Below are 115343 nucleotides of genomic sequence, written 5' to 3'. Positions count from 1 at the left end.
CAGACCGCCTCGTTCATGTGCGGCCCCCAAGTTGTTTCACCTTTGACGAAGGTTTCTTAACGAAAGGTTTCCATCACAGTGGATTGCTGAATGGTGAAAGCTTGTAGTTTACAATTTCTTATCAGTCACTCAGTTCCCTCAAATCAGCGAAAAGCCGCAGCGCCTCCGGATTGGCGAGCGCCTCCTGGTTTTTCACCGGCCTGCCATGAACGACCTCGCGCACTGCAAGCTCGACGATCTTGCCGGATTTGGTGCGGGGAATATCGGCAACCGCGATAATTTTTGCCGGCACGTGCCGCGGCGAGGCGCCGGTGCGAATACGCGTCTTGATCGCCTTGATGAGATCCTCGGTCAGCGTTACACCGGACGCAAGTCGGACAAAGAGGATGACACGCACGTCATCGTCCCACTCCTGGCCGATGCACAGCGCCTCGGCCACCTCGTCCATCTGCTCCACCTGGTTGTAGATCTCGGCTGTGCCGATGCGCACGCCGCCAGGGTTGAGCGTCGCATCCGAGCGGCCATGGATGATAAGGCCGCCATGCTCCGTCCATTCAGCAAAATCGCCATGGCACCAGACATTGTCGAACCGGTCGAAATAGGCGGCGCGATATTTGGCCCCATCAGGGTCGTTCCAGAACATGACAGGCATGGAAGGGAAGGCCTTGGTGCAGACCAGTTCGCCCTTCTGGCCGCGCACCGGCTTGCCGTCATCGCTCCAGACGTCGACCGCAAGACCAAGGCCCGGGCCCTGGATTTCGCCGCGCCAGACCGGCTGCAGCGGATTGCCGAGCACGAAGCAGGAAACGATATCGGTACCGCCTGAGATCGAGGCGAGCTGGACCTCCTCCTTGATGCCCTCGTAGACGAAGGTGAAACCCTCGGGCGACAGCGGCGAGCCGGTGGAGGTCATCAGCCGCAGGCTGGAGAGATCATGGCTGGCGCGGGGCGTCAGTCCGCCCTTGCGCACCGCATCGATATATTTTGCCGAGGTGCCGAAAATCGCGAATTTTTCCGCCTCGGCATAGTCGAACAACACATTGCCGTCAGGTGCAAAGGGCGAGCCGTCGAACAGGCAGAGCGTGGCGCCGCTGGCAAGCCCGCTGACCAGCCAGTTCCACATCATCCAGCCGCAGGTGGTGAAGTAGAAGAGCTTATCGCCCGCCTGAAGGCCGCAATGGAGCCGGTGCTCCTTGAGATGCTGCAGCAGCGTACCGCCGGCCGAATGCACGATGCATTTGGGCACACCCGTCGTGCCTGAGGAAAAGAGGATGTAGAGCGGATGGGCGAAGGCAAGCGGCGTAAACGCGATCTCCCTGGCCTCATAGGGCGCAATGAAGGCTTCCAGCGTCGAAGCCCCGGGCGTCTTGCCCGCCACCGCCTCGGCATCGCCGGCATAGTGGACGACGATCGTGGGGACACCGAGGCTTTTCGCCACCGCAGCAACCTTGGGGCCGACATCCTGCAGTTTGCCGGAGTACCAATAGGCATCGCAGGCGATGAAAAGCCTGGGGCCGATCTGGCCGAAGCGGTCGAGCACGCCCTGCTCGCCGAAATCTGGGGAGCAGGATGACCAAATGGCACCGATCGAGGAGGCGGCGAGCATGGCGGCGACTGTCTCCGGCATGTTCGGCATCATGGCGGCGATACGGTCGCCCTTGCCGATGCCAAGTGCCGCGAAGGCCTGCTGCAGCCTGGAGACCAGAGCGCGCAGGCGGTCCCACGACCAGCGATCCCAGGCCTTGTCCTCGCCGCGGAAAATGATGGCGTCTGCCTCGCCGTGATGGGGCAGCAGGTTTTCGGCGAAGTTGAGCGTCGCATCGGGAAAGAAGCGGGCGCCGAGCATGTTGTCGCCGTCGACGAGCACCTCTGCGCCGCGTTCTCCCTTCACGCCGCAGAAACTCCAGACGCTCGACCAGAATTTCTCCCGCTCGGCCACCGACCATGCGTGCAGATCTTGAAAGCCCGAAAGCGAAAGCCCGAACTCGGCGTTGCAGCGCTCGATGAAGGCATGGATCGGGCTTTTGGCGATGGTCTCGGCCGAGGGCACCCAAAGTGGCTTATTATCTTGCATTCATTCCTCCTCCCCAATGCCGTCTTTATATCATGCTGCATTGCATTATAAAGTGCGCAACTGCCCGATCAAAGGCCGCGCCAAACCAGATTCGTCGGACGCGGTTCAGCTCTTCGTCTTGATGCGTGTCGTCGTTCCGGAACCGCTGCACACTTCAAGGCGACATGCATTGGATTTGCATAGGCCCGATATTTCATATATCGGGCGAAATCGGCGCATAAGGGGTAACCGGCGGAGATCATGAGTACGTCTAGACATCGCAGGTGGCGCAGGAAGATCGGGCCTGTTTCGCGCTGGCTGCCGGCCTTCGCCCGCGTCTCGACGCTGCTTCTGCTGGTTGCGCTTGCGCTGTTCGTGGCCCTCAGGGTCGCAGCGCCCTATCTCATCACGACCGGTTTCGTGCGCTCCGGCATCGAGGATGCGCTGTCGAAATGGACAGGTTATCATGCCGAGATCAAGGGCGATCCGGTCCTCGAATTCTGGCCGACGCCGCGCATCACGCTCAACCAGGTCACCATCGGCCAACCTCGCGAAAGCGGCGACAAGCTGCTCGGCAGTATTGAAAGCCTCTCGGCGGATTTCAGCCTTATCGATGCGCTCAGAGGCCGGACGAGCTTTCACGAGTTCCATCTGCTGCGGCCCAAACTGGCGCTGACGCGTGACGAGAATGGCCTGATCGACTGGAGTTACGCAGGCCTGCTTGCGCGCGCGATCAGCGGCGTGCGCTACGAAAACGGCGCGGAGGTGCTGGATCCCGCTCTCGACGCCGAGATCGGTGCGGTGACCATCGAGGACGGCACGCTTGCCGTTACCGACGTCAAGAGCGCCAAGACTTACAATCTCGACAGCGTCACGGCCGACATCGCCTGGCCGCGGCTCTCGGACGCGATCTCGGCGGTCGTCATCGCCCGCATCAACGGCGTGGACCTTAAGGTCGATTTCGCCTCGCGCCAGCCGCTGCTTGCCTTTGCCGGCAGGAGCGCCGAGACGCGCACGTCGCTGACGTCAAGCCTGCTGACGGCGCGTTTTCAAGGGATCGCCAGCATCGCCAGCCTTTCGGCTCTTTCCGGCAATATCGCCGTCAACATTCCCGATGTGCCGGCGTTTCTGACATGGTCGGGCAGATCGGTCCCCGGCGTCGGAACGCTGAAGAGCGCCTCGCTGGAATCCAACATCATGTCGTCGGGCAGCGGGCTGCGTTTCAACGATCTCAGCCTGTCGCTGAACGAGGCGAGCGCCACCGGCGTGATGGACCTTTCGACCACGGCCGGCAGACGGCCGAAGATCGGCGGCACGCTCGCCTTCGACCAGATGAACCTGAAACCATTCCTCGACGCTTTCGCATTGAGATTGGCGGCCGGTGAGGCGGAGGGACTCTCCAACGGCATCAGCGAGCCGCTGCAACTGCTCGACGTCGACGTCAGGCTTTCGGCGCGGCGCGCTGAGATGGGCCGCTTCGAGCTTTCCGATGTCGGCGCCAGCATGATCGTTACCGGCGGCGAAGCGAAATTCGATATCGGCGACAGCGCTTTTGAAGGCGGCGAAATGACGGCGCATCTGGAGGCGACGCGGCGCGACTTCGACGGCGGTGGCAAGCTGCAGTTGTCGATCCGCGATGCCGACTTCGCTGGCCTTGCCGAGCGCCTGCAGCTCAAGGGACCTTTGCCGCTTGCGACCGGATCGCTCGATCTCGAGCTGCAGTCGCCGAAAGCGATCTGGACGACCGGTCCTGCCGACGTCACCGGCAAGCTGCACTTCTGGACGAAAGAGGGGACGATCCCGGGCATCGATGCCGGCGCGCTCAGGACACAGGCCGCAGAAAAGCCGTTCTTTCCGCTGAGCGCAGCGGCGAGCGGCGCCTTTACCTTCAACCGACTGGATCTCCGGGCCGATTTTGCCAACGGTTCGGCCGAGATCCACGACGCGAATATCGCCGGACCAGCGCAGACGCTGACACTTTCCGGCGTCATCACCTATCAATCCAACGGACTGGCGCTGTCCGGATCGCTGGAGGCGACCGATCCAGCCAAGGCGGCGGAGCTGCCGCTTCTGCCGTTCTTCGTCGGCGGCTCATGGCCGAACCCGGTCATCTCGCCGGTCCCGCTTTTTGGCGGCACGCCGCACGCGCCGTAGAGACTTTCCTGGTCAGGCGCCGGCGGCGGCGCGCTCGTCGCGCTCGCGCTGCACTTCGCGCCGCTTGGTGACCACGGATGCGCAGATAACGCCGAGCGCGACGATGGCGATCAGGATCGTGCAGATCGCGTTGATCTCGGGCGTCACTCCAAGGCGCACCTGGCTATAGATCTTCATCGGCAGGGTGGTTGCGCCCGGGCCTGAGGTGAAACTTGCAATCACCAGGTCATCCAGCGACAGCGTGAAAGCCAGGATCCAGCCGGAAAACACCGCCGGGGAGATGATCGGCAGCGTGATCTCGAAGAAGGTCCGCACCGGCGGCGCGCCGAGATCCTGCGCGGCTTCCTCGATCGATTGATCGAAGCTTAAGAGCCGTGATTGCACGACGACGGCGACGAAGCACATGGTCAGCGTCGTATGCGCAAGCGTGATGGTCCAGAAGCCGCGGTCGAGGCCGATCGCCACGAAGAGCAGCAACAGCGAGAGACCGGTAATGACTTCGGGCATGACGAGTGGCGCATAGACCATGCCTGAAAAGAGCATCCGGCCGCGAAAGCGCGTATAGCGCACCAGCGTCAGCGCCGCCATGGTGCCGAGGATGGTTGCGAAGGTGGCCGACAGCAGACCGACGCGGATCGTCACCCAGGCGGCGTCGAGCAGGGCCTGGTTCGACAGCAGCGACACATACCATTTCGTCGAGAAGCCGCCCCAGACGGTGACGAGCTTCGATTCGTTGAAGGAAAAGACCACCAGCAGCACGATCGGCAGATAGAGGAATGCAAAGCCGAGCGCGACGGAGATGATGTTGAAACGGGTCCACCTCAGCATGGCTATCTCCCCCGCTCTTCGGCCTTGGCTTGCGCATTCTGGAAGAAGACGATCGGAATGACCAGGATCATGAGCAGGATGGTCGCGACCGCCGAGGAAACCGGCCAGTCCCTGTTGGCATTGAATTCGTTCCAGAGCGTCTTGCCGATCATTAGCGTCTGCGAACCGCCGAGAAGATCGGGAATGACGAACTCGCCGACGGCGGGGATGAAGACCAGCATGCAGCCGGCAATCACACCCGGGATCGACAGCGGGAAGGTGACGCGCCAGAAAGCCTGAATCGGCGTGCAGCCGAGATCCTGCGCTGCCTCGATCAGCGTGCCGTCCATTTTTTCGAGCGCCGCATAGAGCGGCAGCACCATAAAGGGCAGATAGGAATAGACGATCCCGATATAAACGGCGGTGGTGGTGTTGAGAATGATCAGCGGGCTGTCGATCATATGCAGAGACAGGAGAAGCTGGTTCAGCAGTCCTTCGGGCTTCAAGATCGCAATCCAGGAATAGACGCGGATCAGGAAGCTGGTCCAGAACGGCAGAATGACGAGCATCAAAAGCGTCGGGCGAATGCCGCGCGGCGCCTGCGCCATGCCATAGGCAATCGGATAGGCGATCAGAAGCATGAGGAAGGTCGAGACCGCCGCGATGATGACGCTCGAGAGATAAGCGTTGAAGTAAAGCGGATCGTCGATGAGGTAGCTATAATTGTCAAAGGAGAAAGTTGCGACCTTGCTCCAGAAAGCACTCCAGCCGTCGGCCAAAGAGAAGACCGGCTCATATGGCGGTATGGCGATTGCCGTCGTCGACAGCGAGATGCGGAAGACGATGAAGAACGGCGCGAGAAAGAAAAGCAGCAGCCAAGCATAGGGAATGATGATGACGAGGCGATTGTAGAGGCGCGATGCGGCGGTTTCCATAGGCTCAGTCCTTCAGCAGCACGCCGCCATTCTCATCGAAGGAGACCCAGACGTCCTGATCATAGCTGAAGGGGTCTTCGACGGAACGTTGCGCGTTGAGGGAAGAGGCTCTGACGAATTTTCCGCTCGGCAGCTTGATGTGGAAAACGGTCATGTCGCCAAGATAGGCGATATCCCAGATCTCACCCTTGGCAGCGTTGACCGAGGCGTTCGCGGGTGCTGCGCGCGTCACGCGGATCTTTTCCGGGCGAATGGCAAAACCGGCACTATTGCCGACCGCCGGCGTCTCCGTGGCAGCGGTACGGATCGTGAAGCCGCTTTCGACGGCGACCTCGACTGCCCCGTTTCCTGACGTCGTCACCTTGCCGTCGAAGATGTTCACGTCTCCGATGAAGTCAGCCACGAAGCGGGAATTCGGCGCCTCGTAGATTTCGGCCGGCGTTGCCACCTGCACGACCTTGCCGTGGCTCATGACCGCGATGCGGTCGGCCATGGTCATCGCCTCTTCCTGATCGTGGGTCACCACAACGAAAGTGAGACCGAGTGTCTGCTGCAGGTCCATCAGTTCGAACTGGGTTTCCTCGCGTAGCTTCTTGTCGAGCGCGCCGAGCGGTTCGTCGAGCAGCAGCACTTTCGGACGCTTGGCGAGGGAACGGGCGAGCGCGACGCGCTGGCGCTGGCCGCCGGAGAGCTGGTTCGGTTTGCGCGAAGCAAATTGCTCGAGCTTTACGAGCTTCAGCATCTGCGTCACGCGTTCGGCCATTTCGTCCTTCGGCATGCCGTCCTGCTTCAGGCCGAAGGCGATATTCTTCTCGACGGTCATATGCGGAAAAAGCGCGTAGGACTGAAACATCATATTGACCGGCCGCTTGTAAGGCGGCGTGCCGGCGAGATCGGTGCCGTCGAGGATGATTTCGCCCGAACTCGGCTGTTCGAAGCCGGCAAGCATGCGCAGAAGCGTCGACTTTCCGCAGCCGGACGCACCGAGCAGCGCGAAGAACTCGCGGTGATAGATATCAAGCGACAGATCATCGACGGCGGTGAAATTTCCGAAGCGTTTGGTGACATTCTTGAAGGCAATGAACGGTTTTGCGGACGGATCGGTCCAGGGTGCGAAAGCGCGGCGGATATTGCCCAAAGATTTCATAATATTCCCCGAGAATATAAGTTTTCAGCCGGCCTCCCACCCCGGCCGGTAACTGAAAGGCCCGGACGTTTCCGTCCGGGCCTGGCATCAATTTACTGGCCGGTGACGACCTTCGTCCAGATCCGCGTCGCCGTGCGCTGAGTCTTCGGGTCCCATGGCTTTACCGTGAACAGGTTCTTCATCACCTCCTCGGTTGGATAGATAGCCGGATCCTCCAGCACTTCCTTGCTGACGAACTGCTGCGAGGCCTTGTTGCCATTGGCATAGAAAGTGTGGTCGCTCGCCTTGGCGATGACCTCGGGCCTCATCAGGTAGTTCAGGAACTCATGCGCTTCGGCCACATGCTTGGCATCGGCGGGGATCGCCATCATGTCGAACCACATCTGGGCGCCCTGCACGGGGATCGAATAATTGACCTCGACGCCATTCTTGGCTTCGGCTGCGCGGTCGCGGGCCTGCAGCATGTCGCCGGAATAACCGAAGGCAATGCAGATGTCGCCATTGGCAAGGGCGTTGATATATTCGGACGAGTGGAACTTGCGGATATAGGGGCGCACCGCAGTCAGCAATTCCTCGACCTTCTTGAAATCCTCGGCCTTGGTGGAGTTCGGATCGAGGCCGAGATAACGCAGCGCCGTGGTCATGACGTCCTTTGGCGTGTCGAGTACGTAGATGCCGCAGTCCTTGAACTTTTGGGCGACCTTCGGATCGAAAATCACTTCGAGACCGGGCTTGGCATCCGGCCCGAGGATTTCGGCGACCTTCTTGACGTTATAGCCGATACCATCGGTCCCCCACATGTAGTCGACGGCATATTCGTTGCCGGGATCATATGCAGCTGTACGCTGTTGGATTACGTCCCACATGTTGGAAATGTTCGGCAGCTTCGACTTGTCGAGTTTCTGGAAGACGCCGGCCTGGATCTGTCGCTGCAGGAAGTCGGCCGTGGGAACGACGACGTCATAACCGGTGCCACCGGCAAGCAGCTTGGTTTCCACCGTCTCGTTCGAATCGAAAGTGTCGTAGACGACCTTGATGCCGGTTTCCTTGGTGAAATCAGCAAGGATGCTGTCGTCGATATAATCCGACCAGTTGTAGACGTTGACGACGCGCTCCTGCGCAACGGCCGGCGCGGCGGTAAGGAGCGCGGCAATGGCGACGGCCGTCACGGTTGCGATGGTTGACCTCATGATTTCTCCTGTTTTGTTCGAAGAGCCCGCATCCGCGGACATCTTTTCCCTCTGGTTTTGCCCGCAGACTAAGAAGGAATTTCTAAGCCCACAAGCGCAAAAAATGCGCCTTCAATCATTTCACAATCACCGGAAGTCGAAGGCGCTAAGGCCCGCCACCATCTCGTCGAGCCCGAGCGGTCGCGTTACCGGCGGCTCGGCGCGGGAAAGGCAACCGCGCCGCTCGCAAAGCCGACAGGCCGGCCCGATCGCAACCGGGTCGAGCGCCGCCGCCTGCCCGTAGACCGTGCCATCTGCGAGGGCGGCATCGCAGCCGACCAGAATCGCGGTGCGCCTGATCCTTTCTCCGAATTCGACGCTCGGCCCCTCCAGGGTTCGGGCAACCGTCAGGAAGGATGCGCCATCAGGCATGACGACCGTCTCGGCGAGAATCTGGCCCGGTTGCAGGAAGGCGGCGTGGATATTGAGCTTTGGACAGCCGCCGCCGAAACGAGCCTGCGGAAAGCCCTGGGCGCCGGCGCGCCGCAGCCGGTGGCCGGCCGCATCGATCTCGACCAGGAAGAAGGGGATGGCTGCCGCCCCGGGTCGCTGCAGCATCGTCAGACGCGTTGCCGCATGGCCGAAGGAGACGCCGAAACGTGCGCGAAGAATATCGATGTCGTAATGAGTCGCCTTGGCTGCCGAAAGGAAGGCTTCATAGGGCATTGCCAGCGCCAAGGCCGCAATGCGGGCAAGCTCGAAGCGGGCGATGCGACGCGCCTCGGCGGAGGAAAGCGAGAGATCATCGAGCTCGGCATCGATGGCCGACAGCAAAGCAAGGGTCGCTGCCTCGACTGATATCTCGTGCGCACGATCGGCCGGCGACAGCCGTTCCGAGATGAAAAGCCGCATCGAATGACGGTCGAAACGGCGGCGCAGATCCGGCATGACGTGTACGGGCAGGACGCGCACCGCAATGCCGCGTTCGGCGCGCAGCCAGTCCTTCAGCCCCGCCGCAAGATCGAGGCCGCCGGGCAACGTCGCAGCAAAGGCTTCCGCCGCTGTCTCGATCCGCCCAAAATAGCCCGATCGGCGCTCCAACGTCTCGCGCAGTTCGTCCAGCGGCAGCCGGCCGGCCGCAACGGGCGCATGCCCCTCGGCCACCATCAGCGCCGTTAGATCGGACAGCCGGGCTGCCTGTTCCCTGTAGGCGCGATAGAGCTTGATCATGCCGCTTGCGGCATTCGGCGCCGCCTCGGCCACCTCCACCAATTCCTGATCGCCCGGCAGCTCGCCTGACAGCAGCGGGTCGGCGAAGACCTCCTTCAGCTGGCCGAGACTGCCGCCGGTCTGCCCCCGCAACTCCTCCAGATCGACCCGGTAGACGGCCGCGAGCTTCAGCAGGAGCTGCACTGTCAATGGCCGCTGGTTGCGCTCGATGAGGTTCAGGTAGGAGGGCGAAATCTCCAGAGCCTCTGCCATCGCGGTCTGAGTCAGCGCCAGCGCATTGCGGATGCGCCGAAGCTTAGGACCTGCGAAGATCTTCCGTTCCGCCATGTCACACCTTTGACAAAGACGAGGAGCGTTCTATTTACAAAATTTTACAAATTCACAGCGCCCCTCTGTCAATCCTCGTCATCTTAACCTCTTTCCCGCCCCAAAATCAAAGGTTTTCCTGGCTATAACCGCGCAAATTGTCAATTTTGTCATTCATTCATCCGGTAACGGTTTTCAGCTTAGGAGAGCAACATGACCGATTTTTACAAGCTTGTCCGAAACGCACCAGCGGGCCGCTTCGACGGTATCGAGAGGCCCTATTCGGCCGCTGACGTGCAGCGGCTGAGAGGATCGGTGGCGCTCAGCCATACGCTCGCCGAAATGGGCGCGGATCGCTTGTGGCAGCTCATCCATAAGGAGGACTTCGTCAACGCGCTCGGCGCGCTCTCCGGCAATCAGGCCATGCAGATGGTGCGCGCCGGGCTGAAGGCGATCTACCTCTCCGGCTGGCAGGTGGCGGCCGACGCCAATACTGCATCGGCGATGTATCCCGACCAGTCGCTTTATCCCGCCAATGCCGGGCCGGAACTTGCAAAGCGCATCAACCGCACGCTGCAGCGCGCCGATCAGATCGAGACCGCCGAAGGCAACGGCCTCTCCGTCGACACCTGGTTTGCGCCGATCGTTGCCGATGCGGAAGCCGGTTTCGGCGGGGCGCTCAACGCCTTCGAGATCATGAAGGCCTATATCGAGGCGGGTGCAGCAGGCGTCCATTTCGAGGACCAGCTCGCTTCGGAGAAGAAATGCGGCCATCTCGGCGGCAAGGTTCTCATCCCGACGGCCGCCCATATCCGCAATCTCGACGCCGCTCGGCTCGCCGCCGACGTGATGGGCGTCGCGACGCTGGTCATCGCCCGCACCGATGCGGAAGCGGCAAAGCTTTTGACATCGGATATCGATGAGCGCGACCAGCCCTTCGTCGACTATGATGCCGGGCGCACGGTCGAAGGCTTTTACCAGGTCAGAAACGGCATAGAGCCTTGCATCGCCCGTGCCGTGGCCTATGCGCCGCATTGCGACCTGATCTGGTGCGAGACCTCCAAGCCGGATCTCGAACAGGCGCGTCGTTTTGCCGAAGGTGTGCACAAGGTCCATCCCGGCAAGCTGCTCGCCTATAATTGCTCGCCTTCGTTCAACTGGAAGAAAAATCTCGACGAGGCGACAATCGCAAGGTTCCAGCGCGAGCTCGGCGCGATGGGATACAAGTTCCAGTTCATCACGCTGGCCGGCTTCCACCAGCTGAACTACGGCATGTACGAGCTGGCGCGCGGCTACAAGCAGCGGCAGATGTCGGCCTATTCGGAGCTGCAGCAGGCCGAATTCGCCGCAGAGGCGAACGGCTATACCGCCACCAAGCATCAGCGCGAGGTCGGCACCGGCTATTTCGACGCCGTGTCGCTCGCCATCACAGGCGGCAGGTCCTCGACCACCGCGATGCACGATTCAACCGAACATGCGCAGTTCAAACCGGCTGCGGAATAACCAGAAGAGGAGGATAAGATCATGGCATCCATCGCACGCGTCCGGGAACGGGCCGAGGAGCAGGCATCCAGCATGAGCGAGGATCAGCAGACGACGATCCGCATGCTCGCCAACGACCTGCATCGGCTGAACCAATCCGTCATGAATGCCGTCGAGGCCGGCGTTTCTGTCGAACTGGTGCGCTCGGCTCGTCATCACGGCGGCGACGGCAACTGGGGCGACCTGTTGATCCCGGTCGTCGTCACCAACCGGCACTGACGAAACAGCCGGCGGCCCGGGCATATGGCTCCGCCTGCCTCGACCACAGCGTCCGCGCCTCGAAAGAATGCGCGGACGCCTCATCGTCTTTCCATCTTCTGCCCTCGGCATCAGCCGCGGCTTGGACGCTTTCCGGCGAAGAGATCGGCATAGCTTCGGATGAGCTTGGTCATGCGGTCGGCTACCGTGCGGATCTCGGGACGATGGCGGTCCTCGGCATTCATCACGATCCATTGGCGGTGGCGCAATTCCGGCAATTCGCCGCCCTGGCGCTGCAAATCGGGATGGAGATCGCCGACGAAACAGGGAAGCACGGCCTTGCCGGCGCCGGCGCGCACCAGATCCGGCAACGAACGCGGTCGGTTGACGGTGGCGACTATACCGGCCGCAGCATGGCTATGCGGCCAGCGCAGATAGGCCGAGATCGCCTCCTCCTCGCCGACGGCAATCCAGCGCTCGTCGGTCTCGGCGGCATTGCGTCTGCTATAGACGGCATAGGCCACCTCCCCGAGCTGGCGAGCGGCAAGATTGCCCTCCTCCGGCTCGAAGGCGCGAATGCCGATATCGCTCTCGCGGTAGGCAAGATTTGCCCTCGTTTCGCCGATGGTGAGCGAAATGGCAAACGCATCGCCCGGCATGCGGATCGCGGCGAAATTCTCCGTCAGGAGCCAGGCGATCCAGGTACCGGCGGTGATCCTAACGGTCGTACCGCCCTCACCCGACTGCCGCCAGGCTTCGACCTTGCGGGCGGCGGCCTCCATCTCCTGAAGGTGATCGAGCAGCGCCTGGCCATCCCCAGTCAGGCGATATCCGGTTTGACTACGCGAAAATAAGGCGCGGCCGACCTCCTGTTCAAGATCGAGCATGCGCCGACCAATGGTCGCAGGGCTCAGCCCGCTTGCGGCACTGGCTCCAGTCAAGCCGCCGAGCCGGGCGACCTGCAGGAAAAGCTGATAGGAATCCCAACTTGCATTTTTCATTATTGAAAAACATAACGTGGATTTCGCTGTTTATAAAGACAAACTTGATGCCTAAATCGTGAGATGTCTTGAATGGAAAGGACATCCCATGATCGACATGATCACCATTGTAGGCGTCCATGGATTTCGCCACCATCGCTGGCCGAGCGGCAGCAAGGCGGACGAGGATCAATTCTATGCCGAGTTCGGAGACAGCAGCACCGTCCGCTTCGCCGCCTGGCTGACCTCGCTCGATCTCATCATCAAGGGCGCCGCGTCAAAGGAAAGACGCCGCAAGGATGGGGCTAAATGCTGCGGCGGCCGTGGCCGTGCTCCTCAGGCGACTTTCCTTGCGCCGAAGTGAGCGGCCGCAGGTTCCGCGCCGATGCGGAAACGCTCGATCAGCGCCATCAGCGTATCGGCCTCGCCGGCGAGCAGGCGGCTTGCCTGCGTGGTGTCGGCAACCATCGACGCGTTCTTCTGAGTCATCTGGTCCATGGCGTTGACCGAACTGTTGACTTCCTGCAAGGCGGCCGACTGATCGCGGCTGGCGGTGGCGATGGTCTCGACATGGCCGCTGATCGCGATGATCTCCTGGCTGATCGAAGCAAGGACGCTGCCGGTCTTCTGGACGAGTTCCGAGCCGGCCGTCACTTCGCGGCTTGACGTCTCGATCAGAGACTTGATCTCGCGCGCCGCGTCAGCCGAGCGCTGGGCAAGCTCGCGGACCTCCTGGGCGACGACGGCAAAGCCCTTGCCCGCCTCGCCCGCCCGCGCCGCCTCGATGCCGGCATTCAGCGCCAGAAGGTTGGTCTGGAAGGCGATATCGTCGATCACCTCGATGATCTGCTCGATACGCTGCGAGGCACCTTCGATGCGCTCCATGGCGGCGACGGCATCACCGACCACGGCGCCGGAATTGTCGGCCGTCTTCTTGGTCGCGGCCACGACATTGTTGGCTTCGCGGGCACGCTCGGCGGAGGAGCGGACCGTGACGGTGATCTCTTCCACCGCCGCTGCGGTTTCTTCGAGACTAGCCGCCTGCGCCTCGGTGCGCTTGGACAGCTCGCCGGCAGAAGCGGAGACGGCGCCGCTGTTGCGCTGTATCGTCGAGGCGCTGTCACGGATGCCGGACAGCGTATCCTGCAGACGCAGAAGGGAAGCGTTGAAATCGACGCGCAGTTGCTCCAGTCGGCCGACGAACGGCGTGCCGATCGTTTGCGAGACGTCACCCTGCGACAAGCGTCCGAGGCCGGCTGCAAGCTGACTGACGGCAAAATCGATCTGGCCGTCGAGCGAGCGCTTGTCAGCATCGTTCCTGGCGCGTTCGGCATCGCTGAGCGCGCGCTGTTCGGAGGCCTCGGTCTCCAGATCGCGCCGGGCGCGGGCGCTGTCGCGGAAGAGCGAGAGCGCCCGACCAATCTCGCCGAACTCGTTCTTCTTCTCGAGACAGGGGACCACCCTGTCGAGATCCCCCGAGGAAATTGTGTGGACGCTCGCGGTCAGCGCCTGCAGCGGCTTTACCGACAGGCGGATCGCATAGAAGGCGAGAACACCCACGAGCAGCATGACGACGGCGCCGATGCCGAGAACCAGGATCAGCAACTCATTCATGCGCTGATAGTAGAACTCCATCGGAATGCCGATGAAGAGAATACCAATATTGGCGCTCGACGCGTTTTTGATCGGGAAGTAACCGGTCATGAATTTGCGGCCGAATAGCTCGGCCGGTCCGTAATACGCCTCGCCCCGGGCGAGAACCGCCTGGGCCGGGTGTTCGGCTGCAAGCTTGGTGCCGACGGCGCGATCGCCGTTTTCCTTCTTCACATTGGTAGATATGCGGACGTAGTCGCCGCCCTGCTTCTGGAAGATCGTCGCGACACCGGCGATCGATTGCGCGGTGCGGTCGACAAGCGAATGATCGGCAAGGACCGGAACCGCCTCTTCCGTGACCGTGGCGAGCTGATTGTCCTTCACCTCGATCTTCGCGGCCGGGTCAGCCGCGCCGTAGAGCACAGCCATCGAGCGGGCGGCGTTCCGGGCGTCGGAGACAGCTCCGTCCATCACGTGGCGGCTCAGATTGTAATAGATCACGCCGACGATGGCGGCCGTGCTGATCGCCAGGAGAAACAATGTGATCGCAACGATCTGGCGAACGATAGACGTAGAGAAAAAGCGCAGCATCAAAACCCCCGACGGCAACGAGGGCTAAATTAGAGGAAAAGCGTTAAGGAAAATTTTCCATAAATCTGGGTCGCCCGAGATATTCGTCCGTCCCGTTTGCGGGCGATTTCTACCCAACACGCAAACGGCCCCGGAAAACCGAGGCCGTTCGGATGACTGGACATCGGCCTTGATCACGCGGCGCGGTAGACCTGCGCTTCGGCAGCCTCACCATGGATCTTGAACTGCTGGATGAGGCGTCGCAGCGCATCGGCCTCGTCGGCCAGTTCGCGGCTGGCGGCGGTCGTCTCCTCGACCATGGCGGCGTTCTTCTGCGTCATCTGGTCCATCTGGTTTACCGTCGAGTTGACACTCTGCAGCGCGTTGGACTGATCATGGCTGGCGCGGGCGATCATCTCGACATGCTGGCTGATCGTGACGATCTGGGCGCTGATCTTGGCAAGCACCGTCCCGGTCTCCTGCACGAATTGCGAGCCGGAGCTGACCTCGCTGGTCGATTTGTTGATCAGGCCCTTGATCTCTTGCGCGGCGGCGGCGGAGCGCTGGGCGAGTTCGCGCACCTCCATGGCGACGACCGCGAAGCCCTTACCGGCCTCGCCGGCGCGCGCCGCTTCGATGCCGGCGTTGAGCGCCAGCAAATTGGTTTGGAAGGCGATCTCGTCGATGACGCCGATGATCTGCTCGATCTGGCGCGAGGCATCCTCGATGCGGCCCATCGCATCGATGGCGTTGTTGACGACGACGGCGGAATCGTCGGCGCTGCGCTTGGCCTGGCGGACGATCTGGTCGGCATCCTTGGCGCGTTCGGCCGACGAGCGGACCGTGACGGTGATCTGATCGACGGCAGCGGCGGTCTCTTCGAGCGAGGCAGCCTGCTGTTCCGTGCGCTTGGAGAGATCCTCGGCCGACTGGGCCATCTGATTGCCGTTGCCCTGGATCAACTCGACATTGTCGCGGATCTGGCTCATCGTCGCCTGCAGGCGCAGCATCGAACCATTGAAATCCTGACGCAGTTGTTCGAGACGGCCGATGAAGGGGGTTTCGATCGTTGTCGAGATGTCGCCCTGCGACATGCGTTCAAGGCCGGCGGCAAGCTGGTTGACCGCGAATTCGATCTGGCGGTCCATCTCGCGCTTTTCGGCGTCGTTGCGCTGGCGCTCGTGTTCGGCGGCAGCGCGTTCCTCGTCGCTCTGTTCCTCGATGCGGATTTTCGAGATGGCATTTTCCTTGAAGATGCCGAGCGCGCGGGCCATGTCGCCGATTTCGTCGTGGCGCTGCTCGCCTGATATGCTGGTATCCAGCGCTCCCTCGGCAATGCGGCGCATGGCGGCGGTAATCTGGCTGATCGGCCGCTGCAAGGTCAGCACCAGGGCGATGCCGCCGAGGATCGACAGCAGGATGCCGAGACCGGTGGTCAGGACCGAGATGCTGTTTGCCTGGGTGCGCTCGGTGCCAGCCGTCTGCTTCTGGAGCTCGGCGAAATCGGTCAGCTTCGTCCAGATCTGGTCGAGTTCCTGGCGGGCGGCGGCATAGGCCGCGACACGCTCGCCGATCGTACCGACGATCTTCGAGCCACCGTTGGAAATGGCGTCGAGCGCAGGCTGGATCGCGCCCGATATGCCTTCGGCAAAGCCCATGCCGTTGGCGCTGGTGGTCAGAACCTGCATGTCCTTGCCGAGCGTGCCGGCCTGCTGCTGCAGGCGAACGAGGTTATCCTTGCTGGGATCGGCGAGGAAATCGGAAAGGACGATCTGCAGCGCATAGACGGAATTTTCCAGGCGCCGCGTATCCTGAAGGACGGAGTTGGTCTGGGCGATGCGGCCTTCGAGCTCGGCGAAACGCTGGGTCGCTTCGCGCATCTTCTGCGTCGCGGTCAGCTGCGTATAGGTCGAGGTCTGGCGGAAGCGCGACACGAGACGACCGAGTTCGGCGATGTTCTCGTCGGTCGGATTGGGCATCTGGGCGATCGCCTTGATGCTGTCGATGGTCGCGGCCAGGGCTTCGACGACGTTCTTCTGATTGGTCGGAACCGAAATGGCGATCAGGCGCTGGGATTTGACGATCTCGGGCATCTGTTCATTGATGAAGGCGATCTTGTCCTGCGGCGTCTGCGGTTTGCTGAAGCCGCTGGCGACGGTGCCGAGGAAATCGCCGCCTTTCAGCAGGCGATCGGCCGTACGAAGGGTAACGGTGGCGTCGCTCTCGTCGCGCTGCAGCGCGCTCTGCAATTCCTCAGCCTGATATGAAACGGTGAATCGGGTGCTGATCAGGCTCTTCTGCGCCGCGTCGATCTGCTCGTGCAGCGCCTGTTCCTGTTCATGCAGGCCCCAAAGCTTGTCGACCACGCCCGAAATGTCATTGGTGCGGCTCGAAGCTTCCGCGAGACTGTCGCGGCCAGCTGCCTCTTCACCGACCTGGTCCAGCGTCTGATCGAGTACGCCCTGCTGCGTCTTCAGATCCGCAAGCAGCTTATCGCGCGCCTCCGGACTGGTGATGCGCAGGAAATCATCCATCGAGCCGTAAAGATCCTTGAACCCGCTCAGCGACTGCAGCACGCTGTTGGAGATTTCCATGCGCCCCTGGAGAAGCCCGGATGCATAAAGGCCGGTCAACCCGACCGCCGAAATGGTGACGACAAAGGGCAGAACGAAGATCAGAACCTTCGTCTTGATCTTGAATCGGGATAGAATCTTGTCAATCAACATAGCGTTCCGGGCCTTTCATACACTACTCCTCCCGCGGGCAGCCATGAGGCGCCAGCCGAGTGCACATCGGACTATTCTACTTCCATTGGGAAACCCGGAGGCCAGGCGGCAGTCATTGCCAGTTCATATCCAAGCAGACTTGGAAACGCCCAAATAATCGCGGGCAATTGTGTCGGATTAGATATTAATTTTCAGATAAACAGTATTGACGGCTTAAGCCAAGGCGGTGAAATAACTGCAAATATGCCCCGCGCGGCCGCAATGTGGCAATCGGAAGCCGGCAAGTTTGCCTTCAGATACGCGGGCAGATCAGATGAAATGGGCGAGCAGCAGCGCCAGGCTGGCGGCGGTCGCGCCGGCTGCGAGCATCAGGTATCGCAGGGTGGCCATCCGGGCGTCAGGTTTTGCCTGGGTGATTGCGATGGCGCGGGCGCGTCGTGCGTTTCTGTTCATGCTCGAAACCTCACTCTTATGACACTACAGTCCAACAAAAAGGCTTGCCGGTAAAGCTTAATTTGGGAACAGCCTTCGCAGCCGGCAATTGAGACAGGATGGCGCACCTCTCTTAAGAAGTCTTGAATCGATATAGCGGATATCTACGCGCATTCACCGGCGGCAAAGCCGGAGGCCCAGGCCCACTGGAAATTATAGCCGCCGAGCCAGCCGGTGACGTCGACGCATTCGCCGATGAAATAGAGGCCGGGCACGGCCCTTGCCTCCATGCTGCGGGAATCGAGCGCCGCCGTGTCGATGCCGCCGAGCGTCACTTCGGCGGTGCGGTAGCCTTCAGAGCCAGAAGGTTTGACGATCCAGTTCTGGGCGCCGGCGGCAAGGCGCTGCAGCGTCCTGTCCGGCAGGTCGGCCATATTGCCGGTAATATTTTCGCGCTCGACGAGAAACTGCGCCAGCCGCTTCGGCAGGATCTCCCCCAACGCCGTCTGGGCCGACTGGCGGCCATTCAGCTGCTTTGCCGTCTTCAGCTGCGCGACGATATCGACATCCGGTTCGACCGCAACGACGATCTCGTCGCCCTCCCTCCAATAGGAGGAGATCTGCAGGACGGCCGGTCCGCTTAAGCCCCGATGGGTAAACAGCAGGGCTTCGCGAAAGGCGGTCCGGCCATGGCGGATTTCAGCCGGGGCGGAAATGCCGGCAAGCGGCGCAATGCTTGCGAGCAGGCCGGGATCGAGCGTCAGCGGCACCAGACCCGGGCGGGTTTCGAGCACGGCCAGGCCGAACTGCTCGGCAAGGCGATAGGCAAGGCCGGTGGCGCCCATCTTCGGGATGGATTTGCCGCCGGTTGCGACGACCAGCGAGGATGCCTCGTAGACGCCTTGGCTCGTGGAGACGCGGAATCCCGCCGCCATCCTTTCGACGCCCGATATTTCGGTGCCGAGCTGCAGCACCGCGCCGACTGCACGCATCTCGTCCAGGAGCATGCGGATGATGTCCTTGGCGCTGTCGTCGCAGAAGAGCTGGCCAAGCGTCTTTTCGTGCCAGGCAATGCCGTGCCGATCGACCATGGCGATGAAATCGGCCGGCGTGAAACGGGCAAGCGCCGATTTGCAGAAATGCGGATTGGCGGACAGGAAATTCTTGGGCCCGGCATGGATATTGGTGAAATTGCAGCGACCGCCGCCCGAGATGCGGATCTTCTCGCCGGGCGCCCTCGCATGGTCGATGACCACGACCGAGCGGCCGCGTTTACCCGCGCGAATGGCCGCCATCATGCCGGCGGCCCCGGCGCCGATGACGATGACGTCGCTTTTGCGCTGCAAACTCTTTTCCCCGATCCAGTCGGCGTCTTCTTTTCCATCAAAGGGCGAAAGTCAACGTTTTCAGCCCCTCGCCAATTGGCAAAGTCCGGCTATGATGGCGCCACGATCAACCAAACCGGTGTGTCATGTCCCCAAAAAAGACGACGCTGAAGCCTGCCAGAAACGTACCCGCCTCGACGAAAACACCTCCGGACCCCGGATCTCTGCGCGGCGTTGCGAACTGGAAGGAAGCAGCACAGTGGCTGCGGGCCAGGGGCATCGAAGACATCGAATGCATCACGCCGGACCTTGCCGGCGTTCCGCGCGGCAAGATGATGCCGAGTTCTAAATTCACCTCGAACACCTCGCTGGCGCTGCCTTCGGCGATCTACCGGCATACGATTTCGGGCGAGTATCCGGAGGAGACGGAAAGCTTCCGATACGAGCCCCGTGACAGCGACCTGAAGCTGATGCCTGATCTGTCGACGCTATCGGTCGTGCCCTGGGAAAGCGACCCGACGGCCCAGGTGATCTGCGACATCGTCGATTCGGATGGCGGGGAAGTGCCCTATACGCCTCGCAACGTGCTGAAGCGGATCATGAGCCTCTATCATGATCGCGGCTGGAAGCCGATCGTTGCGCCGGAGATCGAGTTCTACCTGGTCGCCAAGAATGACGACCCCGACTATCCGCTGCACCCGCCCAAAGGCCGCTCCGGCCGCTCGATTCTCGGGGGCCAGGGCTACTCGATCGCCGGCATCAACGAATTCGACGAGCTGATCGACGACATCTATCATTTCTCCGAGAAGCAGGGGCTGGAGATCGATACGCTGATCCACGAAGAGGGCCCGGCGCAGCTCGAGATCAACCTGCGCCACGGCAACCCGATCGAGCTTGCCGACCAGGTATTTCTGTTCAAACGCACAATCCGAGAGGCGGCGCTCAAGCACGACATCTACGCGACCTTCATGGCCAAGCCGATGCAGGGCCAGCCGGGGTCGGCGATGCATATCCATCAGTCGGTCGTCAATATCGAGACGGGCAGGAACGTCTTTTCCAATGCGGACGGATCGGCCTCGAAGGAATTCTTCCATTTCATCGGCGGCATGCAGAAATTCGTGCCGAGCGCGATGGCGATGCTTGCGCCCTATGTGAACTCCTACCGGCGCCTGCAACCCGACATGTCCTGTCCGGTCAACAATGCCTGGGGCTACGACAACCGGACGACGGCCTTCCGCGTTCCGGTTTCAGATCCGCAGGCGCGGCGGGTGGAAAACCGGCTGCCGAGTTCCGACGCCAATCCCTATCTGGCGCTTGCCGCCTCGCTCGCCGCCGGCCTGCTCGGTATCATGAAACAGATCGAACCGACGGCGCCGACGGAGGATTCGGCCAATGAGGGCTCGATCGATCTGCCGCGCGGCCTGCTGGAAGCCGTCGCGCTGATGGAGGATGAGCCCGCCTTTGAAGAGGTGTTCGGCAAGCAGTTCATTGGCCTTTATGCCGGTGTCAAGCGGGGCGAGTTCGAGACCTTCATGCAGGTGATCAGCCCCTGGGAGCGGGAGTTTCTTCTGCTTAACGTGTGAGGGATGTCATGACACCGCAGCAGATGTGGCAGAGCCCGATCGCGCCCGGGCTGACCTGGTATCAGGCAACCGTCGGGGAGCGACCGACCTACGCCGCTCTCGACGGCTCGAGGACATGCGACGTCGCTATTGTCGGCGGCGGCTATACCGGCCTCCAGGCCGCCTATAACCTCGCCAGGTCAGGCGTTTCGGTGGTGCTGATCGAGGCCTGGCGCTTCGGAGACGGAGCGTCGGGGCGCAATGGCGGTCAGCTCGGCACCGGCCAGCGATGGTGGCCGGAAGAGCTTGAGGAAAAAATCGGCTACGAACGCTCGAAGGCGCTGTTCGATGTCGCCGAGGCGGCCAAGCGCCATCTTCTCGATTTCGCCGGAGAACATCAGATCGAGATCGATTATGTGCCGGGCCAGCTCAACGTCGCACACAAGGCAAGCTACGAACGCGACTATCGTGAGAATGCCGAAATCGCCGCTCAGCGCTACGGCTATCCGCACCTGAGCTTTATGGACGGCAAGGAAACGCAGGAACGGCTCGGCTCGAAGCGATTCCACTGCGGCGTGCGTGATGTCGGCACCGGCCATATTCATCCGCTGAAGCTGCTCATCGGGCTGGCGCGAGTGGCCGCCAATGCCGGCGCCGCCATCTTCGAGATGACCCCGGCAAAAGCGGTCCGCCAAGGCGGCGGCAAGGTGACGATCGAAACCGAAAAAGGGACGATCACCGCCGAGCGGGCGCTGATCGCCTGCAACGGCCATATCGGCAATCTGGAGCCGGTGACGGCAAGCCATGTCATGCCGATCCGCTCCTTCATCGGCGCCACCGTTCCACTCGAAAACTATCCTGATGTGCTGCCGGGCGGCGAGGCTGTCGCCGATTCGCGCTTCGTCGTGCGCTATTTCCGCAAATTCGAAGGCCGCCTGCTGTTCGGCGGACGCGAGGCCTACACGGCAGACAATCCTCGAGACATATCGCAGCATATCCGTCGGCAGATCGGCGAAATCTATCCTGACCTGAAAGACATCGAGATCACCCATGCCTGGGGAGGCAGCGTCGGCATTACCATGCCGCGCCAGCTTTTCGTGCGGGAGGTGATGCCCGGCGTCACCTCGATCGGCGGTTATTCCGGCCATGGCGTCATGCTGTCAAACTACTGTGGCAAGCTCTACGCGGAAGCGGTGCTCGGAAAATCCGGCGATCTCGACCTGTTCAAGTCGCTCGATATTCCCGCATTCCCCGGCGGAGCCTGGATGCGGGCGCCGTTGCTTTTCCTCGCCTTGTCGTGGTTTGCGCTTCGCGACAAGTTTTAGTCCGATTGCGGATTTCCTCTTCCGGGAATTCGCTCTAAAACCGGTGCCTGACAGATTCATTGCACTGCACACTGGCTTTTTTAAATCGATTAGATTAAAAGGGCCGCCAACCAGCCTGATTGAGAGACAAGCTCATGAGCAGCCAGATCATTCCCGTTGAGCCTTTTGATTACGTCGTCTTCGGCGGCAGCGGCGACCTTGCCGAGCGGAAGCTTTTGCCTGCGCTCTACCATCGCCAGATCGAGGGTCAGTTCTCGGAACCGACGCGCATCATCGGTGCCTCGCGCAGCCCGCTTTCGCATGAAGAATACCGCAAGTTTGCCAAGGATGCGCTGACGGAGCACCTGAAGAAGGGGGAATATGACGAAGCGGAGGTGGAGAAGTTCTGCGCTCGCCTCTACTACGTCTCCGTCGACGCCCGTACCGATACTGGCTGGGATCAGCTGAAGAAACTGCTCGACGAAAGCCGGGACCGGGTGCGCGCCTTTTATCTGGCGGTCGCGCCCGGCATCTTCGGCGACATTTCGCAAAAGATCCACGATCACAAGCTGATCACCAGATCGACCCGCATCGTCGTCGAAAAGCCGATCGGCCGCGACCTCGCCTCGGCGCTGCAGCTCAACGACACGATCGGCCGCGTCTTCAAGGAAGAGCAGATTTTCCGCATCGACCACTATCTCGGCAAGGAGACGGTGCAGAACCTGATGGCGCTGCGTTTCGCCAATGCGCTCTACGAGCCGCTGTGGAACGCCAACTACATCGATCATGTGCAGATCACCGTGGCGGAATCGGTCGGCCTCGAGGGCCGCGCCGGCTATTACGATACGGCCGGCGCGCTGCGCGACATGGTGCAAAACCATATCCTGCAGCTGCTCTGCCTGACGGCGATGGAAGTGCCCTCGTCGATGGATTCAGAAGCCGTTCGCGACGAGAAGCTGAAGGTGCTGCGCGCCTTGAAGCCCCTCGACGCCTCCAATGTCGAGCAGGCGACGGTTCGCGGCCAGTATCGCGCCGGCGCCTCCGGCAGCGGCCCGGTCAAGGGCTACCTCGAAGAACTCGAAGGCGGCGTCTCGAATACCGAGACCTTCGTCGCCATCAAGGCGGAAATCAACAACTGGCGCTGGGCCGGCGTGCCCTTCTATATCAGAACCGGCAAGCGCCTGACCGGCCGCATGTCGGAGATCGTCATCACCTTCAAGCCGATCCCGCACGCGATCTTCGACCAGGCAGCCGGGCGCATCGTCGCCAATCAGCTGATCATCCGCCTGCAGCCCGATGAAGGCGTCAAGCAGTCGCTGATGATCAAGGATCCGGGTCCGGGCGGCATGCGCCTGCGCAACGTGTCGCTCGACATGAGCTTCGCCCAGGCGTTCAACGTCCGCAATCCAGACGCCTACGAGCGTCTGCTGATGGACGTGATCCGCTCCAACCAGACACTGTTCATGCGCCGCGACGAAGTCGAGGCCGCATGGAAATGGGTGGACCCGATCCTCAAGGGTTGGGAAACGACCGGCCAGCAGGTGCAGGGCTATACGGCCGGCACCTGGGGCCCGAGCCAGGCCATCGCGCTGATCGAGCGCGACGGCCGCACCTGGCATGACGACATCTAGGACGACATCGATGGCATCGACCCTGCATTCCTTCGCCAGTGCCGCAGACCTCGCCAGCAGCCTCGCCGAGAAGGTCGCCGATAAGCTGTCGGCGGCAATCGCCGCCCGCGGTGCGGCGTCCATCGCCGTTTCCGGGGGCTCGACTCCGAAGGCCTTCTTCCAGGCGCTTTCGGCGCACGACATCGCCTGGGACAAGGTGACGATCACGCTGGTTGACGAACGTTTCGTGCCGGCCGACAATGCGCGCTCGAACCATTTGCTGGTCGATGCCAACCTCTTGCAGAACAAGGCGAAGGCGGCGCGTTTCGTGCCGCTTTATCAGCCAGCATCCTCGGTCGGGGAGGCCGCCCGGCTTGCCACGGTAAAGAGCGCCGAAATCGGCATCCCCTTCGACGTCGTCATCCTCGGCATGGGCGGCGACGGCCACACGGCCTCGTTCTTTCCCGGCGGCAGCAATCTTGCCCGGGCGCTCGACGCGTCGACGCCGCGCAGCGTCATCACCATGGAGGCGGAAGGAGCCGGAGAGCCGCGCCTGACCTTTACCTTCTCCAGTCTTCAGGATGCCGCACTCCTGGTGCTCCATATCGAGGGCGAAGGCAAAAAAGACGTTCTCGCCAAGGCGGAAGGCAGCGGTGACGAGGCAGAAATGCCGATCCGCGCCGTTCTGCGCCGGGCCGCTTCCCCGGTCGAGATCTACTGGGCTCCCTGATCGGCCCCAGAACCGGGTCCGGATTAAGGCCGGAGCCGCCGAAAGAGATAGAGACAACGAATAAGGCAGGGATTTTCCATGTCCGCTCATGCACGCATTTCTGCGATCACCGATCGCATCGTCGAACGCTCCAAGCCGACCCGCGAGCGCTACCTGGAACGTGTGCGCGCCGCCGCTTCCAAGGGTGTGCAGCGCTCGGTGCTCGGCTGCGCCAACCTCGCCCACGGCTTCGCGATCTGTTCCCCCGCCGAAAAGGACGCGCTCGCCGGCGACCGCATACCCAATCTCGGCATCATCACCGCCTATAACGACATGCTCTCGGCCCACCAGCCGTTCGAGACCTACCCGGCGATCATCCGTGAGGCGGCCGCCGAGGCAGGCGGTGTCGCCCAGGTGGCCGGCGGCGTGCCCGCCATGTGCGACGGCGTCACCCAGGGACAGCCGGGCATGGAGCTTTCGCTCTTCTCGCGCGACCTGATCGCCATGGCGGCGGGCGTCGGCCTGTCGCATAATATGTTCGATGCCGCCCTCTTCCTCGGCGTCTGCGACAAGATCGTCCCGGGCCTCGTCATTGCGGCGCTGTCCTTCGGCCATCTGCCGTCGATCTTCGTCCCCGCCGGCCCGATGACGACGGGACTGCCGAATGATGAGAAGTCGCGTGTGCGCCAGCTCTTTGCCGAGGGCAAGGTCGGGCGCGCCGAACTGCTGGAGGCGGAATCGAAATCCTATCATGGTCCCGGCACCTGCACCTTTTATGGCACCGCCAACTCCAACCAGATGCTGATGGAGATCATGGGTTTCCACTTGCCCGGGTCCTCCTTCATCAATCCCGGCACGCCGCTGCGCGAAGCACTGACGCGCGAAGCCGCCAAGCGGGCCCTGGCGATCACCGCGCTCGGCAACGAATTCACGCCAGCGGGCGAGATGATCGACGAGCGCTCCGTCGTCAACGGCGTCGTCGGCCTGCATGCCACCGGCGGCTCGACCAATCATACGCTCCATCTCGTCGCCATGGCCCGGGCAGCCGGCATCCAGCTGACCTGGCAGGACATTGCCGAACTTTCGGAAGTCGTGCCGTTGCTGGCGCGCGTCTACCCGAACGGCCTTGCCGACGTGAACCATTTTCAAGCCGCCGGCGGCATGGGCTTCCTCATCAAGGAACTGTTGAAGCACGGCCTGGTGCACAACGACGTGCGCACCGTCTTCGGCCAGGGCCTCGAAGCCTATACGGTCGATGCCCGCCTCGGCGAAAACAACAACGTCCTGCGCGAGCCGTCGCCGGAGAAGAGCCACGATCCGAAGGTGCTTTCCAGCATCGAGACGCCTTTCCAGGCGAATGGCGGGCTGAAGATGCTGCGCGGCAATCTCGGCAAGGCTGTCATCAAGATCTCCGCCGTCAAACCGGAGCGCCATGTCATCGAAGCGCCGGCGATCGTCTTCCACAGCCAGCAGGAACTGCAGGACGCCTTCAAGGAAGGCAAGCTCAACCGCGATTTCGTCGCCGTCGTCCGTTTCCAGGGACCGAAGGCGAACGGCATGCCGGAACTGCACAAGCTGACGCCGCCGCTCGGCGTGCTGCAGGACCGCGGATTTCGCGTGGCGCTGCTCACCGACGGGCGCATGTCCGGCGCATCCGGCAAGGTGCCGGCGGCGATCCACGTCACGCCGGAAGCGGTCGACGGCGGCCCGATCGCCCGCATCAGGAACGGCGACATCATTCGTCTCGACGCGATCAAGGGCACGCTTGAAGTGCTCGTCGATGCGGCTGATCTGGCCGAACGCGAGCCGGTGAGCATCGATCTCTCCGATAATGAATTCGGAATGGGCCGCGAGCTCTTCGCTCCTTTCCGCCGTGCCGTCGGCGCTTCGGATCAGGGCGCCAGCGTGCTCTTCCACTGAAGCGACATTGGAGCGGTTCAGCTTTTCACCGAAGCGCAGAACCGCTCTAGCCTTTTGTTCTTGCGCAATTCCGGACGGAAAACCGCTTCGCACTTTTCCTGGAATTGCTCTAGTTTGAATAAACAAAACCCGCGGAGCGCCTGAAGCGTCCCGCGGGTTTTTCTATGACCGGTCCGAGACTATCCGTCAGGCGCGGATGTCGAGGACGTAATCCTTGTGCGCCGGGTGGGTGCTGTAGACGAAGATCTTGTTCAGCTCCTTCTGCGTCAGCAGACGCAGGAAGCGGACCTCGATCGTGTTGTTGGCGTTGACCTTCATCAGCAGGCAGCCGACCTTGGTGATGCGGGCATCCGGAATGTCCAGATAGAACTGCTTCGGCAGGTTGAACTGGGTCAGGATTGCGAGTGTCGCGCTGCTCATCGAGATGCGGACAATATCGCAGCGGCGCGAAGCCGCATGCATGACGCCCTTTTCCGTATATTCGATGCGCGCGGCGTTCATGGTGTCCTCCATCTTGAACCGCGCCTCGCGGTCATACATGAAGGATTCTTCCTTGCTCAGGAAATGAGATCTTGGCTGTGACGGATTGGAAGCGGCCACGTGCTTATCCCCCTCATAAATCGATGAGGAAAAGGTAGCAGCCGATCTTTAACAGAAAGTGAGAATTCGGCCGCCCGTGCACAATTCCTGGGATTACCACCCCAAAAATGGCCGCTTCATTTCCGGTATGTATGGCCGGTCGCGTCAAAGAGATGGAGCTTCTGCCGATCGGCGGCAAAACGCATCTTCTGGCCCTTATGGACATCGTAGATGCCTGGCAGCTTGACGACGATCGGCTCGCCGGGAACCAGGCCCTCGATATAGAGCAGCGTTACTTCGCCGAGCGCTTCGACGATCGACACCTCGCCCTCGAAAACATAGTCGGCGCCGTCGGCGATCCTCAGATCTTCGGGACGGACGCCGAAGCTCGCCTGCTTGCCCTTCTCGGACGCGTCGGTCGCCACATCTAATGTCACCGACATGCCGCCGGTCAGCGTCACGGTCGTCTGGCTGCCGGTTTCCGCGATCGTGGCGGGAATGATGTTCATGGCGGGCGAGCCGATGAATTTCGCGACGAAGAGGTTGGCGGGGCGCTCGTACAGCTCCAGCGGTGCGCCAACCTGCTCGATATTGCCGGCGGAGAGGACGACGATGCGGTCGGCGAGCGTCATCGCCTCGACCTGGTCATGGGTGACGTAGATCATCGTCGTATCGGCCATCTGCTCGTTGAGACGGGCAATTTCGATACGAGTGGCGACCCGCAGCGCGGCATCGAGGTTGGACAGCGGCTCGTCGAACAGGAAGACCTTGGGATCGCGGCAGATGGCGCGGCCGATCGCCACGCGCTGGCGCTGGCCGCCCGACAGCGCCTTCGGCAGCCGGTCGAGATATTTGGTCAGCTGCAGGCTCTCGGCCGCAGCGCGGACGCGGCGTTCGATCTCCTGCTTGTTTTCGCCGGCGATCTTCATGCCGAAGGCCATGTTGTCGTAGACGGTCATGTGGGGATAGAGCGCGTAGGACTGGAAGACCATGGCGATGCCGCGCTTCGACGGCGGCACGTCATTGACGAGCTGGCCGTCGATATACATCTCGCCGCCGGTGATCGCCTCGAGGCCGGCGATCATGCGCAGAAGCGTGGACTTGCCGCAGCCGGACGGACCGACGAAGACGATGAATTCGCCCTGCTTGATATCGAGGTCGATACCATGGAGAACATCCACGGAACCGTAGGATTTGCGGATGTCCTTCAGTGTCAGTCCAGTCATTTTTCTCTCCCCTCCTGATCCTTAGGCGAGACGGGCGAAATACGCCCCCCAGGCCGGAATATCGATCTTGTCGCTATAGTTGTTGCTGATAAAGCCATGGCCCGTCAACGCCTGCCATTCTCCCGCAGGCAGAGTGACGCTGGTCTCGGCCGGACTCATGTTGAAAATGCAGAGCAGCTTCTCGTCGCCATATTCGCGGGTGAAGACCAGACTATCGCCCTGAACATCCTCGAATTCGATCTCACCCTTGGCAAAGGCCGGGTGTTGCTTGCGGAAAGCGATGAAGCGGCGATAGTGCTCCAGCACCGAAGTTTCATCGCCCTGCTGGACGCTAACGGCGCGCAGAATGTGCTCGACCGGCACCGGCAGCCAGGGCTTGACGGTGGAAAAGCCGCCCTGGGCGACGTGGCTGTCCCAGACCATCGGCGTGCGGCAGCCGTCGCGGCCCTTGAATTCCGGCCAGAACTGAATGCCATAGGGATCCTGCAGATCCTGATAGGCGAGATCGGCTTCCGTCAGGGCCAGTTCCTCGCCTTGATAGAGGCAGACGGAACCGCGCAGCGTCATGAGCAGCGAGGCATAGAGCTTGGCGAAAGCGTCATGATCGGCGACCAGTCCGCCCCAGCGGCTGACGTGACGCATGACGTCGTGATTGGAGAAGGCCCAGCAGGCCCAGCCATCGGGTGCGGCGGCTTCGAAATCCTCCATCACCTCCTCGACGCGCTCCGGCGTCAGCGGATCGGGCGCGAGGAACTCGAAGGCATAACACATGTGCATCTTGTCATTGCCGGAGGTGTATTCGCCAACGATTTCGAGGCCGCGCTGGCTGTCACCCACCTCACCGACGGCGGCGATCGCCGGAAACTCTTCGAGGACGGCGCGGAAACGCTTCAGGAAGGCAAGGTTCTCCGGCCGGTTCTTGTCGTAGATGTGCTCCTGGAAATTATAGGGATTGACCGCCGGCGCCGTCGACGCGTTGCGCCGCTCGGGCGCAAGGGCGGGATTGTCGCGCAAGAGCGGGTCGTGGAAATAGAAATTGATGGTGTCGAGGCGGAAGCCGTCGACGCCGCGATTGAGCCAGAAGCGCACGACATCCAGCAGCCGGTCCTGCACCTCAGGATTATGCAGGTTCATGTCCGGTTGCGAGGTCAGGAAATTGTGCAGGTAGTACTGCATGCGCGTCGGATCCCACGCCCATGCGGAACCGCCGAAGATCGACAGCCAGTTGTTCGGCGGCGAGCCATCGGGCTTGGCGTCGGCCCAGACATACCAGTCTGCCTTGGCGTTGGTCTTGCTGGACCGGCTTTGCACGAACCAGGGGTGCTGGTCCGAGCTGTGGGAGATGACGAGGTCGATCATCACGCGGATGCCGAGGCGATGGGCCTCAGCGATCATGGTGTCGAAATCCACCAGCGTGCCGAAGATCGAATCGACATTCTCGTAATCGGAAACGTCGTAACCGAAATCGCGCATCGGCGAGGTGAAGAAGGGCGAGATCCAGATCGCGTCGACGCCGAGGCTTGCCACATGCGGCAGACGGGCGGTGATGCCCTTCAGGTCGCCGATGCCGTCGCCGTTCGAATCCTGGTAGGAGCGCGGATAGATTTGATAGATCACCGCGCCGCGCCACCAGTCCTTGTCGGCGGTCAAGATCGATTGAGAAGCCACGTTCATAAGTTATCCTGTTCGTCACATTTGGGGATTGGTCAGCCGCCCTTGACCGAGCCCGCCAGCAGACCACGCACCAGATAACGCTGCAGTCCGAAGAAGACGAGCAGCGGCACGACGATGGTGACGAAGGCCGACGCCGTCAGAATCTCCCAATTGCCGCCGCGCGAGCCGAGCAGCGCGTTCAGGCTGCCGGTCAGCACGAGGTGATCCTTGTCGGTGCCGAGGAAGACCATGGCGACAAGGAGATCGTTCCACACCCACAGGAACTGGAAGATGGCGAAGGAGGCGAGTGCCGGGAAGGACAAAGGCAAAACTATGCGCGTGAAGATCTCGAAATCGCTTGCGCCGTCGACGCGGGCGGATTCGATGATCTCTTTCGGCAGGCCGGCAATATAGGCCCGCAGCAGAAAGATGGCGAGCGGCATGCCGAAAGCGGTATGCGCCAGCCAGATGCCGGGATAAGTCTTCGACGGCTGGCCGAGCATATTGCCGACCTCGTTATAGAGGCGCAGCAGCGGGATCAGCGACATCTGCAGCGGCACGACGATGAGGCCGACGACGAGGGCTATCAGCAGCGCGCGGCCGGGAAACTCCATCCAGCTCAAGGCATAGGCGGCAAAAGCGGCAATCAGGATCGGGATGATCGTTGCCGGGATCGTCACCGTCAGGGAATTGATGAAGGACTGGCCGATGCCTTCGCCGGTTAGAACCGTATTGTAGTTCTGCAGCGTGAATTCCGGCGGCGCTGAGACGGACACGTAGATGCGCCGCGGCCGCTCGTCAGGCGAAAAGGCCGTGTTCTTCATGTAGCGATAGCTGCCGTCGCTGTTGATCTGCAGCGTTTCGCCGTCGCCGAGATCGGCGGTCATACCGGCGTCGAAAGCGGCCGGCTGCTGCACGCGGTTACCGAAGGCTTTTACCGAGCGGCCGGTCTGCCCTTCCAGCACATTGCCCGAGATGACGTAGTTGGCGCCTTCCTGCCGCTGCTGGTCGGGCGTGCCCAGGCGCACGGCGACGGTCTGCGTCGAGCCGACGAAGGCTGTCCACCAGCCGGAGACGACGATCTGGTCCTTGTCGCGCAACGCGCTGACGAAGATGCCGAGCGTCGGGATCAGCCAGATGATGACGATCAGCAGAACGGCGAGGTGAACGAAGAGGCGGGCGGGGCCGATCTTGAAGTAACTTCCGACAGCGGTCATCTCAATGGCCCTTCAGTTCGCGATTGGCACGGCGCACGTTCCAAATCATGATCGGCGTGACCGCGAGCATGATGATGATGGCGATGACGGCGCTTCGGCCGGAATCGCCACCGCCGCGGAACATCCAGTCGAACATCAGGTTCGCCAGCACCATCGTCTGCCATTGGCCGTTGGTCATGGTCAGCACGATGTCGAAGACCTTGAGGACGAGGATGGTGATCGTCGTCCAGACGACGGCGATGGTGCCCCAGACCTGCGGCACCATGATGCGCCAGAAGATCTGCCAGCCATTGGCGCCGTCGATGACGGCGGCCTCGATCGTCTCCTCGGGGATGCCGCGCAGCGCGGCCGACAGGATGACCATGGCGAAACCGGTCTGGATCCAGATCAGGATGATCATCAGGAAGAAGTTGTTCCAGAAGGGAACCGAGATCCAGACTTCGGGCGTGCCGCCGAAAAGCTGGACGATGGCGTTCAAGAGGCCGATCTGAACGTCGTTGCCGCCGCGATACTCATAGATGAATTTCCAGATGACCGAGGCACCGACGAAGGAGATCGCCATCGGCATGAAGACGATGCTCTTGGCGATATTGCCCCACCAGATGCGATCGGTCATTACCGCGATGACGAGGCCGAAGAAGGTGCAGGCGGCCGGCACGACGGCGAGCCAGAGGATGTTGTTAAAGATCGACTGGCGGAATTCGCGGTCGCCAATCGCCCATTTATAGTTGGCGATACCGACGAACTGCAGACCGGTACGGTCATAAAAGGAGAGAATGAAGGTCGCAACGACGGGATAGACGAGGTAGACGAAAAGCAGGAAGAGCGCCGGGCCGAGAAACAGCCATGGCCGGATGACAGCGCGGCGGTTGAGATTGCGCGATGCGGCGCGCACGTCGCCGTCGCTCACCGGCAATGCGAGATCCAGGATCTTGTTGGAAAAATAGAAATAGGCCGAGCACGCGACAACGGCGACGAACACGACGACCAAAGCGGACACTATCTGCGACAGCATTTCGTCCCTCCCCTGCTTCCCCTGATCTATTCCGATCGACGTTCATTCTGACGGGTCAAGGCCGGTCACCGTCAATCCATTCGTATTGCCCAATCACAATATTCCTGCGATGGCCGGGCTGTTGGCGAGCCCGGCCAGTCATGCAGGCCATGCCGCCGGCAAACCGGCGGCATATCTGACTGATTACTTGATGCCGTCCCAGGCGCTCTGGATTTCGCCGGCCGCCTCTTCGGCGGACTTGCCGCCGACGAAATCGACCATGCCCGTCCAGAAGGCGCCGGCGCCGATCTTGCCCGGCATCAGGTCGGAACCGTCAAAGCGGAAGGTAGTGGCGGAAGTCAGGATCTCGCCTTCCTTCTTCATCTGCGGATTGGCGTAAGCCTCGGTGCTGACGCTCTTGTATGGCGTGAGGAAACTCGATTGCGCCATCCATACCTCGTGCGCGATCGGGGTCTTCAGGAAGTCGATGAAGGCACGAGCCGCCTTCGAATCCTTGGCGATCGAGACGAGCGTGCCGGCGCCGAGAACCGGCTTGCCGAGTTCCGGTTTCGAGGCATAGGTCGGCATGTAGAAGAAGTCGGCATCCTGGCCGAGTTTCGTGCCCTCAGGGAAGAAGGACGGAATGAACGAGGCCTGATGGTGCATGTAGCACTTCGGCGGAACGGCGAAGAGGCCCTTCGGGCTGTCGCGGAAATCGGTCGAAGCCACGGCAGCCACGCCGCCATCGACATATTTCTCGTTCTTGGCGAACTTGCCGAACTCGTCGATCGCGGCAACGACGGCCGGATCGGTGAACTTCAGCTCGTTGGTCGTCCACTTGTCATAGGCTTCGGGCGGCTGCATGCGCAGCATGATGTCCTCGACCCAATCGGTCGCCGGCCAGCCGGTGGCGCCGCCGGAGCCAAGACCGATGCACCAGGGAACGCCGCCGTCCTTGACGATCTGGTCGGTCAGGGCATGCAGCTCTTCCATGGTCGTCGGAATCTTATAGCCGGCTTCCTCGAAATTCTCCGGAACGTACCAGACGAGCGACTTGACGTCGGCCTTGTAAGGGAAGGAATAGAAAGCTTCCTTGCCATCCTTGCCCTTGTAGGTGCCGTAACCGACCCAGCTGTCGCCTGCGCCGTAATTGTCCTTGATCCATTTGGAATTGTCGTCACCGAGCGGCGTCAGAAAGCCCTTGCTGGCGAGATCGGCCAGAAGGCCCGGCTGCGGCAGAATGGCGATGTTCGGCGGCGAGCCCGCCTGCGTGTCGATGACGATCTGCTGTTCGTAGTTTTCGGAAGAAGAGTACTTTGCGTCGACCCCGGTCGCTTCGGTGAAATAGGCGAGAACGCTCATGAAGAACGCCTCATCCTCTCCGCGCCACGGCCCGAAGATCGTCAGCGGCTGCCCCTTCAGATCGGCATGCGCGGCCTTGAACTCGTCATAGCTCTTCCAGTTGAATTTGGAATCCTGTCCAGGGGCAAATTTCAGATCGGCCGCGGACGCAGCTCCAGCAAAGAGCGCCGCAACGGCAACGCCCATCAAAAATGACTTTTTCATGTGATCAACCTCCCATCACAATCCCAACCGCGCCGAATTTCCTTAAGAAAGAAATTTCAAAGCGCTTTGACACCCAACTCATTTCACTTTCGGTGGAATGAAGTCAAGTCATTTCGCGAAAATCCCTCCCGAGCGCAGGAAATATCCCGGCGCAGCAGCGCCTATCGTGGAAATATGGAGCGATTTTTCTTGAGTCAAGCGCTCGAGATGATACATAATTGAAAGCGCTTTGGATGCCATTTAAAGGCGGGAGGCCTTTTAAGGCGGCTGAGGGCGGGCCGGGAGGAAGCATAGCAGGTGAATCTCAAACAGCTATCGGAAATGCTTGGGCTTTCGCAGACGACGGTGAGCCGGGCGCTGAACGGCTATCCCGAGGTCAATGAAGCGACTCGGGAGCGCGTGCTTCAGGCCGTCAAGGAAACCGGATACCGGCCGAACAAGGCTGCCCAGCGGCTCGCAACCGGCAAGGCAGGCTCGATCGGCCTCGTCATGCCGACGGCGCCGGGCCACCAATCCGACGTCCATTTCGGCGAATTTCTGGCTGGGCTCGGCGAGGAGGCCGTGCGCCATGATTTCCATTTCGTCATCATGCCGTCCGACCCGGATGATGAGGTAGCGGCGCTCCGGCGGCTTGCGATCAGCGGCAATGTCGACGCGCTGTTCATTGCCTATATGCGCGCTCACGACCCGCGGCTCGCCATGCTGAAATCGCTCTCCATGCCCTATGTCGTGCACGGCCGCTCCTTCGGCGCGGAGCCGGATTATCCCTATCTCGACATTGATAACGAAGGGGCTTTCTACGACGCGACGCGGCTCTTGCTGCAGCTCGGCCATACGCGCTTTGCCTTGATGAACGGTCCAATGCATCTCGATTTCGCCATCCGCAGAAGGAACGGCGTCATCTCAGCCCTTGCCGAACGCGGCCTCACGCTCGAGGAGCATTGCATGAACCACGCGCTGATGACGGACGAACAGGGCCTGCTGGCGATGGAAAGGTTCCTGCAGCTTCCGGAGCGGCCGACGGCGATCCTCTGCTCCAGCACGGTGATGGCGCTCGGGGCAATCCGCGCGGTCAACCAGGCGGGATTGCGGCTCGGCGACGACATTTCGCTGATCGCCCATGACGACGTGCTGCCGCTATTGAAGCCGGAAAACTTCTCGGTGCCGCTGACGACGACACGCTCCTCGCTGCGGTCGGCAGGCGTCCGCATCGCGCAGCGGCTGATCGGCACAGTGAAACAGGGCGGCCCCTTCCCCGACCAGGAGCTGTGGAAAACCGAACTGATCGTCAGGGCCTCGACCGGCCCTGCCCCGCAGACATAGAGCATTCTCTGTTTGGCAAGTCCGGAGAAGAGCTAGCGCGACCCCAGGTAAAGCGGCGACCCGTTAACAGGAAGTTCGCGTAACGACGGTGCCTCTCGCTTTCACAGGGAGGGGCCATGGGTGATCAATTTCCAAGCCAAGAGCCCGTAGGTCGATGGACGAAGGGGCTTTTTGCAGCGGATTGCCGTCACGAAAGGGCGGCGGTTGAACGATTGCAGTCTATCCAGACGATTTCGACGGGCGTCGCCGAAAGAGCTGATCCCAGATGTCGTACCCCGCAGGGACAATCCCGATCAGCAGTGCAGCGGCCAAATCGAACCGTGGAACAAACGCCAGGATGACTGCGCAGAACGCGACAAGCGTCCCGAATGCAAATATTGCAAAAAACCGGCTTCTGTTCATCGGTCTATCCTTTCGGAATGGGCCAGACACTGCGTCATCTCTGTCCTCCATAGAGCAAATTCGGCAGCATGTAGACGATGCTCGGGAACAGATAGATGATCACCATGCAGAGAATGACGATCAACATATAGGGCATCATGCCGCGGAAGATGTCGGTCAGTTTGACATGCGGAGGCGAGACGCCCTTCAAGTAGTATGCCGACATCGCCATGGGTGGTGATAGGAAGGCCGTCTGCAGGTTGATTGCCACGAGGATACCGAAGAACAGCGGATCGATCCCGAAATGCGGCAGCAGCGGAATGAAGATCGGGATGAAGATGACGATGATTTCAGTCCATTCCAGAGGCCAGCCGAGAAGGAAGATGATGATCTGGGCCAGGATCAGGAACATCAGCGGCGACATGTCCAGGCCGGTCACGAAGTCACTGATGAACTGTTGGCCGCCGAGATAGGCGAATACCGATGCGAAGGTCGCCGAACCGACGAACAACCAGCAGACCATCGCGGTCGTTCGCGCCGTCAGATACACCGACTCCTTCAGTCGCTGCCAGGTCAGCGCCCGATAGGCCGCAGCAAGCGCCAGTCCCCCCAATGCGCCGATTGCGGCGGCTTCCGACGGCGTCGCCAGGCCAAAGAGAATGGCACCCAGCACCGCAAGAATCAGAAAGGCGAGCGGCGCGAAGGATGTAAGCATCATCCAGGCGAGTTGGACCGGCGTGTGCTCGCCCACATCTTCTTTCGTTGGCCGCGGCGCCAGTTGCGGCTGCAGGATTGCTCGCACCACGACATAGATGAGATAAAGCCCGGCCAGGGCGAGGCCGGGCAGGAGCGCCGCCGCGTACATTCGGACGACCGAGATCCCGGAGGTGGCCGCATAGACGATCAGCAGGATGGAAGGCGGGATCAGGATCCCGAGCGTGCCGCCCGCGCAGATCACGCCCGTCGCGTAGCGCACGTCATATTTTGCCTTCAGCATCGCTGGTAGGGCGAGCAGTCCCATCAACGTCACCACGGCCCCGACGATGCCGGTTGCCGTGGCAAAGAGTGTGCAGGTGGCCAGGGCCGCGACCGCCATCGAGCCGGGCACCTGGCGCGTGACGCTGAATAGCGTCGTGAACAGCCGATCGACGATGTTGGCTCGCTCGACGATGTAGCCCATGAACAGGAACAGCGGGATAGCCGTCAGCACGTCGTTCTGGATGACCGAGTAGGTCTGGTTGACGAACAGATCGAAGATCCGGTTGTTGAAGAAACCGCCGATCCAGGTCTCCGCCAGTGTAAAGGCATCGCCGCCGGATTCGAGCGCGCGGTCATAGCCGCGCCACATCCGGCCGGCATCGAAATAGGCATAGTATCCGAAGCCGACACCCAGAGCCATCAAGGTGAACGCCACCGGAAAGCCGAGGAAGATGGCGAGGATCAGGATGAGGAGCATCCCGACGGCGATATGTGCATCCGTCATTGAGCGTCCCGATCCCGTGGTTCACGTCCAGCGTCAAGTTCCCGCGACGGAAGGAAACCCTCGTCCTCGGACTTGAGCACGTCCAGGCTTTTTGTTTCCAGTAGTACCTTTTCCAGTTCTTCGACATCTTCGGCCTGCTTCGGCCATTCGCCCGTCCTTATGCAGAGAATGCAGCGGAAGACTTGCGCCACGCCCTGCAGGAACAGGAGAATGCCGGCGGCGACGATCACGGCCTTGAACTCGAAGATCGGCACACCGGCGGGACTGTTGGAACTGACCTCCAGATAGCGCCAACTGCGTGCGGCATATTTCCAGCCCGAGAACACAAGCGCGGTTATACCGGGAAAGAAAAAGATGAAGTACAACACCAGTTCCAGCCTGGCCTGCATCCGCGGTTTCCAGAGCCGGTAGATGAAGTCGCCGCGCACATGGCCATCACGCGAGAGGGTATACGCTCCCGCCATCATGAAGATCGCTCCATAGAGCATGTAGCTCAGATCGAAGGCCCAGGGGGTCGGCGCGCGAAAGAGGTAGCGTGCAACAACCTCATAGCCGACGCCGAAGGCCATGATGAGTATCCCCCACGCGAACACCTTGCCGAACCACGCCGACAAATCGTCGGCGAATGCAATGTAACGGAGCATGCAAGCGCCTCCCTAACCTCGATGAGGGGCGAGGCCCGGAAATACCGGGCCTTCACCATCTATTTTCCGAGGTTCAATTTTCCAGGGAAATAGTGCTCATAGGCGAGTGCGAGATCGGCGGAGTTCATCAATTCGTAGTACACGACCCTCTCCACCCACTGCCGCTGACTGTCGAGCACCTTCTTCATGAATGCATCCGCTTCAAGCGTCGGGATGATCGCATCCCAGGCCTTCAGTTGCGCATCCAGGATTTCCTTTGGAGTGCGGTGCACGGTCACGCCATGTTCGGCCTGGAGTTTTTGAAGGTCGCTTGAATAGTTGTCCATCGCGGACGCTGTAATCGCCGTGCTTGCGGCCTCCACGCCATATTCCAGGATCGCCTGCAGATCGGCGGGAAGGTCGTCAAACACATCCTTGTTGAAGAGGAACTCGAAAGATTCGCTCGCTTGATGGTAGGACGACAGCATGTAGTTCTTGGCGACATCCTGCGAACCAAACCGTATGTCAGAGGAGGGATTGTTGAACTCGAAGGCGTCGATGACACCTCGCTCCATTGCCGGCACGATCTCGCCGCCCGGAAGTTGAGCGACGCTCATGCCCATATTCTGCATGAGATCGGCGGCGAGCCCGACCGTCCGATATTTGAGGCCGTTGATGTCGTTCACGGTCGCGACCGGGTTCTTGAACCAGCCGAACGGCTGCGCGGGCATCGGGAAGCCATAGAAGCCATAAATGTTCAGCCCCATGATGTCCTGGGTGAGTTCTCGGTAGAGATCCTTGCCGCCGCCTTGATGGAACCATCCAAGCATGGTGGTTGCGCTGCCGCCGAATACCGGCCCGGTACCGAAGAGGGAAGCTGCCTTGTGCTTTCCGTACCAATAGACGGGAACGGTGTGGGCTGCGTCGATCACGCCGTCGTTGACGCCGTCGAGCACCTGAAACGCGCCGACGACCGTACCGGCAGGCATTAGTTCGAACTTCAGGCGTCCGCCGGACATTCGTTCGACCCGTTCGACGTACAGGCGGGCAAAATCCATCCAGATGTCCGACGCTGGCCAGGATGTTTGCATTTTAATGACGGTGGGTGCCTGGGCCAGCACCGCCGGGGCGGCAAGAGCCCCAACTGCGGTTACTCCAACAAGCGTAGATGCTCCCAGCAACTCTCGACGCGATACTGCCTTTTTGCTCATTGTTCTTCCTCCCTGGATTGTTGTCGAATTCTCCCTAGTCTGCATAGTTGAAGAAGAAGACTTCCCAACCTTTTCGCGATCGGTATCGACAACTGATTGTTCTCATTTGTCTAATATACACACTTTTTGCAATTCTGACAGACGTTCAAGTGTTGTTGAGGACAGCCTGGGGCTGTGGTCCAACGGCCAGGGCAAAGTACCGCTACTCCGCGTTGTCCGGACTACCTCAGCTTAGAAAGTAAAAGCTGCTTTCGCCCGCCAACGATGAACTGGAGCCATGTGCTGAACTCGAACCATGTGCTCGTTCTTGATCGCCTTCGTCCCAAGTCGATTAAGCCGACGAGAGCCGACGTCCACACATGGCGCACAGATGTCGTCTCGTCAAACCAATGCTATGGCCTCTTTCGGGGAGCGGCAACAATTGCCTCTATGACCGAGAAGGCGGCGCGAAGCTGTCATGGCTGAGCTATGGTAAAGCAGTCGAAGAGATGCGAATTCGCGACCAGCAAAAAGTTTCGAACAACAGGGGCTAAAGGCGCGTCGGATGAATCGAATTTCATACGACGCTCTTTAGCGGCTTGCGTTGCAATCAGAACTGCGGCGGCGTCTGCCCCGCGGCGCGATGAGCGGCGATGACGGTGTTGGCCATCAGCATGGCGATGGTCATCGGCCCGACGCCGCCTGGAACCGGCGTGATGGTGCCGGAGACGGTGGAGACCTCGGCAAAGGCGACGTCGCCGACGAGCCGGGTCTTGCCCTCGCCCTTGTCGGGAGCCGGCACGCGGTTGATGCCGACATCGATCACCGTCGCGCCGGGCTTGACCCAATCAGCCCTGACCATCTCCGGCCGGCCGACGGCGGCCACCAGAATGTCGGCGTTGCGGCAGACCTCGGCGAGATTCTTGGTTCTCGAATGGGCGATCGTCACCGTCGCATTGGCGTTGAGCAGCAATTGCGCCATGGGCTTGCCGAACAGGTTGGAGCGGCCGATGACCACGGCGTTGAGGCCGGAGAGATCCTCGCCGTGGGTGCGGCGGACGAAGACCATGGCGCCGGCCGGCGTACAGGAGACCAGACCGGTCTTCAGATCGCCGGTGGCGAGCTTGCCGGCATTGACGACGCTCAGGCCGTCGACATCCTTTTCCGGCAGGATCGACTGGATGATCGGCTCGCTGTCGAGCGGCTTCGGCAAAGGCAATTGCACGAGGATGCCGTGGATCGAAGGATCGGCGTTGAGGGTGGCGACGAGGCTTGCCAGTTCCTCCTGTTTCGTCTCGACAGGCAGCGTGTGCTGGACGGACTTGAAACCGCATTCCTTGGCCATGCGGCTCTTGGAGCCCACATAGGCGTGGCTTGCCGGATCGTCGCCGACAATGATGACGGCAAGGCCGGTGGTGACGCCGCTCATCTTTTCCAGCGCCGCCGTCGCACTCTTGACCGTCTGAATTACGGATGCAGCTACGTTCTTGCCGTCGATTACTGTCGTCACGCGTCTCTCCGCCCTGTTTCGCGTCAATCTAGGGATAGTTGACGAGCGTCAAATGCCCGCTAACGCCCTATCCTGTCGGAAAGCGGCAAGGCAATATCAAACTTGCAAGGAAATGGATCGTCAACGCAGCGGCTGCCGCGTTTCCATTACATGAAACCTAAGCCGGTCCCGCAGGCCTGAGATCTCGGAGCGCAGCACTTCGATCTCATCGACCGCCGCCGGCACGGGCGACGGTGGCGGAGACGGGACGGACGGTGGCACGGGCATTTCCGATGCGGGAACAGCAACGGCTTTGCGCAAGGACAGCAGGAAAGCCAGGGCAAGACCAATTGCCAAGCCTGCGGCGGCTCCGGCCAGCGCGCGGCCGGTCAGACTATTCGTTGCCGATACGGTCGACGCCAGCGGCGGCTTCAGCACGGTCATATCACCACCGTCGGCTGCCCCCGATGCGGGCCCAGCGTCCTCCAGCCGCGAGCGCGCTGCACTCGCCTTCTCGCGTAGCTCGATCAACCGTGACAGATCGACGCCGGTATCGCGGCTCTGGGCGATCAGCGTGTTGCGACGGTCGTTCAGGCTCTTGCGCGCATCGACCGCAGCTTTGGCAGCGGCATTGGCGAGTTGGGTAAGCCGGGCAAGCTCCCTTCCCATGTTCTCCTTGAGACCCTCCGTTTCGGCCTGCTGCTGCAACAGGCGCGGATGGCGCGGGCCGAGCTCGGCCGAAAGCTGCGCAAGCGTCGTCCTTGCGACCGCATATTTGTCGCGCCAGTCCTGCAGCGCCGGCGAGAGCATATCGGAGGGGAGCGAGCCATCCAGCACGCCCGCAAGCTTCGCCGCCTTCAACCGGTCGGCTTGCGCCTTGGCGGCGAGAATGTTCTGGTCTGCCTCTTTCAGATCGGCGTCGAGCCGGTCGATCTGACGGCGAAGATCGATCGCGACCTTGACGTTGCCTTCGCCGCTCTTTGCCGTGAAGGCGGCAAGCTCCGCCTTCGCCTCGTCATAGGCCTTGCGTAGAGCGGCGTCGGTTTCAGCGCTCCGGCCGCGGCCGCTGCCTGCGGAAACCGCTTCGGCAAGCCGTGCGGCGATACGCATGGATTTGCCGCTGTCGCCGGTCGTCACCCTGACGAGGATCGTGCCGGCGACGGCATCGGGCACGATCTCGATCGCCTGTTTCAGCGTGGCCTCGGCGCGTGAGGCCGGATCGGCTGCAGCACCGGTGGCCGAGAGGAGATCGAACGCAACACCGAGAGCATTGGCACTGGAGCCGGCAAACTCCGGATCGCGATCAAGTTTCAGCGCAGCGACCGTCGAGGCCACCATGCGCCCCGATAGCAGCCCCTTCGCCGCAGCCTGCGTGAAGGCGGCGCGGCTTGCCGCATCCGTCTTTACCGCGAGCGTCGTCTCGGCCCGGTAGAGGGCCGGCGAGACCGGCATCGTCGACGACAGGCCCGCGCCGAGAATCGTCCCGGCAACCACCGTCATGACGAGGCCAAAGCGACCGGCGCGCCGACGCGGCGGTGCCGGTCGGGGCCCAGCAAGGTCTCCACGAATTGCGGTGAGCGGTTGAAGGGGAATTGCCGGTTCTTCGATCGCAGCGCTCGGCTCTGCATGACCGGCCGGCCCCGGCGCAAGAGGACTGCCGATGTCGTTGGCGGCCTGCAGGCGATTGCCAAGGATGGTTTCGATGCGGTCGACGAGCGGCGCCGGGCCGGCCGCTTTTGCGCGCTGCTCTTCCAGCGCGCGGCCGATGGCGCGCAAGAGTTCGGCCTCGGGCGAGGCGATATCTGCCCCCTTCGTCCGCGGTAGGCGATAGGCATCGTCAAAGTGACGCTGCCCCGCGGCTGCGCGATCCTGAAAGCTGCTTCTGGCCCTGATATCGTACATTTGCGCCACATCTCATGCACATGATGGCCGAGTTCGCTCATCCGCGCGCGTTGCAGATGATTAAGCGACACTAAACATTCATGGCAAAGAAATCGTTAACTGCGGCGGGCAAGAATTGCGATCCGATTTTAAATGTCGATCGCAGTGTCTGCGCGCCAGGAACGCGTGGGCGCCGCAGGCTCAGCTCGCCTTCTTGCGTTCGGCCGGCGGCTGCACGACGCTACGCTGCTCTTCCGGGTGGCTGAGAATTCTTTCGCGCCGGCGGAAGCGATAGCGCAGGACATGGAAGAGGAAGACCGGAATGCCGACGACGTAGCGCCGCCAGAGGCGCGCAGGCTCCTGTATCAGGCGATAGGCCCACTCCAGGCGCATCATCCGCACGGTCTTCGGCGCCCGCGGAACGGCGCCGGAGACGAAGTCGAAGAGAGCGCCGACGGTGAGCACCAGGCGCGCATGGTCGGCTCGAATATTGTCGTGAACCCATTTCTCCTGCAGCGGCGTCCCCATGCCGACGATCAGAATATCGAGCTTCTGGCGCTCGACTTCCTCGATGACATCCGTGGAATCGACCTTGTCGAAAAAGCCATCGGAAATAACGACAAATTCATGCCAGGGCGTGTGCTTGCGGAAATTTTCCGCCGCCGCATCGACGACCGAGCGCTTGCCGCCGATAAGGCCGATGCGGCGCGGGGCCTCCATGAAGGTGAGGAAAGCCGGCACGAAATCGGTGCCGTTCAGATTGGCGGGAAACGGCGCACCATGGGCAATCTGCGAGGCGATGTTAAGACCGATGCCATCCGGCAGCACCAGATTGTGCGACATGATCCGGTAATATTCATCGTCACCCAACGCCGTCAGCATGTTATGGGCGTTGACGAAGCAAACCACGGTCTGGCCGACAGGAATGGAGGCCAGCTCGTTGATAAAAACGAGGGCATCGTCCCAGCCGAGATCGCAGACCGGCAGATCGAAGATCGTCCGCCGCGACGCAAGCACCGCGAAGTTTGCAATCAAGTTCATTCCTACCTCCTGCCGAGGGTGCGTCATGCGCCCGACATCCCGGAAAACAAGCCCATATTCCGCACCCCGGAGGTCTTCGAAAGGACCGGTCGCGTCAGGCATGGAACGGCGTCGCCCCGATCACGGAAACGGCGCATGCCAAGCTGTGCCGCCTGATATAGCAGGATGGGTTCAAACAACCCTTAGGAAAATTCCTTAGATTTTTATGCTCGCATAAGTAGTTTGTTAACCAATACGGCCGAACGGGAAACGGCGCCCGAAGGCGCCGTTTGTGCATCTAAACCGCGTCGCGATCGTTCAGATTCGCTCTTCGCGCTTTAACCTTTGTTTTTTGGCAGGTGGTTATCGCAAAACCGCCGCACACGGTTGCGCACGTGCTCCATTGTTTCAATGGGCGGCTGGAGCCGGCGCACCCTCAGCGGGCGCGCCTTCGACGATCTTGACCGGGGCGCCGAGCTTCTTCGTCTCACCGGCAGCATTTTGCTTGATCTCCTGCTTGGAGAGATAGTCGAGCTGCTCCAGCATAACGTCGGCGACATACTCGCCACCGAGGCGCTCGTTCATGCCCTTCTTGATCTGCTCGCGGAAGGCTTTCGGGTCGAAGGATTTGATGCGAGTGAGGTCGATCATCTTGTTGCCGACGAGAAGGCTGAAAAGTTGGTCGGTCGTCATCTCGGTCAGCGGCAAGGTTACGCCCTTCAACATGTCCTTGTTCATCATGAAGGAGATACGGCCGAGGAAATAACCAGTGACCGCGCCGTCTGAGATAAACGGCACGGTGATCGTTTCACCCTTCACCAGTTCGAGCGCGCTCTGCTTGGAATCCGTTATCGCGGGTGCCGGCGCCGTCGCCAGGTACACCGAAAAATAGACCGAGGCCAAGGTGATGGCGCAAACCCAGATACCGGTGAGGACGAGCTTGACCATCAGTTTCCACGCGCGGCGAATTGTTCCTGGGAATAGGTGCCGTCGGCATCGGCGTCCTGAACCGCATTCTTCAGCAGGTCGGCAACGGCACGAACCGCTTCGAGATGTGCCTCGACGCGCCGGGCGTTAAGAACCAGCTTCTTTTTCAGGCCGTGCAGTTGATCAAGATGGGCAGCCGCAAGCTCGGCCGGATCTGTATCGCGGAAAAGCATCGACAGCTCGTAGAGGCAGCGGCTCTTGTGGGCGTTGGAGACCTTGAGATCGAACTGCGGGTCGTTGCCGATCCGGGTGTTCTCATTGTCGATGATCATCTCGAGACGTCCGAGAACGGATTTAATCCTGTATTCGTTCGAAACTATTTCCATTGTACCCTCGGTTATGCGTCGCTTAGAGCACGATGCCGAAAGTGTGCGCGGTTTTCGGCAATATCATGCTTAACTATTTAATTTAGAATAGGAATCAGATTTTAGGCCAACAGGTCCAACATCATCCTGTTCTATCGATCTTGGAATCGGCGGTCGGCGTGCCGAAGGTCTTGCGCTGGAAGTCATCGATCATGCTGAGCGCGGTATTGCGATCATCATTATCAGTCGAGGCATTGACGACCCTGCCTTCCTGGCGGCGCAGAAGTTCGCTGTACATCTGCTTGGCGATGCCGATGCCGTCGCCCTTGGCCATGGTGTTGCCGAGCTGTTCGGCCATCATGCCCTTCCAGATATCGCCGGTCGCGCCCTTGCCGTAGACCTCTTCACTTTCGCTCGGCAGCATCGACTTGACGAAATTCTGCAGCACCATCGCCTCGAACTTCCGGTAGCTTTCCGGAACCTCCTCGGTCTTGGTGCGATTCTGAACGTTCGCAAGGCCGCTCTTCTGGCCGATTTGATCGAGAACGTCGACCGTATTGGTGAAACCCTTGCCGTTCTCGGCGAGGCTCGTTGCGGCAAAGGCCGCGCGATTTGCCTTCAACTTTTCCTGGGCCGCCTGAACCTCCATGGGGTCGGCGGCTTTAACCACGTCCAGGACCAGATCACTGGGGGGCGAAATAGCCACGTTACAATCCTCTGAATTAAGATCGTAACGACTATGGTTTTTGAAGCTTGCTGGAGGCTGGTGTTGCGAATTGCTGATCGATCACATCGTAAACGGCATTGTCGTCTGCCTCTCGGCGCTCCGCATCGAGGGCCGCTTTCATGCCCTCTTCCAGCCGATCGGCCTTGGCCCGCTCACGCGTCAGCCGCATCTCGTGGATCTGCTGCATGCCGGTCAGTTGCTGATCCTTGATGCTGAGCCTGCCGAATCGATCGGCATAATTTTGCGAGAAAGCGTGGTGGACAGGGTCCATCGAGCCAAGCGCGACTATGACGTCATCCATCGCCGCATTGACCTCGATGCGCTGACGGCTTGTTTCGGCCAGGTCGTTCTCCGCCATCCTTTCGATATGCCGCTGTACCGACAGGAGACGCTTGAGCTTTTGGGAACGGCTCTTCTCGATCATGACAGCCTCATCGCCCGATATAGATCGAGCCGAAGGATTGGCCGAACTGGCTGACCATCGCCGCAATCGAGACGTAAATCAGGAAGAGGCCGCCCATCAGCAGATAGGGCGTGGAAATGAAATAGACCGGGATCTGCGGCGCCAGCTTGTTGATGAAGCCGATCGAGACGTTGAAGATCAGGCCGTAGATCAGGAAGGGGCTCGACAACCGCAGCATGATGTAGGTGGTCTGCTCCAGCGTGTCGGTAAAGGAGATCAGTGTCGCGCGCATCTGCACCAGGCCGCCGAAGGGCATTGTCGTGTAAGAATCGATCAGGGCGCGAAAGACGATGTGGTGGAAATCCATGATGAAGAGAATCATGATGCCGGCAAAGGTGATGAAGGCGGAAAGGCTGGTCTCGGGCGTGTCTTCGATGACATCGGCAGAACCCGGCTGGGTATAGCCGACCATCATGGCGAGGATCGTCGCGGCGAATTGCATGCCGAGCGTATAGATCCTGGCCAGCATGCCGTACATCACGCCGATCAGTGATTCGCTGAAAATCAGGCCGATATAGGTTCCGGTTCCGGTGTGGACGGCCGGATAAACAGTGTCCCAGAGCAGGGGCATGACCGCGATCGACAGGGCGACGGCAATAAAGACACGCATCTGCTCGGGCACGCGGGCCGAGGAAAAACCCGGAAGGGCCAGCACACAGCCGCCGATCCGGCAGAAAACCAGAAACAGCGCGAGAACCGTCCCTTGCGGGTCTGTTATCATGAAATCGAGCCCAAAATCTTTATCTCGATGCCCTTGGCCAATTCGACATGCGAGAGGACCGGCAATGTGGCGAACAGTCGTTCGATGATCATGCGCACATAGGAGCGTGTTTCCGGCGAGGTGACAAGTGCGAATGGCAGGCCGCGATCCATGAACTCACGGATAACTTTGCTGGCCTGTTCGCTGAACTCCTCCAGGCTGCGCGGATCGATATCGAATTCGATCACCTCGCCCTTGGCATCGCGCTTCAGCGCCTGGTGGAAGGCAAGATCCCATTTGCTGCCGAGCCTGAGCACGCGCAGTACGCCATTATCGGCGAGATCGCCGCAGAGCTGCTGGGCCATGCGGATGCGGACATGCTCGACGATCTGCTCGGTCTTGCGGACATGCGGAGCAAGCTCGGCCACAGCTTCAAGAATGAGATGCAGGTTGCGGATCGAAACGCGTTCGGCAAGCAGGAGCTTGAGCACCGCCTGCAGGCCCGAATAGGACATGTGCGACGAGCAGATCTCATCGGCAAGCTTCTTGTATTCCGGATCGAGGCGATCGATCAGCACCTTGACGTCCTTGTAGGAAAGAAGCTGCGGCAGGTTGTTGCGAATGACCTCGCTCATATGTGTGAGCACCACCGAGACATTGTCGATCGGCTGGAAGCCTTCGCGTTTCAGATCGTCGGCGAAGTTTTCGAGTATCGAGACGGCCGGCATGCCGAAAGCGGGTTCGCGAATTTCATCACCGGGAATGCTCGGGCGCCGGCCGGCGCCGGTGACGACGAGGACCTCGCCGACGCGCAGCAGATTGGAGGCGACCGTCGTGCCATGAATACGGATCTGATAGGACTTCTCGGGGATGCCGATATCGTCCGTCACCTTGATTTCCGGCACGACGAAGCCGTATTGCGTCGCGAACTTCTTGCGCATCTTGCCGACGCGGAAGGCGAGCTCCTGATGGGCGCCGAGCAGACGGGTGGAGACCATCTTGCCGAGCGCGAGCTCGATTTCGGAGGTGCGGAGCACCGACTTGACCGAATCCTTCTCCAGCTCCTTGCTCTGCACGACCTTCTTTTCCTCCTGTTCGCGGCGAAGCTTGTTTTCAGCCTCGACCTGACGCGGAATGAACCAGGCGCCAAAAGCGAGAAGACCGCCAAGCACCACGAAGGGGACAAACGGCAGGCCCGGCATCAAGGCCAGGACCAGCATCAGCACGGCCGAGACGGAAAGCGCGCGGGGATAACCGCTCAACTGGTTGACAACGGCCTGATCGGTGGAGCCGGTGGTGCCGCCGCGGGAAACGAGAAGGCCGGCTGCGAGCGAAACGATGAGGGCCGGCATTTGCGAGACGAGGCCGTCGCCAACCGAGAGCTTGACGAAGACGTCGGCCGCTTCGCCGATCGGCATGCCGTGGCGGAAATAGCCGATGATAATGCCGCCGAAGACGTTGATAGCTGTAATGATGAGGCCGGCAACGGCATCGCCGCGCACGAACTTCGACGCACCGTCCATCGCACCGAAGAAGGAGCTTTCCTCTTCGAGCTCCCGGCGCCGGCGCTGAGCCTCCTTCTCGTCGATGATGCCGGCCGAGAGATCGGCATCGATCGACATCTGCTTGCCGGGGATGGCATCCAAGGTAAATCGCGCGCCGACTTCGGCAATACGTGTCGCACCCTTGGTGATGACGATGAAATTGATGGTGATGAGAATGAGGAAGACGATCAGACCGATGACGAAGTCGCCGGACATGACGAGACTGGCGAAACCGGCAATGACGCCGCCGGCCGCATCGTGGCCCTCATTGCCGTGAGACAGGATGACGCGGGTCGTGGCGATGTTCAGCGCCAGCCGGGTCATCGTCGCGATCAGCAGGATGGTTGGGAAAGACGAGAAATCGAGCGGCTTCTGAATCCACAGCGCGACCATCAGGATCAGCACCGAAAAGGCGATCGAGAAGGCCAGTCCCATATCGATCAGGAACGGCGGGATCGGCAGGAAGAGAATGCAGATGATGACGACGATGCCGAGAGCAAAACCGACATCGCGCAGGCTCGGGGCGACTTTGGGAAGGGGGAGTGCAGGTGGTTGCGCCATAAGAGTTCCGTCTCTTCATGAGAGGTGGCGGATTTGAATCCGCCCTATTCGGAGCGACAGTTAAATGGCGAAGCTTGCGCGAAGGTGGCTCAGAAGCCGGACTGAATGCGCGAAAAGACCAGATTGGTGAAAATTGAGATCTGCGAGCCGATGAAAGGGGCAGTGATGCCGACCGTAACGAGCACGGCGACGATCTTCGGCACGAAGGTCAGCGTGGCCTCCTGCACCTGGGTCAAAGCCTGGATCAAGGCGATGACCAGACCCACCACCATCGCCGCTATGACGGCGGGACCGGCGGCAATCAGCACTGTCCAGATTGCGGCCTGGAAAAGATCCAATGCATCAGCTTCATTCATCCGAAGGCAACCTCATATCGCCTTGAAGCGGCCCTGTCATGACCGGGCCGCGATTGTTGGCATCAAACAGGCGCGGGGGCGCCCCTTCGCCATCAGGAGCTGCTGCTCGGAGCCTCGTCGGCGACAGTGATTCCCGCCTGCACGAGTATCTTACCGCCATCCTCGGTCGTCGCAATGATGCCGTCGGAATAAACCTTGACGGACTCGATGACACCTTTGACCGTGCCGTCGGCACTCTCCATATATTTGCCGACGTAGCTGCTGGCCTGGGTCAGGCTCGAGCTGGCAAGAAGCGTGTCCAGCTTGGTGTTGGTCTGGATCGTCTGCTCGACCTGCGAGAAGGTCGCAAGCTGAGCGACTTGCTCGCTGGCATCCATCGGATCGGTCGGATCCTGGTTCTTCATCTGCGCGATGAGCAGCTGAAGGAAGTTGTCGTAGTTCATCGTCGCCTTGCTCTGGGCCGAACTCGGAGAGTTCGTAGACGTCGAGTTGGTCACCTTCGACGTTGCGTCTACCGCCATGGCGCAATCTCCTTGCGAATCTGCTCGACCATCGTCGGCGGCAGTTCGTGGTTGTTGAGAATATTGTCTTCGATTGCGTAAAGGCCGCGGATGGCCTTCAATGCGTCGAAGGCGCGGCCGGTCGACACAAGCGCGTCGATCCGCTTCAGTTCGGCGAGGATCTCTTCATTCTTGAAGCAGGTGAGCAGCATGGTGATCGACTTGCGGAACATCGCCGTCGAGTGCTCCTTGCCCTCTGGATTGATGAGGATCATCTGCGCGATGAAATAGAGCTGGCGCAGTGGCGTCGTTGCGCCTTCCGGCTGGAGGACGTGGTTCTCAAGAAGGAACGTCACATCATTCAGGAATTCCAGCGCGACCTTGCGGTCGACACGCAGGACAGCGCCGTTGATGAAGATTCTCTCTCCGGCTTTCAGAGAAATGCGAAGTGTACTTTTCATTTAAGTCCATCCCTGATGATGGTGGTAACGTCGATGATGCCCTGGTAGTTATTCGACAGACGTTTTCTGATCCTGTCGCATTCCTTCAATATCCAGATCGCAATCGAGATGAGATTGGCCCTGAGCTGAATATCCAGCTGATTGTCCGGATGTTTCAGATCCTCGATGAAGCTGATCCACACCCGACGCGTGTAAAACAGGGCTTCAATGGCTTCCCGGCCGTATTTTTCATTGTCGCGCGCCAACGCCAGCAGTTCTATGGACCGGTCAAGAACCTGCCATTCCCGCTCTTTCGCGTCGGCCACCGAGTCCTGCATGACTTCGGCATATGAGAACTGATACATTCATGCATCCTTCTGTATATTGCGCGCCTTTGCTCATCAAAGGTAGTTCACGAGACTCAACTGCTGGATCTTCGAGACGATCGTGTAAGCGGTTTCAAGCTGCGTTTCCAAAGTCTTGACGAGGGTCGAGGCTTCGTATGGGTCGACGCCCTGAAGATCGACCAGTTTGTTCTTGATGATATTCGACTGGGCGTCGAGAGCGTCGTTGGACTTCTTGACGCGTTCCTGCGAGAGGCCGAGCTGGCTTGCCTGCGTTACGAGACCGCTTGTCGCCTTGGCCGTGTAGCTGATGGCCTGTTTGGACACCGTCGTCATTGCATCGGTGCTGAGGTTCTGGCCGAGCAGCGCGGTGGTCATGACCGAGGCGAGTGCGAAATAGCGCATGCCTTCTGAATTGGCGTTGGTCGAGGATTCGATCACTTCCGAATTGCTGATGCGGCTCGTCATGTTCTGGTTCGATGCCTGAGACCAGCCGGTCCCCGCGGCCGTCCAGTTTGCCTGGTTGAACATCGGCTCCACCTGCGTTGTGATGAAGGTCTCCATCTCTGCGCCGGTGAGTGCGCTGACCGCCTTCGGCGGGACGAGAGCGGCTGCATAGGTGTTCAGTGCCGTAACGATGGCGGCGCTCGTCGATGTCGTCTTGTCAGTCAGCGGCTGCACGTCGGTGTTGATGCCGGAGAACAGATATTCGCCGTTCACCATGGTGTTGGCCGTATCCATCATCGTAGACAGCGCGCTGGTCGCCGATTGAATGGCGACGGTGATGCTGCCGGGGTCACGGCTGCCCTGCAGCGCCGTCAGCTTCGAAACCAGGCCGTCGCCGACGTCCTTCATCTTGGAAAGGCCGAGCTGCGAGGATTCCATGCGCGCGCTGACAAGCGAATTGCTTGCTTTGATCGAGGCTATCCTGTCGGCCTCGCGGGTGAAATCCACGCTTCTGGCGGCGTTGCCACCGAGCGAGACACCGATATCGGCATAGACTCCCGTCGTTGCCTCCATCGTCGCCTTCGTCATCTGGTTCTGCGCCTGACGGATGGTCAGCCGCATCGCATTCTGAATGGCCGAACTTGAAATGAATGAGCTCTTCATGGCTTAACTCGCAATATCCAGCAATGACTTCAGCATTTCGTCGACGGCGTTCAGGATCTTGGTCGCCGCCTTGTAGGACTGCTCGATGTCGAGAAGCAGCGTCAGCTCCTCGTCGAGATTGACGCCCGTCTCATTGGAATAGGCTTCGTCGGAGCGCGACAGTGCCGCCGCGGTATTTTCCGCCGCCGTCGTGGCGTTGCTGCGATACTGCTCCAGCCAGCCGAGGGAATTCGTCGCATATTCCATGATGCTGACATTGGAATCGATGCCCGTCGTGGCGTCGAAGCCAACCGGCGCCCCCGCTGCCGGGTCGAAATCAATATCGGCGCTCATCGCCGTATAAAGGCGATCGAGTTCGGCCGTATAACCGCTGACGCCCGACGTGTTCAGAACGAGGCCGGTGGCGTTGACGCCGCCATCGCGCAGACGCATCGGGTCGCCGCCCTGCGAGGTGATCACGCGGCTGCTGACGGTGATGGTCGACGCCATGCCGGCAACCGCGGTGGCGCCGGTGTCGACCGTGCCGCCGCTCCAGGTGAAGAGGCCGGGCACATAGGCTGGGGGCGCTGTGGTGTTCTGCTCCTTGAAGAGCGAGACAAGGCCGCGGGCGATCTCATCGAGCTGTTTCTGGAAGTTGGGGGCGATCTCGTCGCGGATCTGGAGGAGCGATTGGAGGCTCCCCTGCCCCGTCGTCGTCGAGCCCTTGCCGAGCGGCAGTGCAACACCATCGATATAGACGGAATTGCCGACGGTTGTAGCGGTATAGACATCCTGGGACTTGAACGTCACCTTGCGCGGGATCGTCTCGAAGAGGATCGTACCGTCGGGCGTGCTCAGCACCATGTCGTTATTCTCGCGCGTCGTCGCGCTGACGCCGACGATCTGCGAAATCTGCTTCAGGACTTTTTCACGTTCATCGAGAGCGCCGGATGCATCCGTACCGGAAGCCGTGGCAGTCTTGACCGCATTGTTGGCCTTCTCGAACTGGCTGAGTAGAGTGTTCAGCGTATCGACGGCAGTGGCGATTTCCTTGTCGGCATTGGCGCGAACATTCTGAACCGACCGGGAGGCATTGTTCAGCGAGTTGGCGACGTCCTGGGCAGCGGTGATGGCGCCCTGTGCGGCGACCGTGCTGCCGGGAGTAGTGCGGAATGCTTGAAGCTTCTGCTGGAAAACACCGAGATAGGTGGACGGCGACGTTTCATAGTCGTTGCCGCCCATGATTGATTTCAAGTCCTCGAGGCCACCCAGCAGGGTCTGCTGGGCGCTGTCCTGAGAGGAGGTCTTCAGATACTGGCGCAGCAGGGCATCTTCCTGTGCGCGGTTGATCTGAACGACCTGCGCGCCGTTCAGGGACGTAGTGAGCATCGCCTGCCGGCGCACGTAATCTTTATTGCCGGCATTCGAGATATTGTTCGATACGACACTGCTTTGCGTGCCGGTATTGTTGAATATGCTCTGCGCGGTATTAAGTGCGGACGTGAGCGACATGGCTTAGCCGTTACCTTACTTATCTCTTGAGATTGACGAGTACGTCCATGATGTCGGAACCCGTCTGGAACACTTTCGAATTGGCGGTATAGCTGCGCTGCGATTCGATCATCTCGGTCAGTTCGCCGGCGAGGTCGACGTTCGAACCCTCGAGAGCGCCCGATTTGATCGTGCCGAGGCCGTTTGTTTGCGGGAAACCGGTGACGGTGACGCCGGACTGGCCGTTGGCGCTGTAGACGTTGCCGCTCATCAGCGTCAGCTTGTCGGGGCTCGCGACGTTGGCGAGCGGAACGCGGTAGAGCGGCTTGGTGCTGCCGTCCTCATATTTGGCATAGACGATGCCGTCGCCGTCGATCGTGACGTCTTTCACCGGGCTTGCTGCCTGGCCATTCGGCGTGCCGGTGCCGGCAAAGTCGGCGCCGAGTTGGGTAAAGCCGGAGAGATCCATGTTAATCGTCAGACCGGTTACGGGATCGACGATCGGAATGGCGCCGGAAGAAATCATCTTGCCGTTGGCGTCGAAGGTGAGTGAGCCGTTGCCAACGTCACCGCCGGCAGTAGTGTAGGGGAACGACGTCGTTCCGCCCACCGCCGCATCGGCATTGCGATAAATCGAAACTTCCCAGGTGCTGGCAACCCCCGGAGGCGCCGGCGGCGGAGTGGTCACAGCGGTCTTGGTGAAGTAAAAGTCATACATCACCTTGTTGCCGAGGCGGTCGTAGGCGACCATGGAAAACTTTTTGGTGTCGGTGGTCGTCGTGGCGGCGTTGGCGCTCGGCAGCGTTGCTGGAGCGACAGGAGCCACCTTCGCGTTGGAATCGAGGTTGCCCTTGAAGTAGCCAGCCGTTGAGGCAATGGCCGTCAGACCTTCCTGGTTTACGTTGACGGGTACCAGGCCGTCGAAACCGTTGACGACGACGGCGGGGGCGCCCGAGTCGTAGGAATAGCCCATCAGCTGAAAGCCGGCTGAGTTGACAAGGTTGCCTTCATCGTCCTTCTGGAAGTCGCCGGCGCGGGTCAGCACCGGCGTACCGTCCGGCCCCTGGACGATGAAGAAGCCGTCACCCGAGATTGCGAGGTCGGTGCTCGAGGTAGTGTAGGAAATGTCGCCCTGGTCGGAGACGGCCTGGCGCACGGAAGTCTGAACGCCGCCGGAATTATAATTGCCGCCCGAGGAGGGCAGAACCAGAGTCGAGAAGCTCGTCGACACGGCCTTGTAGCCGGTGGTGTTCACGTTGGCGATGTTGTCGGCGACGGTGCTGAGGCGGTTCGCCTGCGCGTTCATGCCCGACACTGCCGTCTTCATGCTGCCGAAAATGCTCATCTGAAAACCTCGTTTTACCTGTTAAACTCGAGAGTATTTGTCGGGCCTTGCGTGAAGCTGTCTGTAATGGCGAGCAGCGAGGCCAATATCGAGGTTCAGCCGGGCGCCGCCACCCGGCCGGAAAAATCAGGCCCAATCAATGCAGTAGCCAAGGAAGCGCTTGGAATCGACCGGGTCGACGCCGAGCTTCTTGCGCAGCTTCTTGCGCAGCTTCGAGATGTGGCTTTCGACGACGTTCTCCTCGACCTCTTCATCGAAGATGCCGTAGATGGCGTTGAAGATCTGGGTCTTGGTGACACGGCGACCGCGGTTGGCGATCAGATATTCGAGGATGCGGCGTTCGCGCCGGGGAAGCGCAAAGACCTCGCCGTTAATCTCCGGGTCACGGCCATCCGAGAAGACGCGGATCCCGCCGATATCGGTATAGTTGGCGATCGCCTTCAGCCGGCGCCGGATCGCAGCCGCCCTTGCGAGGATTTCGCGGGGATGGACCGGTTTGCGCACGACGTCGTCGACGCCGCAATCGAAAAGCGCGAGCGTGTTTTCAAGCGAGGGCTGATCGCTGACCGCGATCACGGGCGCCATCGAGCGATCTCGGATCGCCCGGGGCAGCTCGAAGCTGCGCTGGCCCTGACCGATCAGGAACGCCTCTACCGCCGCAATATCCGAATCGGCGGCGGTCTGCACCCACTCGCCGAATTCCGATGGATCAAAGCCGGTGGAGGGAATGCCCTCCCGGCCAAACAAGGATGTGTATCCGTCTTTCACGAGCTCACGCTCATCAACCACTACGATCATTCGTCCGCCTCCGAATCAGTGTGGCACTTCGATGATCTATGGGTACGAATCGCGCGAATCGGCGACAACTCGTTAAAGTGAATGGCGGAAATTAATAATTGATTAAGACCTGCGTGGCGATTTGATCTATATGTAGTGGCCACCCGCGGATATCCACACAAAAGTTTCGTGGAAAAGTTAACGCTTGGTTAAATGTGACTTGCGCATCGATTTAGCGCCGGATTCCTGCCACATTACGACACAGTTTCGTCATAATTTGACACTTCTATTTTTAGTTGAATTAATTTTGGCAGAAGTTACTCGCATTAGGAGTCCATTTGCCGTAGCCGGTGGCCACCAAATTGGCGATGACGCGGCAGACATACTGCTTCTGTGCGGGGTTGTTATTCGGCCCGGCGTGGTATCTTGCTACCGCCATCGTCCACGTCTCATGGCGATCATGCAGGTTGCGGAGAAACTTCGCAGCATACTCGACGTTGCGATGCGGATCGAACATATCTTCGGCCGAGGCGAAATTCTCGCCGTGATAATAGTGATTGATCTGCATGCATCCGATGTCGATGAGCTTCGCCCCGCCTCTGCGGGCGACATCGAACTGCCTCATTGCGTCCTCTTCCGAGGGCGGAAAAATGGCCTTGCCTTCGACGTTCATGGCATAGGGATAGAGTGAACCCTTGCGGCCGGTCTCTGTCAGGCCGACCGAATAGAGGATACCTACCGGGATGCCGTATTTGGCGGCAGCCGACTGGATTTCTTGTTCGCAGGCACCGGTGGAAGCGGCCGCCTCAGAGGTAAACGCCGCCAGAGCCGCTGCTGCGAGCACCGCCAGCAGAGACGCCTTCAATACCGTTCTCGCCTGCGCCATTGAAGCCTCCATCCGTCCGCTGCGCCGTCTGATTGTGGCGCTCGCGCGCCTCGCCACCCTGCCCTTGCTGGGCGAGCGACTGCTGCTGGGAGGCCTGCCCCTGGCTGCCGGGCTGGTTTCCGGCGTCGGCACGCTCGACGGGAGCCATGCTGATCGTGACGTTGTCGACCGCATAGCCCTGGCTGCGCAGCGCTTCGAGAATCTTGCCGTGGTCTTCCTTCAGCTGCCGATAGGCTGCGCCGGTTTCGACCTTGAGGTCGACGTTCAGGGCATCGCCGGCCAGGCGCATGGTCGCCGTCACCAGGCCAAGATCGATCGGGTTCATCTGGATCTTCAGTGTGTTGACCACCTTGCCGGTGCTCGTCCATTCCGCCGCGTTGGAGAGCGCTGAACTCGGCTCCATGGCACGCGCCCATTCGGAATCACCGGCGAGAGCCGCGGTGACCGCTGCGGAATTCGTATTCTGCGCCAGGCCGATATAGCGGCGCGACTCGAGGACAGAGATGTTTTCGACATCGGTCTTCTTCGAACCGTCCTTCGGTCCGGCCTGCTCGGCGCCCAGGTGAACGTCCATCGACACGCCGCGGCCATCGGCGCGGCTGATCCGGAACGTCCTGCCGTCGGTGGCTTCGGTGTTCTCCGCACCGGGAACCCTGATGTCATCGGCCTTGATGCTTTCGGCGCTGCCGTTGACGACCGTCAGGGCGTCAGATGCGTGGCCGGTCGTTTTGGCGTCAATGCCCGCGGTCTGCTTGTCGGCATGTCCGGCCTCGGCGGCCTTGATGGAGGCTTGATGAGCGGCTGCCGCGGCCGGCAAAGTGACCGTCCCGTCGGCAGGCTCCTGCTTCAGCAGGCCGAGCACATCGGAAATGCCGCCGTCATCGTCCTCACTGTCCGTAGCCTTATCTGTTTGCGAGATCTCTGTCTTGCCGTGCTTGACGCCCTTGGCCGATCGCGCGGCCTCGTCGGCGGACTGATCTTCGGCATCGAGCTTGCCGACGCCAGCCGGCAATTCGAGCCCATCCTTTGCATGCTTCGCGGCCGCCCTTTCGCCATTGGCGATCGTTTCCGGCTGCACGTCGGCCTGTGCCTTCAGCGCAGCGTCGCTGAGATCGATCAATGGTTTGGCGCCGCTGCGGCTACGGAGCGTCCGCGCCACCTTCCCTGCATCGCCGTCGGCGACACTCTGATCCGGCTGTGCATTATCGGGTGCGTCGTCGGCGGTGCTGCCGCTTGCCTTGGCCAGCACATCGGAGAAGTCTCCCTTCTGACCGGCGGCGTCACCCTTTCCAGCCTTAGCGGATTTCGCCGCCGCAGCCGCCTCCGCACCAGAGGCTCCGCCCGAGACGCTCAAATCCATCATTGTTCGTTGCCTTCCTGCGCCAGAAGACCATCGATCTCGTCGAGCTTGGATCGGCTGGTCGTCACAAATGCGTTGAATGAGGAGTCGGTATCCTGGCTCTGGCCAGTCGATGCCACACCTCCCGGAACAGGCTCGGGAGGCGCGCCTGGCGTCCCCGGTTGCATGGCTATCGCCGCAGCCTTTTCAGAAGTGATTTCTTGATGAGAAGTGTTAGGATTGGATGCTTGCGTCAAGCTTGCCGGATCCGGGGCGCGCAGGATCTGCTCGGCAACCGAGCGCGCCGCCGCCTGCAGCGCCTGATCCCGCGGCGAAAGCATCTTGCCGTCGATGCCGCTGACATTCTTCGCCGCCTGGTCGATATCGTCTGTCGGAAGCCCGGCCATGCCGCCATAAAAATCCGCAAGCGGGCCGAAGGGATTGTCGGTGCCCGCGCCAAGCAACTGCACACGCTCGACCGCCATGCGCGCCAACTCGGACTTGCCCGCTATCGCGGCGGCGCGGGCGATGCGCAGATAGACCTCGCGCTGGCGCGGGGCATCCATGAAGGACAGTATATCGACGACATCCTGCGGTTTCACGTCGTGATCATGGGCGACGACAAGCTTGACGAAAAGATCGGCGAACTGACTGGCATAAGGGGAATGCAGGAAGCGCCTGACATAACGCTGAGAATAGGCCAGCGCTTTGTCGAGCATCCCCTTGTCGACGCAGATGGCGAGGGAACGGCGCAAGGCCGCCTCCTCGACGATCGTGCCCGGCGCGGCAAGACGCGCCTGATCGTAAAGACCCAACGCATCTGTCGGTTTCGTGGCGATCAGCACATTGCCGCCGATCAGCGCCAGGTATGGGCCGATTTTCTTGTCGCGATATTCCCTGGCGGTTTCCTCCAGCGTCTTGGCGACGAGCAGCCCCTTGCCGGTCAGATATTTGCGCAGCACATCGGTGACGCGGTTGTCGAAATAGCCGTTGACGTCATGGGCGATCAGATATTCGAGCGTCTGGGGATTGCCGCCGCTCATCGTGTAGATCAGCGCCGCATCGACATTGCGGTCGTCATCGAAAATCCTTGTATCGGCCGTGCGCAGCCGCTCGTCGATGGTGCCGAGCATGAAGCGCTGCATTTCGCCGGCCGAATGATCGCCGGCGACAACGGAATCCTGCACGAACTGCAGTGACCGCAGCATCTTGTACGGCGCAAGATCGTCCGGATCCTGCGCATTGCCTGCGGCAGGCGAAAACATCGCCAGGCCAAGGGCCATGAATCCGACGTAGCGATGCTGCCGACGCGCCATCCGACTATCCCTATTCCGCCTGCACCAGGATCTCGATCCGGCGGTTGGCTGCGTTAAAAGGGTCGGCGGGCAACTTCAGCCGGCGGTCAGCGAAGCCGGAGACCTGGGAGATGCGCGTCTCGTCCAGCCCGCCGCGCACGAGCATGTAGTAGGCGCTCTGGGCGCGGTCCATCGAAAGCCGCCAATTCTCGTTCTGCCCACCCTTGTATTGGCGCCCGTCCGTGTGGCCACGGATGGCGACTGCGCCACCCCTCTCCTTCAGGATCGTCCCGATCTTTTCCATGGCAAGCACCATCTCCTGGCGCGGAACGGCCGAACCGATATTGAACATCGAATCGTCGTTCTGGTCGGAGATGCTGACCAGCAGGCCGCCCTCGGATGCCGTCACTGTCAGGCCTTCGGCAAGCTTGCCGGCAACACCGCTGATCTGCTGCGCGATCTGCGCCTGAAGCTGTTCTGCTTCCTTCTTCTGCTGCTCGGCCCCGACCGCGCCCTTGTCGGCTTCCTTCTGATGATCGGCGTCCCTCTCGGCCTCCGCCGTCTTCTCACCAGGCGCCTTGCTCTCCGTCGCCTTGCCACCCTTGGCCTCGGCGGCACCCTTGGTTTCCTTGGCCTCGGCCGGCTTCTGTTCAGTCGCCAAAGGCGCCGGCTTCACATCCTCGGCGTTGGCGACCTCCGTCGTCTCGCTCTCGCTCGCCTGCTCCTCACTCCTGCCGGGCGGCAAGGATTTTCCCGCCGTTGTCACCTCGACCTGCTTGGTCCAGAAATCCGGATCGAAGGGGTCGCGATAGGCTTCGCCGCCATCGGCACCGGTGGCAGGGCCGGAATCGGCCGCGCCGCCATCGCCCTTGGCGCTGACATTGGCCTGCTGGCCGACCTCTTGTGCGATTTCGGCGAGAACCGAATAGGGATTCTCGAAGAAATCGGCTTCGGAATAATTGGTGTGGTCGCCTGAAGTCGATGTCTGGTCGTCACCATCCGCGGCGGACTTGCCTTCGGTCGGATTTTCTTCCTTCTGCTTCGACTTTTCGTTCTTCTCCTCGCCCTCCGCATCGTCGACAGGCTTCTTCAGGCCTCTCTCGGTCGGCTTTTCGTCGGCAAGCTTGATCGGATTGAAATAGGTCGCGACCGCAGCCTTGGTCTCCTCATTGGCGGCGTTGACCAGCCACATGACCAGGAAGAATGCCATCATCGCCGTCATGAAGTCGGCATAGGCAATTTTCCACGCACCGCCATGGGCACCATCGTGATCACCGCCGCCATGCCGCTTGACGATGATGATCTCGTTCCTGCCGTGGTGATGGTTTTCGCCTTCGCTCATTCGAGAACTTTCTTCAAGCTGGCCGCCCAGGCGGACATACGGGTGACGACGACGGATTCACCAATTTCGACGGAAAGATCGATATCGTCGGCCTCAATGTGCCGAACCGCCGCGACATGGTCGCCGAGTTCGGTTTTCAACATGTCGAAGAGGCTGGTCGGCCCCCTGACGACGATCGGTCCGGCCGCGCCTTCGAGAATCGCATCACGCAGCAAAGCGGCGAGACTTTCGGCAGCCTTGGCCGCAAGCGCTTCCGTCATGACGGGCGCAATGACCATCGCCGCACCGGCGCTGACCAGCTGAGCGACCTCTTCGGCGATATCGCGGACGCGGGATGCAATGACCGCCGCCGCCTCAACTTCATAGCGAAGCTTCAGTTCTTCGAGCTCGCGCGCATGGCCCTCGGCCAGCGCGCGCGCCTCGTTTTCGTATTTCTCGGTCAAATCAGCGGTCGCCGCGGCGTGACCTTCCGCATAGGCTTCGCGACGCTCCGCCTCTACGTCGACCGGCGGTTCGCTGGGCGCCTCCGGAAAGGCATCTCCGGCGAAATCGTCGATGTCGATAATCGGCGCCGATGATTTCGGTTCGCCGAAATCCTTCAAATACCGAGAAAGCGAAATGCTCATAGAAACCATCCAGCATCCGGGAGACGAGCGCCATGCCAACCCCCGTCCAAAAATGACCTTGCGCGCGACACGTCCTTCGCAGCGAACAAGGGCTTGACCTTGCGCCGGCACAAAATACGGACCATGCCTTCTTGCCGGAAACTAGGAATTCAAACTTGCGCGAAGATGAATGGCGCCGTCGTCACCCACATCCGCGCGCGCCCTATTCCAGCAGAATGAGGATCTTGCTTGCGGCCGTGTTAAGGATCGAGATCGCTTCGACGGCCATCTGCTTCTGCGTTTCGATCGCCTTTTGGCGGATCGAAGCCTCGTCCATGTCGGTATCGACGAGCGCGCCGACGCTCTTGTCGATTGAATCGGACAGATCGGCGGTGTAGTCGATCTGATCCTCGATACGCACCTTCATCACCCCGATGGAGGCCGCCGTCGTCGTCAGTGAAGCGAGCAGGGAGTCGGTTACGTCGAGCATATCGACAAGCTGCGCGTCGGTGGTGTTCTTGCCGATCGCGACTTCCATGCCCGTCGCCGGCGTGGTCGAACCGGCGTCCAGAAGATAGTAGTTTCGCGGTCCGACGCCGCTGTTATTGATCGCCTGGGCATCAATCGCCTTGGTGAACAGGCCGCCGCTCGCATTGTTCTTGTCGATCAGGATGGTCTGCGACGACGGGAAGTCGATGCTCTGAGCCTGGTATTCGCCGGTCGAGGCGCGCACGAAGCCGGAGATGACCGACCATGTCGGCGGCGCGGCCTTGTCACTGTTCAGCAACCAGTTTTCCCCTGCAAACGACGTCGATTCGACGACGGTCCGCAACTGCTCCTTATATTCGCTGATCTCGGCGTTGATCTTGTCCTTGTCCGCGCCCGGCTCTCTTGCCGAGACCAGCTTGGCGCGAATTTCGCCTATGAGATCGATCGCCGAATTCATCGCCGTGTAGGTCGCATCCACCTTGGCAGCGCCGAGACCGAGCGCGTCACCGATCGTGCCGAGATTGGTGCTGTCCGAGCGCATGACAGTGGCGACCGACCAGTAGGAGGCATCGTCTGCGGCCGTCTCAATCCGATATCCCGAAGAAACTTGCTGCTGGGTCTGACTGGCTTCTTTGTTGATGCTGCGCAGCACTGCAAGTGCATTCACCGCGGCCGCGCTGGTTATCTTAACGGTCATCGACAGGCTCTCGGAATAAAATGAAGGGGCAGGCCGGACTGCCGGCGGCGACTGAAGTGGCGTCATGCCTCCGGCGAAATTCAACCGGCGCGTCGCAAAAGCAAATCAATTCAAGGCGAAGTTAACTCGATATCAACTTGTTCGGCAAGAGCGGCGGCACAAGCGCGACATGTGGATCAACTCTCAAGGCAAGTTACTGATACCAAACGAAGAACCGCGCCGTTTCGGGCGCGGTCCGGAAGATCTTCGGCTTGCGGCCGAACGGCGGCGCAAGATTCGGTCCAGCTTCAGCGACCGATTTAGCTGCGGAACAGCGTGAGGATGTTTTGCGCGCTGGAGTTGGCGATCGACAGCGACTGGATCGCCAGCTGCTGCTGGGTTTGCAACGCTGTCAGCTTGCTCGATTCCTCTTCCATGTCGGCATCGACGAGGCGGCCGACGCCGGAGTCGATGGAATCACTCAGTGCTCCAACGAAGTTTTCCTGCAGCTCAATGCGGGTGGAAATCGAGCCGAGCTGCGAGGCAGCCTTGGTCATGGCCTCCAGGCCGGCTTCGATGGACGTCAGGGCCATCGAAATTTCAACCGAACCGAAGGTGCTGATGTTCATCGAGTAGATCGAGCCGATCGTACCGGATGATGTGCCGATAATGCCGGAGCTCGTCTCGATCGTGCCGGTGGAGGTCATCCCGAACAGTACGTTGCCCGTGGAGCTCGTGTTCAAGACGTAGTCCGTGGTCTTGACCGAGACATTGCCGTTGCCGTCGCGGACGAAGGTCGACACGACGCTTTTGGTGCCGTCAGCGCCGGCGACCCAGTTCTCGCCGGAGAAGGAAGCCGACTGCGCGATGCTGAGCAGCTGCTGCTGCAACTGGCCGATTTCTTCCTGCACCTTGGTCTTGTCGACGCCCTTTTCGGTTGCGGCGACGATCTTCGCCTTGATCTCGGTGATGACGTCGATGGCACTGTCCATGGCGGAATAAGCGGTGTCGACCTTGGCGGCGCCAAGGCCGAGGGCGTCGGAAACGGCGGAAAGGGCCTTGTTGTCCGAACGCATAGTTGTTGCGATCGACCAATAGGCAGCGTTATCGGCCGCCTTTTCGACACGATAACCGGACGATACCCTGTTCTGGGTGTCTTCGAGGCTGTTGTTGATGCCACGGAGTGTCTGAAGAGCGGCCATTGCCGCGACGTTGGTCAAAATGCTGGTCATGAAATGTTCGCCCCTCGTCGGCAGTTGGAAAAAAGGGACATTCCGGAATGCTACCGGGAACGGGGATCAGCCTCATGCCTGTTAACCGACTTTTAAAATTGGTTAACTCGCCGTCTCGCTGACCTGAGAAAACAGCATTATGGTTAATCAAGAGTTAACGAAAATGAAAAAGCCGCGCTCCATCGAAGCGCGGCTCGAATTCCGGGGTCCGCCGGGCCGGCGGACCGATGTTTCTGCAGATTATTAGCCGCGGAAGAGCGACAGGATGTTCTGCGAAGAGGAGTTCGCGATCGACAGCGACTGGATAGCCAGCTGCTGCTGGGTCTGCAGGGCGCTGAGCTTGGAGGACTCTTCTTCCATGTTGGCGTCGACGAGGCGACCAACACCGGAGTCGATCGAGTCGCTGAGAGCGTTGACGAAGTCTTCCTGGAGGCCGATGCGGGTGGAGATCGAGCCGAGAGCAGCGCCGGCGCTGGTCATGGCCTTCAGAGCCGCCTCAACGTTGGTCAGAGCCGACTGGATCTGGCCGAGGGTGAAGTTGGTGATGCTCATCGAGTAGATCGAGCCGGTCGCACCCGTCGAGGTACCGAGGATACCCGTGGAGGTTTCAACCGCGCCGGCGCTCATGCCGAACAGCACGTTACCAGTGGAGCTGTTGGAGAGTACGTAGTCGGTCATCTTGACAGAAACGGCGTTGGAGCCGTCGCGGACGAAGGTGGAGACGACGCTCTTGGTGCCGTTTGCGCCGGCAACCCAGTTTTCGCCGGAGAAGGAAGCCGACTGAGCGATGCTGAGCAGCTGTGCCTGCAGCTGGCTGATTTCTTCCTGAACCTTGGCCTTGTCAACGCCGTTTTCGGTTGCAGCAACCAGCTTGGCCTTGATGTTGCCGACGACGTCGATGGCGCTGTCCATGGCGGCGTAGGCGGTGTCAACCTTGGCGGCGCCGAGACCGAGAGCGTCGGAAACAGCGGAAAGTGCCTTGTTGTCCGAACGCATGGTCGTTGCGATCGACCAGTAAGCAGCGTTGTCAGAAGCTTTGCCGACGCGGTAGCCGGACGAAACGTGAGCCTGGGTTTCCTGGAGACCCTGGTTGATGCCACGCAGAGTCTGGAGGGCTGCCATTGCAGCGTTATTGGTGTTGATGCTCGTCATAATTGCTTGCCCCTTGTTGGCAGATTTTAAGAAGGGACATTCCGGATTTATGGCCGGCCCACAGCGATCAGCATCATGCCTGTTAACCGTCTTTTTTAAGGTTAACTCGCCGTTTCGATGGGCCTAGAAAACAGCAAGATGGTTAAGGAAAGCTAAATCAGAATCGAAAATAGCGTAAAAATATCTGACACTTAGGAGGTTTGTCATTAACCTTATTTTAAAACATTTCGCGGCCGGGAATGATCCGGCCGCGAAACTTGGAAACCTTGTGCCGACCGCTCTTAGCGGAAGAGCGACAGGATGTTCTGCGAAGAGGAGTTGGCGATCGACAGCGACTGGATCGCCAGCTGCTGCTGGGTCTGCAGAGCGCTGAGCCTGGAGGACTCTTCTTCCATGTTGGCGTCGACGAGGCGACCGACACCGGAGTCGATCGAGTCGCTGAGAGCGTTGACGAAATCGTCCTGGAGGTCGATGCGCTTGGAGAGCGAGCCGAGAGCAGCGCCGGCACTGGTCATGGCCTTCAGAGCCGATTCTACGTTGGTCAGCGCCGTCTGGATCTGGCCTGCGGTGAAGTTGGTGATGCTCATCGAGTAGATCGAGCCGGTCGCACCCGACGAGGTACCGAGGATACCCGTGGAGGTTTCAACCGAGCCTGAGCTCATGCCGAACAGGACGTTGCCCATCGAGGAGCTCGAAAGAACATAATCGGTCGTCTTGATCGAAACCGCATTGGAGCCGTCGCGGACGAAGGAGGATACGACGCTCTTCGTGCCGGCAGCGCCAGCAACCCAGTTTTCGCCGTTGAAGGAAGCCGACTGAGCGATGCTCAGGAGCTGCTGCTGCAGCTGGCCGATTTCTTCCTGAACCTTGGCCTTGTCAACGCCGCTTTCGGTTGCAGCAACCAGCTTGGCCTTGATTTCGGTGACGACGTCAATAGCGCTGTCCATGGCGGTGTAAGCCGTATCGACCTTGGCAGCACCTACGCCGAGAGCGTCGGAAACGGCGGAAAGTGCCTTGTTGTCCGAACGCATGGTCGTTGCGATCGACCAGTAGGCGGCGTTGTCGGAAGCGTTTTCAACGCGATAACCGGAGGAAACGCGGTTCTGCGTCTGGTTGAGGCCCTGGTTGACGCTGCGCAGCGTCTGGAGAGCTGCCTGTGCGGAAGAATTCGTGTTAATGCTTGTCATAAGTCTGTCCCCTGGAAAACTAGATACAAAAAGGAGGACATACCGGACTGTAATACCGGCGATGACGGACCAGCTTCATGCTACTCGGCGCCTGTTTGTTGTGGCCCAAACCCGTCATGTCTGGGGCAATCTCGCAGCCAATGCTTGCCAACTTCTTAAAAATGAAGGCGCTGGGGAAGCCCTCATCTCGCATAGTTAATACCCTATAACAGGGCATAGTTAATGCCGGCCGAACATACTTCCTTGCGTTCAAATCCGGGGCAGACAGCACGATCGGGAAAAGCAACTTCCCGCCAGGCAGAGCTCTCACGCCACCGGTTTCAAGCAAGCTTCGGATGCCAATGTGGCAAGCGCCGGGATAGCATCATCGGACCGATCCGTCCGTTTTCGGTAGGGAAAGCCCGTGCGTGTCGGCGACCACAGTCATGCCAGAACATTTCCTTCATGGAGTTGGATTTTGAACAGCAAAGTTTCGTTCTCTGCGGCATCCAAGGATTACCAGATGGGCCGCTACACACAGTCCTTGGCGACGCTCAACCAACTCATGGATATCCAAAAGGACGCCAAGACCTACGCGCTGCTGGCTAAGAATCTCCTGCAGCTCGGCTTCAAGGCCGACGCGGCGAAAGCCTATGGCCTTGCCGCCGGCTGCGAAAGCCCCAACTCTTACGAATACGCAAAGCAAGCCGCCAAACTGCATTACGAGACCGGCAATGAGGACGACGCACTGCTGATCGCCATGCGAAACCTCGCCAGGGCACAGGAAGATGCGGAGCTCGCCTTTATCATCACCGCAATCTATCTGAAGCGTCAGCAGCGGGATATCATCCGTCCGTTCAAGACGGTACTGTCGCAGAGCGCAAATCCCGATCATATGCGTCTGGCGGCTTTGCTCCTCAGCGACGATCTGAACGATGCAACCAACCAGAGCCTGGCGCGCAACCTCTTCAAACGTTTTCCCGGCAACCTCGCATTCCGTTTCCTCCATCTTGTCTTCGCTCGCGAATTCAATGACTTCGAAGAGGCAGCCAAGCATCAGTCGGTGATAGAGCAAGCCCTTGCAAAGGGCGACCTCGAGATCCTGCGCAAGGACAATCCGTTCTATCATCTGCATTGGTGCGGGAACGAGGATTACAATCGATATGCAACAATCGGCACCTCGCCGCTCAACCAGGAGCGCGTCGCCTTCCGCCGTAACCAGCCGCATAGCTGGTCGGACAAGATCCGGATCGGTTACATGTCATCCGACTTCTGGGATCGCCACGCAACGATGAAGCTCTTGCAGCGCATTCTGGAACTGCATGACAGGGACCGTTTCGACATCACCCTGTTCTGCCACACGGGCCCGGAATACCTGAAGCACAACGATACCGACCGCAGCCGCTGGGGCCGGATCGTCGATATTCACGGCTTCTCAGACCAGGCTGTGTTGGAGACGGTGCGAGAGCATAATATCGACATCATGGTCGACCTGAAAGGCCATACATCCGGCAGCCGCGCGACGGTTTTCAATCTGCCGCTCGCGCCTGTGCATGTCGGCTGGCTCGGCTTTCCGGGCAGCACCGTCAACATCGACCTCGACTACGTGATCGGTGACCATTTTGTCCTGCCCGACGTGGCAAAGCCATTCTACCACGAAAAATTCTGCCGACTTCCAGAGAGCTACCAGCCGAACGATCCGACGTATCGTCCGAAGCCTCGTCCGGTCACGCGAGAACAGCTCGGCCTTCCGGAAGAAGCCTTCATCTTCGCATCCTTCAACGGCAACCGCAAAATCACGCTGGAGACGATCAATAGCTGGTGCCGGATCCTCAAGCGGGCGCCGAACAGCGTTCTCTGGCTGATGGCGAATACGCCGCGCAACCAGGCGAACCTTTTGAAGCAATTCCAGGCGGCAGGCATCTCCGCCAAGCGCATCATCTTCTGCCCGCGCGCGCCCTATGAAGAGCATATCGACCGCCAGCAGGCAGCCGACCTCGGCATCGACACCTTCCCAGTCAACGGCCACACGACCACCTCGGAGCAGCTCTGGGGCGGGTTGCCGGTTCTGACGCTGAAGGGGACGAACTTCGCTTCACGGGTCAGCGAAAGTCTGCTCAGGGCAATCGATCTGCCGCAGCTCGTCGCAACCGATCTGCAGGCCTATGAAGACCTCGCCGTCGAGCTGGCGCAGAACCCCGAGCGGATCGCCGAATACAAGGCGCACCTGAAGGAGATGCGCTACATCGCCCCGCTCTTCGACGCCGAACGCTTCTGCCATCATCTCGAGCAGGCCTACGAAATCATGGCCGAGCGTGCCAAGCAGGGTCTGGCACCCGACCATATCGACATTGCGGCGCTGCCGTCACGCACGGCGCCGTTCGCGGCCGAGTGAGGTTTCGCATCTCAACAAAAACCCGCCGGAGCGATCCGGCGGGTTTTTCGTTGAGGAGTAAATGAGGGCGGCCGGTCAGCTGAACGAGCGCACCAGGCTTCCGACGAGCAGGTTCCAGCCGTCGATCAGCACGAAAAACAGAATCTTGAAAGGCAGCGAGATCGAGGTCGGCGGCAGCATCATCATGCCCATCGCCATGGTAATGGTTGCGACGATCAGGTCGATGACGAGGAACGGCAGCACGACGAGAAAGCCGATCTCGAACCCGCGGCGAATCTCGGAAATCATGAAGGCAGGGATCAGCACGCGGTAATCGATCGGCTCGGCGGTCTGGATATTCTGTCCGCGTTCGCGCGCCAGATCGACGAAGAGCGCCAGATCCTTGTCGCGGGTATTGGCCGCCATGAAGGTGCGGAAGGGTTCGGCAATACGCTGGACCGCCTCGGTCTCGTTGATCTGGTTGGCAAGCAGTGGCTGCACGCCGTTTTGCCACGCCTGATCGAAGGTCGGCGACATGACGTAGAAGGTCATGAACAGCGACAGCGACAGGAGGATCATGTTGGAGGGCGTCGAGGAGAGGCCCATCCCTGAGCGCAGGATCGAGAAGGCGATGACGAAGCGCGGGAAGCTCGTCACCATGATCAGGATGCCCGGCGCGACCGAAAGAACGGTCAGCAGGCCGAAGGTTCGGATGATCCAGGCGGCGACGGAGCCATCGACCGGCACGTTCAACAGGTCAGTCGGCAGCTGCTGTGCCACCGCCAGTTCCGGTGCCGCCATCATGGCGGCAAGGAAAACTATGAATCGAATCATTCGATGACAAAGGTCCTGAACATGACCTTCGATACCCGTCCTTGCGAGCGCAGGTCAACACGTTCCTGAATGTCATCCTTGAGATATTGAAACCCCCGCGGGCCCTCGATCTGCTGGAGGGAAACCGTCCTGACATAGGCGAGGATATCCTGATGAATATCCTCGGAAACCTTGACATCCGGCGGCCCGTTGAAGAGCAGCGCGACTTCGAGTCGGACCCAATTTTCCGAGGGGTAGGCGAGGTTCGAAGTGATCGGCTCGAGCTGGACGACGTTGTTCTCCTCGGTCGAGATGCGCGCCAGGCCTTCTTCCGCCTTCTTCTTGGCCTCGGCCTCCTTGGCCAGCTCGGCATCCTTGGCGCCCTTGATATTAGGCGCAACGATCGTGCCCACCGCCCAGCCGCCGCCGGCGCCGAGCAGGGTCAGGACGACGACGCCGATGATCGTCATCAGCGAACCGGATTTCTTCTTCGAGTGACCTGCGCCTTCGTCTTCGTCTGCCATCGTTGTCGGCCTCAAAGCGGCGAGAAAAGATCGACGGCCTGCTGGCCGCGCGGTGGCTGCTGCACCTCCATCAGGCGGCCGCGACCGCCATAGGAGATGCGGGCTTCGGCGATCTTGTCGTAGGAGATCTGATTGTCGGCGTTGACGTCCTGCGGACGCACGATACCGGCGACATTCAAAATGCGCAGTTCCTGGTTCAGCCGCACTTCTTGCGAGCCCGAGATGACGAGATTGCCGTTTTCAAGAATACCGGTGACAACAGCCGCAACCAGAAGCGTGATCTTGTCGGTGCGCTCGATCTTGCCCTTGCCGTCGGTGCTGGTGTCGGAACCGTAGGTGAGATCGGTCTTGGATTCAGGCGTCCACCCGAAGATCTGAGCGTTGACATCCCAGCTCATGCCGCTCGAATTCGTGCGGCTGCGGTTGGTCTCGTTGTCGAAGGAGGCCTTGTCGTTGATCTGTATGTCCACGGTCAGGATATCGCCGACGTTCAAAGCGCGCGCGTCCTTAAAGAGCGCGGCCTGCGAGTCGCTCCAAAGCGAATAGCCCTGCGCTACGGCGCGCGGCTGCTTCGGATAGAGCGCCATCTGCGGGGTCTGGCCATAGGCAAGGCCGCTGCCGATCGGGCTCATGGCAGGCGCACGGCCGATCTCGCTGACTGCCGTCGGGGACTGGCAGCCCGCAAGGAGTGCGAGGGCGGCGATCGCGGCCGGGAAACGCATGTTCATGAAGGATCCTTCGACGTATTGGGATCGGATGCACTGGCGATGATGCTGGCGATGACGGCGGCTTTCTGCGGGTCCATTTCGTTGAGGATGAGGCTCGACTGACGCGGACCGAGCCGCATGATGACAGCCGAGGCCACTTCGATCTTCATATCCTGCAGCTGGAGCGCCGCCGCATCCGGCTTCATCTTCTTATAGATTTCGGTGAGGCCAGCTTCCGCCTGCTTCAGGAAATCGTCACGCCGCTTCAGCCAGTCCTGATATTCGGCCTTGCGCTTGTCCATCTCCGCCATGCGGGCGTCGATGTCGGCGCGAAGCCTCTCCAGCTCCTGTTTCTGCAGGAGGTAGCGTTGGTCGCGAGCGGGATCGGCGATGTTGGTGCAGAACTGCTTGATCTCGTCCTGGGACGTGATGTCGCCGGCCGGCGCATGTTCCTGTGCAAAGGCGCCGGGGATCGACAGAAGGACGAGGCCGGCTGCCGGCAGCGCCAGCCGCCGCAGCAGTTGCAGGACCGTCATGTCAGGATTGATGATCTTTATCATTGCAGCACAAGCTCCGCCTGCAGGGCGCCCGCCGACTTGATGCCCTGGAGAATGGCGATGATGCCATCCGGTTTCACGCCGATATTGTTGAGGCCGGCGACAAGGGTCCTGAGGTCGGGACCGTCGATGATGGCAACGCGCCCGCCGGTCTGCTCAGCCGCGATATCGGTCTGCGGCTGGACGGCAGTCCGCCCGCGCGAGAAGGGTTCGGGCTGGATGATCTGCGGCGTCTCGGTGACCTGTACCGTCAGAGTGCCGTAGCTGACGGCGACCGGCGAAACGCGGACATCAGAGCCGATGACGATCGTTCCGGTGCGCTCGTTGATAACAACCTTGGCAGGCGTATCGGTTTCGACGATGAGATTCTCGACATCGGCCATGAGCCGGGTGAGATCGGCCGTGCGCGGTTTCTGGATCACGACTTCCTGCGAATCCTTGGCTTCGGCGACCGGGCCGCCGAAGCGCGCGGAGGCATAGCCATTGACGATGTCGGCAATGCGGATCGCCGTTGAGAAGTCAGGATTGCGCAGTTGCAGGACGAGATTGACCGAATCCTTGAAGTGGGACGGCAGTTCGCGTTCGATGATGGCGCCGCCGGGCACGCGACCGGCGGTGGTGACGCCCTCGGTCACCGTCGCCGCCTGGCCCTGCGCCTGAAAGCCGGAGACGATGACGGAGCCCTGGGCGACAGCGTAGATCTGGCCGTCGGCGCCGGAAAGCGAGGTCATGACGAGCGTGCCGCCGCGCAGCGAGGTCGCGTCGCCGAGCGAGCTCACCGTGACGTCGAGACGGCTGCCGGGACTTGCGAAAGGCGGCAGGTTGGCGGTGACCATCACGGCCGCGGTGTTCTTGGCGCTGGACTGGCCGCCCTGTGTCGAGATGCCGAGATTCTGGAGCATCGCCCGCATCGACTGCTCGGTGAAAGGCGAGGAACGGAAGCCGTCGCCGGTTCCCTGCAGACCGACGATGAGACCATACCCGATCAGCTGGTTATCGCGGCCGGCCTGAAGCGAAGCAATATCCTTGATGCGGGACGTCAGCGCCCAAGCGGGCGCCACGTCGGCCAAAATCATGGCGACAACCGCAACACAGGTGACGATACGGAAGAACAATTTCATTTTGCCCTCACATGGATCGTGCCATCCGCAAGCACCGTGCCGCTGACGATGACGCCGGAATCCATATTGCGTGCACGGACCACTTGCCCCGTAGCGCCGTCTTCGAGCGGCGTACCGGCGGCGGAGATCGTCATTGCACCGAGAGAGAAGACCAGGCGGATCGAAGAGCCGCGCGTCACGGTATAGGGTTCGCGCAGGGCTGAAACTGAAATTGTGCGGCCCGGCAGCAGCGTGCGCTTGGAAACCAAACCTTCGACCTGCGAAATCGATTTGGCATAATCACCGGCGAGGTTGGGATTGGTGACCTCAACCTCCTGAAGCTGGCTGCCCGACAATGTGTCGCCGGGGTAGATGATCGTCGTGGGAACGACGGCATAACCCATGCCGGCATTCGCGTCCGCGGGCAAAATAACGCCCGCGAGTGCGATCGTGGCTGCCGCCACCCATCCTGAGATGCGTCCTGCCCGGCAAAACATCATGTTTCGGCCCTCCCTTTACTTCAGGTTCTTGCTGACGATGGAGGCCATTTCATCAGCGGTGGTGATCACCTTCGAATTCATTTCATAAGCACGCTGGGCCGATATCAGCTCGGTGATTTCCTTCACAGGATCGACGTTCGAGGATTCCAAATAGCCCTGCTTCATGAAGCCAAAGCCTTCCTCGTCGGGGTTGCCGACGACGGCCTCGCCCGAGGCCGGCGTTTCCTGGAAGAGATTGTCGCCGATGGGCTGAAGGCCAGCCTCGTTGACGAAATCGGCAAGCGTAAGCTGGCCAAGCACGGTCGGATCGGTCTGGCCCGGCAACTTGGCCGAGACTTCGCCCGAGCGACTGATAGTCAATTGGGTCGAACCCTGCGGGATGGTGATGCCCGGAAGGACTTCATAGCCGTCGATGGTGACGAGCTGCCCCTGGTCATTCTTGTTGAAGGCGCCGGCGCGGGTATAGAGCGTGGTGCCATCGGTCGACTGGATCTGGAAGAAACCCTTGCCGATCAGCGCCACGTCGAGATCGTTGCCGGTCTGAGTGAGCTCGCCCTGGAGGTGCAGATTGCGGACCGCCGAAGTCTGGACGCCGAGGCCGATATTCGCGCCTTCCGGAACGACTGCCTGATTGGCGCGGTTGGCAACGCCCTTTGCTCGTTCGGTCTGGTAGAGAAGGTCGGTGAACTCGGCCCGGGCCCGCTTGAAGCCCGTCGTGTTGATGTTGGCGATGTTGTTCGCGATGACTTCCAGATTGGTCTGCTGGGCATCCATGCCCGTTGCTGCAATGGCGAGCGCTCTCATGTGTTCGTCCTCAAATCAGTTACATCTGCATCCTGGTGACTTCGAGAAAGGCGGTGACGACCTTGTCGCGAATGGCGATCGCGGTCTGCAGCGCCTGCTCGGCCTGGAGCATCGAATCGACGACTTCACGGGTCGTCGCCGTACCCTTGATGCCGGCGAAGGACATGCTTTCGGCACTCTTCAGGCTGTTGACCGTGTCGATCGCCATGCTGCCCATGACCGAGGCGAAGCTCAGGCCGTTGGCCGCACCCGCAGTGCCCGGCATGGTCGTTGCGGAAGAGGAGGCCGAATTTTCGGTGTCGACGGCGCCGAGCGCGCGGGTCATCGAAAGATTGCTGACATTCTGGACGCTTTTGATCATTTATTATTGGCTCTTCAGAAGATCGATCGTGGAGGAGATGAGGTCACGGGTCTGCTTGATGGTCTGCAGGTTGGCGTCGTAGGAGCGATTGGCTTCACGCATGTCGGCCATCTCGACCAGGATGTTGACGTTCGGCAATTTGACGACGCCCTTGGCGTCAGCCGCGGGATTGCTGGGGTCGAATTCGGTGCTGAAATCGCCTTCATCAACGCCGACCTTCTTGACGTTGACGGTCTCGACGCCGCTCGTGCGGTCCATCTGCTGGCCAAAGGTGATCGTCTTGCGGCGATAGGGATCGGCGCCGGGTGTATCGCCGGTCGAGCGGGCATTGGCAATGTTTTCCGAGACGATGCGCAGGCGCGTCGATTGCGCCTCGAGCCCCGAACCGGCGATTTTCATAGCTGCGGAAAGCGGATCCATGACAATTACTTCCTGACGGTCATCAACATCATGCGGTTGAAGGAGCTGATCAGCGAGGTATTGAGCTCGTACTGGCGCTTGATCTCGCCTGACTTGGAGAGTTCCTCTGCCAAACCGACGGTGTTGCCGGATTCCTGGATACCGATCTCCTGGTCGAGTGCGGCCTCCTTGATGTCGATATCGCCGCTGTCGCTGAAATCGTTACCGCTCAGATGCGCCGGATTGGTGCGCGCCATCGTGATGTCGGATCTTTCCAGCACGGCATCGAAGGGTGTGACATCCTTGGCGCGAAACTTCGGGGTATTAGCATTCGCGATATTGCCGGCAACAACCTGCTGACGGATCGTCAGCCATTCCGCCTGTCGCGAAGCCAAGTCGAAAAGTTGGATCGGTTGCATGAGAACTCTCCGTTTTTACTATCCGGAGGCTAGTGCGGTAATCTTGCGTGGGACTTACGGGAATTCGGCCTCCGACACGCGTCGCCGAAGGCCGCCGTAAAAAAGGCTCCTGCCGGTTCGCGGCGGAGCCCCCGTTGTCTTCGGCTTCTGCGAAGGCGTTCAATTGTTCTTGTAGATTTCGCCCCTGGAGGTGATGATCACCCACTTACCATCGCGCTGCTCGATCGTCGCGAGCCGGCTTTCGTCGGGAAGGACCGAGCCGATGCGCACGACATACATGCCCGAAGGATCCTCTATCAGCGCCCGGCCGTTGGACACATGCAGCAGGCGGAAGGATGACTTCCCCGGAAAGGGCTGATCTTCCAGCATGGCGCCGCCATCACGCTCCTTGCCAAGATTGGAGACCGTCGCCGTCGTCAGCTGATCGACCGGCGGAACCTTTTTGGTTGCCTCGTTCTTGTTGGCCATAGCCAGCGGTGACACGCTGAAGACGTTGCGGGCAGGCCAATCCGGCAGCTCACGCGAATCGCTGCTGCTGGCGACGTTGATGCCGAACTTGTCCGCGTTGAAGAAGACGTACCAGGGGAAAAAGGCGGAGGCCCCCGCAAGCGCCAGACCGGCGAAAGTGAGAAACCGATCCAGTGTGGCGGCCTTCCTTCGCTGCTTCAGGGACGCGATGCGTTCGTCGTCGAATTCAGCCACTTCTATCTCCTCTGGATGGATGCGCCCGGATTGCCCATGCCGGCTGCAGCCTTGAGCGCGCCGGCGAGATCGGCAAAGGCGTCGACCGAGTCACGATCGCCGGGAGACTGTTTCAGGACGTCGTAAATGATCGGGACCTGCTTGACCGCCATGTCGAGATCTGGATCAGCGCCCTGGCGGTAACCGCCGATCAGCCGCAGGTCCCTCGTTTCCTCGAAGCGGTGGATCAATACCTTCAATCGCGAAACCAGCTTTTCCTGATCCGGCGTCCACGCCTTGCGGGCAAGACGCGAGATCGAGGCGAGCGGATCGATCGGAGGATAGCGCCCCTCTTCGGCGAGACTGCGCTGTAAGACGATGTGGCCGTCGAGGATGCCGCGCGTCGAATCGGCGATCGGATCGTTGTGGTTGTCGCCATCGACGAGGATCGAGATGATTGCCGTGATCGTGCCGGCGCCCTCGGCGCCAGGACCGGCGCGTTCGAGCAGGCGCGGCAGTTCGGTGAAGACGGAAGCGGGATAACCGCGAGCGATCGGCGGCTCCCCGGAGGCCGTCGCCACCTCACGGATGGCATGGGCGAAACGGGTGACGCTATCGACGACAAAGAGGACGTTCTCGCCCTTGTCGCGGAAATGCTCGGCGACGGTGACAGCCGTCAGCGGCGCCATCTTGCGCAGCATCGGGCTTTCGTCGCTGGTTGCAACGACGGCAATCGCCTTCTTCATATTGCTGCCGAGCGTATCCTCGATGAACTCGCGCACCTCGCGGCCGCGTTCGCCGACGAGCGCGATGACCACCTTGTCGAAGGCGTCGGCGCGGGCGAGCATGGAGAGAAGCGTCGACTTGCCGACGCCGGAGCCTGCGAAGATGCCGAGGCGCTGGCCGAGGCAGAGCGGCGAAAAGATGTCGATTGCGCGCACGCCGGTCTTGAAGCCGGTCCCGACCCGCTGGCGGGTCATCGACGGCGGTGCTGTGTTGGAGATCGAGCGGCGATCGAGGCCCTCGGCGATTGGACCCAGCCCGTCGATCGGCTCACAGAGCGAATTGAGGGTGCGCCCGCACCAGCTATCGGAGGGCGAAATGCGGAAGGCGCCCTTGCGGATGACGGTGTCATGGATGCCGATCGGCTCGCCGGGCTCGATCGGGCAGACGTAGATCAGTTCCGGTTCGACACGAACGACCTCGCCGAGATGGACGCCGGAGGCGGATTTATGAGCGACGAACTCGCCGAGACGAACATGGCGCGAAAGACCGTGGACGGTGTAATGACCGGCCGCAATGGTCTGGACGCGACCGCCATGGGCAACCGCGAATTCCGGCGATGCATATTGCTCGACGAGACCTGCCAGATGCGCCAGCTTCGGGGAAAGGCCGTCCTCGGCCAGTAGCGTGCTGCTCATGCTTCAATCCCGTCCGAAGATCTGTCGCTTTTTCGATGTGCGTTCTTGTGCACGTCGTCCTGCCAAAACCGCGGCAAACTTTCGGGCGACATGCATTAGCGGCTGCCCCCAAGCGTCTGGACGGCCTGCTTGAACGAGTCCTCGCTGTCGCGCATCAGCGACGAAATGCTTTCAAAGGCACGGTTCACCTCAATCAGCTGGGTGATCTCGCGCATGGCATTGACGTTGGAGTTTTCGAGGTATCCCTGCTCGACGCCGATATTGAAGCGGTCGACGACGGCGCGCGGCTGGTCGGTGGTCATGATGCCGCTGTTTTCGTAGCGCAGGTAGCCCTTGCTGATATCGGCCTCGAACAGGCCGAGGGAGCCGACCTGCCGGCCGCTCTGATAAATGATCCCATCGGTGCCGACAGCCGGCTCGCCAGCCTTCGTGTCGAGCTGGATCGGTGCACCGCCGGCATCGAGAACGGGATATCCCCTGACGGAGACGAGTTCGCCGGTTTCCCTGATGGTGAAACGGCCGTCTCTCGTGAGCACACGGCCGGCTGGGGTCTCGAGCGCAAACCAGGCATCACCCTTGACGGCAAAATCCAGCATGTTGCCGGTGTGCTGCAGTTCGCCCGTCTGCTCATTCAGATAGTCGTTGCCCTGGGAAACGAAGGCGACCTTGGTGTTCAGCTTGTTCTTGGTGGCCGCCACCATCTCGTCGAACTTCACCTCGGTTGCGCGAAAACCGGTGGTGTTCACGTTTGCCATGTTGTCCGCGATAGTGCTCAGGCGCTTTTCAAGCGCCATCTGCGACGACAGAGAAACGTAAAGACCGGATTGCATGTCGGTAAGCTCCAAGCATTGGCGATGAACGGAACGAAAAGCCGGGCGTCGTCTGATCTGTTTCGGCCGGAATTTCGCTGAGGCGGCATCTCAGAAACGGGCGCGAGCGCCCATTCGTCTCCTTTAGATTGGCGGCAGATGCTTGCGCGAAACTGGCAGGCTGAAATGCCCTCATGCAGGCCCTTTCATCAGCCTCACGCAAGGCAGGAACCCTATCCGTCTCAAAGAAAAGCAACGTTCAGATTGGGCTGACGATGAACATCATTATCGGATTTATAGTGACTTGCGGCTGCGTCATCGGCGGCTTCATGGCAATGGGCGGCCATGTGGACGCTCTGTTCCAGCCCTTCGAGTTCGTCATCATCGGCGGCGCCGGCATCGGCAGTTTCATCATGGCAAACCCGATGAAGGTGGTGAAGGATTCCGGCAAGGCGCTCGGCGAAGCCTTCAAACATGCCGTGCCGAAAGAACGCAATTACCTCGACACCCTCGGCGTGCTCTATTCGCTAATGCGCGACCTGCGCACCAAGTCCCGAAACGAAATCGAAGCCCACATCGACAATCCGGCCGAATCGACCATCTTCCAGCAGGCCCCGACCGTTCTGAAGAACAAGGAACTGACGGCGTTCATCTGCGACTACGTGCGCCTGATCATCATCGGCAACGCCCGCAGCCACGAAATCGAGGCGCTGATGGACGAAGAGCTCAACACCATCATGCACGACAAGATGAAGCCCTACCACGCGATCCAGATCATGGGCGATTCCTTTCCGGCGATCGGTATCGTCGCGGCGGTTCTCGGCGTCATCAAGGCGATGGCTTCGATCAACGAATCGCCTGAAGTGCTCGGTCACCTGATCGGCTCGGCGCTCGTGGGCACCTTCCTCGGCATCCTCTTGTCCTACTGCCTCTGCTCGCCGCTGGTCTCCCAGATCAAGATCGTGCGCAGCAAGCAGCACCGCCTCTACGTTATCGTCAAGCAGACGCTGCTTGCCTATATGAACGGATCGGTGCCGCAGGTCGCTCTCGAATACGGCCGCAAGACAATTTCGGCCTACGAACGTCCTTCCATCGATGCAGTCGAACAGGAAATGATGAACCCCGGCGGCGAAAACAAGGCGGCTTAAAGACCATGGGCGATGCTTCGCATGACAAACCGGCAATGGATCCTGCCCTTCTCGCCAAACTGACTGGCGGGCTTGGCGACAGAGGCAGAGTCTCGAAGATCTGCAGCTCCTTTGGGGCCGTCTACGCCGAGTTCTTTCCCGATGTCATCAAAAGCGAGACCGGCCTCGACGTGACGGTCAACTATCTCGGCTGCGAAATCGGCTACAAGAACCACCTTATCGACGACCTGAGCGCCAATGTCACGCTGGTCGATGCGGCCTTGCGCAACTGGTCGCAGAACATCACCCTTGCCTGCGGCAACGGTTTCGTCATCACGCTGATGGAGCACCTGCTCGGCGCCACCGCCGATACGATCGATGAACCGGCCGACCGGCTGCTCTCGGTCATCGAGCTCGACCTTGCCGTCATGGTCTTTGACAAGATCGCCAAGGTGCTGCGCTCGGCGGTCAATGCACCTGGCGGATTCGAACCAAGCCTTTCGGTCCCGCATGCGCACGAGATGCGCGCCCGGCCGGCAGAGGACAAGCCGGACGAATTCGCCGCCGCCATCAACATGTCGATCACACTAGCCGGCATCGTCTCGGAATTCTCGCTGATCGTTCCTCAGACGGCACTGCTCAAGACCAAAGTGACGCCGCCGAAGGCGAAGCGCCAGGCCGGCGGCAGCTCGCCGGAATGGACCGAACAGCTCGGCGATCAGGTCCGCCGCTCGCATGTCACACTCGAGGCCAAGATCAGGCTGCAGGACCTGACGTTGCGTACCATATCGAAGCTGATGGTCGGCGACGTGATCCCCTTCCGCGACAGTGGCGACGTACGCGTCGAGGTCAGCGCCAACAGCAAGGAATTGTATATCTGCGAGTTCGGACGTTCCGGCGAAAACTACATGGTCCGGGTCAAGGATACGATGAACTCGGATGACGAACTCATCCGTCATTTGATGAACTAATCTTTTGGGCTGCAAAGGCAGTTTGAGGCAAGTTTCAACTGGAATAGTGATTTCATGGCTACGAAGAAGACACAGCAGGACAGCGACCTCTCCCTGGATATGCCGGGCAGCGAAGCCGATCTCGACCAGGCGATCGACGATCTGCGCGGCGTGCTGAAGAAGGATGCCGATGGCGACCTGTCACAGTTTGGCGGCGACCTGGGAAATGATGGCTTTGCAGCAGGAACGGACCTGGCCGCCTTCGGCGGCGAGATTTCGGATTCCCCTTTCGGCGGCGATGATTTCGGCGGCGACTTCGGCGCTGGCAATGCCAGCCCGGCTGCCGGCATGGATTTCGGCGGCAGCACTTCGTTCGAGACCTCGCCGGCACCGCTCGGCAGCGCACTGACCTCGAACTTCGAGCTGATCATGGACATTCCGATCGATGTCCAGATCATGCTCGGGACCAGCCGGATGCAGGTCTCCGGCCTGATGAATCTCAACGAAGGAGCGACGATCGCTCTTGACAAGAAGATCGGCGAACCCGTCGAGATCATGGTCAACGGCCGCCGGATCGCTCGCGGCGAGATTACGGTGCTTGATAACGACGACACCCGATTCGGCGTAAAACTGATAGAAGTTTTGAGTACGAAAAAAGCCTGATCCCTGTGGGGACGGAGAGGTTAGACCATGATGGACTTTGACGATTTCGGCGGCGCGCTAGCCGGGAAACCGTTGACCCAGGCTGAAAAAGCGGCGGCGGTCCTTCTCGCCATGGGAAAGGGTGTCGCCGGCCGGCTGTTGAAATATTTCACTCAGGCCGAACTGCAGACCATTATCTCATCTGCCCAGTCGCTGCGCGCCATTCCGCCGGACGAGCTCCTGTCGCTCGTCTCCGAGTTCGAGGACCTCTTTACCGAGGGCGCCGGACTGATGGACAACGCCAAGGCGATCGAGGCCATTTTGGAAGAAGGCCTGACCCCCGACGAGGTTGACAGCCTGCTCGGCCGTCGCACGGCCTTCCAGGCTTACGAGACCTCGATCTGGGATCGGCTCAGCGAAGCCGAGCCGGCATTCGTCGCGCAGTTCCTGCTGCGCGAACATCCGCAGACTGTCGCCTATATCCTTTCAATGATGCCCTCCTCCTTCGGCGCCAAGGTGCTGCTGCAGCTTCCCGACAATCGTCGCGCCGACATCATGAACCGAACGGTCAACATGAAGGCTGTCAGCCCGAAGGCTGCGCAGATCATCGAGAACCAGGTGATGACGCTGCTTGCCGAGGTCGAGGCAGAGCGCAATGCGGCCGGCTCGACGAAGGTCGCCGATCTCATGAACGAGCTCGACAAACCGCAGGTCGACACGCTGCTGACCTCGCTCGAATCGATCAGCCGCGAGTCGGTCAACAAGGTTCGGCCGAAGATCTTCCTCTTCGAGGACCTCATGTTCATGCCGCAGCGCAGCCGCGTCCTGCTGCTCAACGACATTTCAAGCGACGTGCTGACCGTCGCGCTGCGCGGCTCGCCGGCCGAGATCCGCGAAGCGGTTCTCTCCGCCATCAGTCCACGTCAGCGCCGCATGATCGAATCGGATCTGCAGAGCGGCATGGGCGGCGTCAATCCACGCGAAATCGCCATCGCCCGGCGCGCCGTGGCGCAGGAAGCGATTCGCCTGGCCAATTCCGGCCAGATCGAACTCAAGGAAAAGGAAGGCGAAGCTTCGGCTGCCGCCTGACCCTCCGAGACTGTTGACAAATCCAAGCGGCAAACAGGCCGCTGTTGATCGTCGCGCCACGGGCGACTACCCTTTCTTCGATAGGCCGCGCTCTATGGCGCGTCGCAGAACACTCGGTTTCTGCGGCGCGCCTCAGGTTTTTGTTTTGACGCATCTCGTCATCCCAAAATCGCTGCCCAGCTTGGGGTGGCATGCATTCGCTGCGGCCTGTTTCTTCAACGGAGGGCCGCGACTTGGCAGACGATGACAAGGACAGCAAAACAGAAGCCCCGACCGCGAAAAAGCAAAGCGACGCCGCGGAAAAAGGCAATGTGCCGTTTTCGCGCGAGCTTTCGATCTTCGCGACCATTCTCGCCACCTTTATCTATCTGGTGTTCTTCCTTCCCGATAGCGTCGGCCGCATGAGTGAAACGCTGCGCGACATTTTCGAGCAGCCCGACCAATGGAGAATCGAGACGGGACCGGATATTCTGGCGCTCTTCGTCAAGCTCGGCTGGGCCTGTGCGGCGCTGCTGGCGCCCGCCTTCATCCTGTTAATGGTCTTCGGCATCGCCTCCTCGATCTTCCAGAACCTGCCGACGCCTGTGCTTGAACGCATCAGGCCGCAGGCCTCGCGCGTCTCTCTGATCAAGGGCTGGTCACGGCTCTTCAGCTTGCCCGGTCTCATCGAGTTCGGAAAGTCGCTGTTCAAGGTCGTGGTCGTGGGGGTGATTCTATTCTTCGTGCTCCGGAGCGAATATCTCGGCTCGATCGACGCGATGTTCTCCGATCCGCAGACGATCCTCATGCGAATGGTGGCAGCGATGCGCAAGATCATCATCGTCATGCTGATCGCCACCGCAATCGTTGCGATCGCCGATCTTTTCTGGACACGCCATCACTGGTTCACCGAGCTCAAGATGACGCGCCACGAGGTGAAGGAAGAAAACAAGCAGGCGCAGGGCGACCCATTCGTCAAAAGCCGGCAGCGCTCGCTGATGCGCGACCGCGCGCGCCGGCGCATGATCGCCAACGTACACCGCGCCACGCTTGTCATCGCCAACCCGACGCACTACGCCGTGGCGCTGCGCTATGCGCGTGAAGAGAACGACGCGCCGGTGGTTCTGGCAAAGGGCCAGGACCTCATCGCGCTCAAAATCAGGGAGATTGCCGAGCAGAACGGCATCCCGGTGTTCGAGGATCCGCCGCTTGCGCGCTCCATGTTTGCGCAAGTCTCGGTCGATAGTGTCATACCGTCAGTCTTCTATAAGGCCGTTGCGGAGCTCATACACAGGGTCTACGCCGCAGAAGCCAAGAACAAACGGGTAAGATAAGCCGAATGAAAAAATGCCCTCACTCTGCCCAGCGTGAAAAGATCCTCGCAGACGCGATCAGCCCGGTCGCCACCGAACTGCGCCTTCTGGATGCCTCTGACCTCATTTCACTGCTGCGCTTCGAGTATTACGGCAGTCTGGCCGATCTCGTCGCTTCGGCGGCGGAGCTTTTCTTTCATCCGGGCACGGTCAATTTCGGCCTGGGCGGAAACTATACGCTGGAGTGGGGCGGCAAGCCCGAAGTCGTTCTCGACCTTGAAATCAAGCCGCAGGGCGTCACCGTCTACGCCCAGCTTACCCTTGCCGAAAATCATGCCGGCATCGAAATCAACCACATCGCCTTCCAGAAGCCCTCGGACGACCCCGACGAGAATACCGCATTCCTGGAAAAGAGCCTTCGACAAGCCCGCTACAGCGTTAAGCCGCCACGCGCGCTAGCCAGCTGATTTGCCCTCAGCAAAGCCAGGCTTTTACTCTGTCTTTCTGAAGGGCGGCAGGCGCCGGTTCAGCTGATATAGCCGAGCCGGATTGCCTTCGCGATTGCCTGGATGCGGTTGACGGAATCGAGCTTGATGGTCGCCGAACCGAGATAGGCATTGACGGTGTGCACGGACAAGCCGAGTTTTTCGGCTATCTCTTCGCTGATACGGCCATCGCCGGCAAGCTGGAGGCAGGCGATTTCGCGTTCGCTCAGCGCTTCGGCGGCGGTCGAGCGGCGTTCGTCGAGAGAGAGCAGATCCATCATGACGTGGCAGCAGCGACCATGCAGCTCGACGATGGTGTCGCTTGAAGGATCGATATCATCGCCAGTGAAAAGGATGAAGCCATTGCCGACGGCGCCGAGCCGCACCGGAAATGCAAGGCCGGAGAAAGGCAGGATGCCATCCTTCAGGCGCGTCATGAAGGGCGAAAAATCGGACGGACCGGGGGCCGCCCGGTCGTGAGCGCCGGCCCATGAAAGCGGCAGCAGCGACTTTTCGATATGGTCGAGAAGGATGTCTCCGTAGGCATCGGTGAACGCCTTGCCGAAGCCGGCATTGGAGGGGCCCCAGTTCTCGAGCTCGCAGACAAGCCGCTGTTTTGCGGGAAGCCCTGAGCCAGTGAGGCGGTAGATCGCGAAGCCCTGAGCATCAGCGAGCTTCTGCATCGCGATCAGCCGCGGGAAAAGATCGGAACGGCTGGAAATCCTGTTCACCCGCACCATGCGCAGCGGATCGGCACCGTTCATCGCCCTGCTTGATGGTTGCCCCATGGATCCCCCTATACGAGATTGTTGCGGACCGCGAAGGCAATAGCCTCCGACCTGGTCTTGGTCGCGGTCTTGCGCATCACGCTGGTGATGTAGTTGTTGATGGTGTTGCGGGAAATTCCGAGAATCATCGCGATCTCGTCGCTGGTCTTGCCCTCGGCAATCCAGAACAGGCATTCCAGCTCGCGGTCGGTCAGTTCGAAATCTCGGTCGACCCTTGCGCCCCCGCAGCGAAGGAAGCTCGCGACATAACCGGCAAGCAGCCCTACATCCCGCAGGCGCTCCGGCGACAGGATGAAGCCTTCGCCGAACAGGAACATCAGAGCGAGCCGCGAGCGGCCGACATTGAAGGTCAATGAACAGTATTGGCGGCTGGCGCCCTCCGGCACTTCGGCGCCTTCGGGCAGAAGCGCAAAGTTCGGCTGGAAGACCTGCATGCATCTTTCCAGCTCGGTCGAACGGGCATAGCCGCTGACGAGATCATTGGCGACCTCCTTGACCAGATCGAAGGGCCAATCCGAGGAAACGATGAAATCGAGGCCGCTTTCCTGGATGAGATCGCAACGCGCCAGAAGATAGTGCGAGGCACCGACATATTCCGTCAGTGCACGCAGTCCGGACTGCAGCCGGCCAGTGCTGGCGACGCCGTGCAGGCGCTGTATCAGCTCGTCGCGCGGCAACAGAGCCGGCGCCACTGCGCCTGCGAAATTCATCATCTGCCTCTCGCCTTTGCTCGCCAGAACTATGTTCATATCCATTGGCAACGTCCTGCGGCTGAGAAGCGATCACACCCTGTGCAACTGCTATTTATCTGCAAAGGATTCAATTCAAGTCCCGCTCGAATCCCATTTCGAATCACCCAAGGGTAATCCAGCCGATATAAAGTACCATCTCCGACTTCTGGGGATTTACTTTCGCCGACGTCCATGCCCTGATTCGAATGCCGATTTTGCCCCTCAACCTATTGGGAGGCTAAGGTGATTCTGGCTGTGCCGCAATGTGATTCGCGTATTACGCGAGTGAAGCTCAACAGATTTATTAGCCTCTGGTAAAGCGCGTCGCGGCCTTTCAGATCCAGCGGGCGTTTTGCCGGAAGCTGGCACTGTTCCGTTACCCGATGAAGTCTAGTGCCGACGTGAAAAGGGCCGGTTTCCCGGCCCTCTCTTATGCTGCGTCGTCGATCGCCCATTTCCTGAGAATTTTGGCGGCGCGCTCCTCGTTAATCTCCACCATGCGGGCAAGCTTGCGTTCCGGACCTTCCTTGACACGGCGGTTGAAGTTGCCGTCGTCGTCGCCGAGGCTGAGCAGATCCTCGGTGCTGTCGAAGCCGAAGTCGGATCCGAAGCCATCCATGAGGGCGCCTCCAGTGGCGCCGGGCGCCGGGGCGAAGTCCGGAAGTTCGAGGCCTGCCGCTTCGGGCGTGGCATCGCCGAGAACCGCGCCATTGCCGCTGACGCTGCGTACCAGCGGCCGCAGACCCATCCAGACCACCACGAAGGCGACTGCGACGAAGGCGAGCGAGTTGATGATGCCGGCGAGGTTGCGGCTCAGCATGTCCATGACGCGGATGCCGCCGGTGGCTTCTTCGAGCAGCTGATTCTCAAGGAAGTCCATGGCAGTGACGGTGACGACGTCGCCGCGCTTGGCGTCGATGCCGGCCGCCGAGGCGACGATCTTCTGCATTTCGGCGAGATAGGCGTCGATCTTGGCCTGGTCGGCGGGCTCGCCGACCATCTTGGCGATTCGGCCCTTGTTGACCACGACGGCGATCGAAAGCTTCTCGACCTCATAGCTGTTGCGGGTCGTCGCCGTCGTCTTGCTGTTGATTTCGTAGTTGGTCTGCTCTTCGCGCTTGTCGGACTTGTCCTGCGATTCCGGGCCGCCGGAGCCGCCGGCATCCGGAGCCGCCTGGGGAATGTTCTGTTCGACAGTCGTCGCATTGTCGGACTGCCTCTGTTGCGACTGCTGGGCTTCCTTGGTCGAGCGGACCGAACGTTCGACTTTGGATTCAGGATCGTAGACCGTCTCCTGGATCTGCTGGGCATCGGTGTTGAGGTCGGCGGTGACGCTGGAGCGGAAATTGTCCATGCCAAGGAAGGGCGCTAAGGCCTTGTCGATGTTGGATTCGACTTCCTGCTGAACGTTCTGGACAATGTTGAGCGAGCGGTTCAGCGAGCTGTTGCTCGTCTCGTCGCCCGATGCGAGCAGCTGGCCGGCGGAATCAAGAATCGTGACGTCATCGACGTCGAGCCCCGGCACGGCCGAGGCGACGAGGTGGCGGATCGAGGTCGCGGCGCCTCGCCCCGTGGCGGCGCTTGCGCGAATCATAACGGAGGCGGTTGGCTTCTGCTCCGCCTTTCGGAAGTTTCCGACCTCGGGCATGACAATATGGACGCGCGCGGCTGTTATGCCCGAGATCGACTGGATAGTGCGGGCAATTTCCCCTTCAAGCGCACGAACCCGCGTCACTTCCTGCATGAAGGAGGTCAGGCCGAGCGAGCCGACATTGTCGAAGAGTTCGTAACCGGCATTGGCGCTGTTCGGCAGGCCGCGCTCGGCAAGCATCAGGCGGGCTTTGCCCGTCATGCCCGCCGGAACGGTGATGCTGGAACCGTCCGTGCCGACCTGGAAATCGATGTTCGCTTCGGCAAGGGCCATGCTGATCTGGTTGAGATCGGGAGCCTCGAGGCCGACGTAGAGCGTTTCTTGTGCGGGTTTGTTGACGAAAAGGGCAGCCGCAAGGATGATCGCGATGGAAACGGCGCCAACACCCCCCAGAATCATCAGGCGTGTCCGGCCCAGGGCACCTAAGTTCTTAAAGATCTGAACTAATTGATTTAACAGATTCATTCTGTTCTCGCACGATCCGTCAAAGACAAAGCAGGCTTATTGCCTCATCTGACGAATAATCGGCGAAACTTGTGCGAGCGTTTCGTGAGGAGCGCGCCGGAGCGAAAGGCTGAAGCATGTCGCGCAGTGATTTTTGCGAGAACGACATGGTTCAAACGAGGAATTCAGGCGCTAGAAGCGAGGCTGAAGAGATCGCGCGCTTCAGAAGAAGTCGAAGTCTCCCGCCGCCTTGCTCAGCGGCTGGGAATGGCCATGGCGGGTGGCGCCGCCCAGCGCCTTCTGCATCTCAGCCAGCTTGACAAGACTGAGCGCGGTCGCGACGTCGACCGTCCAGCCGAGCGGAATTTCGCCGGTGATGGTATCGATGAATTCGGCAAGGCCGCGCGACTTCTGCACTGCCAGATCGATGCCCTGCATGACCTTCATGGCGTCAGGCGAATTGAGGATTTCGGCGCCACCGAGTTCGAGGAGCTGCGGTTCGATGCGCTCGATCAGATAGGCCACGTCGTGCAATTCCGAAACGATGCGCATCAGAATGTCGCTCAGCGCTTCGACAGGCGCGGGCGGCTCCATCACCGGAGTAAATGTCATATCAAAATCCTCGCCATCAAAAAAATTCGATACTGGTTTCGGCGGGCTTCTGCGGAGCGGCGGGACGCTGCTCGAGAGCGACCGTTCTCTGCGTTTCGGCGCCGGTCAACGGATATTGCCGGGCACGGCCGGAGACCGGCCAATATTCGAGCTTGCGCCCGTGCTCCCCACCGGTGGAGGAGCCGACAACAGGTATGCCTTCATCCCTCAGGAACTGCATGGCGAAGGCCGCGTTCTGCTCACCGACATTGGAGAAAGTCGAGATCGTCTTCGCGCCGCCGAAGATCTTTGCCTCCAGCCGGTCGCGCCGGGCGCCCTGCTTCAGGAGACCGTTGATCAGCAATTCCATCAGATGCACGCCGTAGCGCGTGGCATCGCCGCCTGATGTCGGCGAATTCGCCGAACCGGGCAGCAGAAAGTGGTTCATGCCGCCGACACCGGCGACGGGATCTCTGAGGCACGCAGCCACGCACGAGCCGAGAATGGTCGAGAGCACCGCATTCGGATCGCTCAGAACCTTGTACTCGCCTTGAATGATGTGCACGCGGCGGGCTGCACCCTCAGTGATCATTTCAGAGCTCCAAACACGGCTTCGATGGCCGCTTTCATCTTCTCGATCGTGAACGGCTTGGCGAGCACGTTGTTGGCGCCGAGCTGGGCTGCCTTCTGCACCAGTGCACGATCGCCCTGGGCGGTGAGGATGATGAAAGCCGCCTTCTTGGTGTTCGGGTTGGTGCGCACAGCCTGAAGGAAGCCGATGCCGTCCATCTTCGGCATGTTGAAGTCCGAGATCACGAGGTGGTGCGGCTGTTCGGTCATGATCTTCATGCCCTGCTCGCCGTCGCCTGCGGATGTGATCTGCTTGAAACCGAGCTGGGTCAGCGCATCGCTGAGCAGCAAACGGCTCGTTACCTGATCATCGACGATCAGAACTTTGATTTTCTCCGCGATCGACATTTATTCGGTCCCTTCCTTTCGGGCGGCTGTCAATTTCAAGATTTCTTCACCGATGGCAGTCAGTGGCAGCTGCTGCTCGACGGCGCCAAGTTCGTGAGCAACCCTTGGCATTCCGTAAACGACGCAGGTTTTTTCGTTCTGGCCGAGCGTTCTGGCGCCCGCGTGACGCATTTTCAACAATCCGGCCGCGCCGTCGCGGCCCATTCCAGTCAGAATCACGCCGACGGCGTTGCGGCCTGCAAGTTCCGCGACCGAATCAAAGAGCACGTCCACCGAGGGGCGGTGACCGTTGACGGGCGCCCGGTCGACGAGACGGCAGCACGGCGCCGAGCCGCCGCCGACCTGCAGGTGACGTTCGCCGCCCGGCGCCAGATAGATCTTGCCGATTTCGAGGCGGGCGCCGTCGGTCGCTTCCTGCACCACCGGCGCGCAGAGACGATTGAGCCGCTCGGCGAAACTCTTGGTGAAGGTCGGCGGCATATGCTGGGTGATGACTGTCGGCGGGCAATTTGCCGGGAATTTCTGCAGCACGGCGATCAGCGCCTCGACGCCGCCTGTGGACGAACCGATCGCGACGATCTTCCGGCCGACGCGGAAATCGGCGACGGAGGGCGGAGGCGCGACGGCAGCCGCCGGCTGGGAGAACTGGCGCTGCGTGCGCGCCGCCGCCTTGACCTTCTCGGCGAGATCACCGAACGGCCTGGGTTCACCGGGGCCAGGCTTGCCGACGCAGTCGAAAGCTCCGATCTCAAGTGCCGCAAGCGTCGCTTCGGCGCCGCGATGCGTCATCGTGGATACCATGATGACCGGCATCGGCCGCAGCGTCATGATCTTTTCCAGGAAATCGAGGCCGTTCATGTTCGGCATCTCGATGTCGAGCGTCAAGACGTCCGGATTCAGCCGCTTGATCGCCTCGCGCGCTTCCAGTGCGTCGCCGGCCTGGCCGATGACGTTGACCTCCGGGTCGGAGCTCAACACGGCGGTAATCAGCCCCCGCATGGTCGGCGAGTCGTCAACAACGAGAACTCGTGCCGGAGCGCTCATGCCTTCCTCCCGAGACCTTTGGTCGTGTAGCGATAGGTCGTGATGCCGATATTGTCGAAGACGTGCTTCGCCTCGCCGGAGACGCGCTCGGAATGGCCGATATAGAGATGGCCGCCTTCCGGCAGCAGGCCGGCGAAACGCTGCCAGATCTTCATCTGCGTCGGCTCGTCGAAATAGATGACGACGTTGCGGCAGAAGATGACGTCGAACTTGCCCTTGAAGGGCCATTGCGCCATCAGGTTCAGCTCGTTGTAGGTGATCAGCCGCTTGACGCGGTCGTCGACCTGGAACTTGCGGCGGCCCTGCACCTCGACTTCGCTGAACCATTGCTTGCGCATGGCGGGCGAGACGGTTTCGAGCGCGCTCTCGTCATAAGCGCCGGCCCGGGCGATGGCGAGGATTTTCGGGTCGATGTCGGTCGCCAGGATCTTAAAGTCGTAATCGGCGACATTCGGCATCAGCGACAGCACGGTCAGCGCGATCGAATAGGGTTCCTGCCCATCGGAGGAAGCGGCCGACCAGATGCGGACCCTGCCGCCCGACCTTGCCCGCTGCAGAAGCTCCGGCAGGACATGGTCGCGCAGATGCTCGAAATGATGGTTTTCCCGGAAAAAGCGGGTGAAATTGGTCGTCAGATGCGAGAGCATTTCGCGGCGCGCCGCGGCGCCGGCCGGCGAAGCAACGAGTTCACAATATTCCCGGAAACCCGACAAACCAAGATTTCGGATATGCTTGGACAGACGCGAATAGACAAGCGAGGCCTTCGTCTCGTTGAGGAAGATGCCGGCATCCGAGTAGATCATAGCGGCAATCTCCGTGAGGTCGCGGCGCGTCAGCGGATATTCTCCGCTTGCCAGCACCTCATCGGCTCCCTGCCTCTGATCTTTTGCACCCATTGCATTCATGCGGCTTCGCTTTCGGTCTCGGGAAAGAGGGCTTCAAGTTCGATCAGGCAGATCATGCGCCGGTCGATGGCGAGAATGCCTCGGGCAAATTGGCGCTCGAGGTCGGAGGAGATTTCCGGCGTCGGCTGGATGATCTCATCGGTCACCGTCAGAATGTCGGAGACGGCGTCGACCAGGAGGCCGACAACTTTGCGGCGGACCTGGGCGACGATGATGACATGACGGGCTGTGGGATCGGCCGGCTTCATGCCGAGCCGGGCGGCGAGATCAATGATCGGCAGTACCGCGCCGCGCAGGTTGATGACCCCCAGCATATAGGCAGGTGAGTGCGGCATCGTGGTCGCCGGGGTCCAACCCCGGATTTCACGAACCGACATGATGTTCACGCAAAATTCCTGATCTCCAATGCGGAACGCGATCAGCTCGCGGTCCCCTTGGTTCAGACTTTTTACAGCGTACGACATTCCCTTACCCTACCGCTGCCAACGACATTTCCGCTTTGAGCGACTGACCGCGCGAGGCGCCGACCACCGCATCGACATCGAGGATGAGAGCCACGCGCCCGTCGCCGAGAATGGTTGCGGCGGCAATGCCGGGCACATGGGTGTAGTTGGCTTCCAGGCTCTTGATCACCACCTGGCGCTGACCCTGGATGGCATCGACCATCAGCGCGCGCTGGCCGCCGCCTTCGGATTCCACCAGGAGCGCCACGCCCTCGACGGGGTTGGCCTGAGTTGCACGGAAGTTCAGGATGCGGCCGACATCGACCAGCGGGCAGAAACTGTTGCGGATCGAGATCAGGCGGTGGTTGGCGCCGAAGGAGTGGATCGCGGAAGCTTCCGGCTGGAGGGTTTCGACGATCGCAGTCAGTGGCACGACCAGCGTCTGACCGGCGACGGTGACCACCATGCCGTCGAGAACAGCGAGCGTCAGCGGCAAGCTCATGGTAAAGACCGAGCCGTGGCCCGGCTTGGACGTGATGTTGATGCGGCCGCCGAGCGCCTGGATCGAGCGCTTGACGACATCCATGCCGACGCCGCGGCCCGATATGTCGGAAATCTTGTCCGCCGTCGAGAAGCCTGGAAGGAAGATCAGGTTATCGATTTCCTCGTCAGACAGGTTCGCGTCGGCCGGGATGAGGTCGTTGTCGATGGCTTTCTGGCGGACCTTCTCGCGGTTGATACCGGCGCCGTCGTCGGCAAGCTCGATCAGGATGCGTCCCGAGCGGTGCTTGGCGGTGAGGCGAACCGTGCCTTCGGTGTTCTTGCCGGCGGCTGCGCGTTTTTCGGGGGTTTCGATGCCGTGGTCCACGGCATTGCGGATCATGTGGGTCAGCGGCTCGGCCAGCTTGTCGATGACAGTCTTGTCGACTTCGGTATTTTCACCTTCAGTGATGAGGCGGATCGACTTGCCGGTCATATCGGCGATTTCGCGGACGATACGCGACATGCGCTGGAAGACCGGCTTTACCGGTTGCGCGCGGATCGCCATGACCGAGTCCTGGATTTCGCGGGTGAGCTGCTGCAGCTCCTCGAGGCCCATATTGATCGAGGAGGTGCCCGTTGTGTCGTTCTCGATGACGCTCTGCGACAGCATCGCCTGGTTGATGACCAGCTCGCCGACGAGATTGATGAGGCGGTCGACGCGATCGAGATCGACGCGGATCGTCTGGCCGGCGCCGGCCGCATTGTTCTGGGCGGCGGCGTTTGCGGCGGCCGCAGCGGCGGCTGCCGATTCCTTCTTCTCGACTCGGGCGGCGGCTGCCGCCATCTGCGTGACATTGGAAGCAGTCTCGGCGGCGGCAACGGCAGCAGCGGTATCTTCGGACCGCGCACCGGCGGGCCCCTCTTCCGACGAGCCGGTCTCATCGAGGATCGACAGGTCGAAGGGAACCGGTACCATCGGCAGTTCCTCGTTGCTCGACGCGTCGCCACTTGCCTCCTCGACCGACTTCACCGACAGCTCGCAATCCCATTCGGCGAATTCGAAGACGGCGCGGATGGCATCCTCGCCCTTGTCCGTCTTGAGCGTGACGTTCCAGAAGAAATAGGCAGCCTCCGGATCGAGCTCCTCTAGGCCCGGCAGCTCATCCATATTGCAATAGATCGTCATTTCGCCGAGGCGCGAGAGGTCGCGCAGCAGCAGGGTCGCGTCATTACCCTTGGAATAGAGTTCGTGGCGCGGCTTGAAGGTGATCTCGTAGGCCGGCAGCTCGCCCCCCTCGTCGCCGAAATCATCGAAGGAAAAGGGAATCGGCTGAAAGCCGCTGTCATCTGTCGGCTTGGGGGCTGGCGCCGGAGCGGCCGGGGCAGCCTTGGCAGCCGCCTTCGGCGCCGGAGCATCGGCAGTTGCCGAAGGAGACGGCAATTCGCCGTTGGCCAAAGCCTCGAGCTCCTTGACAAGGCCGCGGCTGCGGCTTTCATCGACGCTGCCGCCGTCGCGCGCAGCATTGGTCAGGTCGGCGAGCACGTCGGCCGACTTCAGCATCACCTTCAGGACGTCCTGGGTCGGCTCGAGCTTGTTGGAACGAACGCAATCGAGAGTGGTCTCGAAAACATGGGCGAAGGCGACCAGATCGTCGAGGCCGAAGGCGCCGGCGCCGCCCTTGATCGAATGCACGGCACGGAACACCGCATTGACGGTTTCCGGATCGCGATCGCCATCATTCATTTTCAGAAGACCGGATTCCAGTTCGGCGAGCTGTTCCTCGCACTCCTGGAAAAAGATCTCTTTGATTTCGTTCATATCCATAGGAGCAAATCCTGGGTTAAGCGGTTACACGCTCAATGGCATCGATCAGCTTGGCCGGGTCGAAGGGCTTGACGATCCAGCCCGTGGCACCAGCCTGGCGGGCGCGGTTCTTTTTTTCCGCGTCGCTTTCAGTGGTCAGGACCAGGATCGGGATCGCCCGGTATTTCTCGTTGCGGCGGACACCTTCGATGAAGCCGAAACCATCGAGACGCGGCATGTTGATATCGGTCACGATGACGTCAGGATTGGATTCTTCGAGAACCTCGAGGCCCTCGACGCCGTCTTCCGCCTGGATCGTCTCGAAGCCGGCATTGTTCAGCGTCACGAGCAGCATGTTTCGGATGGTGCGGGAATCATCCACGGTAAGCACTTTTTTCTTCATTGCCGAATCTCCTTGGCAAGCAGGTGGTCTATATCGACGCCAACCAGCTGCATGGTTTTCTGAAATGCATCGGACACCTTTGAGAAGGTGAACGGCTGCTTGTCCTGCTCCCAGGTCTTCTCGGCGGACATCAGAACCTGGGCACAAAGAGCGCCGATCCGTTCGACGTCGGAGGCGTCGATCGAAAGACCGCTGCCCCGCATGGAGAGGAGTTTGTCGCGCAAGGCGGAAGCCTCGTTGAGGTCGAGCACCGCTGTCAAATTCAGCGTCTTGCCACTCTTCTTTGCTACCATCAGCTTTTCCTTGTCCCCTTCTCCCCGGCCCCGAAAGACGAGCTGGGGCGATCATCCGATAGGTTAGTAAACATTCCGCCCACCTCCGGTGCCCGCGACGGGGCGAGGAAGGTCAAAATCGTCATTTTCATATTCGTCCGTTGCCAGTACAGGCCGGGCGATCTCGACCGCGCGCGGCGGCGTCACGCGAGCCGGCGCTGGAGGCGCTGGATAAGCCTTTTCGCGGGCAATGCGGAATTCGCGGATCGTCTGGCCGAGCTCGACGATGACCGTGTGAAGATGATCGGCGCCTTCGGCGGAACGCTCCGCAAAACCGGCGCTGCTTGCCACCTCCGCACCAAGGCCCTTGACGTCTGATGTCACGCCGTCGAGGCTTGCGGCATGTTCGCCGGTCCTCGTGGCGATACCCGCAATAGCGGCGTTGATGTCGGTGACCTGGCGTACGATGTTGCCGATCGAATCCTGTGTGCGGCCGACCATCTGCACGCCGGCATCGACCTGCGCCTTGGTCGTCGTAACCAGCGTCTTGATCTCACGGGCGGCTTCGGCCGAGCGTTGGGCAAGGGCGCGGACTTCCTGGGCGACGACGGCAAAACCGCGGCCGGAATCGCCGGCGCGAGCCGCCTCGATGCCGGCATTCAGCGCCAGAAGATTGGTCTGAAAGGCGATCTCGTCGATCGCGCCGATGATCTGGCCGATCTTTTCGGCCGATTGCTCTATATCGGCCATGGCGCTGATCGCGCGTCCGACGACCTCACCGCTTTCCTCGACCGCAACACGCGTCGAGGCGACCGCCTGTTCGGCAGCGCGGCTGTCGGCGGCGCCGTCGCGCACGCTTCCGGCGATGCCGGCAAGGGCCGCGGCGGAAAGCTGCAGCCGGTCGGCCTGGCCGGATGCCGTGCCGGCGAACTGCCGCGACAGGCCGGCAAGCGACGTGGTCGCCGCCTCGGCCTTGGCTGTGCGTTCGGTAATGGCGGCGAATTCGGCCTGTAGTCCATCCAGGGCACCGTTCAGGGCGACGGCAATCCCGGCATAGCCGCCGTCGGCGTCGACAGGCGCGCGCCGCGTCAGGTCGCGGGCCGACAGGCCTTCGATGACATCGCCGAAGATCCGGGCGATCTCCGCTTCACTTTCGGCGCGCTGATCGGCGAGCGCGCGGCTCTGGGCAGCCCGTAGCGCATTGAAGCGGAGCGAAACGGCAATTTCCACGTCGACCATGACAATGCGGACGATCGCCGTCATCAGATCGGAAATTTCGCGCGTGCGGCGCTTGCCCGAGGGCAGCAAAGGGCGGCCGGCGATCTCTTCGGCGAGGCCGGAAAGGACATGTTCCAGCATGACACCGTGGCCGGCTACGTGCCAGCGCGGGTCGAGGCCCATCTTGCTTTCGGTATCGGAGAGAACCTTGACGCGTTCGGCATAGAGGCTGTCGAAGCGCGCATCCGTCAGCACGTCCCAATGCGAGGACTGCAGATCATGCAGACGATCGATCTGTCTGTCGCTCTCGAAATTGCGCGCAGCGTCGGGATAAGACTGGAACCTGTGGAAGAGATCGCGCAGCCCGGCTTTCAGATGCGCTTCGAGGGCCGGACGGTTACGGCGCACCAGTTCGCACTGATCGGTATCGAGACCGGCAAAACGCAAGCGGTCGCGCAAGCTGCCTGCCTGCGCTCCACGAGCCTGATCTGATGGCATATCCTGCCTCAACGCCTGTCCCCGACCCACTTTCCAGGCGAATGCCCGGCAAAAAGCTTTGCAGCATTCGATGAACGCAAACGCGGAGCCGGTCTTCACCACCGGCGATGACCGGCAGGTAAAAGCCCCTGATCAGCTATGTTTCGAAGCTGTATGAAGAGATGGATACCGGATCGACCCGGTACGGCGGTACGGCGTCATGCCTGGTGGGAACGAGCACATCTTCCCATTCCGACGTGTAGTCCAATGTTTATGGTTAATTCCTTGCCCGAAAGTTAATAAGCCTTTCGCGACGCGGGCTTTTGCAGCGATTCGAGGCAGTTCCCAGGAAATACTTCCGCGGAGTTGCACGGCTGCTACAAGGCACACGCAAGCTCCGTGTTATATCCCGGCCGATAACCGGACATGACGTCGCAAGGACAGAGCAATGATTGTTCTCGGATTGGGTTCCTGCTTGATCGCAATGGGCGTACTTGTCGCCATCGCCCGCCTCGATTTTCTCGCCGCACATCGTGACAACAACGTGCTTCGGGTGTTCTAACACCGTTCTTGGCTGAAAGCCGGCCGATCCCATTCCCCGTTGGCAGTCCGGCGCCTTTGGTGTAATCGCACTCGCGCCTTTCATGTCAGCGGAACACTCGGTTCATGTCCCCCAGATCTGGTCTCCTCATCGTTCTCGGCTTCACGCTCTGGCGCGTCGTCACTCTGCATTTCGATGCGACGGATCTGTTTGTTGACGAGGCGCAATACTGGTTCTGGTCGCAAAATCTCGATCTCGGCTACTATTCCAAGCCGCCGATGATCGCTTGGGTGATCCGGGCGATGACCGAACTCTCCGGCTCCAACACCATTTATTTCATCAGGCTCGCGGGGCCGCTGATCCATATGGCCGCAGCATTGGTGCTGATGAAGGTGGCGAAGCGCTTCGTCGGGCCGGAGATCGAGGGCTGGACGGGCGCCACCTACATCACGCTGCCCGGCGTGGCGCTTTCCTCGGTGTTCTTCTCGACCGACGTCATACTGCTGTTCTTCATCGCGATCGCCTTGCTTGCCTATTTCGGTCTGACGCAGCGGCGCTCAATCGGACTGGCGCTCGTCATGGGCCTCGGGGTCGGCCTCGCCTTCCTGACGAAATATGCCGTGTTGTTCGTCGTACCGGGCGGCGCGATCGCTCTCCTCCTCATTCCTTCGGCGCGCATCTCCATTCGGGACTTCATCGTCGCGGTCGCGGTCGCGGCGGTCGTCGCCCTGCCGAACCTCTGGTGGAACCTGCAGCACGACAATACGACGGTACGCCATACGCAGGACATCGCTCATTGGAGCGACCTCGGCATCAATCTCCGCCGCGGACTGGAGTTCTTCGCCGCCCAATTCGGCGTCGTCGGCCCGATCGTATTTTTCGCCATGCTCTGGGCGGTCTATCGCATGACCAAGCGCAGGAGCGACAATCGGGAGAAGATGCTGATCTGGCTGTCCATGCCGGTGGTGGTGCTGATCACCCTGCAGGCAACGGTCGCCAAGGCCTACGCCAACTGGGCCGTCACCGCCTATGTCGCGGGAACCGTGCTTGCCGTGTGGCTGCTATACCGGCTGTGGCCTAGGGGGCTCAGGCTGTCGCTTACCATCAACGGCATCGCAAGCCTGCTCTTTCCGCTGGCGACGATCTTTCCGCAGCAATTGCTGCTGCCGAACGGCGACGAATTGATGAAGCGCTATCTCGGCCGTGCCGAGGTCAGCCGCGAAGCGGGAGCGCTTGCAGATCAGGCCGGCACCGACATCATTGTCACCGACAACCGCGATATGGTCGCAGACCTCTTCTATACGCTGCGCGATTCATCCTACAGGATCTACGCGCGGGCGCCCGCGGGCCTTCCGGAGAGTTATTACGAGCAGGAATTCGCCTTGCCCGCCGACATTGCCGGAAAGGTGCTTTTCCTGACGGATGGCCCACTTACCTGCGCCAACGAAACGCCCGAAGTGCTGAGGGACTGGCGGCCCACGAAGGGCTATTACAAGGGCAAGACGCTCTACATCTACAAAGTCTCTGCTGCCTGCCTGACTCCCTGAGACGGCTCAGCTTGGCCGTTCGGGCAGGCAGAGGCCGGTGCCCGCGCCTTCTATGTCCACGAACCTGACGCCGCCTTGCTCGAAGGCGAGGCGCAGTTGCGCCTCCGTCGCACGATGGATGCCGTGATGGCGTCCCTCGTAGTCGCGGATGGTGCTGCGTGAGACCGACGCCTTCTCGGCGAGATCGGTCTGGGTCCAGTCGAGCAGACCGCGTGCGGCCCGGCAGAGAGCGGGGGTGAGAATTGTCTCCCTGGCGCCTTGACCCATGTTCCAACTTACCCATATTGGTTGAGATAGATCATATATGTCATAATGTGAACGGGATTTCCAGACGGGAGACAACAATGCCGCACGATACGCCCTTGATTTCGACAATCGTTGGCGGTCTCGTGCTGGCTTTCATCTTCGGCGCGCTTGCTCATCGGCTGCGCATGCCGCCGCTTGTCGGCTATCTGATCGCCGGCGTGCTGGTGGGGCCGCACACGCCGGGTTATGTGGCGGATCAGAGCCTTGCGCCGGAGCTTGCCGAAATCGGCGTCATCCTGCTGATGTTCGGCGTCGGGCTGCATTTTTCTCTGAAAGATCTGCTTTCGGTGCGCGGCATCGCGCTGCCTGGCGCGGTCGTGCAGATTGCCTTCGCGACACTGCTCGGCTGGGGGCTCGGCGCCTTTATGGGCTGGCCGACAGGCGGCAGCCTGGTCTTCGGCCTGGCGCTTTCGGTCGCTTCTACCGTCGTGCTGCTGAAGGCGTTGCAGGAGCGCCGGCTAGTGGAGACGGAGCGCGGCAGGATCGCCGTCGGCTGGCTGATCGTCGAAGATCTCGCCATGGTGCTGGCGCTGGTGCTGATACCGGCGGCGGCCAGCATCGGCGGCAGCCATGGTCCCGTCGAGCCGCTTTCGGCGGGCCTGAACAGTCTGCTCGGCCTCGATCTCGGCATCGGCGGCATGATCGCCATGACGCTGGTCAAGGTAGCGCTTTTCGTGGCGCTGATGCTCGTCTTCGGCCGCAAGCTCATTCCCTGGACGATGCATCGCATCGCTCATGCCGGCTCGCGCGAGCTCTTCCGGTTGGGCGTGCTCGCCATCGCACTCGGCGTCGCCTTCGGCGCAGCGAAGCTGTTCGGCGTGTCGCTGGCGCTCGGCGCCTTCTTTGCCGGCATGGTGCTTGCCGAAAGCGAGCTCAGCCACCGTGCCGCCCAGGAAAGCCTACCGCTGCGCGACGCGTTTGCCGTGCTCTTTTTCGTGTCGGTCGGCATGCTGTTCGATCCGAACATCCTGATCGACAGGCCGCTGCCAATCCTTGCCACCGTGTTCATCATCGTCATCGGTAAGTCCGTCGCCGCCTTTCTGATCGTGCTCGCGTTCAGGAAACCCCCCGGCACGGCGCTGATAATTTCGGCGAGCCTCGGTCAGATCGGCGAGTTTTCCTTCATCCTCGCCGCTCTAGGCGTCGAACTCGGGCTGTTGCCGGAGGAGGGTCGTGACCTGATCCTTGCAGGCGCTATCATCTCGATCATCCTCAATCCGCTGCTGTTCTTCCTCTGCGACCTTATGCGACCGCTTCTCGAAGGTGCAAGGCGCGAGGAAACCGTGGCCGACCCCGCTTCCGCCGCCGATGCGGGTGCCGTTCAGGAACAGAAGCCACCCGAGGACGACGACGTGCGCCCGAGCGCGCTTACCGGCCACGCAATCCTCATCGGTTACGGCCGGGTCGGTAGGATCGTCGGACAGAATCTCAAATCGTCGGGCACGCCCTTCCTCGTCATCGAGGACTCCGACAAGCGCATCGGCGAATTGAAAGCGCATGGGATCGAAGCCTTCATGGGCAATGCAGTGGCGCGGGAGACGCTCGATCTCGCCAGTCTTTCGACTGCACGCAGCCTTGCCATCGCCATCCCGAACGCCTTCGAGGCCTGCCGCATCGCCGAACAGGCACGCAGCGTCAATCCCTCGATCCTCATCGTCGCCCGCGCCCATTCCGACGCCGAGGTCGATGAGCTGAAGCAATACGGCGCCGACACCGTCATCATGGGCGAACGCGAAATCGCGCTTGGCATGGTTGACCGGCTGGCTCAAGTGCATCATGAGAGTGTTTCCTATGAAGACAGGCGGGAGCCTGATACAATTATCCCGACGGGCACTGCTCCGCCGGAACGAGAATGAGAGATTGGCGCGCTTTTGAGCCGATACAGGAGTGACATCGCCGGGACGGAGGAGATGGAGCTGGATCAGCACCGTCTGACGAGCAGTATCGCCGCTTCCCTTCTCTTCGCCATCCTTGCCTATATGGGTCTGCTTTTCGGCGGCAATCTCATCGTCTCGCCGGCCACTGCCGTCAATACGCTTTCCTCTTCCGGCCGCGATCCGCAGCCGCAGCAGCTGAGCGCGCGCGATGCCGTGCGCGGTGTGCTCGCCGCCGAACGCAAGCTTGCGCCGAAGCAGACCGCCTACGACGCCGGAACGCCTACCCTTGCCGCCGCCCCTGCCATCGATTTTGCCGTCTGGTGCATCGGCGCTCCTCTCACGGCATTCGAACCTCCGCTTCATCGAGCGGTATCCAGGGCACATCAAGCGCGCGCACCGCCGATCGTCGCCTGAGGCCTGCGCCGAGCGGCGCTTCCGATATTGACACGACATGCCGCCAGCGCCCGGGCGCCGGCCCTGGATTATCTAAGGAATACAACATGCGCAATTCACCATGGCTGGTGTTCACCTATACGGTGATCATCGTGATCGGCCTATTGATCGCCCTGCCGAACGTCCTGCCGCAGTCCGTCCTCCAGCGCATCCCCGCATGGCTGCCGCATGAGCAGGTGTCACTCGGCCTCGACCTTCGCGGGGGTTCACACCTCGTTCTGGAAGTCGACGAGGCGGACCTGACCAAGGAGCGGCTGCAATCGCTGCTTCAGGACGCCCGCCGCGTCCTGCGCGAAAAGGGCATCCAGCCGAAAGCCGTCGTGCGCAGTCAGAACCAGATCGTCGTGACGCTCGCCGATGCCGCGCAGAGCGATGCGGCCGTCACCGAACTCAGGACGCTCGCCAACCCGATCAGCACCGGCCTCAGCGCCGGCCAGGCGGATCTCAATGTCACAGCGAACGGAGCGACCATCACCGTCGGCTTCTCGCCGGCCGGCATCTCCGCCAATGTCGACAACGCCGTCCAGCAGAGCCTTGAAGTCATCCGCCAGCGCGTCGACCAGGTCGGCGTCTCCGAGCCGACCATTCAGCGCATCGGTGCCAATCGCGTGCTCGTGCAACTGCCCGGCGCGCAGGATCCGACGCGGCTGCGCCAACTTCTCGGCTCCACGGCGAAGATGTCGTTCCACATGCTGTCGCCGAACAACCAGCCCGGCCCCGGCGTCACCATGCTGAAGGACGATGAAGGCAACTCCTATCCGGTTCTCGACCGTGTCGAAATATCAGGCGACCGCCTTTCGGATGCCCGCGTCAGCTTCGACCCCAACACGCGCGAACCGATCGTCAGCTTCCGCTTTGACAGCGCTGGCTCCACCCGCTTTGCCGAGATCACCCGTCAGAACGTCGGTAGCCCCTTTGCCATCGTCCTCGACAACAAGGTGCTGAGCGCGCCCGTCATCCGCGAGCCGATCACCGGCGGTTCCGGCCAGATTTCCGGCAACTTCTCGGCCGACAGCGCCACGACGCTTGCCGCCATGCTGCGCGCCGGCGCCCTGCCCGCCAAGCTGACTGTTATCGAGGAGCGCACGGTCGGCGCCGATCTCGGCGCTGATGCCATCAAGATGGGTCTCTACTCCGGCATCGTCGGCTTCGCCCTTGTCGCAGCCTTCATCTTCGTGCTCTACGGCAGCTGGGGCATCCTGGCGAATGTGGCGCTGCTGATCCACACGATCCTGACCCTCTCGGCCCTGACGCTGGTCGGCGCAACACTGACGCTGCCCGGCATTGCCGGTGTCGTTCTCGGCATCGGCCTCGCGGTCGACGCGAACGTTCTCATCAATGAGCGTATCCGTGAAGAGACCCGCAAGGGCAGAGGCGCCTTTGCCGCCATCGATACGGGCTTCAACCGTGCCTATTCGACCATTATCGACGGCAATATGACGGCCCTGATCGCGGCAAGCATCCTGTTCTTTTTCGGTTCCGGGCCGGTTCGCGGCTTTGCGGTGACCATGGCGCTCGGCCTCATCATCTCGATGTTCACCTCGGTCGCCTTCGTTCGCGTCGCCATGATCGAGATTACCCGCCGCCGCAAGTTCAAGGTGCTGAACATCCGGCCGTTGATCCCCTTCAGCCCTTACGACAAGCATATCCAGTTCATGAAGGCGCGCTTCTTCGGCGTCACCGTTTCGGCGCTGCTTTCGATCGCCTCCGTCGCGCTCTTCATCTATCCCGGCCTCAACTACGGCGTCGACTTCCGCGGCGGCATCCAGATGTCGGTCAAGACCCAAGGGACCGCCGATCTCGCGAAATTCCGCGAAGGTCTGGACAGTCTCGGCCTCGGCGAAATCACGCTGCAATCCTTTGGCGGCAACAACAGCATTCTCGTTCGCGCGCAGCGCCAGGAGGGCGGCGAAGAGGCGCAGACCGCGGCAGTCACCAAGCTGAAGGCGGAAGTCGCCAAGATCGATCCGACCGCCACCGTCGAAGGCACCGACGTCATTGGCCCGAAAGTCAGCGGCGAGCTTGCCTCGGCCGGCATTCTGTCGGTGGTGATCGCGAGCTTGGCGATGCTCCTATATATCTGGGCGCGTTTCGAATGGCCGTTTGCCGTCGGCGCCATCGTTACGCTGGTGCTCGACGTCACCAAGGCGATCGGCTTCTTCGCAATCACCGGCCTCGACTTCAACCTCACGGCCATCGCCGCCATCCTGACGCTCGTCGGTTACTCCGTGAACGACAAGGTCGTGGTGTATGACCGCATGCGCGAAAACATGCGGCTCTACAAGTCGATGCCGCTGCGCGAGATCATCGACAAGTCGATCAACGAGACCCTGGCGCGAAGCCTTTACACCAATGCGACGGCCTTCCTCGCCCTGGTGCCGATGGCGATTTGGGGCGGCAGTGCAGTCTCGAGCTTTGCAATCCCGATGGTCTTCGGCATTCTGGTGGCCGGCGCCTCGTCGATCTTCATCGCCGCACCTATCCTGCTCTTCCTCGGCGACTGGCGCCGCCGCCACGCCAAGGCGGTACCGGCAACCGATGCGGCTGCCGAAATCATCCCGCCGGAAGAGGGCCGCTCGCGCAAGTCAGCGACCTGAAAAACGGGTTGTTAACGCATCCTTGAAGAGGGCGCCGGTTGCAGAGCCGGCGCCCTCTTTTTATTGTTGCCTATTGCCAGGATGAAATTATGCAGCAATTCAAGATATTACAGCGTCCGTCGCGCGGCTGAAAGCCGCCGCGAGGCCGCAGCAGAGATCGGGGAAACCGCGAGATGTCACCCAACCCGACGAAACCGCTTGAAACCAATATTGCCGGCGACAACGAGGAGCGCATCAAGCGCTTTCTCGCAACCGCCTCGCACGACCTGCAATCGCCGCTCCGCCATATCGCCATGTATGCCGAGCTGCTGCTCGACGATCTCGAGGAGACGCTTGAGGACGAACAGCTTCAGAGCCTCAGGATGATCATCGAAAAGGCGCAAGCCGCGCAGCGACTCACCAAGGCACTGATGAGCCTTGCCGGTGGAGCGCCGCAGGTGACGCCTGAATTGGTCGACCTGACGGCCCTGGCCGAAAAAATCTGGAGCGAGCTCATCGAGGAGACGGGGGCTCGGGACGCGACACTCGCAAGCCAGAGACTTCCCTCGATCCGTACCGACCCCACGCTGTTCGGTCTGGTGCTGCGGCAGCTCATTTCCAACGCCCTCACCTATCGGAGCTCGTCGCCGCCGCATGTGGCCATGACGGCGGAGCGAGAGGGGGCGAGCTGGTTGATCCGGATTTCCGATAACGGCATGGGCATCGATCCCGCTTATCGAGAGCGGATCTTTGACCCGTTCTGGAAATTGCCGAACGCGGGGGCAGCCTCCGGCGCCGGCCTTGGACTGACGACGGCACAGGAGCTTCTGAAGGCGCTTGGCGGGGATATAAGTCTCGAACATTCTGACGAAAGCGGCAGCCGCTTCATCATCCGCCTTCCCGCCGGCTGAAAGCGCGTTGGCATTTTCAGATTTGCTGGACGTGCTTTAAGTCCCAGTCTTTGCGTATGTTTTTACCGCAGAACCGACGTGCAATTTTGCGCGGTTTAAATGCTGTAATCGTCCTTCCAGAAATCCGGAACATCGTAGTTCACATATTCGCGGATGATGTGCTGCAGCGTCTGAACGTCGATCTCGTCCTTGCCGATGCGGAAATCGACGCCGTAATCCGGGAATTCCTGAAAATAGCCGCCCGATATGTCGGTGGAGACGACGCCGATGGGGCCGGTATAGCCGATGCCGCGCAGTTCCGGCACCGTCTCTCGGAAGTCGGCATTTGGCAGAAGGCGATTGTCGAGCAGGATGAGATCGAAGCGCGCCGCGCGGATCTTTTCCAGTGCGTCACCGAGCGACGGCGAATATTCGACATCGACCGCCGGCTCGGAGAGATCGGCGATCTTCTTCTTGAGCGCGCGGAATTCGATGAACTCGTCGTCGACGAAAAGAACCTTTACGGCATTCTGTCGGACCGTTTTGGTTATCATTTCATCTTCCTCAGTCCCGAAGCCAATTTTCACGAAACCAACCCATTCCTCAAGGCGATTGCCACCATGTGGACGCGGTTCACGGCGTCGAGCTTACGCGCGGCCGCAGTGATATGCGAATTGACCGTATGTTCGGACAAACCCAGAATGATGGCGATTTCGGCCGAAGTCTTGCCTTCGCTGGTCCATTTGACGATTTCTGATTCGCGCTGGGTCAACCGTCCGGACATTTCCTGCGCCAGGATTTCCTCGTAGAGCTTGTCAAAAATGCGCATGGCATCAAGAAGTATGTCGGCGATCTCGCCCTGATCCGGCTCCTCACGCTCGCCGCTGAGCACGAGGCAATATCGCCGCCCTTCCGGCGTGAACAGCGGAATGAAGAGGAAGACGCCGCTGCGGAACTCGTTGAAAAGCAGATCGGAGGGATAGGCTTCCGGCTGCACGCTCCTGCCGTGGACAGGCGTTGCCAGAAACTGTGCGCTTTTTGCCCGGACGGTCCCAAGCGCCTCCTTGAGCGTCGCAATGAAAAGGCCGACACGCCGCTCGGCGACATTGGTGATGACGATATCGCGTTCACCGAACGGAGCCGAAGCCTCGGAAATGCGGGCAAGAGCGAAATTGTCGAAGCGGTAATGCTGCGCCGCCGCTTTCAGCAGACGGAAAAAATCGGTGCGGTTGATCGCCCGGCTAAGCTCCGGCCCGGCATGAAAAGGAGTTGCCGCGGCATTGCTCATTCCCACTCTTCCTCTCCTCCCGCCATGCCCGCGATCCCGAAATCTTGGGATATACGTCTTAAACGCGAACAGCTACAAAAATTGCGAGACGGTTGATGAGAGATATCGAAACGGGGACTTTCGGTATGTAAGGCGGATATCATCAAATGTCTCAACTACAGGTGATGCACGGGCAGATATACTGAGGGGCAGTAGTTCTTACCTGGGTGTCGTAAATCTTCCCGCATTCAACATCCATGAATGCGAGAAGGCAGTGCCAGACGTAAGCGCGAGAGAGCCGATAGGCCTATCAGCTAAGGGGTTGGCTGAAGTTCGTGGCGGCGAACGCGGGCCATTCGGTTCTCTCAGCGCTTATCTTTACGTTCCGTCCTCTACGTTTCGGTTGCATCTTGGGATGCACACTCGGCCTTGTCAATCGCGGCTTGTCATATCGCCCGAACGACCGCCAGGAAACGCGCCATTCTGCCTTCGCAGTTTCCTACACTTCCAGATTGAGAACGATCGCTGCGAGGTCAAGCGGCTTCTCGAGGTAAAAATCGGCGCCGGCTTCGAACGCGCGCGTGCGGTCCTCATCCGCATCCGATCCGCTGCAGATGGCGAGACGCATGGTTCTGAAACGATCGTCCGCGCGCAGGCTGCTTACCAGGCCGATGCCGCTGTCGAGGGGCATGTAGAGATCGGCGACCAGCAGCTCCGGCGGGGCCCAGCCTTCCGCGACTCGCTGCTTCAGCGCCTCCAGTGCCGTCTCGGCGGTCGAAAAACAGAATAGATCGACGTCAATCTGCTGCTTCTTGCGGATATAGTCGAGATAGAAGAGATCATCCCTGCTGTCGTCGACGTAAACTATCGTAGGCATCCGGCACCGTGATCTGGGGTATTGTTCGAATGAACCTCTCTGTCCTTGGACTTCACGATATCGCGATTTCACGAAAATTCGATCCATCCGCTCGAAAAATCATTTCGGAAAAAGCGCGGAGGCGGCGCCGGCTGCCTATTGAGTATTCCTTGATTTCGGAAAAAATGGCCGCGCGAACCGAGAGAGGATACGCGGGTGCAGGATAAGGGCAACGTGGACCTGCAGGACCAGCGGAGGCGATGGCGCTACCGGGCCTTCGCGATCGCGGTCGGCTGCCTGATGTCCCTTCTTGGGGTGAGTGCCCTTGCCGGCTGGCTGCTGCAGATCAAGCTCATCATTTCGCTCTTCCCCGGCTTTCCATCGATGGCCTTCAACACGGGGCTCTGCTTTGTGCTTTCAGGCCCTGGGCTCGCCGCTTCGACGCTTGCTGCCCGTCGCTTTCGCATAGCGGCAACGATCATGACGGGGCTCGCAGCGGCGATCGCGGCGGCGCGGCTCGTGGAAATCGCGACGGTCGGCCGGGCCGTCTATCATGTCGACCAGCTGATCACCCGCTTGGTGATTCCACCCGATTTCATTGCAGAGATCGGCGGCGGCATGGGGCCGAATACGGCGCTGATCTTTCTGATTGCCAATCTTTCGCTGCTGCTCTCGCTCCATGTGGGCAAGTCGAGAAACCAAGTGGTGCAGGAGCTGACGAGCTATGTCGTCGTCACGCTCGGCATGATCGCGCTCGCCGGCTATCTCACCGACGCCGAACAGGGCTACCGCTGGGGGCGCTATGCGGCAATGGCGTTGCACACGGCGATAGGCTTGGTGCTCTTCGGCTCGGGCCTGCTGGCCCGCTCCTGGTGGATGCAGCCGGCAAACAGGGCACAGATTCCGCTCTGGATTCCTGCGGCAGTCTGCTTCACCGGGCTTGTCGTCGATCTCTATACCCCGCTTGGCCTTGCCAACGGCATTCTTTACGTGCCGCTGGTGCTGACGGCGCTCTGGTTCGGCAACAGGAATGCGCCGCTCTTCTTCGCCTTTGCCTGCACAGTGCTCCTCATGCTCGGCTTCTTCGCCGTCAGACACGACGAGGCGACATTCTGGCAAGAGATAGCCAACCGCATCATCACGACCGCCACCCTCTGGCTGATCGCCATTCTCGTCTTCTATTTCCTGCGCAACAACCACAATCTGGAAGCCGAACGCGTCCGTTTCGGCGCGCTGGTGCGCAGCACGCCGGATGCCGTCATCGTCATCGACGAGCGTGGGACGATCAAGAGTTTCAATCCGGCGGCCGAGAGCATGTTCGGCTACTCCCCGCAGGAAACGATCGGCCGAAACATCAAGATGCTGATGCCCGAGCCCTATCACTCCGAACATGACGGCTATCTCGCCCACTACCATCAGACCGGCGAGGAGCGCATCATCGGCACGACGCGGATGGTCTCGGGGCGGCGCAAGAACGGCATCGTCTTTCCAATCGAGGTTTCCATCAGCGTCGTCGTCAGCGGCCAGACCAAGACCTTCGTCGGCATCGTGCGCGACATCAGCGAGCGCGTGCGGCAGGAAGAACGGATGAAAACGACGCTTTCGCAGCTCGAGGCGTACACGGCCGAGCTCGAGCGCAGCAATCACGACCTCGACGAATTCGCCTATATTGCTTCGCATGATCTGAAGGAACCGCTGCGCGGCCTGCACAACCACTCTCGCTTCCTTCTCGAGGATTATGAGGACAAGATCGACGAGGACGGCGTGCGCCGGCTGAACCGGCTCGTGCGTCTCAGCCAGCGGATGGAGAAGCTCGTCAACGACCTGCTCTACTTCTCCCGGCTCGGGCGTCAGCAGCTGGCGGTCAAACGCACCGATATCGGCCTGATCGTCAAGGACGTTGTCGCGACGATGGAGCTTCTGCTGGAAGAGCGGCATGCCAAGGTCGTCACCGATGGCCGGCTGCCGGAGGTGGTCTGCGACGCGCCGCGGCTGACCGAAGTGTTCCGCAATCTCATCACCAATGCAGTCAAATACAACGACAAGTCGGCGCCGCTGATCTCGATCGGCTATCTCGACCGGTACGTCGGCAAAGACGGCACGGTTGCCCGCAACGTGTTTTTCGTTAGGGATAACGGCAAGGGGATACCCCAGGAATTCCATGAGGATATTTTCCGCATTTTCAAACGTCTCGAAAAATCGCAAGATTCCGAGGACGGGACCGGGGCAGGCCTCACCTTCGTCCGCAAGATCATCGCGCGGCACAACGGCGATATCTGGCTGGAGTCCGAAGTCGGCGTCGGCACCACATTCTATTTCACCTTGGGAAAGAAGCGCGAGGGCCAGAATGCAGCAGCGTGACACGCAACCGATCCTGATCGTGGAAGACAGCGAAGACGACTTCGAAGCGACGATGCGCGCCTTCAAACGCACCAATCTGCGCAACTCGATCCGCTGGGCGGCTTCGGGCCAGGAAGCGCTCGACATGCTCGCCGCGATGGTGCCGAAACCAGGGCTGATCCTGCTCGATCTCAACATGCCCGGACTCGACGGTCGCAAGACGCTCCAGGCGATCAAGTCGAACGACGGCTGGCGCAAGATCCCGGTGGTGATCCTGACGACATCGGACGATGAACGCGACATTGAGGGCTGCTACGCGCTCGGCGCCAACACCTATGTGCAGAAGCCGGTCGATCTGGACGGCCTCTTCGCCGCGATCCAGCGGCTGAAGGAATACTGGTTCGAAATCGCGATCCTGCCGCTCGAGGACTGACAGTTTGGCGGAAGACTGCTGCATTCTCATCATCGACGACAACATCGACGACCGCGAGGTCTACCGCCGCATACTGGGCCGCGTCTCGAGCACGGCGTATACGGTCCTGGAGGCGGAGACGGGTGAAGAGGGTCGTGCGCTCAACCGCCGGAAACGGCCGAACTGCATCCTCCTCGACTACTCGCTGCCGGGACGCGACGGACTCGGCGTACTTGCCGACTTATTGGAGGACGATCCGGTCGCCAACGTCATCATGCTGACCGGCCAGGGCAGCGAGACCATCGCCGTAGAGGTGATGAAGAGCGGCGCGCGCGACTATCTCACCAAGGATTCCCTTTCACCCGAAACGCTGCATCGCTGCATCCAGAATGCCATCATGCACGGCATGCTGGAAACGCAGCTGGAGCAGAAGCGGCAATCGCTCGAGATATTCACACGCGCCATGGCGCATGATCTCAAGGAGCCTCTACGGACGATCAAATCCTTCAGCCGGATCCTGCACGGTTCTGCAGTGCTTCCGGCCGAAGACCGCGAGCTGCTCGATTACGTGCTGAGCGCCGCCGAGCACATGGAAGATCTGATCGTCAAGGTCTCGAACTTCACCAAGCTCGAAGCCTATGGTGGGCCGGAGCTGAATCCGATTTCACTGTCTGACGTGCTCGGCCAGGTGGAGGACAACCTGCGCCAGCAGACGGAGAGCCGCGGGGCCGTCATCATCCGCGGGCCGCTGCCGGAGGTGATGGGCGATGCAACGCTGCTGACCCAGCTTTTGCAGAACCTGGTGTCGAATGCCATCCGCTATTGCGATCAAAAGGTTCCGGAGATCAGAATCGCCGGCGAAGCGCGGGGAGATACCTGCCGCCTGACCGTGCGTGACAACGGACCGGGCATCGATCCCCAGCACCGCGAGCTGATCTTCCAGCCGTTCAAACGGCTGGTCGGGCGCGGCATCGAGGGCACCGGGCTCGGCCTTGCCATCTGCCGCCGTATCGCGCAGCTGCATGGTGGTTCTATCTGGTGCGAACCGGACAAGGGGCCTGGTGCCACCTTCATCGTCGAAATGCCGCTCGCCGAGGCGCGGCCCGCACCGCCTATCGCATCAGCCGTTGCGCCCGGCGTGAAGCCGGCGGAGCAGCCGGGCGAAGGTTCCGGCAGGCTTGCCGAAGTGCTGCTGGTCGAAGACAGCCCCGCCGACATCCAGATTCTGAAGATCAAGCTGATGCGGCGAGAGAAGGTAACCTTCAACCTGCATGTCGCCACCAATGGACGCGAGGCGATGCGGCTGCTCGAAGAACGCGCAGGCATAGCCGACGTGCCGCAGATCGACCTGATGCTGCTCGACATCAACATGCCGATAATGGACGGCTTCGAGGTGCTGCACGCGCTTTCGGCCGATGCTCGTCTGAAACGGATTCCCGTCTGCATTCTCAGCACCTCAAGCGATGAGACCGACGTGCAGCGGGCCAGAAATCTCGGCGCGCGCGCCTATATGGTGAAGCCGCCGACCCTGCAGCAACTGGAAGAGGCGCTCGAAGATGTCGATCATCTGGAATTGCTGCAGCGCGGCGATTCGCTTGCACTTTGTGCGGAACAAAACTAAGCGGTGGTCATTGGCAACGGTATGACTTTCGCAGCTCTCATACTCGCGCTCCTGACGACGCATCAATCAGGACTGCTCTCGATGGTATCAGGCATACATCACGTTACGGCCATCACTCGAAAGGTGCAGGCGAACGTGGATTTTTACGCCGGCTTTCTCGGCATGCGGCTCGTCAAGCAGACGGCTGGCTACGAAGATGCGACGCAGCTCCATCTCTTTTACGGCGATTCGGCAGGCACGCCGGGTTCGCTCGTCAGCTTCCTCGTCTGGGAGGACGGCGCGCCCGGCCGGGCGGGCTACGGCCAGATCAGCGAAATTTCGCTGGCGATCGATCCGGCGAGCATCGGCTACTGGCTGACGCGCGCCATGAGCTTCGGCCTGCGCTCGGAAGGACCCGCCGACGAATTCGGCGAGCCTGTTCTCAGGCTGAAAGACCCAGACAATATCATTCTCAAGCTCGCGGGTGCAAAGGACCTGACATCACAGGCCGTCTGGGACGGCGCCTCCATCCCGGTCGAGCATGCCGTCAAGCGTGTGCGCGGCGCAACCATGCTGACGGAAAAGCCGGCCGAGAGCCGCAGCTTCCTCGAGCGCCATTTCGGCTACCGCTTCCAGGCCAACCGCGGCACGATCGACAGGCTGGTTTCACAATCGGGCGACGTTATCGACGTACGCGATGCTCGCGGTTTCTGGTCCGGCGCGCCGGGAACCGGCACCGTCGATCATGTCGCCTTCCGGGCTCCCGATGAGGACACATTGCGTTCGGTATCCAAGGCGCTGGAGGCAAGTGATGCATCGCCGACCAACATGCACGACCGCAAGTATTTCCACTCGCTGTATGCCCGCGAGCCCGGCGGCACGCTGGTGGAGCTTGCAACCGACAAGCCCGGCATGATTGTCGACGAGGAGCATGCAGCCCTCGGCACCAAGCTGTTCGCGCCGCCCGAAGCGATCACCAATCTCAAGGACCTGAAGGTGGTGCTGCCGCAGTTTTCGATGCCCGGCGAGCCGCGCATCAATTACCGCGAGCTGCCATTCGTCCATCGCTTCTACACGCCGCCGAATCCTGACGGCAGCGTCTTCGTGCTCCTCCACGGTTCGGGCGGCAATGAGACGACGCTGATGCCGCTCCTGAACAAAGCGGCACCGCGAGCAACACTGATGGGCGTACGGGGCCGCGCGACTGAAGAAGGTTTCCCGCGCTGGTACAAGCGCATTACACCCTTCTCCTTCGACCAGGACGACATCAAGACCGAGGCCGAAGCCTTTGCGGCCTTCATCGAAGGCGCCGTCAAGTCCTACGGTCTCGATCCAAAGAAGGTCGTTTATGTCGGCTATTCCAACGGCGCCAACCTCCTGAACTCGCTGCTTTACCTGCACCCGAACCTCGTTCACAAGGCCGTGCTGCTGCGCTCCATGCCGGTTCTCAGCGACTACCCGCATGCCGATCTGAAGGGTACGGACCTGCTCGTCATCAGCGGTAAGACGGATGCCTACGGCAAATATGCGAGCGAGCTGGAGGAAAGGCTGAAAAGTTCGGGCGCCACAGTCGATTCCGACGTCATCCCCGGCGGCCACGATCTCGGCGATGCCGATGTGCCGATCATCCAAAAGTGGCTGTTACAGAATATGGGCGATGATCCACCGCCGCTGGAGCAGCAAGCGGTCAAACCGACGAGCGAGACGTTCGGGCAACCATGATGCCGGCGAGCACCACCGCGGCACCCAGCGCCTGCATCGTCCCTATCGCTTCATCGAGCAGCGCCCAGGCGAGAATGGCGGCGACGACCGGCTGCAGCAGCAGCGTAAGCGATGAAAAGGCTGGTGGCAGATAGGCCAGCGCATAGGTGATCGCCACCTGTCCGCCGGCATGGCTGACAAAGGCGAGGCCGAAGAGGATCGACCAGCCATAGAGGCTCGCCGGCAACATCTGGTCTTCAAAGAAGAAGGCTATCGGGAAGATGCAGACGGCAGCCGATGCCGTGCTCCACAGCATGATGCGGATCGTATCGAACCGGCTGCGTAGCCTGCCGATCGCCAAGATATAGCAGGCATAGAAGAAGGCGGCGATCATCGCGGCACCATCGCCGCGCAAATCGCCATTGCCGAGCCCTGCCGGTCCGCCCTTCAGAATAACGACACCGGCGAGTGCCAAGACCAGCCCCAACAGGAAGACGCCGCCGGTTCTCGCCTTGAAAAACAGGACGGCGATCAGTGTGACAAAAACAGGCGCGAGGTTTGCCAGCAGCGTCGCGTTGGCCACTGAAGTCATGGTGAGCGAAAGATGCCAGGCGGCCAAGTCAAGCGCCAGCATCAGGCCGGGAAGAGTCAACAGACCGTAATCGGAAAGATTTCGCGGCTTCGGCCCCGCATCCTTTTTCATGAGAGAGACGATGAAGATCGGGATCAGCGCCAGCGCCACGCGCCAGAAGGCAGTGGCCATGGGCCCGGCTTCGGACAGCCGGACGAAGATTGGCGAGCCGCCGATCGCCGCGCCGCCAAGAACGAGCGCAGCAAGGGCCAGACGATTGGCAGGCGAGGCTTCGGAGAGTGTGGAAGCAGTCTGCGACATGATTTCGATATTTCTGATTGCCTGAAAGACCGGCGGCGGGCCATTGACTGCCGCGTGCGTAGCAGAATTCGATCGCCGGCGACAGTCGAAGAACGACATCGGAACGGAAAATCAGACCGGCTGGGCGTTCGTCGCCGCCAGCCGCAGCTTTGCGGCGATTTCGCCTGCGACGAAGAAGGCATGCTCGGTCACCTGCGGCAGCCCCATCAGTTCGCCGAAAGTGCCGCGGGCCAGGGGACCGGAAATCAATAGGGAAGGTTCCGCCTTCCCCGACGGGCCAATCGCCTCCGAACGCTCAGTGCAGGCAAGGCCGAGGCCTGTGGGATCAAGCGACAGGTGGCCGCGCGCCGCAAGTGCCGCGAGCCAGGGCTGGGTTTCGAGAATGCCGCCATGCGCCGGGCCGGTGGTGACGACGACGGCATCATAGCTCTGCTCCAGCGACTGTCGCCGATGGCGCGGCTGCAGGGTGCAAACAACTAGCTCGCCTTCAATGCGCGCATCGGCGACCAACCCGGCAAGAATTTCCAGGCGACCGGCAGCAATCGCTGCGTCGAGCACAGCTTCCACCTGTGGCGCGATGCGGAAGCGATGCACATCCCAATAGGGGCGCAGATGGCGGACGAGACGGCAACGTTCGGCAACCGGCATCGCCTGCCAGAGATAGTATCCCTGCGCCCGCACCTGATCGATCACGCCATGCCAGCTTATGCCCTGTGCCTCCGCAGCTCTTATGGCCGCGCGGATTTCTGTCAGCAGCGAAACGGCGGAATGTGCCGCGTCGGAGAGGAAATCGCCGAAGAGCGGCTGCGGAACCGGCGCATGCCCGCGCGAGCGCAGACCACGGCGCGAGATTGCCGTCACCTGACCGTGATGACCGCGTTCGGCAAGCGAGGCAATGACATCGGCTGCGGTCAAGCCATTGCCGATGACCAGCACCCGGTCGTGGGAACGGATCACCTGGAGCGCGCCCGGCTTCGTAGTGTCTGCGACGAACCGGGGATGGGCGGCAAGGCGGGTCGCAAGCCGGCCCGGTGCCGCCGGCGGCGGGTGGCTGGTGGCGATGGCGACGATGTCGGCCTGTGTCACGCCGCCGCTTTCGTCGCGGATCAGCCATCGGCCGGTCCGGCGCTCGACATGGGTGACCGAGGTGCGGCAATGACGCACGCTGCCGTCTTGCAGCAGGGGTTTCAGAAGCGAGGCGACATAGTCGCCGAAGAGTCGGCGTTGGGGAAAGAGGAGGCCATCGGGGCGTTTTGCCTGCGGGTCGCAAGCGACGGCATCTCGGGCCTCGATCCAGGCCTGGAACTCGCCCTGGTCGTCGGGCTGCAGGCTCATTTTGGCGGCGGGAACGTTGATTCGGTGGGCAGGGTCGTCCGTGTCATAGGCAAGACCGCGGCCGAGCTCCGCGCGCGGCTCGAAGACCACGATGACGGGACGCTCGCAACCGTTTGCACGGGCGAGATGATAGGCGACACCCGCGCCGGAGACGCCACCGCCGATGATGGCGACGACGGGCTGGTCGGACATCGACAGAGGATTGGGCTGCATGATGGCCGACACCGTTAGTTCGATGCTCGAGCATAGAAGCCGGACAGGACTCACGCAATCCTCCGGCCACAATTGTCTATAATATTTGTGAAGATCAGCCTTGTTCCACTATCGTGGTCGAGAATTCGGGAGTGCCACGGATGGTGTTGCTGACCGTGCAGATCTCGTCTTCGGCGGCATCGACGATCTTGCGGCGGGTCTCTTCGTCGAGATCGCCGGTGATCGAGAAGACGATGTTGAATTTTGCAACGCGTGAGAGCCCTTCCGCCGCCTTTTCGCCAGTGACGTCGACCGTGATCTCGCTGATCCTGTCGAGAACCCCCATCTGACTGGCTGCAATGCGGGCGCTGAGCACGAGACAGGCCGAGAGCGAGGCATAGAGCAGATCGAGCGGGCTGAAGCCCGGCTGAGAGGGCGCGGTGACGATATCGATCTCACCCCTGGTGGTGGAAGTGACATGCGGAAAGCCGGTGCGACCGAGGGTGGCGGTAGCGCCTGTCGGACGGGGGCGTCCCTTGAGATCGGCCATGAAAAATCCTCTGACAAAGGTCTCGCAGAGATAGCGACTTGCGCCTCGGCCCGCAACGGCACCGCTTGATAACGGAACCTTTCAATCCGCCATCAGTTGATTACACCTGAACGAAATCAGTGACAAAGGTGCATAGCGATGCCGCATGTCCGCAACATGCATCGTCAGGACCGGCGAATGGACGCTCGCGACCGGCTGATCGTCGCTCTCTATGCACAGCTGAAGGCCGAGCGGGAAACACGCGAGACCTTGGAATGGGCGATCCGCAACGGCGCCATCTCGCAGGAGGTGCTGGAGGCGATCGCCGCCGATCCGGTCCCCGTCGTCACCAGCGAGGACATCGCCTCCCTGGAAAAAATCATCGCGCTCGACGAAAGGCGCAAACCAAATCGGAACTAGAGCGTGATGCCGAAACCGTTCGCGATTCGGCCGCATCATGCTCCGCTATCGAATTGAAAAGAGGAGATTCGAAATGGCCGATATCACCTATCAGGTCGTGCCGCATGACAATGGCTGGGCATACAAGCTCGGCGACACGCTGTCGGAAACCTATGCAACGGCTGAGGAAGCGATAGTCCACGCCAAGGATGCCGCGTCGCGTCAGAAAATCGGCGACGGCGACGCATTGCTCGCCTATCCTTCACCCGACGGCGGCTGGGCATTCCAGGAGCTCGAAACCGACAAGAGCAGCAGTCGGCTCTGACTTGCGACGGAGGATGGAATGGCCGCGCGGGCAAGTTGGAAAGGTCATCTCAAGGTAGGCGACCTTGCTTGCGCCGTCGGACTATATACCGCCATCTCCTCCTCCGACCGCGTTTCCTTCAACATCATCAACCGCAGGACCGGCCACCGGGTGGAACGGCAATTCGTCGACAGCGATACCGGCAAGCCGGTCGAGCGGGACGATCAGGTCAAGGGTTACCAGATGGAGAATGGCGACTACGTCGTCATTGAAGGCGAGGAGATCGCCGAGATCGTGCCGGAAAGCGACAAGGTGCTCAATGTCAAAGCTTTCATCGCCTATGACGATATCGACAAGCTCTATTTCGACCGTGCCTATTACCTCGCACCCGCCAACGAACATGATGAAGAAGCGCTGTCGCTGATCGTCCGCAGCATGCGCGACGGCAAGGTCGCGGCGCTCGCCGAAGCCGTGCTTTTCCGGCGCAACCGAACGCTGCTGATCCGGCCGCATGATAGTCACATCATCGCGACGATGCTGAACTTCGACTATGAGGTGCGCTCGGCCGATACGGTCTTCAAGGATATTCCCGATATCAAATTCGACAAGGAGATGCTCGAGCTCGCCGGTCACATCATTGAAACAAAACGCGGCAGCTTCGATCCGAGCGCCTACGAGGACCGCTACGAAGCGGCCCTCGTCGAATTGGTGAGAGCAAAGATAGAGGGCCGGGCGCCGCCGAAGAAGAAACCGGCACCCGAAAACAAGGTCGTCGACCTGATGGAGGCGCTGCGCCAGAGCGCCAAGATGAGCGGCAAGGCGAAGAAGGCGCCGGCAAAAAAGAAGGCGCCAGCGCGCAGCGACAGCCAAAGGACGAAGGCAGGCTGAGATGGCTCTCGAAACCTATCAGGCGAAGCGCAATTTCAAACTCACGCCGGAGCCGCGCGGCGGCAAGGGCCGCAGCAGCGGCAACAGTTTCGTCATCCAGAAGCATGACGCAACGAGGCTGCACTATGACTTCCGCCTGGAGATGGACGGGGTGCTGAAGAGCTGGGCGGTGACGAAAGGGCCGAGCCTCAACCCTGAGGACAGACGCCTTGCCGTACATGTGGAAGACCACCCGCTTTCCTATGCCGTCGTCTGGGATCGCGGCAACTGGACGCCGGTCGGCGATGCGCAACAGGCCTATCGCGAAGGCCATTTGGAATTCGAGCTCGACGGCGAAAAGCTGAAGGGCCGCTGGCATCTCGTGCGCATGCATGGGCGGCCTGGGGAAAAGCGGGAGAACTGGCTGTTGATCAAAGGAGACGACGCCGAGGCGCGTCACGACGG

The 115343-nt window shown here is 60.8% G+C and carries 107 protein-coding genes and 2 pseudogenes (1 of these 109 running past the window's edge); 30 read left to right on the top strand and 79 right to left on the bottom strand.

Annotation, left to right across the window (positions count from 1 at the left end; translation table 11 throughout):
* Window positions 1-121: 121 nt before the first annotated feature.
* On the bottom strand, window positions 122-2074 hold the full coding sequence (locus tag J2J98_RS03600; RefSeq protein ID WP_207602358.1) for an acetoacetate--CoA ligase: 1953 nt from the start codon (window positions 2072-2074) through the stop codon (window positions 122-124).
* 240 nt (window positions 2075-2314) lie between these two features.
* Here J2J98_RS03600 and J2J98_RS03595 point away from each other — a divergent pair, with 240 nt between their 5' ends.
* Window positions 2315-4207 (top strand): AsmA family protein, encoded by a 1893-nt coding sequence (locus tag J2J98_RS03595; RefSeq protein WP_207602357.1) that lies wholly within the window; start codon window positions 2315-2317, stop codon window positions 4205-4207.
* A gap of 12 nt (window positions 4208-4219) precedes the next feature.
* Here J2J98_RS03595 and J2J98_RS03590 read toward each other — a convergent pair whose 3' ends face one another.
* The 5 genes from J2J98_RS03590 to J2J98_RS03570 all read right to left on the bottom strand — a co-directional run bounded on the left by J2J98_RS03590 (window position 4220) and on the right by J2J98_RS03570 (window position 9822).
* Window positions 4220-5035, bottom strand: a complete 816-nt coding sequence (locus J2J98_RS03590) for an ABC transporter permease (protein ID WP_207602356.1) — start codon at window positions 5033-5035, stop codon at window positions 4220-4222.
* Window positions 5036-5037: 2 nt separating this feature from the next.
* Window positions 5038-5949 (bottom strand): ABC transporter permease subunit, encoded by a 912-nt coding sequence (locus J2J98_RS03585; RefSeq protein WP_207602355.1) that lies wholly within the window; start codon window positions 5947-5949, stop codon window positions 5038-5040.
* 4 nt (window positions 5950-5953) lie between these two features.
* Window positions 5954-7096: an ABC transporter ATP-binding protein gene (locus tag J2J98_RS03580; protein ID WP_207602354.1), complete on the bottom strand. Its 1143-nt coding sequence runs from the start codon at window positions 7094-7096 to the stop codon at window positions 5954-5956.
* A 92-nt stretch (window positions 7097-7188) separates the two neighbouring features.
* A complete protein-coding gene (locus tag J2J98_RS03575) occupies window positions 7189-8286 on the bottom strand; it encodes a polyamine ABC transporter substrate-binding protein (RefSeq protein ID WP_207602353.1) in 1098 nt (365 codons plus the stop codon).
* A 126-nt stretch (window positions 8287-8412) separates the two neighbouring features.
* On the bottom strand, window positions 8413-9822 hold the full coding sequence (locus J2J98_RS03570) for a helix-turn-helix domain-containing protein (RefSeq protein ID WP_207602352.1): 1410 nt from the start codon (window positions 9820-9822) through the stop codon (window positions 8413-8415).
* A gap of 192 nt (window positions 9823-10014) precedes the next feature.
* On the opposite strand from J2J98_RS03570, the gene aceA reads away from it, so the two are divergent.
* Entirely contained in the window at window positions 10015-11304 is a 1290-nt protein-coding gene (gene aceA, locus J2J98_RS03565) for an isocitrate lyase (protein WP_207602351.1), read from the top strand.
* 21 nt (window positions 11305-11325) lie between these two features.
* Window positions 11326-11562, top strand: coding sequence for an SMc00767 family acetate metabolism repressor (locus J2J98_RS03560; protein ID WP_064709914.1), 237 nt, complete (start codon window positions 11326-11328; stop codon window positions 11560-11562).
* Between the two features lie 110 nt (window positions 11563-11672).
* Here the strand turns inward: J2J98_RS03560 and J2J98_RS03555 are convergent, their stop codons facing one another.
* Window positions 11673-12542 carry a LysR family transcriptional regulator gene (locus J2J98_RS03555; RefSeq protein ID WP_064709913.1) on the bottom strand — a complete coding sequence of 290 codons (870 nt, stop codon included), beginning with the start codon at window positions 12540-12542 and terminating at the stop codon, window positions 11673-11675.
* Between the two features lie 88 nt (window positions 12543-12630).
* On the opposite strand from J2J98_RS03555, the gene J2J98_RS03550 reads away from it, so the two are divergent.
* Window positions 12631-12885 (top strand): hypothetical protein, encoded by a 255-nt coding sequence (locus J2J98_RS03550; RefSeq protein ID WP_207602350.1) that lies wholly within the window; start codon window positions 12631-12633, stop codon window positions 12883-12885.
* Here the strand turns inward: J2J98_RS03550 and J2J98_RS03545 are convergent.
* From J2J98_RS03545 to J2J98_RS03530, 4 genes are all read right to left on the bottom strand, one after another.
* Window positions 12858-14705: a methyl-accepting chemotaxis protein gene (locus tag J2J98_RS03545; protein WP_138395552.1), complete on the bottom strand. Its 1848-nt coding sequence runs from the start codon at window positions 14703-14705 to the stop codon at window positions 12858-12860. The genes J2J98_RS03550 and J2J98_RS03545 overlap by 28 nt on opposite strands.
* Window positions 14706-14878: 173 nt before the next feature.
* On the bottom strand, window positions 14879-17410 hold the full coding sequence (locus tag J2J98_RS03540) for a methyl-accepting chemotaxis protein (RefSeq protein ID WP_207602349.1): 2532 nt from the start codon (window positions 17408-17410) through the stop codon (window positions 14879-14881).
* Between the two features lie 309 nt (window positions 17411-17719).
* Window positions 17720-17863 carry a hypothetical protein gene (locus J2J98_RS03535; protein ID WP_207602348.1) on the bottom strand — a complete coding sequence of 48 codons (144 nt, stop codon included), beginning with the start codon at window positions 17861-17863 and terminating at the stop codon, window positions 17720-17722.
* 143 nt (window positions 17864-18006) lie between these two features.
* Window positions 18007-19188, bottom strand: a complete 1182-nt coding sequence (locus J2J98_RS03530; protein ID WP_207602347.1) for a BaiN/RdsA family NAD(P)/FAD-dependent oxidoreductase — start codon at window positions 19186-19188, stop codon at window positions 18007-18009.
* Window positions 19189-19313: 125 nt separating this feature from the next.
* Here J2J98_RS03530 and J2J98_RS03525 point away from each other — a divergent pair, with 125 nt between their 5' ends.
* The 5 genes from J2J98_RS03525 (at window position 19314) to edd (ending at window position 26272) form a co-directional block, all read left to right on the top strand.
* Window positions 19314-20750 (top strand): glutamine synthetase family protein, encoded by a 1437-nt coding sequence (locus J2J98_RS03525; RefSeq protein WP_064709908.1) that lies wholly within the window; start codon window positions 19314-19316, stop codon window positions 20748-20750.
* Window positions 20751-20758: 8 nt separating this feature from the next.
* A complete protein-coding gene (locus tag J2J98_RS03520; protein WP_138395548.1) occupies window positions 20759-22054 on the top strand; it encodes an NAD(P)/FAD-dependent oxidoreductase in 1296 nt (431 codons plus the stop codon).
* A 134-nt stretch (window positions 22055-22188) separates the two neighbouring features.
* Window positions 22189-23664 carry a glucose-6-phosphate dehydrogenase gene (gene zwf / locus J2J98_RS03515; protein WP_064709906.1) on the top strand — a complete coding sequence of 492 codons (1476 nt, stop codon included), beginning with the start codon at window positions 22189-22191 and terminating at the stop codon, window positions 23662-23664.
* A gap of 10 nt (window positions 23665-23674) precedes the next feature.
* Window positions 23675-24373 carry a 6-phosphogluconolactonase gene (gene pgl, locus J2J98_RS03510; protein ID WP_207602346.1) on the top strand — a complete coding sequence of 233 codons (699 nt, stop codon included), beginning with the start codon at window positions 23675-23677 and terminating at the stop codon, window positions 24371-24373.
* A gap of 78 nt (window positions 24374-24451) precedes the next feature.
* Window positions 24452-26272 carry a phosphogluconate dehydratase gene (edd, locus tag J2J98_RS03505; RefSeq protein ID WP_207602345.1) on the top strand — a complete coding sequence of 607 codons (1821 nt, stop codon included), beginning with the start codon at window positions 24452-24454 and terminating at the stop codon, window positions 26270-26272.
* 186 nt (window positions 26273-26458) lie between these two features.
* On the opposite strand, the gene J2J98_RS03500 is transcribed toward edd, so the two are convergent.
* The 6 genes from J2J98_RS03500 to J2J98_RS03475 all read right to left on the bottom strand — a co-directional run bounded on the left by J2J98_RS03500 (window position 26459) and on the right by J2J98_RS03475 (window position 33507).
* On the bottom strand, window positions 26459-26812 hold the full coding sequence (locus J2J98_RS03500) for a hypothetical protein (protein ID WP_009996042.1): 354 nt from the start codon (window positions 26810-26812) through the stop codon (window positions 26459-26461).
* A 176-nt stretch (window positions 26813-26988) separates the two neighbouring features.
* A complete protein-coding gene (locus J2J98_RS03495; RefSeq protein ID WP_064709903.1) occupies window positions 26989-28077 on the bottom strand; it encodes an ABC transporter ATP-binding protein in 1089 nt (362 codons plus the stop codon).
* Between the two features lie 21 nt (window positions 28078-28098).
* Complete coding sequence (gene bglA, locus J2J98_RS03490; RefSeq protein ID WP_207602344.1) at window positions 28099-29751, bottom strand: beta-galactosidase BglA; 1653 nt, start codon at window positions 29749-29751, stop codon at window positions 28099-28101.
* Between the two features lie 32 nt (window positions 29752-29783).
* On the bottom strand, window positions 29784-30947 hold the full coding sequence (locus tag J2J98_RS03485; RefSeq protein ID WP_064709901.1) for a carbohydrate ABC transporter permease: 1164 nt from the start codon (window positions 30945-30947) through the stop codon (window positions 29784-29786).
* 1 nt (window position 30948) lies between these two features.
* Window positions 30949-31962, bottom strand: a complete 1014-nt coding sequence (locus tag J2J98_RS03480) for a carbohydrate ABC transporter permease (RefSeq protein ID WP_207602343.1) — start codon at window positions 31960-31962, stop codon at window positions 30949-30951.
* Between the two features lie 183 nt (window positions 31963-32145).
* Window positions 32146-33507, bottom strand: a complete 1362-nt coding sequence (locus J2J98_RS03475; protein ID WP_064710796.1) for an ABC transporter substrate-binding protein — start codon at window positions 33505-33507, stop codon at window positions 32146-32148.
* Between the two features lie 297 nt (window positions 33508-33804).
* Between J2J98_RS03475 and J2J98_RS03470 the strand changes: the two genes are divergently transcribed.
* Window positions 33805-34830 (top strand): LacI family DNA-binding transcriptional regulator, encoded by a 1026-nt coding sequence (locus J2J98_RS03470; RefSeq protein WP_138395543.1) that lies wholly within the window; start codon window positions 33805-33807, stop codon window positions 34828-34830.
* A gap of 436 nt (window positions 34831-35266) precedes the next feature.
* Here the strand turns inward: J2J98_RS03470 and J2J98_RS03465 are convergent, their stop codons facing one another.
* The 29 genes from J2J98_RS03465 to J2J98_RS03325 all read right to left on the bottom strand — a co-directional run bounded on the left by J2J98_RS03465 (window position 35267) and on the right by J2J98_RS03325 (window position 64729).
* The gene (locus J2J98_RS03465) at window positions 35267-36694 is read right to left on the bottom strand and encodes a TRAP transporter large permease (RefSeq protein ID WP_064710793.1); all 1428 of its coding nucleotides are present in this window, start codon (window positions 36692-36694) and stop codon (window positions 35267-35269) included.
* Entirely contained in the window at window positions 36691-37338 is a 648-nt protein-coding gene (locus tag J2J98_RS03460; protein WP_207602342.1) for a TRAP transporter small permease subunit, read from the bottom strand. Before J2J98_RS03460 ends, J2J98_RS03465 begins: the two co-directional genes overlap by 4 nt.
* Window positions 37339-37397: 59 nt before the next feature.
* Window positions 37398-38528, bottom strand: coding sequence for a TRAP transporter substrate-binding protein (locus J2J98_RS03455; protein ID WP_064709894.1), 1131 nt, complete (start codon window positions 38526-38528; stop codon window positions 37398-37400).
* Between the two features lie 589 nt (window positions 38529-39117).
* Window positions 39118-40017, bottom strand: a complete 900-nt coding sequence (gene folD, locus J2J98_RS03450; RefSeq protein WP_207602341.1) for a bifunctional methylenetetrahydrofolate dehydrogenase/methenyltetrahydrofolate cyclohydrolase FolD — start codon at window positions 40015-40017, stop codon at window positions 39118-39120.
* 120 nt (window positions 40018-40137) lie between these two features.
* On the bottom strand, window positions 40138-41898 hold the full coding sequence (locus J2J98_RS03445) for a GumC domain-containing protein (RefSeq protein ID WP_207602340.1): 1761 nt from the start codon (window positions 41896-41898) through the stop codon (window positions 40138-40140).
* Window positions 41899-42078: 180 nt separating this feature from the next.
* Complete coding sequence (locus J2J98_RS03440) at window positions 42079-42918, bottom strand: WecB/TagA/CpsF family glycosyltransferase (protein WP_064710789.1); 840 nt, start codon at window positions 42916-42918, stop codon at window positions 42079-42081.
* A 387-nt stretch (window positions 42919-43305) separates the two neighbouring features.
* Entirely contained in the window at window positions 43306-43845 is a 540-nt protein-coding gene (locus J2J98_RS03435) for a hypothetical protein (protein WP_207602339.1), read from the bottom strand.
* Complete coding sequence (locus J2J98_RS03430) at window positions 43845-44210, bottom strand: hypothetical protein (protein ID WP_003556590.1); 366 nt, start codon at window positions 44208-44210, stop codon at window positions 43845-43847. The genes J2J98_RS03435 and J2J98_RS03430 overlap by 1 nt, the downstream gene beginning before the upstream one ends.
* Before the next feature lie 121 nt (window positions 44211-44331).
* Window positions 44332-44895, bottom strand: a complete 564-nt coding sequence (locus J2J98_RS03425) for a rod-binding protein (RefSeq protein WP_138395539.1) — start codon at window positions 44893-44895, stop codon at window positions 44332-44334.
* Window positions 44896-44926: 31 nt separating this feature from the next.
* A complete protein-coding gene (locus J2J98_RS03420) occupies window positions 44927-45340 on the bottom strand; it encodes a hypothetical protein (RefSeq protein ID WP_064710786.1) in 414 nt (137 codons plus the stop codon).
* 7 nt (window positions 45341-45347) lie between these two features.
* Window positions 45348-46100: a flagellar biosynthetic protein FliR gene (gene fliR, locus J2J98_RS03415; protein WP_138395538.1), complete on the bottom strand. Its 753-nt coding sequence runs from the start codon at window positions 46098-46100 to the stop codon at window positions 45348-45350.
* Window positions 46097-48184, bottom strand: a complete 2088-nt coding sequence (gene flhA, locus J2J98_RS03410; protein ID WP_138395537.1) for a flagellar biosynthesis protein FlhA — start codon at window positions 48182-48184, stop codon at window positions 46097-46099. Before flhA ends, fliR begins: the two co-directional genes overlap by 4 nt.
* Window positions 48185-48273: 89 nt before the next feature.
* On the bottom strand, window positions 48274-48540 hold the full coding sequence (gene fliQ, locus J2J98_RS03405) for a flagellar biosynthesis protein FliQ (RefSeq protein ID WP_064709885.1): 267 nt from the start codon (window positions 48538-48540) through the stop codon (window positions 48274-48276).
* A 92-nt stretch (window positions 48541-48632) separates the two neighbouring features.
* The gene (gene flgD / locus J2J98_RS03400) at window positions 48633-49061 is read right to left on the bottom strand and encodes a flagellar hook assembly protein FlgD (RefSeq protein WP_207602338.1); all 429 of its coding nucleotides are present in this window, start codon (window positions 49059-49061) and stop codon (window positions 48633-48635) included.
* Window positions 49052-49501, bottom strand: a complete 450-nt coding sequence (gene flbT, locus J2J98_RS03395; protein WP_138395535.1) for a flagellar biosynthesis repressor FlbT — start codon at window positions 49499-49501, stop codon at window positions 49052-49054. Before flbT ends, flgD begins: the two co-directional genes overlap by 10 nt.
* Window positions 49498-49845 (bottom strand): flagellar biosynthesis regulator FlaF, encoded by a 348-nt coding sequence (flaF, locus tag J2J98_RS03390; RefSeq protein ID WP_064709883.1) that lies wholly within the window; start codon window positions 49843-49845, stop codon window positions 49498-49500. Before flaF ends, flbT begins: the two co-directional genes overlap by 4 nt.
* 36 nt (window positions 49846-49881) lie before the next feature.
* Window positions 49882-50934: a flagellar hook-associated family protein gene (locus tag J2J98_RS03385; protein ID WP_138395534.1), complete on the bottom strand. Its 1053-nt coding sequence runs from the start codon at window positions 50932-50934 to the stop codon at window positions 49882-49884.
* Between the two features lie 3 nt (window positions 50935-50937).
* The gene (gene flgK, locus J2J98_RS03380; protein ID WP_064709881.1) at window positions 50938-52425 is read right to left on the bottom strand and encodes a flagellar hook-associated protein FlgK; all 1488 of its coding nucleotides are present in this window, start codon (window positions 52423-52425) and stop codon (window positions 50938-50940) included.
* A 19-nt stretch (window positions 52426-52444) separates the two neighbouring features.
* Window positions 52445-53749, bottom strand: a complete 1305-nt coding sequence (locus J2J98_RS03375) for a flagellar hook protein FlgE (RefSeq protein WP_138395533.1) — start codon at window positions 53747-53749, stop codon at window positions 52445-52447.
* 126 nt (window positions 53750-53875) lie between these two features.
* Window positions 53876-54547: a transcriptional activator Rem gene (gene rem / locus J2J98_RS03370; protein WP_064709879.1), complete on the bottom strand. Its 672-nt coding sequence runs from the start codon at window positions 54545-54547 to the stop codon at window positions 53876-53878.
* A 280-nt stretch (window positions 54548-54827) separates the two neighbouring features.
* Window positions 54828-55412 (bottom strand): lytic transglycosylase domain-containing protein, encoded by a 585-nt coding sequence (locus J2J98_RS03365; protein ID WP_064709945.1) that lies wholly within the window; start codon window positions 55410-55412, stop codon window positions 54828-54830.
* A complete protein-coding gene (gene fliK, locus J2J98_RS03360) occupies window positions 55333-56775 on the bottom strand; it encodes a flagellar hook-length control protein FliK (protein ID WP_207602337.1) in 1443 nt (480 codons plus the stop codon). The genes J2J98_RS03365 and fliK overlap by 80 nt, the downstream gene beginning before the upstream one ends.
* Window positions 56772-58067 carry a chemotaxis protein MotC gene (gene motC / locus J2J98_RS03355; RefSeq protein ID WP_064709877.1) on the bottom strand — a complete coding sequence of 432 codons (1296 nt, stop codon included), beginning with the start codon at window positions 58065-58067 and terminating at the stop codon, window positions 56772-56774. Before motC ends, fliK begins: the two co-directional genes overlap by 4 nt.
* Window positions 58068-58077: 10 nt before the next feature.
* Entirely contained in the window at window positions 58078-59388 is a 1311-nt protein-coding gene (locus J2J98_RS03350; protein WP_207602336.1) for a MotB family protein, read from the bottom strand.
* Window positions 59385-60014: a hypothetical protein gene (locus J2J98_RS03345; protein ID WP_207602335.1), complete on the bottom strand. Its 630-nt coding sequence runs from the start codon at window positions 60012-60014 to the stop codon at window positions 59385-59387. The genes J2J98_RS03350 and J2J98_RS03345 overlap by 4 nt, the downstream gene beginning before the upstream one ends.
* Window positions 60015-60216: 202 nt before the next feature.
* Entirely contained in the window at window positions 60217-61179 is a 963-nt protein-coding gene (locus tag J2J98_RS03340; RefSeq protein WP_207602334.1) for a flagellin N-terminal helical domain-containing protein, read from the bottom strand.
* A 299-nt stretch (window positions 61180-61478) separates the two neighbouring features.
* Window positions 61479-62390, bottom strand: coding sequence for a flagellin N-terminal helical domain-containing protein (locus J2J98_RS03335; protein ID WP_207240580.1), 912 nt, complete (start codon window positions 62388-62390; stop codon window positions 61479-61481).
* Between the two features lie 243 nt (window positions 62391-62633).
* Window positions 62634-63542: a flagellin N-terminal helical domain-containing protein gene (locus tag J2J98_RS03330; protein WP_064709873.1), complete on the bottom strand. Its 909-nt coding sequence runs from the start codon at window positions 63540-63542 to the stop codon at window positions 62634-62636.
* A 281-nt stretch (window positions 63543-63823) separates the two neighbouring features.
* Window positions 63824-64729, bottom strand: coding sequence for a flagellin N-terminal helical domain-containing protein (locus tag J2J98_RS03325; RefSeq protein ID WP_207602333.1), 906 nt, complete (start codon window positions 64727-64729; stop codon window positions 63824-63826).
* A 457-nt stretch (window positions 64730-65186) separates the two neighbouring features.
* On the opposite strand from J2J98_RS03325, the gene J2J98_RS03320 reads away from it, so the two are divergent.
* Entirely contained in the window at window positions 65187-67103 is a 1917-nt protein-coding gene (locus tag J2J98_RS03320) for an O-linked N-acetylglucosamine transferase, SPINDLY family protein (protein ID WP_207602332.1), read from the top strand.
* A 75-nt stretch (window positions 67104-67178) separates the two neighbouring features.
* Here J2J98_RS03320 and fliP read toward each other — a convergent pair whose 3' ends face one another.
* The 13 genes from fliP to flgF all read right to left on the bottom strand — a co-directional run bounded on the left by fliP (window position 67179) and on the right by flgF (window position 76198).
* A complete protein-coding gene (gene fliP / locus J2J98_RS03315) occupies window positions 67179-67916 on the bottom strand; it encodes a flagellar type III secretion system pore protein FliP (protein ID WP_138395525.1) in 738 nt (245 codons plus the stop codon).
* On the bottom strand, window positions 67913-68419 hold the full coding sequence (locus tag J2J98_RS03310) for a flagellar basal body-associated FliL family protein (protein ID WP_064709869.1): 507 nt from the start codon (window positions 68417-68419) through the stop codon (window positions 67913-67915). The genes fliP and J2J98_RS03310 overlap by 4 nt, the downstream gene beginning before the upstream one ends.
* 11 nt (window positions 68420-68430) lie before the next feature.
* On the bottom strand, window positions 68431-69147 hold the full coding sequence (gene flgH, locus J2J98_RS03305) for a flagellar basal body L-ring protein FlgH (RefSeq protein WP_064681130.1): 717 nt from the start codon (window positions 69145-69147) through the stop codon (window positions 68431-68433).
* A complete protein-coding gene (locus tag J2J98_RS03300; RefSeq protein ID WP_138395524.1) occupies window positions 69144-69686 on the bottom strand; it encodes a MotE family protein in 543 nt (180 codons plus the stop codon). The genes flgH and J2J98_RS03300 overlap by 4 nt, the downstream gene beginning before the upstream one ends.
* Complete coding sequence (locus J2J98_RS03295; protein WP_138395523.1) at window positions 69683-70804, bottom strand: flagellar basal body P-ring protein FlgI; 1122 nt, start codon at window positions 70802-70804, stop codon at window positions 69683-69685. The genes J2J98_RS03300 and J2J98_RS03295 overlap by 4 nt, the downstream gene beginning before the upstream one ends.
* Entirely contained in the window at window positions 70801-71283 is a 483-nt protein-coding gene (gene flgA / locus J2J98_RS03290; protein ID WP_138395522.1) for a flagellar basal body P-ring formation chaperone FlgA, read from the bottom strand. Before flgA ends, J2J98_RS03295 begins: the two co-directional genes overlap by 4 nt.
* Window positions 71284-71298: 15 nt before the next feature.
* Entirely contained in the window at window positions 71299-72087 is a 789-nt protein-coding gene (gene flgG / locus J2J98_RS03285) for a flagellar basal-body rod protein FlgG (protein WP_064709865.1), read from the bottom strand.
* A gap of 19 nt (window positions 72088-72106) precedes the next feature.
* The gene (gene fliE, locus J2J98_RS03280; RefSeq protein WP_207602331.1) at window positions 72107-72448 is read right to left on the bottom strand and encodes a flagellar hook-basal body complex protein FliE; all 342 of its coding nucleotides are present in this window, start codon (window positions 72446-72448) and stop codon (window positions 72107-72109) included.
* Between the two features lie 3 nt (window positions 72449-72451).
* Window positions 72452-72868, bottom strand: coding sequence for a flagellar basal body rod protein FlgC (flgC, locus tag J2J98_RS03275; protein ID WP_064693821.1), 417 nt, complete (start codon window positions 72866-72868; stop codon window positions 72452-72454).
* Between the two features lie 5 nt (window positions 72869-72873).
* Window positions 72874-73266, bottom strand: a complete 393-nt coding sequence (gene flgB / locus J2J98_RS03270; protein WP_064709863.1) for a flagellar basal body rod protein FlgB — start codon at window positions 73264-73266, stop codon at window positions 72874-72876.
* Between the two features lie 159 nt (window positions 73267-73425).
* Window positions 73426-73968 carry a hypothetical protein gene (locus tag J2J98_RS03265; RefSeq protein ID WP_064709862.1) on the bottom strand — a complete coding sequence of 181 codons (543 nt, stop codon included), beginning with the start codon at window positions 73966-73968 and terminating at the stop codon, window positions 73426-73428.
* Between the two features lie 2 nt (window positions 73969-73970).
* Complete coding sequence (gene fliI / locus J2J98_RS03260) at window positions 73971-75368, bottom strand: flagellar protein export ATPase FliI (RefSeq protein WP_207602330.1); 1398 nt, start codon at window positions 75366-75368, stop codon at window positions 73971-73973.
* A gap of 95 nt (window positions 75369-75463) precedes the next feature.
* On the bottom strand, window positions 75464-76198 hold the full coding sequence (gene flgF, locus J2J98_RS03255) for a flagellar basal-body rod protein FlgF (RefSeq protein ID WP_138395519.1): 735 nt from the start codon (window positions 76196-76198) through the stop codon (window positions 75464-75466).
* A gap of 254 nt (window positions 76199-76452) precedes the next feature.
* Here flgF and motA point away from each other — a divergent pair, with 254 nt between their 5' ends.
* The 6 genes from motA to J2J98_RS03225 all read left to right on the top strand — a co-directional run bounded on the left by motA (window position 76453) and on the right by J2J98_RS03225 (window position 81744).
* Complete coding sequence (gene motA, locus J2J98_RS03250; RefSeq protein WP_064709943.1) at window positions 76453-77325, top strand: flagellar motor stator protein MotA; 873 nt, start codon at window positions 76453-76455, stop codon at window positions 77323-77325.
* Window positions 77326-77330: 5 nt separating this feature from the next.
* Window positions 77331-78275, top strand: coding sequence for a FliM/FliN family flagellar motor switch protein (locus tag J2J98_RS03245; RefSeq protein WP_207602329.1), 945 nt, complete (start codon window positions 77331-77333; stop codon window positions 78273-78275).
* 54 nt (window positions 78276-78329) lie between these two features.
* Window positions 78330-78917, top strand: coding sequence for a flagellar motor switch protein FliN (fliN, locus tag J2J98_RS03240; RefSeq protein WP_064710777.1), 588 nt, complete (start codon window positions 78330-78332; stop codon window positions 78915-78917).
* A gap of 27 nt (window positions 78918-78944) precedes the next feature.
* On the top strand, window positions 78945-79985 hold the full coding sequence (gene fliG / locus J2J98_RS03235) for a flagellar motor switch protein FliG (RefSeq protein ID WP_064709857.1): 1041 nt from the start codon (window positions 78945-78947) through the stop codon (window positions 79983-79985).
* A 233-nt stretch (window positions 79986-80218) separates the two neighbouring features.
* A complete protein-coding gene (gene flhB / locus J2J98_RS03230; RefSeq protein ID WP_207602328.1) occupies window positions 80219-81298 on the top strand; it encodes a flagellar biosynthesis protein FlhB in 1080 nt (359 codons plus the stop codon).
* A 5-nt stretch (window positions 81299-81303) separates the two neighbouring features.
* On the top strand, window positions 81304-81744 hold the full coding sequence (locus tag J2J98_RS03225; RefSeq protein ID WP_064710776.1) for a hypothetical protein: 441 nt from the start codon (window positions 81304-81306) through the stop codon (window positions 81742-81744).
* 59 nt (window positions 81745-81803) lie between these two features.
* Here the strand turns inward: J2J98_RS03225 and visR are convergent, their stop codons facing one another.
* From visR to J2J98_RS03160, 13 genes are all read right to left on the bottom strand, one after another.
* Window positions 81804-82550, bottom strand: a complete 747-nt coding sequence (gene visR / locus J2J98_RS03220) for a transcriptional regulator VisR (protein WP_064709854.1) — start codon at window positions 82548-82550, stop codon at window positions 81804-81806.
* An 8-nt stretch (window positions 82551-82558) separates the two neighbouring features.
* A complete protein-coding gene (gene visN / locus J2J98_RS03215; RefSeq protein WP_064710775.1) occupies window positions 82559-83305 on the bottom strand; it encodes a transcriptional regulator VisN in 747 nt (248 codons plus the stop codon).
* A 406-nt stretch (window positions 83306-83711) separates the two neighbouring features.
* On the bottom strand, window positions 83712-85397 hold the full coding sequence (gene fliF, locus J2J98_RS03210) for a flagellar basal-body MS-ring/collar protein FliF (protein ID WP_207602327.1): 1686 nt from the start codon (window positions 85395-85397) through the stop codon (window positions 83712-83714).
* A gap of 201 nt (window positions 85398-85598) precedes the next feature.
* The gene (cheT, locus tag J2J98_RS03205) at window positions 85599-85988 is read right to left on the bottom strand and encodes a chemotaxis protein CheT (protein WP_064709851.1); all 390 of its coding nucleotides are present in this window, start codon (window positions 85986-85988) and stop codon (window positions 85599-85601) included.
* A 16-nt stretch (window positions 85989-86004) separates the two neighbouring features.
* Entirely contained in the window at window positions 86005-86559 is a 555-nt protein-coding gene (cheD, locus tag J2J98_RS03200; RefSeq protein WP_064709850.1) for a chemoreceptor glutamine deamidase CheD, read from the bottom strand.
* Window positions 86556-86945: a response regulator gene (locus J2J98_RS03195; RefSeq protein ID WP_004672258.1), complete on the bottom strand. Its 390-nt coding sequence runs from the start codon at window positions 86943-86945 to the stop codon at window positions 86556-86558. Before J2J98_RS03195 ends, cheD begins: the two co-directional genes overlap by 4 nt.
* Complete coding sequence (gene cheB, locus J2J98_RS03190; RefSeq protein WP_064709849.1) at window positions 86946-87989, bottom strand: protein-glutamate O-methylesterase CheB; 1044 nt, start codon at window positions 87987-87989, stop codon at window positions 86946-86948.
* On the bottom strand, window positions 87986-88894 hold the full coding sequence (cheR, locus tag J2J98_RS03185) for a protein-glutamate O-methyltransferase CheR (protein ID WP_138395514.1): 909 nt from the start codon (window positions 88892-88894) through the stop codon (window positions 87986-87988). The genes cheB and cheR overlap by 4 nt, the downstream gene beginning before the upstream one ends.
* Entirely contained in the window at window positions 88891-89358 is a 468-nt protein-coding gene (locus J2J98_RS03180) for a chemotaxis protein CheW (protein WP_138395513.1), read from the bottom strand. Before J2J98_RS03180 ends, cheR begins: the two co-directional genes overlap by 4 nt.
* A 4-nt stretch (window positions 89359-89362) precedes the next feature.
* A complete protein-coding gene (locus tag J2J98_RS03175) occupies window positions 89363-91645 on the bottom strand; it encodes a chemotaxis protein CheA (protein WP_138395512.1) in 2283 nt (760 codons plus the stop codon).
* A 16-nt stretch (window positions 91646-91661) separates the two neighbouring features.
* A complete protein-coding gene (cheY1, locus tag J2J98_RS03170; RefSeq protein ID WP_003570362.1) occupies window positions 91662-92027 on the bottom strand; it encodes a chemotaxis response regulator CheY1 in 366 nt (121 codons plus the stop codon).
* Window positions 92024-92320 carry an STAS domain-containing protein gene (locus J2J98_RS03165; RefSeq protein WP_207602326.1) on the bottom strand — a complete coding sequence of 99 codons (297 nt, stop codon included), beginning with the start codon at window positions 92318-92320 and terminating at the stop codon, window positions 92024-92026. The genes cheY1 and J2J98_RS03165 overlap by 4 nt, the downstream gene beginning before the upstream one ends.
* Before the next feature lie 63 nt (window positions 92321-92383).
* Window positions 92384-94015, bottom strand: a complete 1632-nt coding sequence (locus J2J98_RS03160) for a globin-coupled sensor protein (protein ID WP_207602325.1) — start codon at window positions 94013-94015, stop codon at window positions 92384-92386.
* A 645-nt stretch (window positions 94016-94660) separates the two neighbouring features.
* On the opposite strand from J2J98_RS03160, the gene J2J98_RS03155 reads away from it, so the two are divergent.
* Complete coding sequence (locus J2J98_RS03155) at window positions 94661-96082, top strand: ArnT family glycosyltransferase (protein WP_207602324.1); 1422 nt, start codon at window positions 94661-94663, stop codon at window positions 96080-96082.
* A gap of 6 nt (window positions 96083-96088) precedes the next feature.
* Here J2J98_RS03155 and J2J98_RS03150 read toward each other — a convergent pair whose 3' ends face one another.
* Complete coding sequence (locus tag J2J98_RS03150) at window positions 96089-96349, bottom strand: helix-turn-helix transcriptional regulator (protein ID WP_207602323.1); 261 nt, start codon at window positions 96347-96349, stop codon at window positions 96089-96091.
* A 77-nt stretch (window positions 96350-96426) separates the two neighbouring features.
* On the opposite strand from J2J98_RS03150, the gene ybaL reads away from it, so the two are divergent.
* The 4 genes from ybaL (at window position 96427) to J2J98_RS03130 (ending at window position 102205) form a co-directional block, all read left to right on the top strand.
* Window positions 96427-98244, top strand: a complete 1818-nt coding sequence (gene ybaL, locus J2J98_RS03145) for a YbaL family putative K(+) efflux transporter (protein WP_207602322.1) — start codon at window positions 96427-96429, stop codon at window positions 98242-98244.
* 54 nt (window positions 98245-98298) lie between these two features.
* Window positions 98299-98679 (top strand): hypothetical protein, encoded by a 381-nt coding sequence (locus J2J98_RS03140; protein WP_207602321.1) that lies wholly within the window; start codon window positions 98299-98301, stop codon window positions 98677-98679.
* Window positions 98680-98765: 86 nt separating this feature from the next.
* Complete coding sequence (gene secD / locus J2J98_RS03135; RefSeq protein WP_138395508.1) at window positions 98766-101315, top strand: protein translocase subunit SecD; 2550 nt, start codon at window positions 98766-98768, stop codon at window positions 101313-101315.
* A gap of 173 nt (window positions 101316-101488) precedes the next feature.
* Window positions 101489-102205: a sensor histidine kinase gene (locus J2J98_RS03130; protein ID WP_207602320.1), complete on the top strand. Its 717-nt coding sequence runs from the start codon at window positions 101489-101491 to the stop codon at window positions 102203-102205.
* A 95-nt stretch (window positions 102206-102300) separates the two neighbouring features.
* Here the strand turns inward: J2J98_RS03130 and J2J98_RS03125 are convergent, their stop codons facing one another.
* The 3 genes from J2J98_RS03125 to J2J98_RS03115 all read right to left on the bottom strand — a co-directional run bounded on the left by J2J98_RS03125 (window position 102301) and on the right by J2J98_RS03115 (window position 104328).
* Window positions 102301-102738, bottom strand: coding sequence for a response regulator (locus J2J98_RS03125; protein ID WP_064709838.1), 438 nt, complete (start codon window positions 102736-102738; stop codon window positions 102301-102303).
* 29 nt (window positions 102739-102767) lie between these two features.
* Entirely contained in the window at window positions 102768-103472 is a 705-nt protein-coding gene (locus J2J98_RS03120; RefSeq protein WP_207602319.1) for a helix-turn-helix transcriptional regulator, read from the bottom strand.
* 478 nt (window positions 103473-103950) lie between these two features.
* Window positions 103951-104328, bottom strand: a complete 378-nt coding sequence (locus J2J98_RS03115; protein WP_064710768.1) for a response regulator — start codon at window positions 104326-104328, stop codon at window positions 103951-103953.
* A gap of 195 nt (window positions 104329-104523) precedes the next feature.
* On the opposite strand from J2J98_RS03115, the gene J2J98_RS03110 reads away from it, so the two are divergent.
* From J2J98_RS03110 to J2J98_RS03095, 4 genes are read left to right on the top strand one after another with little or no spacing between them, the layout of a single operon-like run.
* Window positions 104524-106668: a sensor histidine kinase gene (locus tag J2J98_RS03110; protein WP_207602318.1), complete on the top strand. Its 2145-nt coding sequence runs from the start codon at window positions 104524-104526 to the stop codon at window positions 106666-106668.
* Complete coding sequence (locus J2J98_RS03105) at window positions 106655-107080, top strand: response regulator (protein WP_064709834.1); 426 nt, start codon at window positions 106655-106657, stop codon at window positions 107078-107080. The genes J2J98_RS03110 and J2J98_RS03105 overlap by 14 nt, the downstream gene beginning before the upstream one ends.
* A 4-nt stretch (window positions 107081-107084) precedes the next feature.
* Window positions 107085-108680 carry a response regulator gene (locus tag J2J98_RS03100; protein WP_207602317.1) on the top strand — a complete coding sequence of 532 codons (1596 nt, stop codon included), beginning with the start codon at window positions 107085-107087 and terminating at the stop codon, window positions 108678-108680.
* 21 nt (window positions 108681-108701) lie between these two features.
* The gene (locus tag J2J98_RS03095) at window positions 108702-110381 is read left to right on the top strand and encodes a VOC family protein (RefSeq protein ID WP_246569388.1); all 1680 of its coding nucleotides are present in this window, start codon (window positions 108702-108704) and stop codon (window positions 110379-110381) included.
* Here J2J98_RS03095 and J2J98_RS03090 read toward each other — a convergent pair.
* The 3 genes and pseudogenes from J2J98_RS03090 to J2J98_RS03080 all read right to left on the bottom strand — a co-directional run bounded on the left by J2J98_RS03090 (window position 110347) and on the right by J2J98_RS03080 (window position 113329).
* Window positions 110347-111252: a DMT family transporter gene (locus J2J98_RS03090; RefSeq protein ID WP_138395503.1), complete on the bottom strand. Its 906-nt coding sequence runs from the start codon at window positions 111250-111252 to the stop codon at window positions 110347-110349. The two genes, J2J98_RS03095 and J2J98_RS03090, sit on opposite strands and share 35 nt — an antisense overlap.
* A 111-nt stretch (window positions 111253-111363) precedes the next feature.
* A pseudogene (locus J2J98_RS03085) lies at window positions 111364-112847 on the bottom strand (FAD/NAD(P)-binding protein).
* A 47-nt stretch (window positions 112848-112894) separates the two neighbouring features.
* Window positions 112895-113329 (bottom strand): OsmC family protein, encoded by a 435-nt coding sequence (locus tag J2J98_RS03080; protein ID WP_138395502.1) that lies wholly within the window; start codon window positions 113327-113329, stop codon window positions 112895-112897.
* A 138-nt stretch (window positions 113330-113467) separates the two neighbouring features.
* On the opposite strand from J2J98_RS03080, the gene J2J98_RS03075 reads away from it, so the two are divergent.
* The 4 genes and pseudogenes from J2J98_RS03075 to ligD all read left to right on the top strand — a co-directional run.
* Entirely contained in the window at window positions 113468-113728 is a 261-nt protein-coding gene (locus tag J2J98_RS03075; protein WP_207602315.1) for a hypothetical protein, read from the top strand.
* Window positions 113729-113801: 73 nt separating this feature from the next.
* Window positions 113802-114032: a DUF2188 domain-containing protein gene (locus J2J98_RS03070; protein WP_064709830.1), complete on the top strand. Its 231-nt coding sequence runs from the start codon at window positions 113802-113804 to the stop codon at window positions 114030-114032.
* 18 nt (window positions 114033-114050) lie between these two features.
* On the top strand, window positions 114051-114899 hold the full coding sequence (ku, locus tag J2J98_RS03065) for a non-homologous end joining protein Ku (protein WP_207602314.1): 849 nt from the start codon (window positions 114051-114053) through the stop codon (window positions 114897-114899).
* Window position 114900: 1 nt separating this feature from the next.
* A pseudogene (gene ligD / locus J2J98_RS03060) lies at window positions 114901-115343 on the top strand (DNA ligase D); it runs 2021 nt beyond the window's last position.

Origin of the sequence: Rhizobium bangladeshense (assembly GCF_017357245.1) — a bacterium.
In the GTDB taxonomy this organism is placed as follows: Bacteria; Pseudomonadota; Alphaproteobacteria; order Rhizobiales; family Rhizobiaceae; genus Rhizobium; species Rhizobium bangladeshense.
This window is presented reverse-complemented; position numbering and strand designations above follow the sequence as displayed.

Coding starts and splice junctions, on each gene's coding strand:
- J2J98_RS03600 (WP_207602358.1), bottom strand. CDS start 2,074: ATGCAAGATAATAAGCCACTTTGGGTGCCCTCGGCCGAGACCATCGCC.
- J2J98_RS03595 (WP_207602357.1), top strand. CDS start 2,315: ATGAGTACGTCTAGACATCGCAGGTGGCGCAGGAAGATCGGGCCTGTT.
- J2J98_RS03590 (WP_207602356.1), bottom strand. CDS start 5,035: ATGCTGAGGTGGACCCGTTTCAACATCATCTCCGTCGCGCTCGGCTTT.
- J2J98_RS03585 (WP_207602355.1), bottom strand. CDS start 5,949: ATGGAAACCGCCGCATCGCGCCTCTACAATCGCCTCGTCATCATCATT.
- J2J98_RS03580 (WP_207602354.1), bottom strand. CDS start 7,096: ATGAAATCTTTGGGCAATATCCGCCGCGCTTTCGCACCCTGGACCGAT.
- J2J98_RS03575 (WP_207602353.1), bottom strand. CDS start 8,286: ATGAGGTCAACCATCGCAACCGTGACGGCCGTCGCCATTGCCGCGCTC.
- J2J98_RS03570 (WP_207602352.1), bottom strand. CDS start 9,822: ATGGCGGAACGGAAGATCTTCGCAGGTCCTAAGCTTCGGCGCATCCGC.
- aceA (WP_207602351.1), top strand. CDS start 10,015: ATGACCGATTTTTACAAGCTTGTCCGAAACGCACCAGCGGGCCGCTTC.
- J2J98_RS03560 (WP_064709914.1), top strand. CDS start 11,326: ATGGCATCCATCGCACGCGTCCGGGAACGGGCCGAGGAGCAGGCATCC.
- J2J98_RS03555 (WP_064709913.1), bottom strand. CDS start 12,542: ATGAAAAATGCAAGTTGGGATTCCTATCAGCTTTTCCTGCAGGTCGCC.
- J2J98_RS03550 (WP_207602350.1), top strand. CDS start 12,631: ATGATCGACATGATCACCATTGTAGGCGTCCATGGATTTCGCCACCAT.
- J2J98_RS03545 (WP_138395552.1), bottom strand. CDS start 14,705: ATGCTGCGCTTTTTCTCTACGTCTATCGTTCGCCAGATCGTTGCGATC.
- J2J98_RS03540 (WP_207602349.1), bottom strand. CDS start 17,410: ATGTTGATTGACAAGATTCTATCCCGATTCAAGATCAAGACGAAGGTT.
- J2J98_RS03535 (WP_207602348.1), bottom strand. CDS start 17,863: ATGAACAGAAACGCACGACGCGCCCGCGCCATCGCAATCACCCAGGCA.
- J2J98_RS03525 (WP_064709908.1), top strand. CDS start 19,314: ATGTCCCCAAAAAAGACGACGCTGAAGCCTGCCAGAAACGTACCCGCC.
- J2J98_RS03520 (WP_138395548.1), top strand. CDS start 20,759: ATGACACCGCAGCAGATGTGGCAGAGCCCGATCGCGCCCGGGCTGACC.
- zwf (WP_064709906.1), top strand. CDS start 22,189: ATGAGCAGCCAGATCATTCCCGTTGAGCCTTTTGATTACGTCGTCTTC.
- pgl (WP_207602346.1), top strand. CDS start 23,675: ATGGCATCGACCCTGCATTCCTTCGCCAGTGCCGCAGACCTCGCCAGC.
- edd (WP_207602345.1), top strand. CDS start 24,452: ATGTCCGCTCATGCACGCATTTCTGCGATCACCGATCGCATCGTCGAA.
- J2J98_RS03500 (WP_009996042.1), bottom strand. CDS start 26,812: ATGTATGACCGCGAGGCGCGGTTCAAGATGGAGGACACCATGAACGCC.
- J2J98_RS03495 (WP_064709903.1), bottom strand. CDS start 28,077: ATGACTGGACTGACACTGAAGGACATCCGCAAATCCTACGGTTCCGTG.
- bglA (WP_207602344.1), bottom strand. CDS start 29,751: ATGAACGTGGCTTCTCAATCGATCTTGACCGCCGACAAGGACTGGTGG.
- J2J98_RS03485 (WP_064709901.1), bottom strand. CDS start 30,947: ATGACCGCTGTCGGAAGTTACTTCAAGATCGGCCCCGCCCGCCTCTTC.
- J2J98_RS03480 (WP_207602343.1), bottom strand. CDS start 31,962: ATGCTGTCGCAGATAGTGTCCGCTTTGGTCGTCGTGTTCGTCGCCGTT.
- J2J98_RS03475 (WP_064710796.1), bottom strand. CDS start 33,507: ATGAAAAAGTCATTTTTGATGGGCGTTGCCGTTGCGGCGCTCTTTGCT.
- J2J98_RS03465 (WP_064710793.1), bottom strand. CDS start 36,694: ATGACGGATGCACATATCGCCGTCGGGATGCTCCTCATCCTGATCCTC.
- J2J98_RS03460 (WP_207602342.1), bottom strand. CDS start 37,338: ATGCTCCGTTACATTGCATTCGCCGACGATTTGTCGGCGTGGTTCGGC.
- J2J98_RS03455 (WP_064709894.1), bottom strand. CDS start 38,528: ATGAGCAAAAAGGCAGTATCGCGTCGAGAGTTGCTGGGAGCATCTACG.
- J2J98_RS03445 (WP_207602340.1), bottom strand. CDS start 41,898: ATGTACGATATCAGGGCCAGAAGCAGCTTTCAGGATCGCGCAGCCGCG.
- J2J98_RS03440 (WP_064710789.1), bottom strand. CDS start 42,918: ATGAACTTGATTGCAAACTTCGCGGTGCTTGCGTCGCGGCGGACGATC.
- J2J98_RS03435 (WP_207602339.1), bottom strand. CDS start 43,845: ATGGTCAAGCTCGTCCTCACCGGTATCTGGGTTTGCGCCATCACCTTG.
- J2J98_RS03430 (WP_003556590.1), bottom strand. CDS start 44,210: ATGGAAATAGTTTCGAACGAATACAGGATTAAATCCGTTCTCGGACGT.
- J2J98_RS03420 (WP_064710786.1), bottom strand. CDS start 45,340: ATGATCGAGAAGAGCCGTTCCCAAAAGCTCAAGCGTCTCCTGTCGGTA.
- fliR (WP_138395538.1), bottom strand. CDS start 46,100: ATGATAACAGACCCGCAAGGGACGGTTCTCGCGCTGTTTCTGGTTTTC.
- flhA (WP_138395537.1), bottom strand. CDS start 48,184: ATGGCGCAACCACCTGCACTCCCCCTTCCCAAAGTCGCCCCGAGCCTG.
- fliQ (WP_064709885.1), bottom strand. CDS start 48,540: ATGAATGAAGCTGATGCATTGGATCTTTTCCAGGCCGCAATCTGGACA.
- flgD (WP_207602338.1), bottom strand. CDS start 49,061: ATGGCGGTAGACGCAACGTCGAAGGTGACCAACTCGACGTCTACGAAC.
- flbT (WP_138395535.1), bottom strand. CDS start 49,501: ATGAAAAGTACACTTCGCATTTCTCTGAAAGCCGGAGAGAGAATCTTC.
- flaF (WP_064709883.1), bottom strand. CDS start 49,845: ATGTATCAGTTCTCATATGCCGAAGTCATGCAGGACTCGGTGGCCGAC.
- J2J98_RS03385 (WP_138395534.1), bottom strand. CDS start 50,934: ATGAAGAGCTCATTCATTTCAAGTTCGGCCATTCAGAATGCGATGCGG.
- flgK (WP_064709881.1), bottom strand. CDS start 52,425: ATGTCGCTCACGTCCGCACTTAATACCGCGCAGAGCATATTCAACAAT.
- J2J98_RS03375 (WP_138395533.1), bottom strand. CDS start 53,749: ATGAGCATTTTCGGCAGCATGAAGACGGCAGTGTCGGGCATGAACGCG.
- rem (WP_064709879.1), bottom strand. CDS start 54,547: ATGATCGTAGTGGTTGATGAGCGTGAGCTCGTGAAAGACGGATACACA.
- J2J98_RS03365 (WP_064709945.1), bottom strand. CDS start 55,412: ATGGCGCAGGCGAGAACGGTATTGAAGGCGTCTCTGCTGGCGGTGCTC.
- fliK (WP_207602337.1), bottom strand. CDS start 56,775: ATGATGGATTTGAGCGTCTCGGGCGGAGCCTCTGGTGCGGAGGCGGCT.
- motC (WP_064709877.1), bottom strand. CDS start 58,067: ATGGCGCGTCGGCAGCATCGCTACGTCGGATTCATGGCCCTTGGCCTG.
- J2J98_RS03350 (WP_207602336.1), bottom strand. CDS start 59,388: ATGAGCGAAGGCGAAAACCATCACCACGGCAGGAACGAGATCATCATC.
- J2J98_RS03345 (WP_207602335.1), bottom strand. CDS start 60,014: ATGAGCATTTCGCTTTCTCGGTATTTGAAGGATTTCGGCGAACCGAAA.
- J2J98_RS03340 (WP_207602334.1), bottom strand. CDS start 61,179: ATGACCGTTAAGATAACCAGCGCGGCCGCGGTGAATGCACTTGCAGTG.
- J2J98_RS03335 (WP_207240580.1), bottom strand. CDS start 62,390: ATGACCAGCATTTTGACCAACGTCGCGGCAATGGCCGCTCTTCAGACA.
- J2J98_RS03330 (WP_064709873.1), bottom strand. CDS start 63,542: ATGACGAGCATCAACACCAATAACGCTGCAATGGCAGCCCTCCAGACT.
- J2J98_RS03325 (WP_207602333.1), bottom strand. CDS start 64,729: ATGACAAGCATTAACACGAATTCTTCCGCACAGGCAGCTCTCCAGACG.
- fliP (WP_138395525.1), bottom strand. CDS start 67,916: ATGATTCGATTCATAGTTTTCCTTGCCGCCATGATGGCGGCACCGGAA.
- J2J98_RS03310 (WP_064709869.1), bottom strand. CDS start 68,419: ATGGCAGACGAAGACGAAGGCGCAGGTCACTCGAAGAAGAAATCCGGT.
- flgH (WP_064681130.1), bottom strand. CDS start 69,147: ATGAACATGCGTTTCCCGGCCGCGATCGCCGCCCTCGCACTCCTTGCG.
- J2J98_RS03300 (WP_138395524.1), bottom strand. CDS start 69,686: ATGATAAAGATCATCAATCCTGACATGACGGTCCTGCAACTGCTGCGG.
- J2J98_RS03295 (WP_138395523.1), bottom strand. CDS start 70,804: ATGAAATTGTTCTTCCGTATCGTCACCTGTGTTGCGGTTGTCGCCATG.
- flgA (WP_138395522.1), bottom strand. CDS start 71,283: ATGATGTTTTGCCGGGCAGGACGCATCTCAGGATGGGTGGCGGCAGCC.
- flgG (WP_064709865.1), bottom strand. CDS start 72,087: ATGAGAGCGCTCGCCATTGCAGCAACGGGCATGGATGCCCAGCAGACC.
- fliE (WP_207602331.1), bottom strand. CDS start 72,448: ATGATCAAAAGCGTCCAGAATGTCAGCAATCTTTCGATGACCCGCGCG.
- flgC (WP_064693821.1), bottom strand. CDS start 72,868: ATGGATCCGCTTTCCGCAGCTATGAAAATCGCCGGTTCGGGGCTCGAG.
- flgB (WP_064709863.1), bottom strand. CDS start 73,266: ATGCAACCGATCCAACTTTTCGACTTGGCTTCGCGACAGGCGGAATGG.
- fliI (WP_207602330.1), bottom strand. CDS start 75,368: ATGAGCAGCACGCTACTGGCCGAGGACGGCCTTTCCCCGAAGCTGGCG.
- flgF (WP_138395519.1), bottom strand. CDS start 76,198: ATGCAATCCGGTCTTTACGTTTCTCTGTCGTCGCAGATGGCGCTTGAA.
- motA (WP_064709943.1), top strand. CDS start 76,453: ATGAACATCATTATCGGATTTATAGTGACTTGCGGCTGCGTCATCGGC.
- J2J98_RS03245 (WP_207602329.1), top strand. CDS start 77,331: ATGGGCGATGCTTCGCATGACAAACCGGCAATGGATCCTGCCCTTCTC.
- fliN (WP_064710777.1), top strand. CDS start 78,330: ATGGCTACGAAGAAGACACAGCAGGACAGCGACCTCTCCCTGGATATG.
- fliG (WP_064709857.1), top strand. CDS start 78,945: ATGATGGACTTTGACGATTTCGGCGGCGCGCTAGCCGGGAAACCGTTG.
- J2J98_RS03225 (WP_064710776.1), top strand. CDS start 81,304: ATGAAAAAATGCCCTCACTCTGCCCAGCGTGAAAAGATCCTCGCAGAC.
- visR (WP_064709854.1), bottom strand. CDS start 82,550: ATGGGGCAACCATCAAGCAGGGCGATGAACGGTGCCGATCCGCTGCGC.
- visN (WP_064710775.1), bottom strand. CDS start 83,305: ATGGATATGAACATAGTTCTGGCGAGCAAAGGCGAGAGGCAGATGATG.
- fliF (WP_207602327.1), bottom strand. CDS start 85,397: ATGAATCTGTTAAATCAATTAGTTCAGATCTTTAAGAACTTAGGTGCC.
- cheT (WP_064709851.1), bottom strand. CDS start 85,988: ATGACATTTACTCCGGTGATGGAGCCGCCCGCGCCTGTCGAAGCGCTG.
- cheD (WP_064709850.1), bottom strand. CDS start 86,559: ATGATCACTGAGGGTGCAGCCCGCCGCGTGCACATCATTCAAGGCGAG.
- J2J98_RS03195 (WP_004672258.1), bottom strand. CDS start 86,945: ATGTCGATCGCGGAGAAAATCAAAGTTCTGATCGTCGATGATCAGGTA.
- cheB (WP_064709849.1), bottom strand. CDS start 87,989: ATGAGCGCTCCGGCACGAGTTCTCGTTGTTGACGACTCGCCGACCATG.
- cheR (WP_138395514.1), bottom strand. CDS start 88,894: ATGAATGCAATGGGTGCAAAAGATCAGAGGCAGGGAGCCGATGAGGTG.
- J2J98_RS03180 (WP_138395513.1), bottom strand. CDS start 89,358: ATGTCGTACGCTGTAAAAAGTCTGAACCAAGGGGACCGCGAGCTGATC.
- J2J98_RS03175 (WP_138395512.1), bottom strand. CDS start 91,645: ATGGATATGAACGAAATCAAAGAGATCTTTTTCCAGGAGTGCGAGGAA.
- cheY1 (WP_003570362.1), bottom strand. CDS start 92,027: ATGAAGAAAAAAGTGCTTACCGTGGATGATTCCCGCACCATCCGAAAC.
- J2J98_RS03165 (WP_207602326.1), bottom strand. CDS start 92,320: ATGGTAGCAAAGAAGAGTGGCAAGACGCTGAATTTGACAGCGGTGCTC.
- J2J98_RS03160 (WP_207602325.1), bottom strand. CDS start 94,015: ATGCCATCAGATCAGGCTCGTGGAGCGCAGGCAGGCAGCTTGCGCGAC.
- J2J98_RS03155 (WP_207602324.1), top strand. CDS start 94,661: ATGTCCCCCAGATCTGGTCTCCTCATCGTTCTCGGCTTCACGCTCTGG.
- J2J98_RS03150 (WP_207602323.1), bottom strand. CDS start 96,349: ATGGGTCAAGGCGCCAGGGAGACAATTCTCACCCCCGCTCTCTGCCGG.
- ybaL (WP_207602322.1), top strand. CDS start 96,427: ATGCCGCACGATACGCCCTTGATTTCGACAATCGTTGGCGGTCTCGTG.
- J2J98_RS03140 (WP_207602321.1), top strand. CDS start 98,299: ATGGAGCTGGATCAGCACCGTCTGACGAGCAGTATCGCCGCTTCCCTT.
- secD (WP_138395508.1), top strand. CDS start 98,766: ATGCGCAATTCACCATGGCTGGTGTTCACCTATACGGTGATCATCGTG.
- J2J98_RS03130 (WP_207602320.1), top strand. CDS start 101,489: ATGTCACCCAACCCGACGAAACCGCTTGAAACCAATATTGCCGGCGAC.
- J2J98_RS03125 (WP_064709838.1), bottom strand. CDS start 102,738: ATGATAACCAAAACGGTCCGACAGAATGCCGTAAAGGTTCTTTTCGTC.
- J2J98_RS03120 (WP_207602319.1), bottom strand. CDS start 103,472: ATGAGCAATGCCGCGGCAACTCCTTTTCATGCCGGGCCGGAGCTTAGC.
- J2J98_RS03115 (WP_064710768.1), bottom strand. CDS start 104,328: ATGCCTACGATAGTTTACGTCGACGACAGCAGGGATGATCTCTTCTAT.
- J2J98_RS03105 (WP_064709834.1), top strand. CDS start 106,655: ATGCAGCAGCGTGACACGCAACCGATCCTGATCGTGGAAGACAGCGAA.
- J2J98_RS03095 (WP_246569388.1), top strand. CDS start 108,702: ATGACTTTCGCAGCTCTCATACTCGCGCTCCTGACGACGCATCAATCA.
- J2J98_RS03090 (WP_138395503.1), bottom strand. CDS start 111,252: ATGTCGCAGACTGCTTCCACACTCTCCGAAGCCTCGCCTGCCAATCGT.
- J2J98_RS03080 (WP_138395502.1), bottom strand. CDS start 113,329: ATGGCCGATCTCAAGGGACGCCCCCGTCCGACAGGCGCTACCGCCACC.
- J2J98_RS03075 (WP_207602315.1), top strand. CDS start 113,468: ATGCCGCATGTCCGCAACATGCATCGTCAGGACCGGCGAATGGACGCT.
- J2J98_RS03070 (WP_064709830.1), top strand. CDS start 113,802: ATGGCCGATATCACCTATCAGGTCGTGCCGCATGACAATGGCTGGGCA.
- ku (WP_207602314.1), top strand. CDS start 114,051: ATGGCCGCGCGGGCAAGTTGGAAAGGTCATCTCAAGGTAGGCGACCTT.